Origin of the sequence: Corynebacterium hiratae (assembly GCF_009708045.1) — a bacterium.
GTDB lineage: Bacteria > Actinomycetota > Actinomycetes > Mycobacteriales > Mycobacteriaceae > Corynebacterium > Corynebacterium hiratae.
Map to the genome: position 1 here is coordinate 1 of NZ_VIOG01000010.1, position 110,452 is coordinate 110,452.

94 protein-coding genes and 6 pseudogenes are annotated in these 110,452 nt (G+C 60.3%); 35 read left to right on the forward strand and 65 right to left on the reverse strand.

The genetic code is table 11. The annotated features are described in order from the left end of the window. Positions 1-120 (forward strand): annotated as a pseudogene (locus FME68_RS09220) (IS6 family transposase); the annotation flags it as partial. Between the two features lie 196 nt (positions 121-316). Here FME68_RS09220 and FME68_RS13450 read toward each other — a convergent pair. The 7 genes from FME68_RS13450 to FME68_RS09260 all read right to left on the reverse strand — a co-directional run bounded on the left by FME68_RS13450 (position 317) and on the right by FME68_RS09260 (position 4,981). Further along, positions 317-385, reverse strand: coding sequence for an erythromycin resistance leader peptide (locus tag FME68_RS13450; RefSeq protein ID WP_158397431.1), 69 nt, complete (start codon positions 383-385; stop codon positions 317-319). Positions 386-714: 329 nt separating this feature from the next. Further along, entirely contained in the window at positions 715-1,206 is a 492-nt protein-coding gene (locus FME68_RS09230) for a GNAT family N-acetyltransferase (protein ID WP_216361697.1), read from the reverse strand. A gap of 935 nt (positions 1,207-2,141) precedes the next feature. Further along, positions 2,142-3,239, reverse strand: coding sequence for a hypothetical protein (locus FME68_RS09240; RefSeq protein ID WP_110302294.1), 1,098 nt, complete (start codon positions 3,237-3,239; stop codon positions 2,142-2,144). A gap of 100 nt (positions 3,240-3,339) precedes the next feature. Continuing rightward, a complete protein-coding gene (locus FME68_RS09245; RefSeq protein WP_174232238.1) occupies positions 3,340-3,654 on the reverse strand; it encodes an NIPSNAP family protein in 315 nt (104 codons plus the stop codon). Positions 3,655-3,753: 99 nt separating this feature from the next. After that, on the reverse strand, positions 3,754-4,083 hold the full coding sequence (locus FME68_RS09250) for a DMT family transporter (RefSeq protein ID WP_003849969.1): 330 nt from the start codon (positions 4,081-4,083) through the stop codon (positions 3,754-3,756). Continuing rightward, entirely contained in the window at positions 4,080-4,439 is a 360-nt protein-coding gene (locus FME68_RS09255) for a DMT family transporter (RefSeq protein WP_048733039.1), read from the reverse strand. The genes FME68_RS09250 and FME68_RS09255 overlap by 4 nt, the downstream gene beginning before the upstream one ends. Continuing rightward, on the reverse strand, positions 4,436-4,981 hold the full coding sequence (locus tag FME68_RS09260) for a TetR/AcrR family transcriptional regulator (protein WP_034666346.1): 546 nt from the start codon (positions 4,979-4,981) through the stop codon (positions 4,436-4,438). The genes FME68_RS09255 and FME68_RS09260 overlap by 4 nt, the downstream gene beginning before the upstream one ends. A gap of 203 nt (positions 4,982-5,184) precedes the next feature. Between FME68_RS09260 and FME68_RS13510 the strand changes: the two are divergent. The 5 genes and pseudogenes from FME68_RS13510 to FME68_RS09280 all read left to right on the forward strand — a co-directional run. Next, positions 5,185-5,331 (forward strand): annotated as a pseudogene (locus tag FME68_RS13510) (helix-turn-helix domain-containing protein); the annotation flags it as partial. Positions 5,332-5,438: 107 nt separating this feature from the next. Continuing rightward, positions 5,439-5,510 (forward strand): annotated as a pseudogene (locus tag FME68_RS13515) (helix-turn-helix domain-containing protein); the annotation flags it as partial. Between the two features lie 61 nt (positions 5,511-5,571). Continuing rightward, a protein-coding gene (locus tag FME68_RS09270) for an IS3 family transposase (RefSeq protein ID WP_144269212.1) occupies positions 5,572-6,788 on the forward strand; the annotation gives its coding sequence in 2 pieces (ribosomal slippage) (positions 5,572-5,833 and positions 5,833-6,788; 1,218 coding nt in all). A 133-nt stretch (positions 6,789-6,921) separates the two neighbouring features. Beyond that, positions 6,922-8,229 carry a DDE-type integrase/transposase/recombinase gene (locus FME68_RS09275; RefSeq protein WP_328287795.1) on the forward strand — a complete coding sequence of 436 codons (1,308 nt, stop codon included), beginning with the start codon at positions 6,922-6,924 and terminating at the stop codon, positions 8,227-8,229. Between the two features lie 83 nt (positions 8,230-8,312). Then, a pseudogene (locus FME68_RS09280) lies at positions 8,313-8,918 on the forward strand (IS3 family transposase); the annotation flags it as partial. A gap of 817 nt (positions 8,919-9,735) precedes the next feature. Here FME68_RS09280 and FME68_RS13410 read toward each other — a convergent pair. Both FME68_RS13410 and FME68_RS09290 read right to left on the reverse strand, forming a co-directional pair. Next, on the reverse strand, positions 9,736-11,922 hold the full coding sequence (locus tag FME68_RS13410; protein WP_158397389.1) for a 3-hydroxyacyl-CoA dehydrogenase/enoyl-CoA hydratase family protein: 2,187 nt from the start codon (positions 11,920-11,922) through the stop codon (positions 9,736-9,738). Continuing rightward, positions 11,923-13,083: an acetyl-CoA C-acyltransferase gene (locus FME68_RS09290; protein ID WP_158397390.1), complete on the reverse strand. Its 1,161-nt coding sequence runs from the start codon at positions 13,081-13,083 to the stop codon at positions 11,923-11,925. It abuts the gene before it with no gap. Between the two features lie 308 nt (positions 13,084-13,391). Here FME68_RS09290 and FME68_RS09295 point away from each other — a divergent pair, with 308 nt between their 5' ends. Together FME68_RS09295 and FME68_RS09300 are read left to right on the forward strand one after the other, a co-directional pair. Continuing rightward, entirely contained in the window at positions 13,392-14,555 is a 1,164-nt protein-coding gene (locus FME68_RS09295) for an NRAMP family divalent metal transporter (RefSeq protein WP_180963917.1), read from the forward strand. Then, the gene (locus FME68_RS09300) at positions 14,546-15,325 is read left to right on the forward strand and encodes a putative hydro-lyase (protein WP_372343009.1); all 780 of its coding nucleotides are present in this window, start codon (positions 14,546-14,548) and stop codon (positions 15,323-15,325) included. Before FME68_RS09295 ends, FME68_RS09300 begins: the two co-directional genes overlap by 10 nt. Positions 15,326-15,808: 483 nt before the next feature. Here FME68_RS09300 and FME68_RS09305 read toward each other — a convergent pair whose 3' ends face one another. From FME68_RS09305 to FME68_RS09340, 8 genes are all read right to left on the reverse strand, one after another. Further along, complete coding sequence (locus tag FME68_RS09305) at positions 15,809-16,408, reverse strand: GntR family transcriptional regulator (protein WP_158397391.1); 600 nt, start codon at positions 16,406-16,408, stop codon at positions 15,809-15,811. A gap of 22 nt (positions 16,409-16,430) precedes the next feature. Then, positions 16,431-18,206, reverse strand: coding sequence for an acetyl/propionyl/methylcrotonyl-CoA carboxylase subunit alpha (locus FME68_RS09310; RefSeq protein WP_158397392.1), 1,776 nt, complete (start codon positions 18,204-18,206; stop codon positions 16,431-16,433). Between the two features lie 24 nt (positions 18,207-18,230). Continuing rightward, positions 18,231-19,778, reverse strand: coding sequence for a 5-oxoprolinase subunit B/C family protein (locus FME68_RS09315; protein ID WP_158397393.1), 1,548 nt, complete (start codon positions 19,776-19,778; stop codon positions 18,231-18,233). Further along, positions 19,778-20,539, reverse strand: a complete 762-nt coding sequence (locus FME68_RS09320) for a 5-oxoprolinase subunit PxpA (protein WP_158397394.1) — start codon at positions 20,537-20,539, stop codon at positions 19,778-19,780. The genes FME68_RS09315 and FME68_RS09320 overlap by 1 nt, the downstream gene beginning before the upstream one ends. A gap of 194 nt (positions 20,540-20,733) precedes the next feature. After that, complete coding sequence (locus FME68_RS13060; RefSeq protein ID WP_195914101.1) at positions 20,734-21,198, reverse strand: hypothetical protein; 465 nt, start codon at positions 21,196-21,198, stop codon at positions 20,734-20,736. Beyond that, the gene (locus FME68_RS09330) at positions 21,195-21,365 is read right to left on the reverse strand and encodes a hypothetical protein (protein WP_158397395.1); all 171 of its coding nucleotides are present in this window, start codon (positions 21,363-21,365) and stop codon (positions 21,195-21,197) included. Before FME68_RS09330 ends, FME68_RS13060 begins: the two co-directional genes overlap by 4 nt. A 265-nt stretch (positions 21,366-21,630) precedes the next feature. Further along, complete coding sequence (locus FME68_RS13300) at positions 21,631-22,245, reverse strand: hypothetical protein (RefSeq protein WP_230308956.1); 615 nt, start codon at positions 22,243-22,245, stop codon at positions 21,631-21,633. Positions 22,246-22,492: 247 nt separating this feature from the next. Beyond that, entirely contained in the window at positions 22,493-23,062 is a 570-nt protein-coding gene (locus FME68_RS09340) for a hypothetical protein (protein WP_158397396.1), read from the reverse strand. A 415-nt stretch (positions 23,063-23,477) separates the two neighbouring features. Between FME68_RS09340 and FME68_RS09345 the strand changes: the two genes are divergently transcribed. Further along, positions 23,478-25,058: a peptide ABC transporter substrate-binding protein gene (locus FME68_RS09345; RefSeq protein WP_158397397.1), complete on the forward strand. Its 1,581-nt coding sequence runs from the start codon at positions 23,478-23,480 to the stop codon at positions 25,056-25,058. A gap of 81 nt (positions 25,059-25,139) precedes the next feature. Here FME68_RS09345 and FME68_RS09350 read toward each other — a convergent pair whose 3' ends face one another. The 5 genes from FME68_RS09350 to FME68_RS09365 form a co-directional block, all read right to left on the reverse strand. Next, positions 25,140-25,742: a hypothetical protein gene (locus tag FME68_RS09350; RefSeq protein WP_158397398.1), complete on the reverse strand. Its 603-nt coding sequence runs from the start codon at positions 25,740-25,742 to the stop codon at positions 25,140-25,142. Between the two features lie 179 nt (positions 25,743-25,921). Next, the gene (locus tag FME68_RS09355; RefSeq protein WP_158397399.1) at positions 25,922-26,818 is read right to left on the reverse strand and encodes a hypothetical protein; all 897 of its coding nucleotides are present in this window, start codon (positions 26,816-26,818) and stop codon (positions 25,922-25,924) included. Positions 26,819-27,108: 290 nt separating this feature from the next. Then, entirely contained in the window at positions 27,109-27,732 is a 624-nt protein-coding gene (locus tag FME68_RS09360; protein WP_210384380.1) for a sortase, read from the reverse strand. A 14-nt stretch (positions 27,733-27,746) separates the two neighbouring features. Next, on the reverse strand, positions 27,747-27,965 hold the full coding sequence (locus tag FME68_RS13065) for a hypothetical protein (RefSeq protein ID WP_195914102.1): 219 nt from the start codon (positions 27,963-27,965) through the stop codon (positions 27,747-27,749). Positions 27,966-28,006: 41 nt separating this feature from the next. Beyond that, positions 28,007-28,960 (reverse strand): DUF2891 family protein, encoded by a 954-nt coding sequence (locus FME68_RS09365; protein ID WP_158397401.1) that lies wholly within the window; start codon positions 28,958-28,960, stop codon positions 28,007-28,009. A gap of 290 nt (positions 28,961-29,250) precedes the next feature. Here FME68_RS09365 and FME68_RS09370 point away from each other — a divergent pair, with 290 nt between their 5' ends. Beyond that, positions 29,251-30,048, forward strand: a complete 798-nt coding sequence (locus FME68_RS09370) for a RelA/SpoT-related domain-containing protein (RefSeq protein ID WP_328287796.1) — start codon at positions 29,251-29,253, stop codon at positions 30,046-30,048. 1 nt (position 30,049) lies between these two features. Then, entirely contained in the window at positions 30,050-30,280 is a 231-nt protein-coding gene (locus FME68_RS09375; RefSeq protein WP_039674063.1) for a hypothetical protein, read from the forward strand. A 34-nt stretch (positions 30,281-30,314) separates the two neighbouring features. On the opposite strand, the gene FME68_RS09380 is transcribed toward FME68_RS09375, so the two are convergent. The 8 genes from FME68_RS09380 to FME68_RS09415 all read right to left on the reverse strand — a co-directional run bounded on the left by FME68_RS09380 (position 30,315) and on the right by FME68_RS09415 (position 39,043). After that, on the reverse strand, positions 30,315-30,662 hold the full coding sequence (locus FME68_RS09380; RefSeq protein ID WP_070509534.1) for a DUF2200 domain-containing protein: 348 nt from the start codon (positions 30,660-30,662) through the stop codon (positions 30,315-30,317). Between the two features lie 56 nt (positions 30,663-30,718). Beyond that, entirely contained in the window at positions 30,719-31,972 is a 1,254-nt protein-coding gene (locus FME68_RS09385; RefSeq protein WP_049155904.1) for an ATP-binding protein, read from the reverse strand. Positions 31,973-32,182: 210 nt separating this feature from the next. After that, positions 32,183-32,764, reverse strand: a complete 582-nt coding sequence (locus FME68_RS09390; protein WP_328287797.1) for a hypothetical protein — start codon at positions 32,762-32,764, stop codon at positions 32,183-32,185. A 3-nt stretch (positions 32,765-32,767) separates the two neighbouring features. Next, complete coding sequence (locus FME68_RS09395) at positions 32,768-33,340, reverse strand: hypothetical protein (RefSeq protein WP_049155910.1); 573 nt, start codon at positions 33,338-33,340, stop codon at positions 32,768-32,770. Positions 33,341-33,370: 30 nt separating this feature from the next. Further along, entirely contained in the window at positions 33,371-34,645 is a 1,275-nt protein-coding gene (locus FME68_RS09400; protein WP_049155913.1) for a hypothetical protein, read from the reverse strand. Between the two features lie 218 nt (positions 34,646-34,863). Further along, on the reverse strand, positions 34,864-36,180 hold the full coding sequence (locus tag FME68_RS09405; RefSeq protein WP_158397403.1) for an amino acid permease: 1,317 nt from the start codon (positions 36,178-36,180) through the stop codon (positions 34,864-34,866). A 10-nt stretch (positions 36,181-36,190) separates the two neighbouring features. After that, positions 36,191-37,438, reverse strand: coding sequence for an arginine deiminase (locus tag FME68_RS09410; RefSeq protein WP_046649198.1), 1,248 nt, complete (start codon positions 37,436-37,438; stop codon positions 36,191-36,193). 411 nt (positions 37,439-37,849) lie between these two features. Beyond that, entirely contained in the window at positions 37,850-39,043 is a 1,194-nt protein-coding gene (locus FME68_RS09415) for an ATP-binding protein (protein ID WP_158397404.1), read from the reverse strand. Between the two features lie 321 nt (positions 39,044-39,364). Between FME68_RS09415 and FME68_RS09420 the strand changes: the two genes are divergently transcribed. After that, on the forward strand, positions 39,365-39,826 hold the full coding sequence (locus FME68_RS09420; RefSeq protein WP_158397405.1) for an ASCH domain-containing protein: 462 nt from the start codon (positions 39,365-39,367) through the stop codon (positions 39,824-39,826). Between the two features lie 128 nt (positions 39,827-39,954). Next, complete coding sequence (locus tag FME68_RS09425) at positions 39,955-41,667, forward strand: bifunctional metallophosphatase/5'-nucleotidase (protein ID WP_046649200.1); 1,713 nt, start codon at positions 39,955-39,957, stop codon at positions 41,665-41,667. A 119-nt stretch (positions 41,668-41,786) separates the two neighbouring features. Here the strand turns inward: FME68_RS09425 and FME68_RS09430 are convergent, their stop codons facing one another. From FME68_RS09430 to FME68_RS13460, 3 genes and pseudogenes are all read right to left on the reverse strand, one after another. Further along, positions 41,787-42,293, reverse strand: coding sequence for a GNAT family N-acetyltransferase (locus FME68_RS09430; protein WP_046649201.1), 507 nt, complete (start codon positions 42,291-42,293; stop codon positions 41,787-41,789). A 118-nt stretch (positions 42,294-42,411) separates the two neighbouring features. Continuing rightward, positions 42,412-43,239, reverse strand: coding sequence for an Lrp/AsnC ligand binding domain-containing protein (locus FME68_RS09435; protein ID WP_230308963.1), 828 nt, complete (start codon positions 43,237-43,239; stop codon positions 42,412-42,414). Between the two features lie 54 nt (positions 43,240-43,293). After that, positions 43,294-43,458 (reverse strand): annotated as a pseudogene (locus FME68_RS13460) (Lrp/AsnC family transcriptional regulator); the annotation flags it as partial. Positions 43,459-43,598: 140 nt separating this feature from the next. On the opposite strand from FME68_RS13460, the gene FME68_RS09440 reads away from it, so the two are divergent. Together FME68_RS09440 and FME68_RS09445 are read left to right on the forward strand one after the other, a co-directional pair. Next, a complete protein-coding gene (locus FME68_RS09440) occupies positions 43,599-44,807 on the forward strand; it encodes a M20 family metallopeptidase (protein ID WP_046649203.1) in 1,209 nt (402 codons plus the stop codon). Positions 44,808-44,836: 29 nt separating this feature from the next. Next, positions 44,837-46,408 (forward strand): AbgT family transporter, encoded by a 1,572-nt coding sequence (locus FME68_RS09445; RefSeq protein ID WP_158397406.1) that lies wholly within the window; start codon positions 44,837-44,839, stop codon positions 46,406-46,408. Between the two features lie 266 nt (positions 46,409-46,674). Here the strand turns inward: FME68_RS09445 and FME68_RS09450 are convergent, their stop codons facing one another. Then, positions 46,675-47,706 (reverse strand): thermonuclease family protein, encoded by a 1,032-nt coding sequence (locus FME68_RS09450; protein WP_065422039.1) that lies wholly within the window; start codon positions 47,704-47,706, stop codon positions 46,675-46,677. A 477-nt stretch (positions 47,707-48,183) separates the two neighbouring features. On the opposite strand from FME68_RS09450, the gene FME68_RS09455 reads away from it, so the two are divergent. Genes FME68_RS09455 through FME68_RS09465 form a run of 3 tightly spaced genes read left to right on the forward strand, consistent with a single transcriptional unit; the run spans position 48,184 to position 50,853 of the window. Next, positions 48,184-49,128 carry a dihydrodipicolinate synthase family protein gene (locus FME68_RS09455; RefSeq protein WP_070545289.1) on the forward strand — a complete coding sequence of 315 codons (945 nt, stop codon included), beginning with the start codon at positions 48,184-48,186 and terminating at the stop codon, positions 49,126-49,128. A gap of 31 nt (positions 49,129-49,159) precedes the next feature. Next, positions 49,160-50,101, forward strand: coding sequence for an ROK family protein (locus tag FME68_RS09460; protein WP_328287798.1), 942 nt, complete (start codon positions 49,160-49,162; stop codon positions 50,099-50,101). A gap of 41 nt (positions 50,102-50,142) precedes the next feature. Further along, complete coding sequence (locus tag FME68_RS09465; protein ID WP_071407303.1) at positions 50,143-50,853, forward strand: N-acetylmannosamine-6-phosphate 2-epimerase; 711 nt, start codon at positions 50,143-50,145, stop codon at positions 50,851-50,853. A gap of 9 nt (positions 50,854-50,862) precedes the next feature. Here the strand turns inward: FME68_RS09465 and FME68_RS09470 are convergent, their stop codons facing one another. After that, positions 50,863-51,579, reverse strand: coding sequence for a FadR/GntR family transcriptional regulator (locus tag FME68_RS09470; RefSeq protein ID WP_070680786.1), 717 nt, complete (start codon positions 51,577-51,579; stop codon positions 50,863-50,865). Between the two features lie 241 nt (positions 51,580-51,820). Here FME68_RS09470 and FME68_RS09475 point away from each other — a divergent pair, with 241 nt between their 5' ends. The 3 genes from FME68_RS09475 to FME68_RS09485 all read left to right on the forward strand — a co-directional run bounded on the left by FME68_RS09475 (position 51,821) and on the right by FME68_RS09485 (position 54,301). Continuing rightward, positions 51,821-53,344, forward strand: coding sequence for a sodium:solute symporter family protein (locus FME68_RS09475; RefSeq protein WP_071407304.1), 1,524 nt, complete (start codon positions 51,821-51,823; stop codon positions 53,342-53,344). 66 nt (positions 53,345-53,410) lie between these two features. Beyond that, positions 53,411-53,842: a hypothetical protein gene (locus FME68_RS09480; RefSeq protein WP_158397407.1), complete on the forward strand. Its 432-nt coding sequence runs from the start codon at positions 53,411-53,413 to the stop codon at positions 53,840-53,842. Between the two features lie 27 nt (positions 53,843-53,869). Next, positions 53,870-54,301, forward strand: a complete 432-nt coding sequence (locus FME68_RS09485; RefSeq protein ID WP_158397408.1) for a hypothetical protein — start codon at positions 53,870-53,872, stop codon at positions 54,299-54,301. A gap of 412 nt (positions 54,302-54,713) precedes the next feature. On the opposite strand, the gene FME68_RS09490 is transcribed toward FME68_RS09485, so the two are convergent. Then, a complete protein-coding gene (locus FME68_RS09490) occupies positions 54,714-55,268 on the reverse strand; it encodes a CAP domain-containing protein (protein ID WP_144013092.1) in 555 nt (184 codons plus the stop codon). 508 nt (positions 55,269-55,776) lie between these two features. Between FME68_RS09490 and mmuM the strand changes: the two genes are divergently transcribed. The 3 genes from mmuM (at position 55,777) to FME68_RS09505 (ending at position 57,717) form a co-directional block, all read left to right on the forward strand. Next, positions 55,777-56,715: a homocysteine S-methyltransferase gene (gene mmuM / locus FME68_RS09495; RefSeq protein WP_239663616.1), complete on the forward strand. Its 939-nt coding sequence runs from the start codon at positions 55,777-55,779 to the stop codon at positions 56,713-56,715. 48 nt (positions 56,716-56,763) lie between these two features. Further along, positions 56,764-57,150: a hypothetical protein gene (locus tag FME68_RS09500; protein ID WP_144013093.1), complete on the forward strand. Its 387-nt coding sequence runs from the start codon at positions 56,764-56,766 to the stop codon at positions 57,148-57,150. Between the two features lie 75 nt (positions 57,151-57,225). Continuing rightward, positions 57,226-57,717: a gluconokinase gene (locus FME68_RS09505; RefSeq protein ID WP_144013094.1), complete on the forward strand. Its 492-nt coding sequence runs from the start codon at positions 57,226-57,228 to the stop codon at positions 57,715-57,717. Here the strand turns inward: FME68_RS09505 and FME68_RS09510 are convergent. From FME68_RS09510 to FME68_RS09535, 6 genes are all read right to left on the reverse strand, one after another. Next, positions 57,714-59,108 carry a GntP family permease gene (locus FME68_RS09510; RefSeq protein WP_158397434.1) on the reverse strand — a complete coding sequence of 465 codons (1,395 nt, stop codon included), beginning with the start codon at positions 59,106-59,108 and terminating at the stop codon, positions 57,714-57,716. The genes FME68_RS09505 and FME68_RS09510 overlap by 4 nt on opposite strands. A gap of 50 nt (positions 59,109-59,158) precedes the next feature. Continuing rightward, the gene (locus FME68_RS09515) at positions 59,159-60,334 is read right to left on the reverse strand and encodes an alpha/beta hydrolase (RefSeq protein WP_144013095.1); all 1,176 of its coding nucleotides are present in this window, start codon (positions 60,332-60,334) and stop codon (positions 59,159-59,161) included. 223 nt (positions 60,335-60,557) lie between these two features. Beyond that, positions 60,558-61,940, reverse strand: coding sequence for a hypothetical protein (locus FME68_RS09520; RefSeq protein WP_070545273.1), 1,383 nt, complete (start codon positions 61,938-61,940; stop codon positions 60,558-60,560). A 411-nt stretch (positions 61,941-62,351) separates the two neighbouring features. Continuing rightward, the gene (locus FME68_RS09525; RefSeq protein WP_046647695.1) at positions 62,352-62,960 is read right to left on the reverse strand and encodes a cation efflux transmembrane domain-containing protein; all 609 of its coding nucleotides are present in this window, start codon (positions 62,958-62,960) and stop codon (positions 62,352-62,354) included. Between the two features lie 65 nt (positions 62,961-63,025). Continuing rightward, positions 63,026-64,378 carry an MFS transporter gene (locus FME68_RS09530; RefSeq protein WP_144013096.1) on the reverse strand — a complete coding sequence of 451 codons (1,353 nt, stop codon included), beginning with the start codon at positions 64,376-64,378 and terminating at the stop codon, positions 63,026-63,028. A gap of 138 nt (positions 64,379-64,516) precedes the next feature. After that, positions 64,517-65,656 carry a PucR family transcriptional regulator gene (locus tag FME68_RS09535; RefSeq protein WP_158397409.1) on the reverse strand — a complete coding sequence of 380 codons (1,140 nt, stop codon included), beginning with the start codon at positions 65,654-65,656 and terminating at the stop codon, positions 64,517-64,519. Between the two features lie 131 nt (positions 65,657-65,787). Between FME68_RS09535 and FME68_RS09540 the strand changes: the two genes are divergently transcribed. Together FME68_RS09540 and FME68_RS09545 are read left to right on the forward strand one after the other, a co-directional pair. Continuing rightward, complete coding sequence (locus FME68_RS09540; protein WP_144013098.1) at positions 65,788-67,380, forward strand: amidohydrolase; 1,593 nt, start codon at positions 65,788-65,790, stop codon at positions 67,378-67,380. A 9-nt stretch (positions 67,381-67,389) separates the two neighbouring features. Then, positions 67,390-68,616 carry a M20 family metallo-hydrolase gene (locus FME68_RS09545; protein ID WP_158397410.1) on the forward strand — a complete coding sequence of 409 codons (1,227 nt, stop codon included), beginning with the start codon at positions 67,390-67,392 and terminating at the stop codon, positions 68,614-68,616. Here the strand turns inward: FME68_RS09545 and FME68_RS09550 are convergent. From FME68_RS09550 to FME68_RS09570, 4 genes are all read right to left on the reverse strand, one after another. Next, entirely contained in the window at positions 68,613-69,059 is a 447-nt protein-coding gene (locus FME68_RS09550) for a MarR family winged helix-turn-helix transcriptional regulator (protein WP_328287799.1), read from the reverse strand. The two genes, FME68_RS09545 and FME68_RS09550, sit on opposite strands and share 4 nt — an antisense overlap. A gap of 956 nt (positions 69,060-70,015) precedes the next feature. Continuing rightward, positions 70,016-70,816 (reverse strand): enoyl-CoA hydratase-related protein, encoded by an 801-nt coding sequence (locus tag FME68_RS09560; RefSeq protein ID WP_158397411.1) that lies wholly within the window; start codon positions 70,814-70,816, stop codon positions 70,016-70,018. Between the two features lie 3 nt (positions 70,817-70,819). Beyond that, positions 70,820-71,791 carry an NAD(P)H-dependent flavin oxidoreductase gene (locus FME68_RS09565; RefSeq protein ID WP_158397412.1) on the reverse strand — a complete coding sequence of 324 codons (972 nt, stop codon included), beginning with the start codon at positions 71,789-71,791 and terminating at the stop codon, positions 70,820-70,822. Positions 71,792-71,855: 64 nt separating this feature from the next. Next, on the reverse strand, positions 71,856-72,266 hold the full coding sequence (locus FME68_RS09570) for an acyl-CoA thioesterase (protein WP_158397413.1): 411 nt from the start codon (positions 72,264-72,266) through the stop codon (positions 71,856-71,858). A gap of 87 nt (positions 72,267-72,353) precedes the next feature. On the opposite strand from FME68_RS09570, the gene FME68_RS09575 reads away from it, so the two are divergent. After that, on the forward strand, positions 72,354-73,535 hold the full coding sequence (locus FME68_RS09575) for an acyl-CoA dehydrogenase family protein (RefSeq protein WP_158397414.1): 1,182 nt from the start codon (positions 72,354-72,356) through the stop codon (positions 73,533-73,535). A 279-nt stretch (positions 73,536-73,814) separates the two neighbouring features. On the opposite strand, the gene FME68_RS09580 is transcribed toward FME68_RS09575, so the two are convergent. The 5 genes and pseudogenes from FME68_RS09580 to FME68_RS09600 form a co-directional block, all read right to left on the reverse strand. After that, on the reverse strand, positions 73,815-75,320 hold the full coding sequence (locus FME68_RS09580) for a permease family protein (protein WP_158397415.1): 1,506 nt from the start codon (positions 75,318-75,320) through the stop codon (positions 73,815-73,817). Between the two features lie 118 nt (positions 75,321-75,438). Then, positions 75,439-76,557, reverse strand: coding sequence for an alcohol dehydrogenase catalytic domain-containing protein (locus FME68_RS09585; RefSeq protein ID WP_070517817.1), 1,119 nt, complete (start codon positions 76,555-76,557; stop codon positions 75,439-75,441). Between the two features lie 118 nt (positions 76,558-76,675). After that, positions 76,676-78,394, reverse strand: a complete 1,719-nt coding sequence (locus FME68_RS09590) for a helix-turn-helix domain-containing protein (protein WP_158397416.1) — start codon at positions 78,392-78,394, stop codon at positions 76,676-76,678. A 34-nt stretch (positions 78,395-78,428) separates the two neighbouring features. Next, positions 78,429-80,444 carry a hydantoinase B/oxoprolinase family protein gene (locus FME68_RS09595; protein WP_158397417.1) on the reverse strand — a complete coding sequence of 672 codons (2,016 nt, stop codon included), beginning with the start codon at positions 80,442-80,444 and terminating at the stop codon, positions 78,429-78,431. A 38-nt stretch (positions 80,445-80,482) separates the two neighbouring features. Next, positions 80,483-82,539, reverse strand: a pseudogene (locus FME68_RS09600) (hydantoinase/oxoprolinase family protein). A 191-nt stretch (positions 82,540-82,730) separates the two neighbouring features. On the opposite strand from FME68_RS09600, the gene FME68_RS09605 reads away from it, so the two are divergent. After that, on the forward strand, positions 82,731-84,197 hold the full coding sequence (locus tag FME68_RS09605; RefSeq protein ID WP_328287800.1) for a helix-turn-helix domain-containing protein: 1,467 nt from the start codon (positions 82,731-82,733) through the stop codon (positions 84,195-84,197). Between the two features lie 64 nt (positions 84,198-84,261). Here FME68_RS09605 and FME68_RS09610 read toward each other — a convergent pair whose 3' ends face one another. The 4 genes from FME68_RS09610 to gabT (FME68_RS09625) form a co-directional block, all read right to left on the reverse strand. Further along, positions 84,262-85,572 carry a YkvI family membrane protein gene (locus FME68_RS09610; RefSeq protein ID WP_158397418.1) on the reverse strand — a complete coding sequence of 437 codons (1,311 nt, stop codon included), beginning with the start codon at positions 85,570-85,572 and terminating at the stop codon, positions 84,262-84,264. 98 nt (positions 85,573-85,670) lie between these two features. Then, positions 85,671-86,651, reverse strand: a complete 981-nt coding sequence (locus tag FME68_RS09615) for an alpha/beta hydrolase (protein ID WP_158397419.1) — start codon at positions 86,649-86,651, stop codon at positions 85,671-85,673. Positions 86,652-86,665: 14 nt separating this feature from the next. Continuing rightward, positions 86,666-88,114 carry a flavin-containing monooxygenase gene (locus FME68_RS09620; protein ID WP_158397420.1) on the reverse strand — a complete coding sequence of 483 codons (1,449 nt, stop codon included), beginning with the start codon at positions 88,112-88,114 and terminating at the stop codon, positions 86,666-86,668. Between the two features lie 36 nt (positions 88,115-88,150). After that, positions 88,151-89,476 carry a 4-aminobutyrate--2-oxoglutarate transaminase gene (gene gabT, locus FME68_RS09625; protein ID WP_158397421.1) on the reverse strand — a complete coding sequence of 442 codons (1,326 nt, stop codon included), beginning with the start codon at positions 89,474-89,476 and terminating at the stop codon, positions 88,151-88,153. Between the two features lie 164 nt (positions 89,477-89,640). On the opposite strand from gabT (FME68_RS09625), the gene FME68_RS09630 reads away from it, so the two are divergent. Further along, positions 89,641-91,113, forward strand: coding sequence for a helix-turn-helix domain-containing protein (locus tag FME68_RS09630; protein WP_230308957.1), 1,473 nt, complete (start codon positions 89,641-89,643; stop codon positions 91,111-91,113). A 4-nt stretch (positions 91,114-91,117) separates the two neighbouring features. Here FME68_RS09630 and FME68_RS09635 read toward each other — a convergent pair whose 3' ends face one another. Beyond that, positions 91,118-92,563 carry a PucR family transcriptional regulator gene (locus FME68_RS09635; RefSeq protein ID WP_158397422.1) on the reverse strand — a complete coding sequence of 482 codons (1,446 nt, stop codon included), beginning with the start codon at positions 92,561-92,563 and terminating at the stop codon, positions 91,118-91,120. Positions 92,564-92,680: 117 nt separating this feature from the next. On the opposite strand from FME68_RS09635, the gene gabT (FME68_RS09640) reads away from it, so the two are divergent. Both gabT (FME68_RS09640) and FME68_RS09645 read left to right on the forward strand, forming a co-directional pair. Then, on the forward strand, positions 92,681-94,009 hold the full coding sequence (gene gabT / locus FME68_RS09640) for a 4-aminobutyrate--2-oxoglutarate transaminase (protein ID WP_158397423.1): 1,329 nt from the start codon (positions 92,681-92,683) through the stop codon (positions 94,007-94,009). Positions 94,010-94,082: 73 nt separating this feature from the next. Continuing rightward, positions 94,083-95,312, forward strand: coding sequence for an aromatic amino acid transport family protein (locus FME68_RS09645; RefSeq protein WP_158397424.1), 1,230 nt, complete (start codon positions 94,083-94,085; stop codon positions 95,310-95,312). A gap of 218 nt (positions 95,313-95,530) precedes the next feature. Here FME68_RS09645 and FME68_RS09650 read toward each other — a convergent pair whose 3' ends face one another. The 5 genes from FME68_RS09650 to FME68_RS09670 all read right to left on the reverse strand — a co-directional run bounded on the left by FME68_RS09650 (position 95,531) and on the right by FME68_RS09670 (position 101,931). After that, the gene (locus tag FME68_RS09650) at positions 95,531-96,304 is read right to left on the reverse strand and encodes a nuclear transport factor 2 family protein (protein ID WP_102233989.1); all 774 of its coding nucleotides are present in this window, start codon (positions 96,302-96,304) and stop codon (positions 95,531-95,533) included. 9 nt (positions 96,305-96,313) lie between these two features. Next, positions 96,314-97,690 carry an NAD-dependent succinate-semialdehyde dehydrogenase gene (locus tag FME68_RS09655; RefSeq protein WP_158397425.1) on the reverse strand — a complete coding sequence of 459 codons (1,377 nt, stop codon included), beginning with the start codon at positions 97,688-97,690 and terminating at the stop codon, positions 96,314-96,316. Between the two features lie 151 nt (positions 97,691-97,841). Then, positions 97,842-98,882, reverse strand: a complete 1,041-nt coding sequence (locus FME68_RS09660; RefSeq protein ID WP_158397426.1) for a histidinol-phosphate transaminase — start codon at positions 98,880-98,882, stop codon at positions 97,842-97,844. 13 nt (positions 98,883-98,895) lie between these two features. Next, positions 98,896-100,233 (reverse strand): aromatic amino acid transport family protein, encoded by a 1,338-nt coding sequence (locus FME68_RS09665; protein WP_158397427.1) that lies wholly within the window; start codon positions 100,231-100,233, stop codon positions 98,896-98,898. 12 nt (positions 100,234-100,245) lie between these two features. Then, positions 100,246-101,931 carry a thiamine pyrophosphate-dependent enzyme gene (locus FME68_RS09670; RefSeq protein WP_144013115.1) on the reverse strand — a complete coding sequence of 562 codons (1,686 nt, stop codon included), beginning with the start codon at positions 101,929-101,931 and terminating at the stop codon, positions 100,246-100,248. Positions 101,932-102,060: 129 nt separating this feature from the next. On the opposite strand from FME68_RS09670, the gene FME68_RS09675 reads away from it, so the two are divergent. After that, positions 102,061-102,942: a LysR family transcriptional regulator gene (locus tag FME68_RS09675; protein ID WP_230308958.1), complete on the forward strand. Its 882-nt coding sequence runs from the start codon at positions 102,061-102,063 to the stop codon at positions 102,940-102,942. Positions 102,943-103,116: 174 nt separating this feature from the next. Next, positions 103,117-104,067, forward strand: coding sequence for an endonuclease domain-containing protein (locus FME68_RS09680; RefSeq protein WP_144013117.1), 951 nt, complete (start codon positions 103,117-103,119; stop codon positions 104,065-104,067). 88 nt (positions 104,068-104,155) lie between these two features. On the opposite strand, the gene FME68_RS09685 is transcribed toward FME68_RS09680, so the two are convergent. The 3 genes from FME68_RS09685 to FME68_RS09695 are packed head-to-tail and all read right to left on the reverse strand — an operon-like array spanning position 104,156 to position 107,311. Further along, the gene (locus tag FME68_RS09685) at positions 104,156-104,878 is read right to left on the reverse strand and encodes a sulfite exporter TauE/SafE family protein (protein WP_158397429.1); all 723 of its coding nucleotides are present in this window, start codon (positions 104,876-104,878) and stop codon (positions 104,156-104,158) included. 24 nt (positions 104,879-104,902) lie between these two features. Then, positions 104,903-105,613, reverse strand: coding sequence for a TIGR03089 family protein (locus FME68_RS09690; RefSeq protein WP_070512253.1), 711 nt, complete (start codon positions 105,611-105,613; stop codon positions 104,903-104,905). 45 nt (positions 105,614-105,658) lie between these two features. Then, the gene (locus FME68_RS09695) at positions 105,659-107,311 is read right to left on the reverse strand and encodes an LCP family protein (protein WP_328287801.1); all 1,653 of its coding nucleotides are present in this window, start codon (positions 107,309-107,311) and stop codon (positions 105,659-105,661) included. A gap of 53 nt (positions 107,312-107,364) precedes the next feature. Between FME68_RS09695 and FME68_RS09700 the strand changes: the two genes are divergently transcribed. Together FME68_RS09700 and manB are read left to right on the forward strand one after the other, a co-directional pair. Continuing rightward, positions 107,365-108,276 (forward strand): glycosyltransferase family 2 protein, encoded by a 912-nt coding sequence (locus FME68_RS09700; protein ID WP_328287803.1) that lies wholly within the window; start codon positions 107,365-107,367, stop codon positions 108,274-108,276. Positions 108,277-108,331: 55 nt separating this feature from the next. Continuing rightward, entirely contained in the window at positions 108,332-109,426 is a 1,095-nt protein-coding gene (gene manB, locus FME68_RS09705) for a mannose-1-phosphate guanylyltransferase (RefSeq protein WP_049156050.1), read from the forward strand. A 145-nt stretch (positions 109,427-109,571) separates the two neighbouring features. On the opposite strand, the gene FME68_RS09710 is transcribed toward manB, so the two are convergent. Beyond that, positions 109,572-110,452 (reverse strand): ISL3 family transposase (locus tag FME68_RS09710; RefSeq protein WP_158397430.1); only part of this gene is annotated, 881 nt, incomplete at its 5' end.

Consider the following 110,452-nt stretch of genomic DNA (forward strand, 5'->3'; position numbering starts at 1 on the left):
CGGACGTTGAAAGGGATGGAAGCGATGCATTCATTACGGAAAGGTCAGGGCACGATGTTTGCTTATGGGCACCCCAATCCGGACGCGGTGATCGTCAACCGGGTCTTCGAGACGGCCTGAGAACGCCGGCACGCAGCGGCCATCAGGAAATGAGAAACTGGGTCGTCTCGGCTCTCCGCCCAACTTTGCAACAGCACCCGTGTCCGTATGCAGACATCAGGTGTGCTCCTTGGATTTGAAAGGGAGCCGGGCATGACAAATAGCCGCCCGGCTAAAGGACCGGAGCGGTTTTTAACCTACGGGGTAGGAAACCGCCTTAGCGGTTGGTGCGCAACCGCAAGAAAGCGGTACCTGAAATCAACATGGGTCTAATTATATCCCACATTCACGGCAGATAAGGGCCAGAAACTTGTGAATTTTTAGCCCTTATCTACGGTGAATGACAGTGACAGGTGTGCGAGACCTAGTTCCGACATCAGCAGTCGTCCATAGGTTGAGACACACTTCTGAAACTGCTCCTGAAAGCGCTAGAAGCAGCACAGCTGGGCCTCACACGGGCCTATTTCCAGCAGCCGTCACTTCGGTGCGGAAAAGTCGCAGAGGATCGATGTCTCAAGACACCGCCTTTCGCCGTGCCTGGGCAGTTGTGGCTTCAGTGCTTTCTACCGGATTGATGTGCTGAGACTTTGCTTTGCGCTTAGGCAGCCACGAGGGCTAGCTGGGCGAACGCGTGAGCTCCTTGATGTAGCAGAACATGCGGTAATCTTGCCCGCTCTCGTGATGAGAGAATCCGCGCCTTTCATAGAAGCGGCGGGCATCAACATCCACTTCGTCAACGTTGATCTGGATTTCGGTGACGTGTGCCTCGGACAGTGCGGCCTCCACTAGGTCCATGATGGCAGTGCCTATCCCCTGTCCTCGGCGTTCGGAGCAAACGTAAAGCTCTTCAAGCATCGCGATGGGCCCCGCGTAGTATGGACTAGGTCGAAGTGTCAAGAAAGCGAAGCCCACGGGGTGCTCGCCACTATCTGCGATGCAGACAACGACATCGTCGCGTCGAAGAAGGCGCTCGAAACGCTCGGCAAGAACATCGATCGTCGGGCACGGGGTATCGAATTCCGCGTTGAAATCTCTGAGCATCACGGCCACATCATGAGCACGTTCGTGCGCAGCCCTACTCAGGTCGATCCCTTCGGCCCGAATCATCCTTTGAGCCTGTTTCTCCAACGAACTAGCACTAGCTGGGACCGTAATGTTGAAGCCAACACCGAAGCGGTCGACCACCATGCCGAAGTAGTCGCCCCACGGCGCCTTGGCGAAAGGCATGGACGCATCGCCGCCGTCGGCTAGCGCAGCGTAGATCTTTTCAGCTTCTTCCACGGAATCAAACTCGACGGTGAATCCGATATCTCCTGGTGTGAGGCGATCACGAGAGTTCTGCAAATCGTCACCTCCACCAAGAGTAAAAGGACCGCGAAGAGTGCCGTGAGCGATGGCGTCACGTGGCGGATCGAAGGGGAACTCAACTCCACTATCTAGCTGCTCGCCATACGTCAGAATCTCGAGATCACCACCGAAAACCGAATAATAATAGTCGAATACGTCGCGGGCGTTACCTGGGAAAGATATATACGGTGTGGTGTTAACTGCCATGCCGCGATGATAACCCATTGTTTGTCCTATTTTTCGCTCCGGTTGCGGGCGCGCTGTAAGGCGGTATGGTTTTGGGTGTCCGCAGCGCGCTTCCCCCGGCGCATAGTCGGACGGAAGGAAAATAAAAAGCCACGACTCCCGCACCCCCGTAGGTGGCTTCTCCCCTAGTGCTTCCAACGACGAGAAGCACTAGGGGAGTTTCCTTTAGCGCGTAGCTTCCAGCCGTTCTTTGAGACTGGTGGCTAAGTCTGTAAGTTCATCTGGATTATCTGCGGGCCATTGTTGAGACAAATTCCTCTGTGCTACACGCACGAACTTAGCGAGTATGCCAGCGTCGCGGGCCAGTGGGGAAGTGGCAGGCAACTCCGCTTGTATTACCTGTAGGTGTTTGGCGGCGTCTAGCGCGTACTCGTAATCTCCAGCACCCTCGTGGGCTTTGATGAATAGGGCGCACAGGTGCGCGTCCCGAGCTTCATAAACAATGTCGGTCACCGCTTCACGTCACTATTCATCCCCCAACTACACGGCCAAACAATTTTGTCTCCGTTAGTTTTTGTTGCTTTTAACTTTCCCCAACCTGAACCAATTACATTGACAATGGGAGTCCAAAAAGCCAGAGCAATAATCCAGCCCCCCACCGTTTTTATGCCCAAATCGCTAAGACTTATAGGGGTCAAAGCTTCGATGAACAGCACGATAGCCAAAAGCACCCAAGCAAAAAACGTGGTTCTCTCTAGGGAATAATCGTCCGGATTATCGGTCACTTGATACCCACATTTAGAAGCTCTCCGCATCCAACAAGATCTAGTCAGAAACACAGCGAAACCGACTAAGGCAAGAAGTGCCGCGAAACCACTACCGAATTGTTCAGCACTTCCCGCAGGGGACGCAAACATGTGGCATACCTCTATAACAAAGATGAAGAAACCACACAGAGCGACAAGACGATTAATGCAAGAGTAGTTCCTTGCCCGTCCCGTCAACGGCGCTTCCGTCTGACCTTTTTCGACAACCTCGGGGCCGCTTTCCAGCTCAGTTAATGGAAGTCCATCTGAGTCCAATGCTTCCACTGCCTTAGAAAGTGCCTCGTTTGTAATTGCCGCTACTTTTGCTAGATACTCGCTAAATGTACGAATGACCCCCTCGGCATCATTTCGCTCGGTCGCGAAATCGACAACAAAAAGGAAATCACCGTACCATTCATCAGATACTGCTTCTTTAATCTTGTCGAAGCTTTCCCTGACTGAAGGATCACATACAAATGGATCCGCTTTTGCCAACTCCGACTTCACTCGAAAACGGTATTTCTGCACAAGCGTCTTAGAAATTTCCGAAAAGTCTTCTTCAGAAGATACGAGCTTGTCTACTTCATGCGGCTTACTTATAAGCTGCATTTCTTCTAGCGTTTCCCCTAGGACAGATCTAACGGCCTCCATTTGCCGAATGCGCTTCTTCTCTAACTTACTATCGGCGAGAGATTTTTCCTTTTGCTTGTCAACTTTCCGGTTTCTAACGTAATTGAAAAGTATTGTCGCAAAAGACCCGACGACCGCCCCAGATCCACTCCACGCTAAAAAATCAATCATTCCATCTCCGTAGGTAATATTAGTTATATAGAGTACACCCATCTGTACGCGCTGACCTGCGGCGTTGTGGGTTGTGCCGAGCGTGCTGCCGGAGTCCCTTTCAGTGTCCCTGGGGTAGGAGCGGCCGCATGAAGGTGCGCTCGTACCGCAGGACGCACTCGGACTCGTCTCGAATCCGGTCAGCGGCGATGAAGTCCGAGTGGGTGCCGAACAAGGTGCGGTACTGCTCGTAGGCAGCCAGGCTGGGGAAGCTGAACAGGGATTCCGCACGGTCACTCACACCTTCCGCGGGTAGGTAGTACCCGTGGTGGGTGCCGCCGTGTTCGTCGACATGCCGCATCCAAGCGCGGGCGAACTGTTCAAAGGCTGCGATCTGGTCGGGGTCGATGGTGTAGTGGACGACACAGGTGATCACATCCACAACGCTAGGCCCACAGGCGCTCATTGGGGAGCCTTTGTCTGTGCGCCTCGTGGTGCAGCACACCAATCTGCCTGGTTTACCTGCGGAAATGCGTCAGTTCGCCAAGTTGGCGCCGAGTTCAACGGTGAGAACTCCGACGGCGATGAGGAGGATGCCGAGGGCCATGGTTCGGGTGAGGGGTTCGTGGAAGATGACCCGGGCGAGGATCGCGGTGAGAGCTACGCCGGATGCTGCCCAGATGCCGTAGGCGACGCCAAGGGCCATGCCGTCGGCCAAGGCGAGACTTAAGGCGACGAACGCCACGAGATACCCCGCGATGACGCCGATGAACCATTTCTTCACCCGGCCACCGTCGGAGGCTCGTAGCGACATGGTCGCGACGACTTCGGACAAGATGGCGCCTGCGAGGAAGATCCATCTCATGAGTTGACTCCTGCTTCCTGGGCTGCGGTTTGCTGAGCTTTCTGGGAGCCGAGTTCGACGGTGAGGACACCGCTGATGATCGCAACCATTCCAAGACCCATCACAGCGGTCAGAGGTTCACCGAAAATCGCGGCGGATAGCACGGCGGCGAGCACGACCCCGCTGGCTCCCCAGATGCCATAGGCGACGCCGATCTGCATTCCTTCGCGCAGGCAGAAGGTGAGGAAGACGAAAGTGCCGATGTATCCGGCAGCAACCACGATGTACCAGGATGGGTGATTGAGCGCCGCCTTGAGAGACAGCGTCGCCGCCACTTCGGTAGTGATGGCGCCAGCGAGCAGGAACCACTGCTTCATGGGGTTGTTCCTTCGATCAGGGAGCGAATGCTGGAGACGACGGCTTCGAGATCCGCGCCGTGGAGGGTGGACACACCTGTGGCCTGGGCGCCCCAGAGTCCGTCGGCGGCGAGTCGGGCGGTGGTCAGCCTGGCTCGGGTGGCGGCGTCGAGATCGTCCGGGAGTTCGAGCCAGCGGCCCATCCGCGTAGTCCACGGTTCGGTGAGTTCGGGCCGATACGTCGCTTGGCCCCAGATGATGAACTCGGCGCGCTTGGCGGCCCCGTGGGCGGCGACGTGAACGTAGCTCAGGAGCCGCTCGGTGGCGTTGGCGTTCTCGAGGGGCTTGCCAAGGGTGGCAGTCATGTCGTTCTCGACGTTGGCCGCAGCGTGGTCGACGATCGCGGCGAGCAGTACGTCGCGGTTGCGGAAGTGATATAGCAATCCCGGTTTGGTGAGCCCGGCCTCGTGGGCCACTGCGTCAAGGGTAATGTCGCCACCCTCCGCTGCGTTCATGACGCGGAGGGCAGCTTCCAGGATCTCGGAGCGCTGACTGGTTCGCATATAGCTAACTTTACCATTTGGTAGGTTAAGCCTTCAACTGCGGGCGCTGGTAGGGGCACCTGGGGTACACCCTATTGTTACGCCGGTATGCGGCAGAATGTTTCCTGTAAAATAGGGCCGTTCCTAGCATTGTTTTACACGTGTCTAGCGGGGTCTAGGTCTTATGTCTACAGAAAAGTGGTGAGTGTGATGTTGCCGTCGGATTGACACGAATCAAGGCCATCTTCGATGATGAGCACGGGCTTTATGGTGCTAAACGCATCGCTGCAAGCCTCAACGACGATACGGACTTTCCTCCGATCAATCACAAGAAGGTCGCACGCATCATGAAATCCATGGGCCTGAAAGGCTTTACTAAACGTGTGATGTCTAGCGACTTTTTGGACACGGAGTCCAGGATGTTTTTGGACGGGATGTCTAGTGGCTTTTTGGACGTTTGCGGCGGTGGAATAGCCGGATGGCTATTCCATTGCATAAGCGTAGAAAGGTCGCAGATTTCGATCCCGTTCGTGACGGCAAGACGGTCACACTGAGGTTACCCTCGTTTAGTGGACACCCTATTTGTACGGATCTTGTGTCCGTAAGAGAGGATGTTCATTGTGAGTCAACAGCGCAAGAAGTACACGCCTGAGTACCGGCGTGAGGCCGCGAACCTGGTAATCGAGTCAGAGCGCCCGATTGCCCATGTGGCTAAAGAGATTGGTGTTTCCGCCGGGCTTTTAGGCCGGTGGGTCAAACTCGAGCGTGAACGCCGAGGAGCCTCAGATGGGATGAGCGAGGCTGACCTCCGAGCTGAGAATGCTCGTCTGCGCCGTGAGTTGGCTGAAGCAAAGATGGATAACGAGTTTTTGTCAAAAGCGACAGCCTTCTTCGCCGCGAAGCAACGCGAGCAGAAAAGTTCGAACTAATGCAGCAGGAGAAGGCAAACTACAGCATCAAACGCATGGCACGGCTATTAAAAGTGTCTCGGTCTGGATACTACAAATGGGCCCATGTGCAGCAGAAACGACTATCCGGAAAGGATGATCGGGCAGCATTTTACGATGATGTTGACCGAAAGATTCATCAGATTTGGAAAGACTCCGATGAGGTTTATGGTGCTCCGCGGATCACCGCAGAGCTTGCCGAGCGCTACCGCATTTCGCTTAACCGTAAGACTGTGGCGAAGCGGATGCGCATGATGGGCATTGAAGGGATTTCACCGCGTGCCTTTGTCCCGGTGACAACCATTCAAGCCAAGCGTAAATCCACGCTTCCTGACCTGGTTAAACGCATGTTTGATACTGGTGAGCTCAACCGGGTGTGGATGTCGGATATTACCTACTTGCGCACCGGTGAGGGCTGGTTGTACTTATGTGCAGTCCGCGATGGCCATTCCCGCAGAGTATTGGGCTGGGCTATGGATAGCGTGCAAGATACATCCCTGGTCGAACGGGCCCTGCGGATGGCGCATACGCTGCGCGGTGATGTTCCTGATGGGCTGGTGTTTCACGCTGACCGCGGAACGCAATTTACCAGTGAGAAGCTCTGGGAGGTGTGCCGCAGCCTAGGCATTGCTCAGTCTGTGGGGCGTACTGGCGTGTGCTTCGATAACGCGATGGCTGAGTCGTTCTGGTCGACGCTTAAAACCGAATTCTATGACCGTAAGCGTTGGCCTACCCGTGATGCCGCGCGTAAGGCTGTTGCCTACTGGATTGAAGTCGTCTACAACCGCCGGCGCCGGCACTCCGCACTCGGGATGGTCAGCCCCGTCGACTTCGAGAACCACGCCGGCTCAATTATCAGCAGAAAAGAAATAGCTGCCTAACCACTGGGTAGCTCCGCTACGTGTCCACAATTTGCGGGCAACCCCAACACAGTTTTGCAAAGAATTAGGGATCTCGCGGCAGACGTACCACAACATCAAACACCGGATAGCGCAGAAGGGGCGCGCAGGTATTGTGCCGGATTCGACTGCCCCGAAGAATCCGATTAAGAAGTTTGACGAGGCCGATAAAATCGCAGTCGTCCACGCCAGACAACAGTTAATGGAGCAAGGCTTGGATTATGGGCCTTGGTCGATCTACTACTTTTTGTTCGACACTGTAGGCGCAGATTACACCCCATCGCGTTCTACAATCGCCTCGTGGCTGCATGAACTGGGGTTTGTTGATGCCAATGCCCGCAAACGGCCACGCAGCTCCTATAAGCGCTTCGCCCGTGATCGCGTCGGTGAACTCTGGCAAATCGATGGACTGGTCTATCGCCTCTTTGACCATGCCCACACACATGTCACGATTTACCAGATTATCGATGATGCCAGCAGATTCGATGTCGGAACCACAGCGTTCGCCCTGCCAGAAAACGGTACTGACGCACGCGCCGTACTGGCCGCAGCGTTCGCTGCCTACGGCAAACCTCAAGAAATCCTTTCCGACAATGGCGATGCGTTCGCCACCTACCACCGTGGCTTTCTCTCTGCTACTGAAACCTGGCTCGCCAGCCAAGGTGTTCTTGCTATTGCTGGTTTCGCCCTGACAACCCAGGGAAAAGACGAGCGCTCTCACCGCACGTTGACCCAGTTCCTCGATGCACGCCACCCAGTCAGCCTTGCTGAGGTCAACACATATCTGGCTGAATACCGCCAGGTCTACAACGAACGACGACGGCACCAATCACTGCTTATCGGCAAAATGCACATCACCCCACGCCAAGCTTTCGATACCTTCCCCAAAGCACCATCACCTCAGCATCCACTCGATCCCGAGCAGGTCTGGGCCCGCATAGTCGCCTATAACCAAGCACACAACCCACAAGCAGTATCCGAAAAGCTCAACGGCCCCGCGGAAGCGGCAACTTCACACGAGGCCAACACCGATGACATGGCAGCTTTGCAAGGCATACCTCCCACCGATACCCCAACACTAACGGCGCTGACGACACAATCAACAAACCATTGGGGCATCCCAGACCAACTCTGCGTAAGCAAAGATGGCGTTGTACGCGTGTGCGGCTTCGGTCTCTACATTGGTCTGAGGTTTAAAAACCGCAGACTCTACTCCACAGTCACAGCCGATAACGTTGCGGAGTTCTACACGGCCCATGACGGTGAATTCCTCTTCAGCGTGCCACTGCCGATCACGTTGAGCCACAGGCCACCAGGTGGCCAGATCAACATCAACCTCGTTGAAGGAATGAAACACCGCCAACCACCACGGATGAACCCGAAACTATCCAAACCCCGGCCCAAACGCAGGCAACAACCATAAACCGCTAGAAGTGTCCAAGACCTCCATGGATTCCGTGTCCAAAAAGACACCGGACTCCATGTCCAAAAACCCTATGGACATAACAAGGCTTTACTAAACGGCGTCGGTGCATCACCACCAGGCGCAAGCCTGGCCACCGCGTCATGCCAGATTTAGTAGGCCGCAAATTCACCGCTGATAAGCCGAACCAGGTCTATGTAGGCGATATCACCTACCTGCCGTGTAAGGGAGGCAAGAACATGTACCTTGCCACAGTCATCGACGTCTACTCGCGCAAACTCGTCGGACATGCACTCGCCGATCACATGCGGGTATCGCTGGTTATCGAGGCTTTGTCTCATGCCAGGAAAATCCGCGGAAGCCTTAAAGGGGCAATTTTCCATTCCGACCACGGTAGTGTGTACACCTCACAGGCATTTAGGGACCACTGCGCCCAACTTGGTGTACGCCAATCCATGGGAGCAGTGGGTACAAGTGCCGATAATGCCCTAGCAGAATCGTTTAACGCCACCTTAAAGCGTGAAGTTCTGCGTGATCGGAAAGTCTTTGACAATCCCATCGTCTGCCGTCAGGAAGTCTTCCGGTGGTGCATGCGCTACAACACGCGCAGACGGCACTACTGGTGCAACCTTCTAGCCCCTGATGCCTTCGAAGCGCTCACATCAGCTACACTGACCCAAGCAGCATAGCTAACCCCCGACGTGTCTACTTTCCGGGGGTCAGGCCCTGCCGCTGGTCAGCACACGCACATGCAAAGAGCATCCCTGAATACGGCAACAAAGCAACGAAAATGGTGACTTTCACCCCGGTGTGCTTGAAGGGTCGTACAGGCGCATTTTCGTACCTGCCCAATCCACCTGCATCGTATGCCCTGGTGCATGGGTGATCCGGGCGGTCAGCCCGGCCGCGTCGACATGGGAGGCAACCAGTTGGCGGAACCGGTCGTAGCTGTAGTGACGCTGGCCCGGCTGGGCCAGCGTTGTGGTGTAGCGAGCCCACAATACTTACAATGTTAGCTTCACACGTCTTGTGCGTGCTTTGACGACCGCGTCAAAGTCAATCGGGACGAACGTGCCTTGCCCGCTACTGCGCTTATCTACGAAAATCGCGTCCAACTCGTTATTGATGGGCATGTGAAATATGACGGAATCACCTACGGCAAACCGGTGGATGAGGTCATCCGGGCGGAGCGGCAGCGTGAAAAGCACATCCAGAATCTAGGCTTTGTTGTCTTGCCGTATTCCCCGAGCGAATTGCTTTATGAAAGACCACGAGTGGTCAGTGAGGTGCGGGCAGCGCTCAAGGCTGTGAGGTCGCACCGTAGCGCATAGTGGTGGGGTGGAAAGCGAGCCTCATCAAGCACCGCCGAGTTTAGATGGTCCTTCTACTTTGGTTTCTTAGTGCTGATAAGGGACCATCTCCACACCAAAACCCCATACAAATGGTCCCTTTGCTGAGTAAAGGGGACCAGAGTAAGGGGACCATTTGCGATGAGGGTGGCGCAGGCTAGTTGTTGAGCGGCTTGCGGGTCGCGGCCATGTGCTTGGCGCGCTCCACGTTGGCGGGCAGGAGGACCAGCGGTACGTCGTACTCCACCTCGCGGTCGCAGAACTCGGTGAAGCTCAGCGAGCCGGAGCCGGTGTACATCTCGGCGAGCTTGGCCACGATGACGTGGTCATTCTCGGTGGTGCCCTCGATAGGCCAATCGCGGTCGAGGGCGGGGGAGCCGGAGTACATCTCAATCTCCTCATCGGCCGGCGGGGTGTAGGAGCCGGCCAGGGTGGCGGCCTCCTCCATAGCGCGGGCGAGGACGTGGTCGTAGGACATGAGCACGACATCATCCGAGGACAAAAAGCCAGCCTTCTGTGCCTCGAAAGCAGACGAGAAGTTGCGGGCGGACGCGATGAAATCGAAGGCCTTCTGGTGATAGTCTTCGACACCGGCCGCCTTGAGGCGCTCCAGCGAGGAGATGGTGCCGGTCCAGCCGGGGTAGAGGCCCACGGTGCGCTCCGGGAAGCCAAGGCGGGTATCGGCGTGGGCCACGATGCGGTCGCAGGCCAGAGCGGTTTCGAAGCCGCCGCCCAGAGCGACGTCACGCACAGCGGCCACGACCGGAACCGGGGCGAACTTAAGGGCGCGTAGGGTGGTCGAGCCGTCCGAAAGGAGGGATTCGACGAGCGAGGCATCGCCGGACTCACCAGCGGAAGCGATGGAAGCGAGGTCTGCGCCCGCGCAGAAAACCGGCTTGTCATTACCAATAACCAGCGCGACGAGGTTCTCCGAGGTCACGGCGCCCAGAGCGGCACGGATGACTTCGAGGGCTGGCGTTGGCAGGGAGTTCATCGGGGTGTGTAGGTCGATGATGCCGATGCGGCCAGCCGGGGTGGAGACCGCGTGGACAGCGCCCGCCTCCTGAGACACGATGGTCTCCGCATCCAGAGAAGCCAGGGTGACAACACCCTCGCGCGGCGCGAGTTCCTGACGTTCTCCCTGAGAAGAGAGCACCGAGCCCTTGCCGTAAAAACCGCCCGCCGAAGCCGCGGCGGAGACCAAGGCCGGGACGTTGGAGCCGTAGGCGGAGGCGACCCAGTCGATGCCGATGGCGTCGGCAAGCGCGAAGATGCCCTTCTTCCAGCCGAAACCAAGAGTAAGGCCCTCGTCGATGAGGCCCACGTGCTCCGCGATGGAGGGTGCGACCTCGCAGCAATACGCCAGCGTGTCGAGGAAGACCGCGCGGGCGAAGCGGCCGCCGGGGGAGTCGGTGTCCATGACCTCGCGAGGATCCTTGAGACCCACGACGGGATCGGACAACGTTGAGCGAGGTACGTATTCGTAGGAAGCGTTGATGACCTCATTACGACCGCGGTAGAAGCCACCCTCACCGGTTCGGCCGGTCAGCCCCCGAGAGACGAGACCTTCGATGAACTCGTCATCACCGAGGGGGACGTCAAGCAGCGGATCGCCCGCCGGCAGGGCAGTCTCCAAAGACGTCCAAATCGGTTTGACCAGCTGGAGACCGATGTAATCGAGCAGCCCGAAAATGCCGGTACGGGGAATGCCGAAGGCGCGGCCGAAGGAAGCGTCGGCAAGCTCGTAGCTCACGCCGAACTCGCGGGCGCGGGCCACGCCGGCGGCCATCCAGTAACAGCCCACGCGGTTGGCAATAAAGCCCGGGGTGTCGCGGCACTCGAGCGCAATCTTGCCCAGGGTTTGCTCGATGGTCGTGCGCAGAGCAGCCTCTGTCGGGCCAGACGCGATGAGCTCCACCAAGCGCATGACCTTCGGTGGGTTGAAGAAGTGCGTGATGGCGAACTTGTCGCGGCGGGCCTCCGGCACACCCTCAAGGAGTGAAGCCAGCGGCAGGGTAGAGGTATTCGAGCTCAATAGAGCATCCGCGGGCAAATGAGGCTCGATGGCCTGGTAGAGAGAGTGCTTGGCGCCCAAGTCCTCGAAGATGGCCTCGATGACCCACTCGCGGTCCTCCAACAGGGCGTAGTCATCGCTGGCGCGCACGCGCTCGGCGAACTCCGGCAGGTGGAAACCCTTGCGCTTGAGCTGGATCTCGACGCCCTTCTGAGCGCCCTCTGCGTTCTGGTCCAGCAGCACGACGTCCATGCCCGCCGACGCACACAGCGCGGCGATGCCCGAACCCATAGAACCTGCGCCGATGACGGCTACCTTGGTGATGCTCATTTACTTCGCTCCATTCTCAATAATCATGGCGATTCCCTGACCGCCGCCGATGCACATGGTGACTAGGCCATAGCGCTTGCCCTCTCGGCGTAGCGCATAAGCCAGCTTGGTGAGCAGGATGACGCCCGTGGCACCGACCGGGTGGCCGTGTGCAACGGCGCCGCCGTAAACATTCGTCTTCGCCGGGTCGAAGCCCAGCTGGTCCTGCACGGCGATGGCCTGGGCGGCGAAGGCCTCGTTAGACTCAATGAGGTCGATATCCTCCAAGCTCAGGCCGGCCTTTTCTAAAGCCTTCGGGACGGCAGCGATAGGGCCGATGCCCATACGCGTCGGGTCCACGCCCGCGATGGACCAGGACACAATCTTCGCCAGCGGGTCCAAGCCACGCTTGGCCACCTCTTCCGCGGTGGCCAGCACGGCGGCTGCCGCACCATCGTTGATGCCGGAGGCGTTGCCGGCGGTGACGGTTCCGTCCTTAACAAAGACGGGCTTGAGCTTCGCCAGCTTCTCGACGTCCGTCTCCCGCACCGCCTCATCAAAGTCCAGCTCGCCGACCGGGACGATTTCTTCCGCGTGGACGCCTTCCGTGCGAGCCTTGGCGGCGCGCTCCTGGGACTCGGCGGCGAACTCGTCCTGGCGCTCGCGGGAGATGTTGTTATCGGAGGCAACGTTCTCCGCCGTCACGCCCATGTGGCCGGTGCCGAAGGGACAGGAGAGCGCACCGGTCAGCCAGTCGTAGAGTTTGCCGTCGCCCATGCGCTTGCCAAAGCGTGCGCCTTCGACGGAATAGGGCGCGTTGCTCATGGATTCCGCGCCGACAGTAAGGGCCAGGGAGCCGTCGCCAGACTGCAGCAGCTGTGCCGCGCTAATGACGGCCTGGACGCCGGAGCCGCAGAGTCGGTTGACTCCCATGGCGGTGGAGGAGTCTGGCATGCCCACGTTCTTGGCAATCGCCCGGGAGAGGTAGAGGTCCTTCGGCACGACGGGCATGACATTGGAAGCCACGGCAGTGTCGAGGTCGGCGCCGGAAAGCCCCGAACGATCAATAGCTGCTTCGGCGGCCAGGGAGCCAAGTTCGGTGAGGGAGAGGCGCGCGAGGCTGCCGCCAAATTTGCCGATGGGCAGGCGTGCAGCCCCGGCGATGTAGATGTCCTGGGGCATGGGTTCCTCCGTTGATGAATACGAATGATGATTAGTTAACTTAGTATCCTAGGTCACCTTTTGGAGGTGCGCAACGGTGTGCGGCCAGGGTGTGTGGGCTGCTGCAATTTTGGCAAGGGTGTAACGTGCGCCACCCCCGCGCTGTTTACAGATTGTTGAACAACCTCTATGCTTTCACCAACGTTTAATGCGACCTTCGTCACGAAAGGTGCCCAACAATGAGTTCGGAACCCACCAACCCCTCCGCTTCCCGGGAAGCCGCCCAGAACGCGCCTACACAAGCGCAGCCTCCCAAGGGCATTGGCGCCATGGCCGGCGCCATGTTCCTCATGGCCACCTCCGCCATCGGTCCCGGCTTTTTGACCCAAACTTCCGTCTTCACCGTCCAAATGGGCGCGGCCTTCGCCTTCGCCATTGCGCTGTCGATCATCGTCGACATCGCCATTCAGCTGAACGTGTGGCGCGTGCTTGCCATCTCCGGTATGCGTGCCAACGAGCTGGGCAACACCGTTCTGCCCGGCCTCGGATGGTTCCTCGCCATCCTGGTCTTCATCGGCGGCATGGTTTTTAATATCGGCAATATCGCCGGCTCCGGCTTGGGTCTGAACGCCATGCTCGGCATCGATGCCCGCATTGGTGGCCTCATCGCTTCCGCCATCGCCATCTTCATCTTCCTGTCCAAGCGCGCAGGCATAGCATTGGACCGCATCGTCGCCGCGCTGGGCGCCATCATGATTCTGCTCATGCTCTACGTGGCGATTGTTTCCCAGCCGCCGGTAGGCGAGGCCCTGAAGAACACCGTCATGCCGGAGAGCGTCGATTTCTTCGTCATCACCACTCTCATCGGCGGTACGGTGGGCGGCTACATCACCTTCGCCGGTGCACACCGCCTCATCGACTCCGGCCTCTCGGGCCCGGAGAACGTCAACGCGATTACCAAGACCTCCGTTCTCGGCATCATTGTCACCGGCATCATGCGCGTGCTGCTCTTCCTCGCGGTCCTCGGTGTTGTGTCTACCGGTGTCGCGCTCTCTGAGGACAACACCGCTGCCGATGCCTTCCGCCACGCCGCCGGCGAGTTCGGCCTCCGCGCCTTCGGCGTCGTCCTCTTCGCCGCAGGTCTGTCCTCCGTTATCGGTGCCTCCTACACCTCCATCACCTTCGTGACCACTCAGAAGGTCAGCCCGCGCACCCGCAACTTCCTGACCGTCGGGTTCATCGTGGTCTGCGCCATCCTCTACGGCATTCTCAACTCCGCGCCGCAGAAGCTCCTCATCTTCGCGGGCGCCTTCAACGGCATCATCCTGCCTATCGCCTTCGCCATGATCATGTGGGTCGCGTTCAAGCGCCACGACCTCACCCACGGTGTCAAGCAGCCGATGTGGCTCCTCATCGCTGGCGTGCTAGCGCTCGTGCTGGAAATCTTCATCGGTATCAAATCCATCTCCGGAATCGTTAACCTATGGGCATGATGCAGACCCCATCAGAGGTGCGCGCCTTTGCCCGCGCACACGACATGACCACCACCGCCGGCCACGCCCGCGGCTTCATGCAGGCCAACCTCATCGCGCTGCCGAGCGAGTACGCTTTTGATTTCCTCCTCTTCGCTCAGCGCAATCCCAAGCCGTGCCCCATCGTGGGCGTGCTGGAGGCCGGGCAGTTCACCTCTGACCTCATCCCGGGCGGGGACATCCGCACCGACATCCCGGCCTACAACATCTACGAGGACGGCCAGCTTACGCAGACGCTTGACGACGCTTCCCCGTTCTACTCCGACGACATCGTCTCCTTCCTCATCGGTTGTTCCTTCACCTTTGAGAATGCGCTCGTGGAAAACGGCATTTCCATCGCTCACATTGACCAGGGGCGCAATGTACCGATGTATCGCACCACGATTCCCTGCGCGCCGGCCGGCGTCTTTTCGGGGCCCATGGTGGTCTCCATGCGCCCGATTCCTGCGAGCCAGGTTTCCGATGCCGTCCGCATCACCTCCCGCTACCCGGGCGTCCATGGCGCCCCGGTTCACGTGGGCGACCCCGCCGCCATCGGCATCGAGGACCTATCGCATCCCGATTTCGGCGAAGCTGTCGACATTCCCGAGGGCACCATCCCGGTCTTTTGGGCGTGCGGCGTGACCCCGCAGGCCATCGTGATGAACTCGCGGCCCAGCCTGGCTATCACGCATGCCCCGGGCAAGATGCTCGTCACCGATATCCCAGACCGCGATTTCCTCATCCCTTAGTTACTGCCGCAGCGGCTGGAGTGCTTTCGGGTCTCGTCATTCTGCTCCACGCCGCGGCACTACCTTCCGTGACTAGACGCCTCACACTAATCGCGGCGCACCGCCGACTACGGCGCCGAGTACGCTGCCGCGTGGCTCGTCACCAGATGGCATCTCACAAAAGGCATCCCGCAGATGGCATCCGCCAAAAGGTGTCTTTGGGGCTAAAAACGCCATGTGTGCAACCCAAAAGGCGTTTTTAGGTGTGAAAACGCCTTTTGACTGATGCCTTTTAGAAGATGCCATCTGCGAACTGTATCGAAGCCGGTCAATAGCCGTTCGCGCAAGCGAAAACGGTCCCGCGGGCGAAAAAGGCCCGTAAACGCAGGGCAGGCCCGCGGGAGATGGCGGACCTGTGGGGCACAACGGACCCGCGGGCGAAGCTGGATCCGCGGGCGAAGAAGTACCTGCAAACGCTGGCGGCCCTGTGCCGCGGAGGCGCAGTTAAAGGACCCGGAGAATCGAATCCATCGCGCGCATCAAGTCCGCTCGGCAGGCATCGGCGGCGGCCTCACGCTCGCCTTGCGCAATGAGGTGGGCCAAGTCGATGTTGGCTTGGACGTGATTATCGTGAATCTGCGGGTAGCGCTCCAGCGTCAACAAGAAGGTCAAGCGCATCCGCGCCAGCAGGTGCGACATGGAGCGGTCCAGCGTCGGCGAGCCCAAGCCAGCGACCAACTGCCGGTGGAAGCGCTGGTTGATGAGGGGGCGGGGAGCGTCGGAAAGCACGGCGGATTCGGTCAGCCGCACCAGCTCGCCCGGGTCCTCGAAGGCGGCATAGCGCGCCGCGGCCGGCTCGATGGCGGCGCGCGCAAAGTACAGATCGCGCACGAAATCGGCATCAGGGGTGGCGATGAACACGCCTCTGTGTGGGATGCGCTCCACGATGCGCTCGGAAGCGAGCATGGCGAAAGACTCCCGCAAGGTGTTGCGGGAGCATTCGAAGCGCTCGGCGGCGCGGACCTCGCTGAGCTGATGTCCGGGCATGTACTCGCCCTCGGAGATGGCGGCGCGAAGCGCGGAGGCGACGGAATCTGCAAGCATGCGACTTACAGTAGCCCGCCGCTTAAGAAATCGTGGCGATCACCGCGCCCGGTTCCAGCCTGGATCCTTCCTTCGCAACACGGCTCAGCCTGCCTGCAGCGGGAGCCTTGACCGCGGATTCCATCTTCATGGCCTCAATCGTGGCGATGGCCTGGCCTTCCTCGACGGCCTCGCCGTCCGCCACGTTCCACGCCACGAGGTTGGCCTCGTAAGGGCAGGTCACTTCGTTACCGCTGGCGCTGGCGCCGGAGGCCGCGCTTGCCGACGCCCCCTTCACCGGCCCCTGCGACAACATCTCCGTGGGGAAGCCCACGCTGACCAGCTTGCCGTCGATTTCCAGCGCAACGCGGGTGCGCTGCGCGTAGATTGCCTCGACAGGGACGGTAGTGCTCGTAGCTTCCGCGGAGGGGCGGTAGTTGTGGTCGAGCCAGTCGGTGTAGATGCCGGCCGCGGCATCGGCGTCGCCGTGGTCCACGAGCACCTGGGAGGAGACCATATCGCGGTGGAAGGGCAGCACGGTGCGAACACCGTCGATGTCGAATTCCTGGAGGGCCTGCTGCGCGCGCTTCAACGCGATCTCGCGGGTCGGCCCCCACACCAGTAGCTTGGCCACGAGCGAGTCATAGTAGGGCGGCACGATGGATCCGGAGCGCACGCCGGAATCCACGCGGATGCCAGGGCCCGTCGGCGGCTCAAAGCGCACGACGGTGCCGGGGCAGGGAGCGAAGCCGTTGAGGATGTCTTCGGCGTTGATGCGGAACTCGAAGGCGTGGCCGTTCGATTCTGGGTCTGAAGCGTCTGAAGCGTGCGCTTCAGACGCGCCGGACGCGAAGGAGAGGGGCTCGCCGGAGGCGATGCGGAATTGCTCGGCAATGATGTCCACGCCCGTGACCATCTCAGTCACTGGGTGCTCCACCTGCACGCGGGTATTGACCTCGAGGAAGGAGATCGTGCCATCCTCGGAGACGATGTACTCGACGGTGCCGGCACCGGTGTAGCCCACCTTCGCGCAGATGGCGCGGGCGCCTTCGTGGATGCCGGTGCGCTGCTCGTCGGAAAGCGCAGGCGCCGGGGCCTCCTCGATGAGCTTCTGGAAGCGGCGCTGCGTGGAGCAATCGCGGGTGCCCAGCACGGCGACGTTGCCGTGCGTATCAGCCAGAATCTGCGCCTCTACGTGGCGCGGGTGGGTTAGGAACTTCTCCACGTAACATTCCGCGCGCCCGAAAGCCTCCTTGGCCTCGCGGCCGGCGGAGTTGAAGGCGGCCTCGATGTCCTCGAGGTTTTCCACCACCTTGAGGCCGCGTCCGCCGCCGCCGTAGGCAGCCTTAATCGCGATGGGCAGGCCGTGCTCCTCGGCGAAGGCACGGGCCTCCTGCCAGTCATCGATGGGATCGGAGGTACCCGGTGCCAGCGGGGCGCCGACCTCCTCGGCCACGCGGCGCGCGGCAATCTTGTCACCGAGCAGCTCGATGGACTCCGGCGACGGGCCGATCCACGTCAGGCCGGCCTCCGCCACGGTGCGGGCAAAGTCCGCGTTCTCCGAAAGGAAGCCATAACCGGGGTGAATGGCGTCAGCGCCGGCGCGCACGGCGATATCGAGGAGCGCCGGGATGTTCATGTAGGTATCCGCCGCGGAGTTGCCGGGAAGCGCATAAGCTTCGTCTGCCACCTGGGCGTGCAGGGCGCCGGCATCGGCTTCGGAGTAAATGGCGATGGAGCGGATGCCCAGGTCACGCGCGGTGCGGGCAATACGGACGGCGATCTCGCCGCGATTAGCAATAAGGACTGCAGAGATCATGGGTGGGTGTTCCTTTACTAGTGTTTAAGCGAGTTCAAAGCGGACCGTCGCTCCCGGCGGGAGCTGCGCGGCAATGTCAATATCTTCTTCAAGGACAGTGGCGATGACCGGGTAGCCGCCGGTCACGGCGTGATCGCGGAGGAAAATCACGGGCTCACCACTCGGCGGAACCTGGACGGAGCCTGCGACCATGCCCTCCGAGGGCAGCTCGCCCTCGCGGGCGCGACCCAAAGACACGGATCCCTCCGGGCCGACCAGGCGCACGCCCACGCGGTTGGACTGCGCGGTCACAGTCCACTCCGTGGCCAGGAAGGCCTCCAGGCTTTCGGGCGTAAACCAGTCATCGCGCGGGCCGAGCACGCAGCGCAGCACACCCTCGGTCTGTCCGTGCGCGCCTTCGCGAACGCGCATGGGGTTGCTCAGCTGCGCATCGGTCATTGCGGTGGAGCGGGGGAGGACACCAATGACATCGCCCAGCCGCACCGGGGCAGGCCCCAGTCCGGAGAGCACGTCGGTGGAGGCTGAGCCCAGCTCCGCATCCGCCACGATGCCGCCGCGGATGGCGATGTAGCTGCGCAGGCCCACCGTTGCGGGATCCACGGTTACCGTCGAACCAGCGGTGACGAGCACCGGGCGTGCGAGGTGCACCGGCATATCGTCTAGCAGGACGCGGGATTGGGCGCCGGTGACGCACACGACGGCGTCGGTCAGCGCGCGCAGGCGAATGCCGCCGATATTCTCCAGCACGGTGGCGCCGCGCGGGTTGCCCACCGCGACGTTGGCCGTGGCTGCCGCAGCCAAGTCCGCAGCACCCGAGGGCGTGACGCCCAGGTTGCCGCGGCCAGGGCGGCCCTGATCCTGGAAGAGGGTGAGCAGGCCGGCGTCGAGGACTTCCAAGCGCGGCAGGCGCGCCGGGGTGCGACGGCCAAAAGGCATGGTAGACACCACCTCCGGCAGCGAGCTCACCGCGCGGTAGCGTACGCGGTCACCGGGCTGCACCAGCGCTGGCGGGTGGGCATCGGATTCCCACATCGGCGTCGAGGTAGTACCCAGCAGCTGCCAGCCGCCGGGGGAGACGCGCGGGTAGACAGCGGAGAAACCGCCAGCAATACCCACGGCACCCGCCGGCACCGCGGTGCGTGGGGTGGCGCGGCGCTCGATGTTGAAGTTCTGCGCCGGGTCCGCCGGGGTGCAATAGGTAAAGCCTGGCGCGAATCCGCCGAAGGCGGCGAGCCACTCGGTGGACGTGTGCCAGTCAATGAGGCCTTCGCGCGACATGCCCATCAACTCGGCGGCCTCATCGAGGTCCTCGCCGTCATAGAGAACGTCGATTTCCACAAAGCGCGGACCCTCGCCCGCCTGCGCGGTGGGGTGGAAGTCCTGCAGTTTCTCGGCGGCAGCGGCGGCAGAGTTCGGGGTGGCAAAGGTCAGCAGCAAGGTCGTGGCGGCGGCAATGGCATCGACTTGGTCCTTGAGTGGATTGGCGTCGAGTGCCGCGTGCCACGCCATGACCTGGGATAAGTCCTCCAGCTCCACGAGCAGCGCGCGCGTTCCTACGGGGTGAATATGCATCAGATGGCGCTCCGAATCTCAATCCCGCGCGCCTGCAGTTCCTTGACCACACCGCGCAGCAGTTGCACCGCGCCGGGCGAATCACCGTGCGTGCACACCGACTGGGCATCCACGTTGAGCACGGAGCCGTCGATGGCCGTGATGGATCCGGTTTCAGCGACTTCGAGCACGCGCTTGACGACGTCCCCCTCATCACCCATTACCGCATTCGCCTCTCGCCGCGAGACGAGCGTGCCATCGGGGTTGTAGTTGCGGTCCGCGAAGGCCTCGCGGATGACGGTCAGGCCCTTCTTCTCCGCAATGTCGACGGCGACACCGCCGGGCAGCAGCATGACGGGCAGGTCGCCGAAGGCCTTAATGCCGTCGATAACCGCGTGGGCCTGGGCCTCGTGGTGGACGATGGTGTTGTACATCGCGCCGTGCGGCTTGACGTAGGACACACGAGTGCCGTTGGCCTGGGCCAGGGCCTGGAGGGCACCGATTTGGTAGGTGACTTCGTCGGCAAGCTCGGCAGGATCGTAATCGATGAAGCGGCGCCCGAATGCTGCCGGGTCGTTATAGCCCACGTGTGCGCCGACGGTGACGCCTGCCTCAGCCGCCGCCTTGAGGGTGCCCGCGATGGAGTGCGGATCGCCGGCGTGGAAGCCGGTGGCGACGTTGGCGGAGGAGACGAGCTGGAGCATCGCGGCGTCATCGGCCACGGGGTTACCGGCGGTGGTTTCGCCGAGGTCAGCGTTGAGGTCTATGTGCAGCGTGCTCATGACAGGAGGACACCTCTTCTATAGTTCTCGAATTGTTGAACAATCTATGGGTGCCTAGTGTAGTCCGCATCACGTCAGTTTGTGAAGTGTGTCCCGCAACTGCGTTGTGGGGGTAAGTGAAAGCGCCCCCGTGCCACGGGTGCTGTGGCGCGGAGACGCTGGTACTAGGTGCCTGTGCAACAGGCGTTAAAGACTTAGAGCTTCAGGGCGTTCTTGACGAACGGGAAGGCAGCTGCGATGACGGCGAGAACGCCGGCAACGATAGCAGCGATGCCGAGCGGGGTCGGCTTGTTGTCCTCGGAGGAGAGCTCATCCTTAACGGAGCTCTTCTTGTCCTTGTCCTTGTCTTCGGACGGGTTCTTGTCCTTATCCTTATCCTGCTCGTTCTTGTCCTTGTCTTTGTCCTTATCCTTATCCTGCTCGTTCTTGTCCTTGTCCTTGTCCTTGTCTTCGTCCTCGACAGGTGCAGGATCCTGGCGCTCGCCGTCGACGATATCGTAGTCGACCTTGCCCGGGCCGCCCTGGGAAGCGCCCCAATCGCCGAGGTCGATCGATTCGGAGTCGCATACTGCTTCGCCGTCCTTGGCCATTTGGAAGACATCGAAGCGGCTCAACGTGAGCTCTGCATTGTCGGTGGCCTGCCAGGCGAACTCGCTCACCTTCTTGAAAGTGTGCTCCTTGCCGTCGACGTGGCAGTGAACTCAGCCTTCGGGGTACCGCAGTTGGTAGTGGTGGCAGCTTCCTCAGCAGAAGCGACGGTGGTGCCAGCGAATACGAGAGAGCCAGTCAGGGTTGCGGCGAGCAGGCCGCGGGAGAAGTTATTCATGTTGTCTCCAATAGAGATGAAATAGAAGTGAAAAATAGTGAATCGGAAAGGTTTAAGAACCAATCAGATAACCGGTATCGGCTGAGGCAAGAGTGTAGTTTGCTCGTGCGGTGGATGTCGCAGTGTTGAATATAAATTTGACTATTTTTAATCTGACCCTTAGCTAACGGGTGTTTTCCGGACATTGAAAACACCCCCATCACTTGAATGAAGTGATTGGGGGTGACTAGTCAACGCCGAAGAAATGGCGTTTTAGTGCTTCAGGTTAGAACGGAAGCTTGATGCCCAGTGCGCGTGCAGCATTCGGGACGATTGCAGCCAGTGCGCCAAGGACGCCAATGACGATTGCTGCGATGCCCAGGTCGGTCGGCTTGCCGTCCTTGGAGGACAGTGCGTCCTTGATGCCATCAAAGGAGCTCTTGTCCTTGTTTTTATCCTTGTCGCCCTCCGACTCGTCGTCGTCGCCGTTTTCGGAGTCTTCGTCGTCGCCGCCCTCAGACTCGTCGTCGTTGTCGGCGTCATCGTCACCGCCCTCGGACTCGTCGTCGTCGCCGTTGTCAGCGTCATCGTCGCCGCCGGTGTTGCCGTCGGTCTCGTCGTCGATATCGATAGGTTCGGAGTCGCATACGTCTTCGCCATCCCTAGCCAGATTGAAAATATCGGCGCGGGTTAGCTCGACCTCTTCATCGTCGGTGGCCTGCCACAGGAATTCGCTGACTTTCTTAAAAGTGTGCTCCTTGCCGTCGACGGTGGCAGTGAACTCAGCCTTCGGGGCACCGCAGGAGATGGAGGTTTCTTCGGCGCTGGCGGCGGTGGCCCCAGCGAATGCGAGTGAACTGGTCAGGGTTGCGGCAAGCAGGCCGCGAGAGAAGTTAGACATAAGAACTCCGAGAATAGGTAGTAGGTGAAAGGGTGATGGAAAGTGGAATGAATCATTCCGTTAACCGGTACCGGTTGGGTTCGGAGTGTAACCCAGATCCCACGCCTGCGGCTGATGCAAGACGAAAAACCTTCGGTTTTCGGGAGTACTCCCCATGAACACACAAAGGCACCCCCAATCCACGCGATGGTGGTGGGGGTGCCTTGTGTGCTTAACGACGTCCCTTAGGACGTTCAAGCTTCAGTGATTAGAACGGAAGCTTGATGTTCAGAGCCTGAGCAGCGGCCGGAACGGCAGCAGCGATTGCGCCAAGGACGCCGAGGACGATGGCAGCGATGCCCAGATCGGTCGGCTTGCCTTCCTCGGAAGACAGCTTGGCCTTAATGTCGTCGAAGGAGCTCTTCTCCTTGTTCTCGTCCGGGTTCTTGCCGTCGTCCGGGTTCTTGCCGTCACCAGGGTTCGTGCCGTCCTCCGGCTTCTTGCCGTCACCAGGGTTGTTCTCGCCCTCGCCCGGGGTGGGCTGACCCTCACCTGGGGTGGTCTCGCCCTCGCCCGGGGCCGGATTCTCCTCGTTGTCCTTGCCCGGGTTGGCCTCGTCGTCACCGCCGGTCTCGCCTTCGCCGGCCTCGCCGCCACCTTCGGTGCCACCGTTCTCGGTGTCAGTGGTGGTGTCGGTGTTGCCGGCCTCGGTGATGGCGTTGATGGCGTCGTTGACGGTTACGTCAGTGTTCTCCTCCGCGTTGGCGGCGGTGGCGCCAGCCAGTGCGAGGGAGCTCGCCAGAGCGGCAGCGGTGAGGTTGCGGGAAATGCGCTTCATATTATTTCTCCTGGGAATAAATCGGGGACGTCTTATGAAAGTGAAAAGCCGTCATCAGGCGATGTTCGTTATCGCTTACTGAATTCGACCTCCCACATGCTAACGAAGGTCGGAAAGGGATTGGTCAAGCTGTGAAAGGTTTTATGGGTATTCAACGACAGCTGCCAAGGGCTTATCAGCGCGCAATAATGTTTGCTGGCGCGGTTGTGTTGCTACGAAAACGCGAAAAAAGACTGTATGGCGGTGGTGCGGTCGGGGAGAAAGCGTGGGGTAGGAGCCGAGGATGTTGACAGGCGTTACACAGGGGATCTGCGCAAGGTTCCGGCGGCGGAGAGTGCATTTATTGAGTGAAGCGCAACATATCGCCGTATCGTTATGGGAGAGTTCACACACGCGATATCTCTAAGGAGAACTCATGCAATGGACAAAAGTAGGCGCGAGCTTCGCCGTAGTTGTCGCAGTAGCTGGCCTGACCGCCTGCGGAGGAGATGGATCCGGTGATGCGGCGGATGTTGATTTCATCAGCACCAACTCCACTGAACCCCAAAAGCCGCTCATCCCCGCGGATACCAGCGATGTACCGGGAGCAACGCTCATTGACCTCATCTACTCAGGACTCGTGTACTTCGATGAAAACGGCGAGGTTCACAATGATCAGGCAGAGAGCATCGAGAAGACCGATGACGTGACGTACAAGGTCACGCTCAAGGAGGATGCGGTGTTCTCCGATGGCTCCCCGGTGCGTGCTCAGGACTACGTCGATACGTGGAACAACGCTGTAAAGAACAGCATGCTCTCTGCGTATTTCTTCGAGCCCATCAAGGGCTACGAGGAAGGAGCAGAGAGTATGGAAGGGCTCAAGGTTGTCGATGAGAAGACGTTCACCATTGAACTTGATGAGCCCACAGCGGATTTCGAGACTCGTTTGGGCTATTCCGTCTTTTTCCCCATGCACGAATCAGCCTTCGATGACATCGACGCCTATGGCCAAAACCCAGTGGGAAGTGGACCTTACAAGCTGCAGGAATGGAACCATAACCAGAATGCGATCCTCGTTCCCAACGAGAAGTATGAAGGTGACCGCAAGGCGCAGAACGATGGTCTGAACTTCGTTTTCTATGCCGACGCCAGTGCGGCCTATGCTGACTTGCTTTCGGGGAACCTGGATGTTTTGGACTCGGTGCCGTCCTCGGCCATGGCCAACTTTGAAACTGATCTCGGCGAGCGCGCAGTGAACGAGCCTGCTGCAATTTTCCAGTCCATTACTATCCCCGCCGGGGATGAGAACTTTAGCGGGGAGGCGGGGGCGTTGCGTCGACAAGCACTGTCCTTGGCCATTGACCGCGAGGAGATTACCCAAACCATTTTCCAAGAAACGAACACCCCGGCGGTGGATTTCACATCGCCTGTGCTTAACGACGGTGCCACAGACATCCCTGGCAACGAGGTCCTGACCTATAACCCGGACAAGGCGCGCGAGCTGTGGGCCAAGGCGGAGGAGATGAAGCCATTCAAGGGGCCGTTCACCGTGGCGTACAATTCCGACGGTAGTCACAAGGAGTGGGTCGATGCTGTCGTGAACTTCATTCGAAACACCCTTGACATTGATGCGCAGCCAGCGCCGTATCCGGATTTCAAATCGCTGCGTGATGAAGTCACGAACAAGACGATCGAGGGTGCGTTCCGCACCGGCTGGCAGTCGGTATACCCGTCGCCGTCGAGCTTCTTGGAACCGTTGTATGCCACGGGCGCTGCGACTAACGACGCCGACTACTCCAACCCCGAGTTTGATTCGCTTCTGCAGACAGCGGCGGCGGCAGCTAACGAAGAGGAGAGTGTTGAGCGGGTCAACGATGCCCAAGCGGTACTCATGAAGGACCTTCCAGCAATCCCGCTGTGGTACACCAACTCCACTGGTGGCTACTCCGAGCGTGTCGATGATGTGATCTTTACGTGGAAGTCGAAGCCGCTGTATTACAAGGTGACTCTGAAGTAGATCGATACACGTCCTGCTACGTGAAAAGCGCTCCTCAACGATTGGTGGTGAGGAGCGCTTTGTCGTGAGCTTTTGGAGCTATTAGAAGGGCAGCTTGATGCCCAGGGACTTTGCCACGCTCGGAGCGACAGCAGCGATGGCGCCGATGACGCCCAAGACAGCAGCGACGATGGCGGCGATGCCAAGATCGGTCGGTTCACCGTCCTTGGAGCTGAGGGCTTCATCGAAGGAGCTGGACTCATTGGTGCCGGTCGGCGCCTGCGAAGGCTCATCCGCTGGCTCCACGGGCTTCTCCGTCGGGGTGGTCGGCGTTGTCGTCGTGGACGTCGTCGAGCTCGGCGGGTTCTTGGCCAGGGATTCCTTGATTTCAGCGGCTGCGGTGTCCTGCTTGCCACAGGCAGCGGCGTTGTCCTTGGCAATCGCCATGACCTCGGCGCGGTCGAGGGTCAATTCTTCATTGTCAGTGGCGCGCCAGAGTCCGAATTCCTCCTGCTTGAAGGTGTGCTCGGTGTCCTCGATGGTGGTGGTGAACTCTTCGGCTGGAGCCCAGCAGAAGTTGATTTCGGTAGCCGAAGTGTTGGTGGCGTTTGCGGTGGATTCGTCGGCGGTGGCGATGGTCGAGCCAATAACACACAGAGAGCCTGCCAGGGCGGTGGTGGCGAGAGCGAGTGAAGCCTTCTTCATGGGATTCTCCTAGAAATAGAGCGAAGGAAAGTGAAAGATAGAAAACCCTTGGTGTGCAGGGGCTATTCAACTATATTAACGCTACCTCAAGCGCTAAGCACAAAACCGCGAGAACCGCGTTCCTCCAGGCTCTTCAAGGTAAGGCCTGGAGGCACGCGGGGAACGCGGCGCCGGGACTCTTAGATAAAGAACTTGCGGCGGGCGGCGAAAGCACCAGCTGCAATCATGGCTGCGATGGCCAGTGCGGCGAGGCCACGAGCAACGGTGTTGGAACCGGTCTCAGCGGAGATACCGCGCGACTGTACCTGGGACTTCTCGGCGGTGCTTTCGGCAACCTGACCACCCTGGGCGATGACCTCGTCCTTGTTCTCCTTGAGCATCTGCTCGGAAGCGGCCTTCTCCTCGGCACTCGGGGCGTCGTTCTGGGCTGCCTCTTGGGACTTCACGTAGGTCTTGCCGTCCTTGGCCAGGTACCAGGTCACGCCACCGATAACGAGGGCGGCCGGCAGAGCCAGCCATGCCAGCTGCTTGGCGTCGAAATCGGAATCCTCGGCGGAACCGGCCGGGGGCTGGGAGCCGCCCGTCGGATCGGTCTCTCCGGAAGGAGGAGTAACAGGCTTGTCCTTGTCCTCACCGGCCCCCGGATTCTCGTTGTCGGCCTCGGGCTTCTCGCCGCCAGCCTCCGGCTTCTCCGGGTCATTCTTAGGAGCATCGCTGCCGTTGTCGATCGGGTAGTCAACCTGGGACGGGCCGGCCGGAGCCGGGTCTGGGTTGGCCGGTGCAGGGGCGTTGTCCTGAGAGTCCTCATCAACCGGGGCTGCTGGATCCTCGGCGGGGGCTTCCTTTTCTTGTTCTTGCATGCGCTCCCACACAGCCTGTGCGTGGTCTGCAGTGAGAGTTGTGGAGCCCAGTGGATTGGTGCTCTTGTAGGAGCCGTCGGCTTGGCGCTGGTAGGTGTAGCCTTCGAACTCGAACTCAGCCGGAGCCGGAATCTGTGCAGAGGCAACGGCGGTGCCGCCCAGTGCGAGGGAGCCAGCCAGTGCGGCTGCGGTCAGGGTGCGGTGGATGCGCTTCATGTGTGTCTCCTAGTGGGTTTGTGAGAGGTAGTTCATCAGACCAGAACCACAATAGTCACAATTTTCACATCAGTCACAGGGGTTACAATGTGGTAATCCGCAACTTTCGGGATGGAAGTCCCGCCACGCGTGCCGAGTGTTCGATCGCTATGTGGCATCGTGCTGGGGGTTAAAGCGGCTGGTCATTGCCTAAGAGCCGTGGCTAATGCGGTCCTGCTGGTTGTGTGAATGTTCGACAATGACCTGCGTAAACAGGCATCCCCCCGCTATGGGGTAAAAACAGGCGGAGCCTAGTTCTGGGGTGCGGTCTCAGGTGCGGTTGTTACGCCCTCAAACTGCCAGCCCACCACAGCGTTGCGTACCGCGGCGGCTAGCGGGTTGGCCGGTTGAATGCAGCTGATGGTGAGCAAGCGGCCCGGTTTGGCATCGGCACCCCAGATGCTCTCGTCCTGCTCAAGGCCTTCCTTGGAGGGATCGTGCAGATCTGTTGCGGTATATACCAGCCACTGCTCGCCGGAGTTCTGCGTGCGCAGATACAGCTTGTCGCCGACCGCGGCCTTGTGCTCATCGGCGCGGCCGTCGTAGAGGTTATTGAATACCGCCGGCACGCCCGCGCCCGTGTGACCAGCAATGACCACGATGTCCGGCGAGTCCGTTCCGGGCAGCGAATAGGGCTTGTCCTCTGCGGTATAGGTGCAGGCCTTATTCATGGAGTCCGGGTTGATCTTATTGTCCTTGACCCGGCAGGAACCTTCCTCGAATTCCGCGCGTACATCAATCGTCGGAATGTACATCTCGACTGCCGGTGAAGGTTCGATGACGGCGGCGGGTTCCGTTACCACTTCTGTGGGCTGCGGTGCGGGTGTGTCCGGTTCCTGATTGAGCTTGAGCGCGGCGATAATGCCGACCAGCACCACCGCCACAATGGCTACGAGGCGGAGACCTCGGCTGTCGCTGGGCTTGCGATGGCGTGCGGTTGCTTGTTGGGGGCGGCGTCCTCGGTGGTGTGGCTGCTGCTTGGCGACGGCCCCCGCGCGGCCGTACGAGGAGCGGCTTCGGCGGCGGGCGCGTTCTGCGCGAAGATCGATGCGGATCCCCTCTTCCGGCAGGCGGTAGCTATCGCGCGCGCGGAGTAACGAGAATCCATGGTGAGCTCCTGAGAAGAACGGTGATTAGAAAAATACAGTACTACTCGACGGCGAGCTGGTAGCGCAGTGCGTAGGTGATAAGCCAGTGGGTGGACATGAAGTGGCCGTCGACAAGCTGTGGGCGCGCGCTGGCCGCCAAGGCTTCGGCGCGCGGCAGGGCAGAGTCGTCGAAATGCTCGGCGAGCTCAACAATCATCCACGCCCTTGTGAGTGCCAGGCCGTAGAGATGGGCCAGGCGGCCATCGGTCGGGTCGAGTACTTCTGGGATATCGGTAAGGAAATCCAGTGTTTCGGCGCGGTGGGGGAGGAAACCGTCGAACCACTGTGGGAAGTCCGGGAGAACGCGCGACATGAGCAGGGCTTCTGATAATCCATTGGAGAGGAAATCGTGCCCGGACAGCTCCCACTCCAGCGGATAGTCACGGTCATCGCCGAAAAGGCGAACCGCAGAATCGCGCACCGAATCTGCTAGTGAATCCAATCCAAGTTTCTCCGCTGCCTCGAGGATGAGGAAAAGGTTGAAAGCGGTATTGGAGTGCATGCCGTGGCGTACCGGCTGGTTGAGTGAACCGAGCCAGTCGTGGCAGTGCTGCGCGGTGAGCTCGACGAGCTTATCCATTGCCTCGCTGGGACGGATGGAGGCTAGCTGCAACAGCCAAGCGCGCCCGTAGGGCATCTCATACCCGGGGTGTTCTAGCAGGTAGTTGTATTCCACGGTGAGGGCTTGGGGGCTGAGGCGATCGTCGAGAAGCGTGGCAAGACCGGTGGGAGATTCAGGTCCGAGCATGGAGTCCAATAGCACCCCGGAGTACTGCATGTGGACGCTGGAATGCCAGTCGAAACAGCCGTAGAAACTCGGATGCAACTCTCGTGGGCGCACGTGGCAATCGTCGACGGACGCGCTCGTATGGTGCATGGCGGCGGGGAACTCGCGCTCGAGGGCGTCCACAATTGTCTCCGCCCAGGTTTTGGCCCAAGTCTTTAGCGTGGTCATGTGTCAAGTATGGCAGAGCCGAAGGTGGAGGATGCCTGCTGTTAACCACTGAGGGTGTGTCACAATATAAAATCGAACAAATGATCGATTTCTGGCTCTGATGTCCGGCCGCTCTTGTAGTCTTCGGGGCAGGCATCCAAGAGGTGGGGGATGCACGGGCCGTACGCACGCGGTCTAGCAGGGGTGTCTGGAACTACAGGCAACACCTCGTCGTGGGGGTTGCGCACATCTATTAAGGGGGAACCTTGAGGTTCTTAGAACAGAAGCCGACGACGTTTAGTAAGAGACAAGTGCATCGAATAGGAAGTGCGTTGCGCGCTGGGCAAGAGATCGATGAAGAGCTCTATCGGCACATCCTGATTCACCAGTCTGCTCTCTGTGACCATCTTGAGTCTTTGGCAGTTTCGACACTGAGTGAACTGGGCGTGCCGCTGGAGCGCTCGATAGATTCCGTTGTGGAACCGGACTCGAAGCGATTCTTTATAGGTTCGAGGGTCAAGACGCGGCCAGTACTCGTTGAGAAACTGAGGAGAATGCCGAGCTTCCCGCTGGAGAGTATCCAAGACTTTTCGGGAGTGCGTATGGACTTCGATGTGACGCTCTCTGAACAATCAAGGCTGGCGGAGTTACTTGCTCAGGACTTGGAAGAAAGGGGAGCTGACCGCGTCAGAATCCAGGACATGAGAGAAAAGCCGCATTCTGGGTATAGGGCGATTCATCTGCACATCTATTCTCCAGCAGGACGCGCCGAGTTTCAGCTCCGAACGGCACTCCAGTCGCGATGGGCCAACCTTTACGAACTTGCTGGTGACTTATATGGTCGCGGCATCCGATACTTAGAATTTGGGGAGCGCGTACCGCTGCAATTCGACACCCAAGTTCGCTCGCTCCATGAGCTTTCGGAAGTGGTGCATAGAGTAGAGAAGTATTTCGATGTGCTCTCTTCTCCCTTTGTTGAGCACCCTGTTGAAACGGTGGAGTTGCGTGAAGCCCGCCTATTGCGGAAAAGGACTTCTACGATGTTGGATAGGCTCATTAGTGAGCTCGACAAGAGACGGGCAGACAATGAGTCGGAAGGGAGTAAATAGAATGCCGGCTTTTCTCATCAAGTATCACCGTCCGACGGGTGCATTGAATGTCACCGAGTTTGAAACCTTGACTGAGGCAACTCTGGCCCGCCATGATCTCGATCAAATCAACGATGACCCAGACGTTGAACTCGTTGCCATTGGTGCAAAGAACTTAGAGTCCGTCCGGCATACGCACGCGCGCTACTTCTTCCGTGAGAAGACCGCGCCGCCGTATCCTTTTGTGGCTTAAAGCTGGAAGCTTTAAATGGCGCAGCTGGCGAAGGCTAGCCGCGAAGGATTTTCTCCATGGCCTTTCCTTTGGCTAGCTCGTCAACGAGCTTGTCCATGTACCGAATATTTTGCATCAGCGGGTCCTCGATGTCCTGGACACGATGCCCGCAGATGCTGCCGGTGATGAGGGAGCGGGATGGGTTCAGGTGCGGGGCCTGCTCGAAGAAATCCTCGAGGGTGACCTTTTGCTCCCGGACCCGTCCGAGCTCCTCAACCGAGTAGCCGGTAAGCCAAGTGATGACCTCGTGGAGCTCGCTGACTGTCCTGCCTTTGCGCTCTACCTTCTTAACGTAGTGCGGATAAATATCGGCGAAGGGGACGGAAAAGATGCGGTGAGACATGGGTGCAGTATATCCGTGAGCCTCATGGTGTGAGGAGGCCGTTCGTTGTCGCGGATTTAGCCGTGCCAGAGCGTCGAAATTGGCATTGCCCAAAGGTTTTCACCCATCGGCAAGACGTCCTTGCCTGTGTACAAGACAATTCCTGCGCGGAAAGAATCACCAGCTACCTGCTGAAGATAGCGCAGGCCAGCAAAGTCCTTCGGCTGGATCGACATCGCGGCTTTGACTTCCACGCCAACAACGTCCCGGGATCGTGATTCCAGCACAAGGTCAACCTCTTTGCCGGTAGAGGTCCGAAAGTGGAAGAGGCGATAGTCAACCGATGACCATGCCTTCTGCTTCAGAAGCTCGTTGGCAACGAAGGCTTCGCAGATCCCGCCGGTAAGCGTGCTGGAAATGTTCATCTCCAATGCTTCTGGCTCGAGGCCTGCCAGGCTTGTAGCAAGCGCCGTATCTGAAAGGAAGACCTTGGGCTTAGAAATAGCCCGCTTTTCAAGATTTGTTCCCCATGATGGCAATTGGTTAATCAAGAAAACATCACTCAGCGCAGTTACATAGGTGGGGACTGAGCGTTCGGGAATGTCGAGTGCACGCCCAATGTGCGCCGCTACAAGTTCCGCGGTCCCTTGTGCAGCAAACTTGTCGAGAAGATTGTGTAAGCGGTCAGGGAATTGAATGCCGTAGAGCTCGGCAGCGTCTTTTGACAAGACTCGCTCAATATAGGCATCGAACCATCGGTGTTGCCGCCGCCGAGTAGAATCCCTAAGCCCTGGAAAACTCGGCGTGCAGAAGAGCTGGAAGTAGTCGGTCCGGGAAGGGGTAGATGTGGGTTGTACGCCTGCATCTTTTAATGACCACATTAGGCCGGCAAAGTCTTCGTGGATGCCTAAACGTTCGCCCACGCTGAGGCCGTGAAGGCGAATAGTTTCTGCGCGGCCAGCGAGAGATTCTTCAGCTCCCGTGAGACTGAGGAGGTTGGATGATCCGGTAAGGATAAAACGCCCCGGCCGTCGATCTTCTTCGAGTGCGCCTTTAATCGCGCGAAACAACTCTGGTGCGCGCTGAATTTCATCAATGGCTAGTGTCCCCTCGGGGAGCTGTCTGACAAACCCGTCTGGGTCCGCTTTTGCAGAGGCCAGCGAAGCGCTCTCATCAAGGTTAAAGAACCTATGATCTCTACCTTCGAGCAATTGATGGACGAGAGTACTCTTTCCTACTTGGCGCGCGCCGGAAATAGTCAGCACAGGTGTATCCGACAGAACTTCTTCCGCCAGATCTTGTGCGTTTCTATGTAGAAAAGAATCAGTCATGACAGTCAATCTACCTGCACTGTTGCGGTTCTGCAATGCTCACACTGCCGTTCTGCAATGATCTCACTGCTGTTCTGCAAGGACTTCGTTGCCGTTCTGCAATGCTCCCGCTGCCGTTTGATCACGCTGTGGAACGCCAAAAAGAGGGCACCCGCAGCCGTCGTGAAACGGCTTGGGGTGCCCTCTTCTGTGAGGCCTGGAGGAGGCGAGCTAGTCCCAGACGGGGGCGTCGCCAAGCTGCAGCTCAGAGTAGCGCGCCTCCGGAACGGTGGCGGAGTAGGGCTTGCCCACGGCCTCCCATTCCTGGTCGGCGTTGCAGCGTACGTCCTGGCCGTCAGTGTCGAGCATGGTGAAGCCCCACACCAGCTTGCCCTGGGAGTTCGCCGGCAGCGTGTACGGGCCGACCTTTTGGTCAAGCTTCCAGTGCTGCTCGTGGACGTAGGTGAAACCGTAGGTCTGGGTGAGCACCTTGGCCAGCTCGCCTTCGCCCTTGATGGAGCCGGAGACCTCGATGGTCTGCGTGCGCGCTTGGGTCACGGTGTGGCTGACCGGCACGGGCTCATCGTTGCGGTTGGCCACGCTGGTGGCATCCGTCTGCTTGAACCAGCGGCGTGTAGCGGTGACGTAGGTGCCGTTCTTACCGGGTGTCGAACAGTGCGTGCCCGGCTTGTGGTCCTCATTCCAGCGCTGGGGCAGCTCGAAGTCCCCGCCGAAGTCAGCGGCGTGGGCCACAGGAGCGGCCGCCAATAGGCTGAGCGCGGCGAAAGCGCTCGCGATGGACTTCTTCAGCACGTCTTAGCCCCAATCGTTGTTGTCGCGGGTGGAGACCTCCACGTGGCGCTCCTTCGGCAGGGTAGCAGTGAAGGTCTCGCCGTTGGCCTGCCAGGTGTTATCGGAACCGCAGATGGTCTTCTGACCCTCGAAGTCGGAAACCACCCAGCCGGCGCGCATGACGGCGGTCTTGCCCGGAGCAATGTTGTACGGGCCGACCTGCTCGCCCACCTCGTAGGACTGGGAATCGGTGTAGCTGGAAGAGAAGGTGAAGTTGATGAGATCCAGCAGCTTGAAGTCAACGCCGGCGGAAACGTTCCAGGTCTTGGTCTTGGTTTCCTTGATGGAGCGGGTGACCGGCAGCGGCTCGTCGTTGTAGTTGGAGATGGTCCAGGAACCGGCGGAGCCGTCGAAGTAGGTGCGCTTGATCTTAACGGTCTGGCCGGTGTCACCCGGGTTGGCGCAGTGCTCGCCGATGGTGGTCGGGTTGGCCGGGCCCAGGTCACGTGCCGGGAGGGCGTTGGCGGCCGGGGCAGCGATCAGGCCGCAGGCAATGGCCACGGCAGCGGTGGTGGAAGCAATCTTGGTCTTGAACATGGTGATCTCTCCTTGGGAAGTAAAGGGGGATTAGTAGATGGTCTGGGTCGGGACTGGGAGTTCGCGGTACTCCTCCGGGGTGACGTCCTCGGTGCGGGTGGAGCCGTCCTTGCTGGTGATGGTGGCCTCCGCCCAGAAACCGCTGGGAGCGGTGGTCTGCTTGTAGTTGGAGGTCAGGCTGTACTTTCCGTCCTTACCGCAGTGGATCTCGCGGTAGTTGATGCGGGTCATGGTGGTGCCGTACTCCACGCGCACGCGCTCGCCGGGAGCCAGGTCGATGTGCTCGAGCTCAGTTCCTACCGGCATGTAGGCGCGCTTGACCGCACCGACGGACTCCAGCCAGCCCTTCGGGATATCGCCGCGGTTGCCCTGCCAGTTGGTGTACGGTGCGTGCTCGGCGCCGACGGCGAAGTCAGTGACCGGCGCGTACTCGTAGTCACCTTTGGACCAGTTGAGGAAGTCCGTGGAGTAGCCCGGCTTGCGGAAGGTGGGCTTAACCGCAGTGATATCCAGCGGGTACCAGGAGCTATCGCGGCCCTCGCAGGTCTCGCCCTCCTTGGGCCAAGATGGATCGCGCTGCAGGTCCTCGGAAGGTTGCATGATTTCGTCCTTCTTCGGGTCCGCGATCTTCTCCAAGCTGGGGCCGGACACGGAGGTGTAGTTGCCTTCGATGGGCTTGGAGTTCGCGCCCGGGGAGCGGGAGGGAATCTCCATGGCCAGGTCCGAAATTGAACCATCCGCCTTGATGATGTAGGCAAAGGCATAGCGCTCAGCCGGGCCCTTGCCTCGGATGACATTCGCCCCCGGCATGTTCTCCAGGCGGTCATCGTTGCAGCCGACGAACATGGAGATGAAGTCCTTTTCCACCACTCCGTATTCCACGCGGAAGGACTCGCCCGGCTTCAAGGTGATGGGGCCGAAGGTTTCCTTGTCGTGCCAGCCGTTGGACAGCTTCAGCCCGATATCGGACTTAGCGGTGGTATCCCAGCCAGAAGGCATTGCGGCCTTGGAGTTGGCCTCGATCTTGTGGTTGGTGCCGGTCTCAATGGAGGCGGTATAGGGCACGTCCTGATCGGTGGTGTTCTTGAACTGCAGGGTGCCATCGCTTAAGTAGCGGCGGCCAGTCTCTGCGAAGTGCCACTCTGGGGTGGTGATGTTTTCGCCGGACGCACTGCAGCTTTTGTAGAGGTTGGTAATGGGATAGGCCTGTGGCATGGGCGGGATGTCGGCCGCCTGTGCCGCAGGGGTAATGAAGGCCGCGGCTGCCGCCAGCGGTGCAAGCGCACGCAGTCCCTTAATGAGCACCTGTGTACCGTCCTTATATTTTGTTAAAGAGTAAGGAAAGATTCATAAAATCTGGGTACATCTTAGGAGGTGCTGGGTACGCCGGCAATGGTCGCGGACAATCATTTTTGGGAAAGTTAGGGGCGTAAAGTAACCTTCTTCCAGCCTTTTGACCCTTCGTTCACCAACGTTTGATTGCCTCAATGCAGGGGTGGGACATGTGGGGGCGGCTTTTGTTCTTAGAACAGGTCCCAGATGGTAATGCCCAAAATGACTGAACCCAGGGCAAAGACAAAGTAATTCCATGGGTCATTCCGGAATTTCTTGTACTCCTTGACCTTGTGGAACATGTACACCGGCAGCAAGAAGATGAGAATTGCATCAAACACGCCGCCCACCAGGTAGATGAGGTTGAGAATCGGTGGATTAAACACGGAGACCATAGTGCCGGTGATGAAAATGAAGACGTAGACAATGGTGAGCAATGTACGTCGGTTGAGCCGGTTTGCTGTGCGCGGAGCCAGTAGGCGAACCATGTAGGAGGTACCTTCTTCTGCGCCGAGCATTGTTCCAAAGTAGGAGGTCACGATGGCGAAGATGACGATTAACGGTGCCAACACGGCCAGCGCGTGAACTCCGGTGACATTGGCAAAGTAGGACAACACCGGAATGTTTTGCTCGGAAGCCTCCCGCATACCGTCAGCCCCCAGCGCCAAGACGCATGACCAGACAAAGAACATGGTGAAGATGACCAGCAGCGCGGCCGTGTAGAGCTCAATGCGCGAGACTCGCTTTTCGGTGTTCTTGCCGTAAGTGGATTGCATGTCCACTGACATTTGCGATAGCGCCGCCATGTGGGAGAAGGAGAAAGCCAGCACGGGGAGAATAAGAACGGCGCCGAGCAAGATATTTGGCCAGCTTCCGTCTTTGTAGTCCACGTCCAGGAAGGAATGAAAATCCCACTGGGGGATGAGGTAGATCGACGTTGCTGCAAGCGAAATGATGAGCGGATAAACCAGAATTTGTGCCAACCAGAGCATGGGTTTGCGCCCGATGGCGAAAATTCCGGTGAGGGTGCCCACGCACAGCACCGAAAGCACCCAGCGGTTGATGGAAGGTCCATGGAGCTGGTTAACAATGAAGCTATCAATGGCATTTGTTACGGAGATGGCATAGATGAACACCGTGGGGATGTTGGCCAGGGAGTACATCAATGCCACGAACAAACCTGTGTTGCGTCCAAGGTACTTGCGCACCAGTTCCAAGATGTCCAGCCCGTAGTCCTGGGCAGGGGCGCCGGCGACAATGCAGGCATAGGTTCGGTGGGAGAAATACACCAAAGGGAAAATGATCACCGTGGCGAAGGCGAGCGGCCAGAAGCCAAAGGCTCCTGCCTGTAGCGGCAGAAAGAGGATTCCGGCACCCATCGCGGTGCCAAAAAGCGCAAGAACCCAACTCAGCGCCGTGCCTTCGGACTTCGGTGGTGTGCTCGCAGGTTGTGTGGAATCCCCCAAGTCGGTGGTATGTGCAGTGGTGTCGGCTTTGGACGAAGTCATAAAATTCTTTCTAGTAATCGACGGCCTCGCGGACAATTGGGCAGGTCATACAGTGCCCGCCTCCTCGGCCGCGCCCCAGCTCTGCCGATCCGATCTCCACTACCTCAATGCCGGCGGCACGCAACTTGGCGTTGGTGTGTTTGTTGCGGTCATAGGCCACCACCACGCCGGGTTCGATAGCCACGACGTTGTTGGCATCATCCCACTGCTCACGGGCGGCAGCGTAGGTATCGCCGCCTGTTTCGATGACTTCGAAGGCGCCAATGCCCAGCGCCTTGGCGACGACCTCGAGGAAGGACTCGGTGGGCAGTTCGACGTCGAAAGGCGCCGTGCTTGTCGAAGGATGCAGGACTATCGGCCGGATGGTGTCTACCACCTTGGGGTAGGCGGTGACCTTGTCGGCGTCAAGGAACGTAAGCACGGTGTCGAGGTGCATGGAGGCGCGCTCCTTGGCCATGGCCGCAATGATGACCTTGGTGGCGGCGCCTTCCTCAAATAGGCGCATGGCCAGCTGACTTACGCCCTGCCAGGTGGTGCGCTCACCCATGCCTACCAGTACGATGCCCTTGCCAATCGGCATGATGTCACCGCCTTCCAGTGCCGCAAGCCCCGGTTCCTCATCGGTGTTGCCGTACCAGAACTTGAAGTCTGCCTGCGCAAACCGCGGGTGATAGTTATAAATAGCGCGGGTGAGCAGCGTTTCCTGGTGGCGCGCTGGCATACGCATGGGGTTAAGGGACACGCCGCCATAGATCCACGCCGAATTGTCCCGCGCGTACTGCGTATTGGGCAATGGGCGCAGCGCAAAAGCGGACGGCCCGTAGACCTCACGCATGGCGTCGATGGTGCCGTGACCCAGGCCCTTCGGGATTTCGGCGAAGGGTAGTCCGCCAATGAGGAGTTCGGCCAGGCGTGCAGTGGGCATCTCATTGAACCAGTGGCGCAGCTCGCCGCCAATGCCCGCACCCACATTCTTATCGAGGAGCTTGTAGTCGAGGATGAAATCCCGCCCACCCGGGGTGTCCAGGGTCTCTTCCAAAAGCTTGTGCATTTCCAGAACCTCGACACCGTAGCTGCGCAGCTCGGCGACGAACTCTGCATGGTGTTTCTTGGCTTCGTCGACCCAGAGGACGTCGTCGAAAAGCAGCTCAGCGCAGTTACTGGGGGTGAGCCGCTCGTGCGCGAGCCCGGGTGCGCACACCATGACTTGGTGGAGTTTGCCGACCTCGGACCAGACTCCTAACGGGGAAGCTGCCATGTTTCTGAAACCTTTCTTGACGCCTGCACGGCGCCATCCTGCAACGTGGTGAACTGGTTCACCGGAACTATTGGTCTGTGAACTACACGACAAGTTTATGGACGCCGAATATTTTTTCAAGCCTCGCGTGGGTGAAAGAAAGCCCACGTAGATGGAGGTTTTACGGCGCTCTGCATAATATTATTCACTTTTATTCATGTATTGCGGTGGGGGAGTGGGCGCACTCTTGCTGGGCTTGCCGACGCCCCACCCCTCCACCACTGCGACGACCCTAGCGGTGGCGGAGACCGCAGACCGACAGTGAGCCGGATGCATAACTTTGGGTGGGGTGGAAACTCTGCGCGAATATTAGGGATCGGGGTGCGGGGGGTAGGCGTGGCGTGCAGCGCACGGGGGATCGGGGCGTTTCCGCTACTGCGAATCGAAGTCCTCAACAATGAGGCTTGCCGCATGCGCACGGAGGTAGTCGCGCATGTATGGCAAGGCGAAGTCGACTTCGCCGTGGCCCGTGGTGGTGATCATTTCGGCGTCGAGAAGCCGGCGGCGATAGTTGCCTACATAAGAATCAGTCTTATTGAAGCGTGCCTTGATATCCGCCATCTTGGCAGGGCCATCGCTTTGGGCCATGTAAACCAAAAAGCTTCGGTCGACAGTGGAGAGATCCGAGAGCGCGGGCTCATGAACAAGTTGGCCGAGCTTTCGCTGTGCTGTTGCGACTCCGCGTTGGGCAGCGTCGATAGAAATCTCGGTACCTCCGTCAGCGGTACGTTCCTTTTCCCTGAATGAGCACTGGCCGACTAGCTGAATCATGAATGGATATCCATGGCACGCCTCAACCGCGGTTTCCAAAGCGTCCTTTGACCATGAGGTGGCGGCGCTGTGAAGGGGTTCCTCCAGTGCTTCACGTACATCCGAATCGGAGACCCTGCCCAGCTCAATGCGGTTAGCGCGTCGAAGAAAGGTAACTGGATTGGTGTCGCCGCGACTGTTCAGCTTTCCGGAAAGTAGTGGTCTAATTGAGGATGGGATGCCTGCCATGACAACGGAAATGTCTTCACCTTCGCGAACCAGATGTTGAATCGTGGCGCCGAACTCTATGAGCTCTTGGCTTCGTTGGTGGTGCATTTCATCCAATGTCACGAGCACACCACCAGGCTCCTGGCGGGATTTTCGGTCAAGCTCACGTTTATAGGCCAGTAAATCCTTTAAGGCATTACGTAGCGAGTACGTTGATTCCGCAATGGCTCGCGTATCCCAGTTGAGCCCGCCTCCAATGCCGAGGATGGAGACGTTGAGACCTTTGAGCTGCTTCCTGTCTTTGGTCAAGAGTTGAATGATGCTGCTGCGCAGTCGCTCAACGAAACCTGTCGTTGCAGTATCGCTGAGCGTGAGCCAACCGCGCGTGAGCGCTTCGTCTTCGAAGGCGTTAAGGAGGACTGTCTTTCCGATGCCGCGAGGGCCGATGATGAGCGAGATCCTCTCATGGGCGCCGGGGCCTTCATCGAGCGCGAAACCGAAATCACGAATGGCATCACTGCGGCCAACCAGCAATGGGGGAGTGGCGCCGAGGGTAGCCGTAAAAGGGTTGGTGTGTTTCGGATTCATGGCACTCACTCTAGACCACAAAGCTTTTGAAGTCTTGTGAAGTTTATGAAGTTTTTGAATTTTTTGAAGTTTATGAAGAGCTGTGAAGTTTGAAAGAGGGGCCGCACCGCTAAGCAATGGGAAGTGGCGGCGCGGCCCCGGAGTGATAGGGAAGAAGGGCGGATTCCCAGCCTTCCGTGTAGGGGGCATCGTTGACATTAGGAGCGGGGCCGGACGTCGCTGCGAATAATTCGAACACGCGAATCGAACGTCCAGTCGGGCGAAACGGCAAGCTAGCACGTGCTTGGTCAACAGCATTCCTGAGCCACGTACTGTAAACGTATGACTCAGGACGCTTTGGAACCTATATCGGAGCTGCCTCGCGGCGAGTTTGCTTTCCCCAGCCCGCTTCGCGACGCCCTCGTTACCGCCATCCTGGACGGCACCAAAACCACTACGTCATCCTTGCTGGTTGAGCACCCGCGCGGCCGCAACCCGCGCGAGGATGTGGGCACCCTAGAGGCCGTCCTCGATTCACACGACAACGTGGTGTGCGTTATCCGTACTACCGAGGTCCAGGTCTGCCGGCTCGCAGACGTCAGTGACGAGCACGCCATCGCCGAGGGTGAGGGCTACGCCGATGCCAGTGAATGGCGCGCCGGGCATGAGCAGTTCTGGTGTTCACCCGAGTTCGTTGAATACATCGGAGAGCTAGATATCAACGATGACACCCAGGTGGTGTGTCAGCGTTTCACCGTTGATGGGCGGTACCCGGTTAGGGCATTGGAGGCGTGGGATTCCTGAAGGGGCATGCCCGCGGTCTAGGAGTTTTCGTAGCTCGTGCCCAGCGGTAAGCATCTGGACTATGAATGTTCATCTAGATTTTGCCTCAAGGTCGAGGAACCTCTAGCCGCGTTAGGCAGAATGCCTCTATGCGCAATCGTCACACCATTCTTGCTTTGACTGCTCTTCTTTCTCTCAACGCATCTAACGCTATCGCTGCTGAATCGGACCCAGGTCAGGCGGCAGTAGCGACCGGAGACGTTGTCTACTTCCAGGACATGAAGGAGTTTGAGCCCCGAGCCTGGGATGACGGGAGCCACCAAGGCGGCATCGCCTACCTAGCAACTGCCCTTGAGAATATCCGCCAAGAAGAAGGCGACCCTATCGTCGCCTTTGGTGGAGAACTTGCTGCCGGCAGCCTATTCGGCTCAGTCTTTCGCGGTGAGCCATTTGTCGAGGCTTTTAACGAACTCGGCGTGGACGTCGGCAACTTTGGCAACCACGACTTTGATTACGGCGTGGACCATACTCGTAGCCTTATCGAAAAGGCCGAGTTTCCGTGGATTTCCAGCAACCTGACTACCCAGAATGGCGAGCCGATCAGCGATGACGGGACCACCTTCACTGCTAAATCCGGTGAACTCACCGTCGGGTTTGTTTCTCTTACTGCCGACCTTGATCGAACCGTAGCTGCCAAGGATGTCGTGACGGGGGACTTCGCTGAATCCGCACGCGCCGGGGTTAACAAGCTCCAAGAAGAAGGCGTTGATGCGATCGTTTTGCTGAGCCAGATCTCAAAAGAAGACACCACTCGGGTAATGGAAGAGATTCCCGAGCTTGCAGCAGCGCTGCGTGAAGAAAACGAGGCGCAATCACCGGAAGAAGTAACCTACACCGCAGATGATCGGCCGATTATCGCACCGCGTGCTGATTATGGAACGTTGGTTCACCTCGACGTCACCGTTGACCGTTCCACGCAGAAGACCACGGTGAAGGTAGTGAACCATCCGGTCAATCCATCGCTTCCTGCTAACGAAGAGTGGAAGGCACGCAGCGAGAAACTCTACGGTGAATTAGACCGTCAACTGGGCGAGCAACTTGGTACTGCGACGCAGGCTTTATCAAAAGCAGAACTAGGCCCGTTGGTAGCGGATGCATACCGCGAACATTTCGATACTCAGCTCGGATGGCAGAACGGTGGCGGCCAGCGTGCTGACATGAAAGAAGGGACCTTGACCCGTCGCGATGCGCAATCGGTGCTTCCTTTCGGTAACTCACCAATCGCGATTCAAGCAACGGGCGCACAGATTAAAGATGCACTGGAAAAGGGTATTGAATCTAATCCGGATGGTGGGAATGGCTTCCCACGGACTGCCGGATTCACGTTTGATTACGACATGAATGCGCCATTCGGTGAGCGCGTCAGGGCGATAAAGCTCGATGATGGCACGTCAATGGACATGAATTCCACGTACTCACTGGCCATTAGCAATTACGTGGTGAATGGTGGCGACAAGATCGATTCATTCAGCGATGCGCGTGTTACTTCTACTGGCACGGCAATCGACGTCGATGTCTTCTCCGAGTACATCAAGCGGCATGGTGAGCTCTCACCTTTGAAGACTCCTGATGAGCCAAACGATCCAGCAGACGGTGGGAAGACAGAAGAATCATCGATTGGTTCTTCGCGTGGAGCAGCCGTTGCTATCGGGGTGATCGCTGCACTGGCGGGTGCTTTCATTGCGTTCACTCCCAAGTCTGTACTGGATGGGATTGTTCGCTATCTGAAGACCTTCTTGCCGGGCTCGTGGCAACTAAATCTTCCTTCGGATCACTTCCCCTTGCAGGGACTGCATCAATAACCAGGGTATTTCAGTTCTACGGAGTCATTCCCACGTACCAAAAGAGTGGCTGAGCTGCGAGTGATAAGTTGAGCTTCTTCGTCAATGTGGCATAGACCTTGATGAGGTAATTCTTTTTATCAGCCCAGTCGATACACCTCGTAGTCGCCCGGCACTCCTGCGCCGGGGACGTGCTGAAGTCCGAGCTTCAATGCTAGGGCAATCGACGCTTCATTAGTGGGGTCGATTATCGCAACGACTGGGAGCTGCGGGAAACGCTCGCGCGCATTGGCAACCGCAGCGGCTGCGGCCTCCTTGGCATAGCCCTGGCCTTGCGATTCGGGTGCGAAGCGGTAGTAGAGGTTGAGCACTTCCTCACCGGCTTCTTCGCTATGACGCACGCCGGTAAAGCCAATGGTCGTTCCATCGTGAGTGGACACCACGTAGTAGCCCAGCTGTTTTTCACTCCAATTCTGTTGCCACGAGCGTGCCAGCTCCGCGGCTTCCTCCCTAGTCTTCATAGCCAATTCAGGGCGGTGCTCGTAGGTGCGGGCGTCCGAATGAATGGCAAAGATGGCGTCAATATCGGCATCTGTAGGCACCGACAATGCGAGCCGTGGGGTCTGGAGGGCGAAATCCTGATTCATAGGGGTTCCTTTCATTGAAATTTACAGGACTCCCAGGTTATCCAATCACGCGGTGAAACCCCTTCAATTCCCATCAAACTCATCTGCTTAGTGTCCACTAAACGAGGGTTCCTCACGATCAGCACGCATGTAATACATGTGCATGCAGTGAAGGACTATCGGTCCAGGGGACGTGGCCGATTTTCCGCCCCTCTTCGTCAAGGAGAACTCCCGCCCTCTTGTGGTGTTGCAGGAGGATGCTGCGGCTGACTACGCGAGTCGGTAAGCCGCGGACTACGTCAGATTCCACTTCGTTGGCTTGGCTGAAGGACCTTAGCCATAAGATGACGTAGAGGTTTGCTTCCCCACCTACCAGTGTTGTACACAAGCGCGCGTCTGGAAAGGTCTTGATCTTCGTGACTACCTCGTCGAGCTTAGCCGGCGGGACCAGCAGCCATAGGGCCAGCACCCCAGGCCATTCGTCGTGGAGCGGTGCAGCCTCCACTCGCTGGATAAGGACCCGCCGTGAGAGGAACTGTTTAACAATCCGTCGGGCCTGTGGGTCACCGAGACCCAAAGATGAAGCAATACGCGAGGCGCCGGCTCGTCCATCGCATTCCAACACACGAAGCGTCTTTTCCACGCGTTCGTCGAACTCTACTTCCGGGAACTTGTATTGGTTGGGCGATTTTTCGATTCGGCCAAGGGTGCCGCTGTTCCACTGAGCACCTTCAAGCTGGACATCCGACATTAGTGAAATGATTAGTTCGGATATGCCCTCGACCTGTCCTATGGACACATTGAGTACTGGGCGCACGCGGCTCTTGTCAGGAACAAAGACTATGAGCTGAATCTGGTACGCGCCGGTCATCTCACTTACCGACATCACTTCTGGGACCTGACAAAGTTGCTTGGCGACCGCTTCGACGAACCCTGGCTGGCATTTGACCCGCACGCTGAAGCACATCAACCCACGGACCCTATTTGGGTAGGTAGCGATCCAACCGGCTCCCGACTCCACCAGAGCGTGCCAATGTCGCCTCACCGTGGGGCCACTTACCCCAATTGTCCGCGCAATTTCCGCCCAGGGCGCGCGGGGATTGCGTTGAAGGGCATCAAATACCGCGAAGTCCAATTCCGACATCATGGTCTTTCCAGGATCTATCCCAGAGTCCATACCGAACATATTCTCCTGTTTTTAGACGTCATTCAAACAAATAGAGCTTTCAGAAAGTTTATTTAAATAACATACCTCGACAATGTGATCCATGGCATTAACTTGCGCGGATTGCATCTATGTCTCATTTCCGTTTGTCAAGGAGTTCCATGTTTGAGCAAGAGCCGTCTTCGACCAACATCAAGGACTTGGTAGATTCGCTGCAAAGCTACGCCAACCAATTTGCCGACAACCTCGCCGACGTTGCCAAGGATCTGTGGGATCACCCTGAAATCCGTTTCACCGAGTACCACGCCGCTAAGCGCCTTACCGCTGAGTTAGAGGACGCCGGGTTCGAGGTCACCCGCGGTTTCGGAGGCCTTGAAACGGCCTTTGTCGGCAAATGGTCTTCGGCCAGTGCAACCGCCGACTCGCCAACACTGGCAGTCTTTTGTGAGTACGACGCCTTGGAAGAGGTAGGCCACGCCTGCGGCCACAACATCATCGCAGCAAGCGGCTTGGGCGCAGCGAAAATCGCTAAGGCAGATTTGGAAGCCGATGGGAAGACGGGCGCTCACTTGGTGGTTATCGGCAGCCCCGGTGAAGAGGGCGGGGCAGGTAAGGTCCCGTTGATCGAGAATGGGGTGCTCGAGGGGGTTGACTACGCCGTAATGATCCACCCGAGCAACGAGGAGAAGGTCGGGGGAGGGAGCCTTGCTCGCGTCGCTCTCGATGTTGAGTTCAAGGGCAAGGCCAGCCATGCCGCGGCTGCGCCGGAAGACGGGCGTAACGCACTCGACGCAGCAACTCTCTCGCTAAATGCGATCGGCCTTCTCCGCCAGCAGATCAAGGATGATATTAGAATCCACTCGATCATCACTAACGGTGGGCAAGCACCAAATGTAATTCCTGAGCTAACTGGAATTCGGACTTTCGTGCGTGGATCGGACTCCGATTATCTTCTCGAGAGCGTTGTTCCGCGCGTTAAGAATTGCTTCGAAGCTGGCGCTCTTGCCACCGACTGCACTGTGAGCATCACCTCGACTACTCCGCCCTATCTTTCGCTGAAGTCGAACCCGACTCTGGTCACCATCGCTGAAGCAGCGTTTTCGGCTGTTGGGCGCCAGACTACTCCGAACGAACTGTTCTCTGGGTCTACAGACATGGGCAACGTTAGCCAAGTAGTCCCTGCTATCCACCCAATGATCCGCCTGACCCAGGATGCCCCGCCTCATACCCGTGAGTTCGCAGCAGCTGCCGATGGTCCTGATGCAAAGAAAACGATCATCGACGGCGCTTTGATTCTCGCCGCCACCTTGCTAGCCGGTTTCCGCGACCCCGAAGTCGTGGAAGAAGCGAAGCGAACTTTCAACGAATAACACCCCAGCAAACTAAGTAAGGAGTGGCTATGTCTAGCGCTAGCTCCCACTCATCGCCGGTCACCCAAGAAAGTGCGGAAAAGTCATCCACACGCTCGACTCGTCAGTTCGGTCGAGATGTTCTCCGTACGATCGAGAAGGTCGGCAATGCCTTGCCAGATCCCTTCCTGCTTTTTGTAATTCTGGCGTTGGCAGTCATGGTGATGTCTGCGATAGGCCATGCTTTCGCCGGTTCGGTCACCCACCCAGGAACCGGGGAAGACGTCCACATTCGTAGCCTTCTGTCGGGTGAAGGAATCGAGTACATCCTGACTTCGATGCTGGAGAACTTCACCGGCTTTGCGCCCCTGGGGCTTGTCCTAGCCGTGATGCTCGGCATTGGCTTGACCGAGCCGGTCGGCTACATTCAGCACGCCGTGCAAAAGACCGTTCGTCGAGTGCCCTTCGCGGCCCTCCCTTACGCGGCGGTTTTCATTGGAGTGATCGGCAACCTCGCTTCCGACGCTGCTATGGTTGTCATCCCGCCCTTGATTGGGATCGTCTTCCACCACGCGGGAAGGAATCCGATTGCTGGTGTCGCTGCAGGCTTCGCCGGTGCGGGCATTGGTTTCACCGCAAACCTCTTTGTTGCTGGTACTGATGCCCTGCTGGCAGGAATTACCACCGAAGCCGCGAGAATTGTCGACCCAGAGGCACACGTAACAGCCGTCGCAAACTGGTACTTCAACGTCGTGTGCGTCTTTGCCCTTACCCTCGTTGGAGGACTCGTCACTACCTATATCACCGAAAAGCGTCTCGGTAAGTACGAAGGTTCAATAGATGCCGAGGACCTAGAGGAAGAGACAAAGGAAAGCGACAGAGCTCTGCTATTTTCTTCTGTCCTAGGCACGGCGTACATCGTACTTATTGCGGTAGTCGTATTGCTCCCCGATAGCCCACTCCGGGGCGAGAACGGGGCAATCATCGATTCCCCGTTCATGTCGGGCATCATTCCGATCATACTCGGCTTCTTTATGCTCCTCGGCACTAGCTACGGCATCCTGATGGGGAAGATTAAGGACTCCAAGGACCTGTCGTCATATATGGCAGAAGGTATTTCCGGAATGTCCGGCTACATTGTGATGGTCTTTGCCATCGCGCAATTCATCAAATATTTCGAGTGGTCGAATATCGGTATTTGGCTAGCGGTCAACGGTAGTGATTTCTTAAAAGAAATTGGTTTTACCGGAATCTTCCTGATTATCGGATACATCGTGTTCACAGCCCTGCTCAACTTGATCATTCCGTCAGGCAGCGCCAAGTGGGCATTGGAAGCGCCGGTTTTTGTTCCACTCTTTATGCAATTGGGTTATCATCCTGGCTTCATCCAGGCGGCCTATCGTATGGGCGATTCCTCCGCGAACATGGTGACACCGGTATCCCCTTACCTACCGATCGTCCTGGGGTATATCCGTCGGTACGACAAGAGTGCGGGTGTGGGCACATATATCAGCATCATGCTGCCCTATACGATTGCGTTCTTCTGTACCTTCTTGGCCGTCTTCCTTGTATTCTTCGCGTTAGAAATACCCTATGGCCCAGGCGTGACCGCTCACCTGTAGTAAGACAGCGTGGTGTAGTAAAATACCGAACGATAGATCCCCGGTCGGGCCTCTTCCCCTTGTAGGGAACGCATAAATGACCGGGGCCTTTCGTTCTCACGGAGACGTGGACATATTCCAAAAAAATTGCCTGAGCTGCGAACAACAAGTTGAGTTTCTCCGTCAACGCGGCATGCGCATCGACGACAGTGCAACTGCAGTCGAGCTTCTCTCACGGGTTAACTACTTTCGTTTATCCGGGTATTTCCGGTATTTGCAGCTCGTGTTTACCCAATCTGCACGCGTGTGGTGCAATCAATCTTGGCGTAGGGTCGTCCCTTCTTGTCAATACTGGTCATTGCGTAGTTTCCGTTGTAGGCGCGGCAACCGGTGTAGTTGTCCACCGGATTGCTAGGTGCCGGTGCGGCTGGTGCCTGGTAGGCGGGTGCTGCTTGCTGGGCCTCCTGCTCCGCGCGACGGGCAGTCTCCGCAGCCTTGCGTGCTGCTTCTTCCTCGGCGCGCTTCTTCTCGCGTTCCTCATTGGCGGAGGAGATTTCGCGATCCAAAGATTCTTTTCGCTCAGTGGCGTCCTTCTTCAGTTCGTCGAGAAGCTTTGCTTGCTCCTTGCCAAACGCTTCCTTCTGGAACTCAGACTGTTCCGCCATGGCCTTCTCCAGCTTGGTTACGGCTAATTTCGCGATGGCTAGACGGGTGGCATGGCTACGAGCCTTGTCGAGCTGCTCGTCGTTCCACATGTCATTGAAGTGGAACTGCCGCGCCTCATACACGGCGGAGCGTGCGTCCTGGAAGGACTGGTAGGCGCTGTCGTCGCCAAAGCTGCATTCCGGACCGGCCGAGTTGATGCCCTTGCCCGCAGCACGGGCTCGGTCGGCAGCGGCAGAGACCTCCGAGAAGAAGCGGGTGTTGCTGCCCACTTTCATCGGCACTGCGAAACCTTCCTCAGCAACGGAGGCGTTGATGAGCGAACTTTCCTTGAATACACCGGCCAGCGTGCGGCCATACTTGTCCTCGCGCTCATCGTCGTACTCCAGCGTCACTACCGTGCCTACTGGCAGCAGGCCTGCCAAGTATTGCTTTGCTTCCTCGGCCAAGCACTCCTTGCCCATCTCAGGCGTATCGATGTTGAGCAGGCGAATACGCGTGGTCTCACCATCCTGCGCTACATCGATGGTGTCGCCATCGATGACGTTTTGGACCGTAATGACGTCATCGGAAGAGTCCGGCCCTAATACGGCATAGGCACCGTAGCTCACTCCACCGGCGGCTAAGAGCCCAGCGACAACCTTGAAAAATCCCATATCAGGAACCCCACGAGAGAAAGAAAGTAACAAGAACATCAGGAGTATACATGCCTGTATTAGGGGGTGTTCCTATATAGTTTGTCAACCTTGCGGCGTCCGGCCCTGCTTGCAGCTGTTTTGTCCACTTCCGGTTCTCTCGGTCGCGGCACGCAAGGGCGAGTCGAACGCGCCTACAGTCACGTGTTGGCAGGCGCACATTCACAATCGTAAGGCGCGCCATCATAACCAAGCGGTCGACTTTTTGCCGAGGCTAAAAACTGATTGGCATCGTACTGCTAGCAGGCCCATGGCTCTAGGTAAGGTGCCCCCGCTCCACTGTTCCAAGGAAGAGGGGAGTGTGGAAGGCGGAGAGCTTGAACTAGGCAACGAGCTGTAAGCGGAGTTCTTTTCGCTGGAAGGAACTGCATCACAATCCTAGGAGACGTATGATGTCTTATGACTCTAATACGAAGGCGAAGAGGAAGGTTTCCAAACATGACTGCAAGCACACAGCTCCTGCGCGGTGTTGTACCACCGCTGCTGACCCCGTTTAATGAGGACTACTCCGTCGACACCGATACCCTCAAGCGCCAGGCTGAACGCCTTATTAAGGCTGGCGTTCATGGCCTGTTCGTGCTCGGCTCCTCAGGTGAGGTTGCTTTCCTCACTCGAGAGCAGCGCAAGGAAGTCATCGCAACGGTGGTGGAACAGGCTCAAGGGCGCGTTCCGGTCATCGCCGGCGTGATTGATATGACGGCACCGCGAGTGATTGAGCACATTGAAGACGCCGTCGCGCTCGGGGTGCAAGGGCTAGTTGCCACTGCGCCTTTTTATGTTCGTACTCATGATGTAGAAATTGCTGAGCACTTACGGCTTCTCCATGCAGCCGCGCCAGAGACCCCCATCTACGCGTACAACATTCCGGTCAGCGTTCACTCCGTGCTGGATATCGCTACTCTTATTTCTCTGGCCAAGGAAGGCGTTATCGCTGGTGTCAAGGATTCCGGCGGCAATGATGGATACACGCGTGCTCTGATTAGCGCCCGCGACAAGGCTGGGGTGAAAGACTTTGTAGTCTTGACCGGCTCGGAAACTACGGTCGACTTTGCTTACCTGGCAGGTGCCGATGGCGTGGTACCTGGTCTGGGCAACGTGGACCCGGTTTCCTACGTGAAGCTACACGAGCTCCTAGTTGACGGATCGTATGCAGAGGCCGCGGAATTGCAGTCTAAGATTTGTGACCTTTTCACCATCGTTGGTGTTGGTGATGGCACGCGCATGGGCGGGAGCTCGCAAGGCCTCGGCAGTTTCAAGGCAGCGCTGCACCACCTGGGCGTCTTCCCGTCGGGGCTGATGTCTCGTCCGCATGTCGCTCTGAACGATGAGGAGCTGGCTAAGATTCATGAGATCGTCGATGCCGCTCAGGTGATCGAACCTTAATTCCTCTGGACTACGACGAAACGAGTGAAGAGTGACTAGTACCCTTGCGCTTGATGTCGGTGCAACCAAGATTGGTTGGGGCTTCGTGGCTGATGAGGACCCAACACAAGCAGTAGCGCTGGGAAAGATACCTACCCAGCCGGCCGGGGCTTCGCCACAGGAGCAGATCCAGAAAGCCATTCAGCTGGCGTTGGAGGAATCGGGTATCACTCCGGCGCGAATCGGCATTGGCTCGCCAGGAGTCATTAAAGCTCCCGAAGGGCTCGTCACCTACAACGGAGACACCATTAAGAACTGGGCTGGCACCAACCTTCGTGAGGTCGCGAAAGAGGTTGTTGATCTCCCGTGTGCTGTTCATAACGATGTGCGAGTCTGGGCGTACGGAGAGTTGATGCTCGGAGCCGCGAGGGAGTTCCAGTCCGGCAGAGTCCTGTACCTTTCGTTGGGAACTGGTGTCGGTGGTGCGGTAAGCGATAACGGGAGTCTGCTCAGCGGACCTACCGGATCGGCCGGAGAGTTTTCTGAACTCTTGTGTGCTGATTTCCGGGGCTTTGCGGACCGCGCCGAGAACATCATGAGCGGCAATAGTCTGGCTGCATATTACGAAGAATTTTCTGCGAACCCTGCAAGCGAACGGGTGCAGTGGAAGCAGCGGGACCAGTTAGCGCTTCCCCTCGAAAAGGTCGTGGAAAGAATGAACCAGGGAGACGAACTCGCTTCCCGGATTATTCGAGGGAATTCCTATGGCCTTGGCCGCGCGGTGGCGGGTCTTGTTTCAGGGCTCGATCTCGATGCCGTTGTCTTGGGCGGCGGTGTGTGCCAGATTGGGGCCGCTGTGGAAGAACCATTCCGTCAGGCCATTGAGGATTTCGCATTGAAGCCGAATCGCTCCGTTGCAATTCGGGTTACTGAATCTCCGGCGACAGCACCGTTAGTGGGTGCAGCGGCTTTTGCTCGAGACAACGCTTTTTAGCACCGTTTATCTGCGGTATTTCCAGAAGAAGGCTCAGGTATATGTTTAGGTTTAAGAGTAGTGAACTGGCGGACCGCCGAGAAGAAGTTCACGGCATGATTCGGAACTCGGTGATTGTCTCGGTGCAAGCGCCAGATGGTCACCCAATGCGCGATACCCACACCTTGACGCATGTCGCCCGTGCGTGTGTTGAGGGCGGAAGCCGCGCAATCCGGTGTGGCGGGTATGGCGGCATCGAGGATGTCGAGGCAATCGCAGCCGCAGTAGATGTACCAGTTTTCGGCCTAACAAAGGAGGGGAGTGAGGGGGTTTATATCACCCCTACTGTTGAGTCCGTGCGCCGATTGGCTGAGGCGGGGGCAGCTGTTGTCTGTGCGGATGCTACGGATCGCCCTAGGCCTGATGGCTCAAGCTTCTCTGACCTTGTCGCGGAGTGCCACCGGTTGAATGTTTTGTCGATGGCTGACTGTTCTACCCCGGAAGAAATGCAGCGGGCGCACCAAGCAGGTGCAGATATCATTTCAACGACGCTGGCTGGCTATACAGAGTTCCGGAGCAAGACCGAAGGTCCAGATCTTGAATGCTTGGCAGAGGGGCGACGGCTCTGCGGTGAGGATGCCTTTGTAATCGGCGAAGGAAGGTTTGCCTCGCGCGATGATGTGGCTGCAGGAAAGCGCGCCGGCGCCGACGCAATCATCATTGGCACTGCCATTACAGACCCTGCGTGGATTACGCGGAGCTTTAATAGCTGACACGGACTGTCACAGCGAAGTCAGCAGGGGCTCGTAATGCCTGATTACAGACTCTTGGTACTTCTTCAGATCTTTATTCTGTAGGGCATCGACGATGTCTTGGTGCGCGCGAACCGTTCTGCTGAAGTCCTGTGGTTCTTCTATTTTGCGAAGTGGAATGACGTTCATGTGCACCTGCCAGAAGGCATCATTGAGCTCACGGATAATCGGGTTATCTATTTCGGAAAGCAGAACCTGATGAAACTCCCGATCCTCCTCGGCAAAGTTGAGACCTTGCTCCCGCTTGGCTGACATCTTTTCAACGATGGCGCTCAACTGATCTAGCTTGGAGGGATCGGGTTTGGTAGTGATTTCTTGCCCGATAGAAAGATCAATTGCCTGCCGAATCTCCACCACATTGCGAAGCGTTTCAAGGTTGTCGTCAGCGTCGAGAGTCGCGCGAAAAATGAGGCCTTGAACTAGGGCTTTGAGTGACGTGCCGGAGACAAACGTTCCTGTTCCATGCCTGACTTCGACGATATCTAACGTCGTTAGGATTCTGATGGCTTCTCGGACGGAGGAGCGAGAGAAGCCGAGTTCCGCACAGAGCTCAGATTCGGTTGGCAAAGTGTCCCCAGGCTTAAGCGCATTGTCCCGAATAAATTGTTTGATGCCTTCTACAGCCTGCTGTGTGGTTGAGGCAGGGCGATGCTCGGCTTCACTGAATCCCCATGTTCCGGTGTGCACTGGTTAATCCCTCTTTTCTTTCCGATCCATCTTAAGCCTCCCACGTTGGCGGGGTTCTCAAAGGATGAGCGCTGCTGGGGGAGGAGCACTTCGCTCTGATGATCAGGGGTAGACGGCTTTATCTTAAATCCCTTCACACATCAGACGTCTGATGTATTGTATCTTTCAACATGCTTTGTTGCACAGACGAATTGGAGAGTGACTTAGCTCTCTGCACTGAAAGCCCTGAAGGGAAGGTCAAATGCAATCGTTCGGAACACTCAACTGGATAGTTCTGATCCTCTATCTCCTGGGAATGCTTCTTGTCGGCGCCTATTTTGCGCGCAGGGCCGGAAGTGATCAGGACGAATTCTTCAAAGCGGGTGGCAGGATTCCTGGCTGGGCAGCGGGATTTTCTATCTATGCCACGACGCTGTCTGCCATCACATTCATGTCGACGCCGGAAAAGGCATATCTGACTGACTGGGCCTACTCGGCTGGAAACCTCGCAATTTTTGCGATTGTTCCAATCTTGATTGGTTACTACGTCCCATTCTTTAGGAAGCTGGATGTCACGACGGCATACGAATACCTTGAGGAGAGGTTCTCTGTTGTCCTCCGAGTTCTCGGCTCGCTCCTTTTCGTTCTTTATCACGTCGGGCGCATCGCCATCGTTATCTATTTGCCTACGTTGGCAATCACGTCGGTGGCAGATATCAACCCGCTGGTCGTCGCCGCGTTTGTAGGCGCTCTTTGTATTGTGTACACCTTCCTGGGAGGCATGGAAGGCGTGATTTGGTCTGATGTGATTCAAGGCATCCTGCTGCTGGCTGGCGCCGCAGCGGTAGTGCTGACGGCCATGGCCATGACTCCCGATGGATTTAGCGGTGCGGTGGTTAACGCCGCTGAAGAAGGAAAGTTCTACTCAGCGGACAACTTCACCACGAATGCAGTCTTCTCCTCGATACCATTCATCTTTATCGGAAATGTACTGAACAGCTTGCACCAGTACACCTCTTCTCAGGACGTCGTTCAGCGCTACCAAACGACTCCCACGATTCAAGCGACGAAGAAGTCTCTCATCGTCAACGGAATTCTGGCGCTGATAACTATTCCGCTGTTCTACGGGATGGGAACGGCTTTGTATAACTTCTACGAAGCGAAGGGTGGTCTGCCTGAAGGAGTCAACACTTCTGCTGTAGTGCCGTATTTCATTCTTTCGGAGCTGCCTGCAGGCATTGCTGGACTCTTGATTGCTGCCATCTTGGCGGCTGCGCAATCGACAATTTCTTCTTCGCTCAACTCGATTTCCGCGTGCGTTGCCGTGGATATCTATAACCGCTTCTCCCCGAAGGAAGCGTCGGTTACTTTCTCTCGCCTGGTCATCATCGTTGCCGGAACCTTCGGATTGGCCGTTGCACTGTATCTCATCATTACCAACCAGTCGGACCTGTGGGACCTGTTCCTCGCGATTACTGGTCTTTTTGGAGTTCCGCTCACTGCGGTATTTGTCTTGGGTATCTTTACGAAGTCCGCAAATTCCAATGGTGTTCTCATCGGGCTCCTGTGCGGTGCGATTGCTGCGTATTTCGCTGGAAAGCTGGACCAAGGCCCATTCTTGGTCTCGATTGTCGCCTTCGTAGGAACTCTCGTTATCGGCTACCTGGCATCCTTCATCTTCAGGAAATCTGACCATCACGACATCACGGGCTTGACTATTTACGGAAAGGACCTTGAATACACGCGGCGCAGTGTCAATCAAATACCCGTTGCGCAAAGTGAGTAAGCAATACGAATAGGCTGCCGCTAGGCTTGGTTTGCGTGTACACCGAAAGCAACTGAAGGAAACACAATGACCACACCCGATATCGAGGTTGACTACGACTCCGTCGATTCGATTCTGGATGTAATCGGTCGATGCCTACGCGTGGACCGCAAACTCAATCAGCGTACACCGTGGGATGGCTTTGTGGTCGTGTCCGGTTACGAGCAGGGGCACGCGGCGCGCCAGGCATGGCGGTTTGTCGGTGATAAGACTCTGATCACCACGGTGTCCGCACTCAACCCAGCGTTCAACCGTACGCTGATCGCACGGTTGCGAGAGCTCACCGCCGATCCGGAACGTGGTGAGTGGCAGACGTGGATCGCGCGCTACGATCTCGCCTCCGATAGCTTCGACCACACATTCCTGTGGCCCGGAGAGGACGAAGGCTTTAACGTCCTCGCCTATGACACTCCGATGTCCACGATCGAAACCCTGAACCCAGTCCATCATGCTGAATAAACCCATGGCGCAACTGGAGGGAACGCAATGACTATATCTGATTTCACCGTCGACATGGACTCCGCCGATTCGGTCCTTGAAGCAATGAGCGAGTGTCTGCGTTTAGATGAGGAGCTCAATGAGGAGAAACCGTGGGACGGCTTTGTGGTCGTGACCGGCCTGAACGAAGTGCAAGGTGCATCACAAGCATGGCGCTTTGTCGGCAAGGAGACTCTACCCACGCCGGTGGGCATACGCAATCCGGCACTCGACCCCGACCTGCTGGAATGGTTGCGACAGCTCACCGCCGATCCGGAACGCGGTAAGTGGCAGACGTGGATCGCGCGCTACGATCTCGCCTCCGATAGCTTCGACCACACATTCCTGTGGCCCGGAGAGGACGAAGGCTTTAACGTCCTTGGCTATGACACCCCGATGGCCACGATCGAAACCCTGAACCCGGCCTTCCACGCCGAATAACCGCGACCACAGGACCCATTTCAGCATTGGTATCGCCCCGGTAACGCCGACCCGTCTAGGTTGCCCCGAGTAGAAGTAACGCGTGAGCGTTACTAGGGGGCTGCGTATGGAGCGCTGCACTCCGCTGCTTCTTTGGTTTCGTGCTAGCGCGTCTTTATCTGGGAGTGCCGAACCTTCCGAGAAACCCGCCGAGAAGTCTCTTTACAAAGAACTCACCGACACCGATGGGCAAGTCCTCGGCGACCCGACGACGAACAAGTTCACCCCTCCCGCTCCTTTGATGTCGGCAGCTCCCTGAATGGTTCTGGATTGGGTGGTCATGTGAGAATTATCTTGGTGCCAAAACGGTGGATGTACCCGTGAGGAGGGGGTTCCTTCTCGCGGGTACATCTATTGGGCAAAGGTGTGAGGCCTAGCGTCCAAAGTTCTGCACGGCGTACAGCTTGCCGTCGGCACCAATGGCCATGCCAATCCCCACGGACTTGGCGCGCGGATCAAGCAGGTTCTTGCGGTGGCCGGGGGAGTCCATCCATAGCTGCACGATGCGGGCGTCGGAGTAGTCGCTCCATGCCTGGAGGACGTTCTCGCCACCAGCCGGCAGGCCGGCGGGGTAGTGCGTCCAGTAGTTCGGGCGGTGACGGGTGTTACCGTCGCGGCTCAAGGTGTTGGCCCAGTCCTGTGCCAGGTTGGTCAGGTTCGGGTCAACGCGCAGCGGTGCGAGGCCATTAGCCACGCGCTGGGCATTGGTTTGATTAATGATTCCCTGGACGCTGGCGGAGGTCTGCGGTGCCGGGGTAACCGGACCTGCCGCTGCGGGGACGGTGAAGCCGAACGCGGCCGGGTCGAACGTGCCGAAGGAACTTACAGCCTGAGCAGGGGCGTTGACGGAGCCAGCGAAGAGTGCTGCGGCGGCAGCAACGGGGGCAATGATCTTTGTGGCGGTGTGTCCAAACTGGAGGCGGAACATGGCGGGCACCTCTTTCTGCTTCAGGGTTAAGTGGCGGCTTTCCTGCCGCGTACCGAGCGGTACTTTCACTTAAAATTAAAGCTCTCTTCAGTGCGGAAAGGCCAGCTGACCAGCAGTTTTAAGCTTTGCCCTTATGTTTGTCACCTTTTATGGCTCGTCTCTTAGGCTTCTTTAGATTTCCCCTACTTTTGGCCCGGCTTTGCAAAGGTTGAGCCTTTAGTTTCGCGCAGTGGGGGTGATGTTCGGGGGTGGTCGTTCAGGATTGCATTCCTATATCCAGGGCTTTTAGGGGAAAGGGGGCTAAATGTAGCTGAAACCTTGGCTATTTCTTGGCAAAAGCATGGGTAGCTTCTGTGAATGTATAGCTTGTGCTAATGGGCGCTGTTGTGGCGCGGTGCATGGAAATGGTGATGACGGGCGTGAATAGATCCTGGGGAGAAGGATCGGACCGCCTAAAGATTAAGAAAACTAATATGGCTATTGGGGTGGCTTATCGTGATGGTGCGGGGTGACTGCGGAAGCCATTGCTAAGCTCATGCGCATGGTCCTTCATGCCGCGCCGCTGCTTCTCGATGGCGGCCTGGGAACCTACCTCGAAGCCCAAGGACACGATATCTCCGGCCCGTTGTGGTCGGCGCGCGTGCTGCGTGAGAACCCAGCGCTCATCGAATCCGCCCACGCTGACTTCTTCGCCGCTGGTGCCCAAGTGGCCACCACAGCCTCCTATCAAGTCACCTTCGACGTCCTCGGCGAGGAGGCGGAAACACTTCTGCGCCGCAGCGTTGCGGTGGCACGTGATGCGGCGGGCGGGGCCGTCGACAAGCACGGCGCCCTGGAGGAATACTTGGTTGCCGCGTCCATCGGCCCTTATGGCGCAGGCCCAGGTGAGGGCACCGACTACGACGGGGCCTACGGCCTTAGCCGCGAGGAGCTGTACCGCTGGCATGCCCGCAGGGTAGCGGTGCTCGCGGATACGGACGCTGACTTTTTGCTTGCTGAGACCATCCCCAACGTCGACGAGGCTGCGGTACTGCTGGAACTCCTGTCGGCTCAGCCCAAGCCCTTTGCGCTGAGCATTACCGGGGCCATTGCCGCTGACCCGGTCAAGCTCATGCGTGTTATCGACCTGGTCAACCAGGCACCACGGCTGGGTGCCGTGGGCGTGAACTGCGTGAGCGCGCCCCACGCGCTTGGTGTGGTGAAGACGCTGCGCGCAGCCACCGATAAGCGGCTGCTGGCTTGCCCCAACAGCGGCGAACTCTGGGACCACGGCGCCCATGAGTGGCGGCCGGCCCCCGCTGGCGCGGTGAGTTTGGCTGAGGCCGCAACGGATCTCGTGGCTGCCGGCGCGAGCCTGCTGGGCGGGTGCTGCCGCGTGGGGCCCACTGAGATACGCCAGCTGCGCACTTCCATCCTTCGCGCAACAAGCGACTCATTTGGGCAATAACGAAGGAATACCAGGACAACCCCACGGCACGGGGGATACAGTATTGCTATGAAAAAGTCTTCTTTCCTCGCAGCATGCGCTGCGCTCCTCGTCACATCGCTGTCCGTCCCCGCCGCCAACGCCGAACTGACCCAAACTGAGCGGGACCAATTCCGTACCGACCCCGTTGGCGCGATTGCCTGGCAGGCCATCAAGGGCTCTTCGGAATATGTTCGCGCTGATGGCAACACCATGATGGCCGCGTCCTTCTTCTCCATGACGATGCCGGGGCAGAGCATCGGTCTGCCTGCGCTGGAGAACTGTGCTGAGCGCGTCGGTTCCTCCGCGCCGGAGGGCGGCGTTCGCTACGTGGCGGCCGCCCTGTGCGCCACCTTCGATCCGAATGCCCGCGGCGAGGTGCAGCGCGGGGACTTTGGCTACGGTCCACTGGGCTAAGCCTCGCTGTGGTCAGGCGCGCTACGCCACGAAGTGCGTAGCGCGTAGGATCGGGTGCTGTCTTAAGGAGGATTGATGCGCAAGCACGTGGTGATCATGGGAGTCTCGAGCTGCGGTAAGTCCACGGTGGGGGAGTTGCTGGCGCAGCGCACCGGCCTGCCCTTCCGGGATGGGGACGATATGCACCCGAAGGCGAACATCGAGAAGATGGCGTCAGGACAGGCGCTTGACGACGCCGACCGCAAGCCCTGGCTCGAATCCATCGGCCGCTTTCTCGCGGACCAGGACGCCGGGGCCATCGTGGGCTGCTCCGCGCTCAAGCGCTCCTACCGCGACATCATCCGTGCCGCGGCACCGGATACGTTCTTCGTGCACCTGCACGGCTCCTACGATTTGCTCAAGGAACGCATGATCCAGCGCTCGGGGCACTTCATGCCGGTTTCCCTGTTGGACTCGCAGTTCGAGACGCTCGAGGAACTGCAGCCGGGGGAAGCAGGCATCGTGCTGGATGTCAGGGCTGCCCCGGAGGAACTTGCCGCCGCGGCGGCCGAGTACCTGCAGGTCTAGAGCAGCGCGGCGGCGCCGTAGAAGATGAGGACGACGCCGAAGCCGATCGCGGAAATCAGTGCCTGGTTGACGGTCCATGTTCGCAGGGTGGTGGCTACGTCCATGCCCATGAGCCGGCCGACCAACCAGAAGCCGGAGTCATTGACGTGGCTGCCAAAGACGGAGCCCGCCGCGGTGGCGAGCGTGATGAGGACCAGCTGGATTTCCGTGAAGCCGCCTGCCTCCACGGCGGGCACCATGAGCGCTGCGGCCGTGGTGAGGGCAACGGTGGCTGAGCCCTGTGCCAGGCGCAGGGCAACCGCGATGAGGTAGCAGGCCAGGATGACGGGGATGCCGAGTCCGGACATAGAATCCGCCAGCGCGTCACCGATGCCGCTGGTGCGCAGCACCCCGCCAAACATGCCGCCGGCACCGGTGATGAGGATGACGGAACAAATCGGACCGAGCGAAGACTCCACGGTCTTTTCGATGGCGCTCTTGCTTTCCCCGCGGCGCAGGCCCAGCACGGCCATCGCCGCAAGAGTGGTGATCAGCAGGGCGATCGGGGTCTGGCCTAAGAAAATGAAGAAGCGCACCCATGAAGCAGCGGGGTCGACGAGGCCAGCGGTGCCCAGCGTGGTTAGCCCGGTATTGCCAAAGATAAGTACCATGGGGATGAACAGGATGCTGAGAACTGCGAACGGGGAGGCTGGGCGCGCCGGCAGTTCCGCTTCGCTCACCAGCGCGCCGGTGACCGCTTCCTCAAGGCGGTAGGGGTACTTCTTTCCTAGGTGGAGCCCGAAGCGGTAGCCGGAGAGATACCACGTGGGCAGCGCGACGAGGAGACCGAAGATAAGGATGAGGCCGATGTTCGCGCCGAAGAACTCACCAGCCGCGACAGGTCCCGGGTGCGGTGGGACAAAGACGTGCATGACGGAAAAGGCTCCGGCGGCGGGGATGCCGTAGGCCAGAACTGGGCCATCCAAGCGCCGGGCGACGGCGAAGATGACCGGCAGCATCACCATGAGGCCCGCGTCGAAGAAGATGGGAAAACCCATGATGAGGGAAGCCACGCCCAGCGCCAGGGGCGCTTTGTCCTCGCCGAAGAGTTTCACGAGGGCGTCGGCAAGCGTCTTGGCACCGCCGGAGGTCTCCGCCAACCGCCCGATCATGGCGCCCAAGCCCACCAGCAAGGCCACGGAACCCAACGTCGATCCGAAGCCGCTCATCATGGTGGGCACCACGCCGCCCAGCGGGATTCCCGCGGCCAACGCAGTCAGCGCGGAGACCGTGACGAGGGTGACGAAGGCGTGCACCTTGAAGTAGATGACAAGGACCAAGATGACCGCAATTGCAGCCGCGGCGATGCCGAGAAGGGGTCCTGTCGTAAGTGTGGGTTCCCACGTATCCATGACATTCATGGATGCTGATTTTACTAATGCAACGTGCGGTGATCTAGGGGCTACACCCCGAGGGCCGGGCCCACCGTGGCCCAACTGATGGCCAGCTCACGTCGGAACAGCCCCCACGTGTGGCGCCCTTCCGGAAGTTCGTAGTAATCGAGGTCCACGCCAGCTGCGGTGGCTTGCTTGGCGTAGTAGGAACTGCACCAATAATCCAACCGCTCGTTGAGGCCTAGTGCCGGCAGCGGTGAGTCCTCAATGTCGACATCAAAGTCCGCCGGGCCACCGCGTGAGACGATGACAAACGTCTTCCTACCGTGCTGCTTATCGAGGTTGAGAACCGGAGAATGCCGAGCCCACGCCGGATCCCACGGCGCACCAAAGGAGCGCGCCGGGTCAGTGCCGTAGAACGCCGCGCTGACCCACGCGAAGCCTTGCGCGACAACACCCGTGGTCGAGGGGCAACCGGAGATGGAACCGGCTACCTTGAACCGCGGATCATAGGTGGCAAGTTCGAGTGCTGGGCCGCCAGAGTTGCTCACGCCCGCGATGCCGTCGGTACCGTTGCCGTGAAACTCGGCGTCGATAAGCTGCGGGAGCTCCTTGGTCAGGTAGGTGGCCCACTTGTACTTTCCGTGCGTGTCGTGCGGCTGGGCCCAATCGGACATCATTGAGCCATAAGCACCGCGCGGCGAGACAACATTGACCTGCTTGTCCTGGAAGAACTCGGAGGCTCCTCCGCCGTCCCACCACAGTGCGTCCTCGCCTCCTCCGGCACCACCGAGCAAGTAATAGGTCGGGCGGGGCTGAGTATTCTCCAATCCACCCGGCGGGAGAATGATGTCGTTGGTGATGACGCGGTCCATGGATGGTGAGTAGGCCTTGAACTGCCACACGTTGTCCTGGATGTGCTGCAGCTCGCGCAGCTGTGCCGGCGCGGCGGTTGCTGGTGGGCGCGTGGCTTCCGGCGCTACGACGGGAATCTTTAACAGCTGGAGTAGTGGTCCCCATACGGCAAAGATGTTCTCCGCGAAGAGCACGGGTGCCAACGGACCCAGCGCGATGGGATCGAGGGCAGAGGAGTGCTGATCAATGTCTGAGACCTCGCTGCTCAGCGAGTCTGCTGAGTGCGCGGATTCAACTGAAGACTGCGCATGTGCGAGATGAGTGTGGGGAGGAGAAAGAATCAGCCCCACCGAAAGAAGGCCCGCGAGTGCGGTGCGAGAGGAAAGCATTATCTCAGAATATCCAACGAACGTTGCATCGCCCGCATTAGTGCATTAGTAGATAACAGCATTAGTAGATAACAGCGCTAGTGGGGCTGGGCGCGGAAAACTCCAAACCGGAGAAACGTAAACCCCCGACCGCATGGGGGCGGTCGGGGGTTTACGCACTCTCTCGCAGCCGGACTAAGCGCCGGCGGGCTGCACACTCGTTATGTAGAGGAGGGGCTGTTATTTAGAACAGGCCCTCAGCCTTCTTGCCGGTGTCCTTGACGGTGATCTCGCGGGAATCAACGTTCTGGTCGTTGTGGGTGGACTTGTCACCGTCGAGGCGGGAAATCTGGGTGACCTCGATGTAGTTCTTCAGGCGGCCTTCCTTGGTGTTGCCGTCGCCGAAGTCCAGGTTGGCAACGCGAGCGGACTCGCCAGCGTTAATCGGGTTGGCCAGGGTGACCTCGAAGGAGCGGGTGGAGGTCTTCTCGTCGAAGCCCAGGTCACGGATGTGCGCACCATTGGAGGAACGCGGGGTGATCAGGCGGTCAACACCCTTCGGGCCCTCAGCGGTCTTGACGTCAACGCGGTACTGAACTGCCGGGTAGTTGCCGTAGTAGCGCTCGGTGCCGACGTTCTCCAGGCGGAGAGCAACGGTGCCTGCGAAACCTGCGTGCTTAGCGCCAGAGGTGGTCAGAACCGGCTTCAGGTCCAGCTTCTGCTTAGCCTCATCGGTCTTGCCGTTCTCGACGTCCTCCTGGACCTTCTTGTCGGCTTCCTCTTCCTTCTTGCCTTCGGCCTCGGAGACAACCTTCTCCTCCGGAGCAACCTCGTTGTCCTTGATGACCTCAGCGTCAGCCTCCGGGGACTTCTCCTCCTCAACAACCTTCGGGTCGTTGACGTCGGTGGTGTTCTGAGCGTCCTTGTTCGGAGCGTAGGAATCCGCGATGTCGTCGTACAGCTTGACGCGAACCTCGTTCTTCATCGGCTGCATTGCGGACCAGAAGGTCGGGGTGGACCAGGTGCCGTTCGGCTTGCAGTACTGCTGGGTGCCGGTCATGTTCAGAACGCGGAAGCCGTAGGTGGCCTCACCGGTGTGGTTCGGCGGAACATCGTACGGGCCGATGGACTGGCCAGCCTCCCAGGAGAGGGAGTAGGACGCGGAAGCGCCGAGCTTGGTGGCGATCTGGTGGGAGATGCCGAAGGAGCCCTCAGAGTTCTTGCCGGAGCCCTTGCCACCTGCGTTCATGGAGGTGGTCTCAGTGCGGTCACCGTTGACGGACAGGGTGATGGACTGGGACTTGGACAGGTCCTGCTGCAGCGGGATGTCCTTCTTGGTCTGGTTGGTGGTGGAGATGGTGCCTGCCGGCATGAAGTTATCGGTCACCTTGTAGACTACGGTGCGGTGGTCCTCCCACGGGTTGCACACCGGGCGCGGGTTGAGCACGTTGGCCTTCATGTGGTCGGAGCCGTGGCTGGTGTGGACGATGGGGAGCTTGGCGTTAACAGCCGGGGTCTCCGGGTAGGACTCGGTGTGGGTTGCTGCGGATGCAGCCGGTGCGATGAGGGCGGTGCCTGCAATCGCGAGGCCGGCGATGAGGCCGGCGGTACGACGACGCTTGGTCATGATTGTTCTCCTGGATGAAAAAGTTTGGGGCAATGTGGTGACGCACTGTGGTGGCGCTGCGTATGCGCTGTAGTGCTCAGTGCGTGACGTGAAGCAACGATAAGGTGACTTTCAGGATCGCGCACCCTAAGGATTGTTTATATTTTTGGATAGCGAAGTATATTTCGATAGGGTGACGCGAAGGTGAACAATTGGCTAAGAAATTTGCGCCGACCTTGGTTTTGTCCAACTAGACCGTATTCTGGGAAAACGTCTCTTTGACCATTCGGTCACAAACTAAAGAATGACCCCATACGGGGTAGAAAAAGGTTGCGCGCAGCGCTTATTGCCAGGCCATTTTTAGCCCCAGGGGTGCGCGCGGGATTGCGCGCAGGCCCGAGGGTTACTTAAAAAATTCTTAGGGATGGTGTGTTAATCTTCTTCAATTTCCGGATCTTCGGCGCGCGCTTGCTCGAACACCTCAGCCGCTGCGCGCAGGTTAATGGTGCCGATGATGAGGCCCACCACGATGTCTGGCCACGGGCTTGCCCACACCAGCATGAGTAGGCCGGCGCCGAGAATGAGGATATTGGCGGCGACATCATTGCGTGCCGCCAGCCATGCGCCGCGCGTGAGCGCGCTGCCGTGGCGAAGTTGTATGAGCAGTACCGCGCAGAGCAGGTTGATGAGCATCGCTGCCACGGCCGTGCCCGACAACGTAAGTGGCTCAGGTACGGCGCCGGTGATGATCTTCCATATCGCCATGCCATAGGACGCCAACGCCGGAATCAGGATCAGCCCGGCTAGGCCATAGCTTGCTTTGCGACGCCCCTCCGCCGACCAGCGCAGCGCGAGCAGGACGAGCGCATTGATGAGAAAGTCCTCGAGGAAGTCGGCGGCGTCAGCAAACAGTGCCGCCGAGCCGATGATGGAGGCGATGATGAACTCGCCGAAGAATCCGAGGAGGTTCAGCGCGGCGACCCAGGCGACAATGTGCCGGGCGCGCGCGTTCAGGGTAGAGGAGGAGAGTTCTTGAGACACGGCACCTGAGCTTAGTGGGCTGAGGTGCCGTGTCCCAATTTGTTTTTCTTATGAACCGTTTCGGATTAGTCGACGATGGCGACGTCGTCTTCTCGGCGGTGTTTCTCGCCAGCGAAGCCGCCGAAGGCTGTGATGAGGGCGGTCGCGGCCAGGATGATGATTCCCGGTGTGGAACTGGGGGTCTCGTTGGAAGCGTTCAACGCGGTGGCAAGGAAGGGGAGCAGCCCCGATACTGCTGACGCGATATTGGCGGAGATGGCCACGCCGGAATAGCGGACGTTGGCGGGGAAGACCTCTGAGAGCAGGACGCCTGACACGGAATAGGTGATGGTGACCAGGGACAGCCCAATGCAGACCGCAAGCGTGAGGAGAACGGCATTGCCGGTATCGATCATCGCCCACAGCGGCCACGCCATGATAGCGGTGGCAAGCGCGCCGTATCCGATAACACGACCCGGGCCAATCTTTTCACCGATGCGTCCGAAGATGATGTTGATGAAGATTTGGCACACAGCGCCGAGGAGGGTGGCGTTCACGACGGTCTGGCGTTCGAAGTCCAGCGTGGTTGTGGCGTAGGAGAGGACATAGGTGCTCATGACGAAGAAGCCGCCGATGCCGAGGAAGGCGGCCGCGGAAGCAAGGCACAGTTGTGGGAAGTGCTGCGTGAAAAGTTCCTTCAGTGAGCCTTGGTGCGCAGCCTCGTCGGCCTCAGCTTCCTCTTCGAGGGCTTTGTAGACAGGAGATTCTTCAGCCTTTGTGCGAATCCACAGTGCTACTCCAAGGAAGGGGAAAGCGATGAGGAAGGGAACACGCCAGCCCCAGGAGCTCACCGCGTCATCATCAAGCATGAGCACAAGCGCGAAGGCGCCGGAGGAGAGCAGTGTGCCGGCGGGGGAGCCGATCTGCACGAAGGCCGCGTAGCGGCCGCGCTTTTCAGCCGGTGCGTGTTCGATAGCCATGGTCGTTGCACCGCCCCATTCGCCGCCGACGGCGATTCCTTGAAGCAGGCGCAAGATGACGAGAGCGATGGGTGCCCAGATGCCAATGCTGTTAAAGGTGGGCAGAAGGCCGATGATTCCGGTGGCCACACCGATGACAACGATGGAGATGATGAGTGCTGGTCGGCGGCCCATCTTATCGCCAATCTGGCCGAAAATGACTGCACCGAGAGGGCGGGCAAGGAAGCCCACGCCGAAGGTGGCGAAGGAGGCTAGGGTGGCGCCGGTGCCTGACATTCCCGAGAAGAAGAGATCGTTGAAGACGAGCGCGGCCGCGGTGCCGAAGAGGAAGAAATCATACCATTCGAGGGCTGTGCCAACGAACGCGGAACTGGCGATACGGAAGACATCTTTTGACTCGACCTTGATTTGCTCGGGGTCAGATTGGACCGGGGCAGCCGGGGGTGGATTGGTAGTCATATCCAGGTGCTCCTTGTGTGAAGTGCGTTACCTTTCCTGGAAACGATAGGTGTAGGTCACCTGAAGGGGGATGTTCTGGCAGCATTTATATGCATCACCCCATCGACTGGGCGGCAGAAGTGTGCGGTTGCACAGGACTTAAGGTGTCGCGCGGTGCAGTGCGAGGAGCACTCGGGCCGCGTCCTTGGGTCGAGTGATATCAAGGCCGGTGAGCTCGGTGACCTGCCGCAGGCGGTTGAGCACGGTGTTGCGGTGGCAGTTCAGCGCTTCAGCGGAGTCCTTGATGGAGCCGCAGTCCAGGTAGGTGGTGATGGTTCGGTACAGCGGCGCGTTCTTAAGGCGCATCTCGGCGATGGTCTGCGTCAGCTCCGTCATGCCGCTGGCGGTGAAGTCTGCGAGGACATCGCCCGCGACGGCCCAGAGCGCATCGGCCGCTTCGGTGAGTTGGCTCAGCGGGCCGGTGGAGTCGAAGATGCGCGGCGCTTGCTGCGCCGCCGCGCGAACTCCGGCTAAGCCGATGACGTCGCGGAAAAGTATGCCCGAGATCGTCGTCAGCCCTGCGCCGGTGTCCTTTGCGGTCTGTTCGCTGGGCCTTTGGTCTCTAGGCCAGAAGGTAACGAACATCCCGCGCACAGGGTGGCCGAAGGCCTCGCCGGAGGAGATGGGGGCGTCGAGAAGCGCGCGCAATTCCACCGCCGCGGTGGGGTGCGCCACCACGACGTCGAAGTGGGTGCCAGCATCGATGTTGAGTGCGCGGGCGATCTCCGCGATGCCGAGCGTGCCCAGGGACTCGGCAGCGAAGAGCCGTTCCAGGTGCCGGGCGTGAGCGCGGTGCACGTTGTGCTGCCCGCGCGCCTCCTCCAAGCGGTAAGCATCGCGCACCACGAGGTTGTACATCGTCACAACCGAATGCACCTGCGCCACGTGGTCGATGAGCACCTCCTGGTCCACGCCGGCCGCGCGGCGGAGGTGTTCCCAGAGGACCGTGAAGTCGAGCTGGATGGCGTCGATCAGTGTGGCTAGTTCCACCCCCTGGTGCGCGCGCCGCCGGCCGAGGCTTTGCGCATGGGCGCGAAGCTCCTCCTCATCCATCGCGCCGACCAGCACGTCAGTGATGCGCGCAAAAACCTCGAAGGCTGTCAGGCGCAGCTCATCTTCGCTCACTAGGGAGTCGCCGTAGCGTCCGGAACGAGAAAAAGCGGCGAGGAAGTCCTCCACCAGCCGGGGGATGGTGCCGTGGACCTCCGCGACGATGTCGCGCCAGCGTTTTTCGTGCATATGCACAACGCTACACGCCTAGCGGTGGTGGATTGCCCTGCAGGTAGCGAGGTGGCTCACCGATCTGGCTAGCATGTGGTGACAAACACAGCACGGTCCCCGTGCAGTTCGTCAGAGAAGCAGGAGGACGCATGATCACGCGCATCGACAACGCCCATATCCTGACCCAAGACCCCGCGCGGCCGGTCACGGATGCGGTGGCCTTTGCCAACGGGTGCATCCTCGCGGTGGGGGAGGACGCCCGCGCGCTGCCCGCCGATGAGACGTGGGACGCCGGTGGCCGCACGCTGACCCCGGGCTTTAATGACGCGCATTCCCACACCGTGTGGTTTGGCCAAACGCTGCTGGAGGTGGATCTATCCCGGGCCACAACGCCAGAGGAGGTCTATTCAGCGTTGCACGATGCTGAGCCAAACCCCGATGGTTGGGTGGTGGCCGCAGGGTTCCGCCCCTCCGGGCTGGATGCGCCGGTGGAGATTGCGCAGCTTGACCACGCCACCGGCGGGGCTCCGCTGCTGATTAAGCACAACTCGGGCCATGCTTACACGGTCAACACCGCGGCACTGCGCGCGGCGGGCGTCGATCCCGCCAACCCACCCGAGGTCGAAGGCGGCGAGTTCGTTCGCGATGCCGACGGGCACTGCACCGGGCTGCTCGATGAAAACGCCATGCGCGCCATCCAAGAGGTAACCCTGCCGGAATCGGGCGAGGAGATCGCCCGCGCTCTTGAGCTGGCCACACGCCGTTACCTAGAGCGCGGTCTGACTTCCGTCACGGACGCCGGGGTGGCCGGCGGCTGGATCGGGCACAGCCCGCGCGAGATAGCCGCCTATCAAAACGCCACCCTGCACACCCGCATGCAGGTGATGGTGACCATGGACGTGCTCCACGAGATCTCCGGACACGCCTCCGACGGCCCCGGCTGGGGCCTGGATGGTGGCCTGCGCACCGGCTTCGGCGATGAGTGGCTGCAGATCGGCCCCGTCAAGATCTTCAGCGATGGCTCCCTACTAGGTACCACCGCCGCACTGACAGAGAATTACGCCTGCTGCTCCCATCACGGATACTTCCAGGGTGATCCGGAACAGATGCGCACCCGTGCGCTGCAGGCGGCGAATTCCGGCTGGTCACTGGCCATCCACGCCATCGGCGATGCGGCGGTGGATTTTGCGATAGAGACGCTGGAGGAGGCCGTCGACAAGCATGGCGTGCCCGCCATGCCACACCGCATCGAACACGGCGGCGTGGTGCGTCCCGATCAGATTGAGCGCCTGCGCGGCCAGCCCATCGTGGTGGTGCCGCAGCCGCTGTTCATCCGGGCTTTCGGCGACGCGATGACGGATGCCCTCGGCCCGGAGCGCACCGTGTGGAGCTACCCAGGCAAGCGGCTTCTCGACGCCTCCCTCATCCTCCCCGGCAGTTCCGATCAGCCCGTGGCACCCGGGGTGCCCCTGGAGGTCATGCAGGCCTTCGTGGAGCGGCGCACCGCCTCGGGCCGGGACTATGGGGCGGAGGACCGTTTGACCCCAGCCGAGGCTCTCTATGCCTACACCGCAGGTTCGGCCGCGGCGACGGGCTGGGCCGGGCGCAAGGGGCAGGTGATGCCGGGGCAGCTGGCGGATTTCGTGCTGCTTTCCCAGGACCCGCTGAATACTGACGATCTATCCACCATCGACGTGGCCGCCACCATCGTGGGCGGCGAGCTGCGCTACGGAAGTTTTTAAGGAGTAGAAATGCGAGCAACCACTAACGAACAATTCCTGGCCGATTTCCAAGCCATGTCCGCCAACGGTGCCACTCCGGGCGGTGGCGTGGAGCGCCAAGCCGCCAGTGCCGGCGATAACCTCAACCGCGCCTGGTTCCACGAGGTTCTAGAGTCCCTCGGCGCGCGCGTCATCTATGACGAGATCGGGAACCAATACGGGCTTTTTGAGCTCGCCCCCGGCGCCGAGTACGTGGGCCTGGGCTCGCACCTGGATTCGCAGCCCTTGGCCGGCCGTTTCGACGGTGCTTATGGCGTGCTGGCCGCAGCCCATGCTGCCGGACGGGTGGCGCAGTCGGGTGCCAAGGCACGCTATAACCTGGCGGTGATCAACTGGTTCAACGAGGAGGGCTCGCGCTTTGCGCCCTCCATGATGGGCAGCTCCGTGTTCGTGGGGACGCTGGCGCTTGACGACGCCCACTCCGCCACCGACCTTAGCGGCGTCACCGTCGCGCAGGCCCAAGAAGAGGCGGGCTGGGCCCCGCGCGGCGAAGCCCCGAAGCTCGCAGCCTATGCGGAAATTCACGTCGAGCAAGGCAAGGAACTTGAAGCTGCCGGCAACACGATTGGCCTGGTTACCGCCACGTGGGGTGCGAAGAAATTCCAGGCGGTGGTCTCCGGTGAGCAAGGCCATACCGGTTCCACTCTGATGGCCGATAGGAAGGATGCGCTCTTCGGCGCCTCCCTCATTATTGCTTCAGTAGAGCGCCTCACCCACGAATTTGCCGAAGGCCAGCTGCAGGCTTCGGTCTCGCAGCTAACACTGGAGCCGAATTCGCCCGTGACCATCGCCCGCGAGGTGCGCTTCAACGTGGATGTGCGCTCACCCTCCACGGAGGTGCTGGACAAAGCCCAAGCACGCCTGCAAGAGATTATTGCCGAAGCAGAGGAGGAATCGCGCACCTCAGTAGAGCTGTCGCCAACGCACGAGTGGGCACTCAACCCCTACCCGGCGGCCGGCGTGGCGCTGGCCCGGGAGGTCGTGGAGGAGCTGGGCTATTCGCACCAAGAGATCTACACGGTGGCCGGCCATGACTCGACCAACCTTAAGGAAGTGGTGCCGACGGTTATGCTCTTCATCCCGTCCGTCGACGGCATCTCACACAACGAAAAGGAGTTCACCACGGAGGAAGACTGCGTGGCTGGGCTGGACGTGCTGACACACGTGGCGCAACGCCTCGTGGAATCCGGGTGCTAGTCGTTATCGCTCCACGGTTCGTAGCCAAAGGCTTGTAGCGCGACCTCGAATCCGCGCTTCATCGCGGTGAGCTCTTCCTCGCTGAACTCGTAGGTGCGTAGGCGTACCGGGCCGGTAAGTGGGACGTGGAGCAGGAAGCGTCGGCCTTCTTCAGTGATGTCGCACAAACGGCGGCGCAAGTCCTCCGGATCGTCGTTGAGCACAATGAGATCATCACGCACCAAGCGCTTGACGGCCTGCCCGATGGTGGCTGGCTGCCACCCCAGTTCCTTGCGCAGCTGCAGGATCGGGATGGGGCCCTTCTTATCGATGAGCCGCAGAAGCGAAAGATGGGAACCGGTGATTCCGTACTCGCGGCGCGCTTCTGTGTCGAACCTGGCCCGGGCGCGTTCGAAGCGGCGGTACTCCGCGATGGTCTCAGCGATTGGATCAATATCTGTCACGTAATCAAGCGTAAAAGCTTTGGGCTGATGTCCGCAAATGTTTACAGCTGTTTACAGCGAACGGGCTAATGGAACAAAACTTCAGCGCCCAGGGCCACTCACACTGAGGGGTCACAGGGCGCTGAAGTCTCTCTATCTCTCTCTGTGTGCGTTCTCTCCAACGCACGACATCCAGTATGCAACTTATCAGTGGACAATGTGAAGCTTAGACCCACCTAAAGAGGGAGGGATGAGCTGTGAGTTTGCTGTGCCGGTCACATTCCGCTGGTTATCGCCACCGAAGTGCGGTGGAGGCTGTCTGGGGAGTTGCCCCCCGGGGTTAATAATTGGGGTTATGGGGATCCAAAGCTGGACGGATTAAAGGGCCGTTGTGAGCGGGGGAGCTTTTCGACCACAAGGCGGTAGGAGTCTGTCACGAGCTCTGTAAGAAGCTGCGCGGTGAGCTTGGGTTCCGGGTGCACAGACACCCGGTGCCGCTTGTTCATGTGGTAGCGGATATTGAGGCACGCTTGCGCTAATTCCATACCCCCAGACCTGAAACCCGCAACCACCAGATGGGAGGTGGGGCGTCGCCAAGTGCTAGGCGACGCCCACCTGCAGGTTGCGGGTTTCAGGTCTGGGGAAATGCGCCAAGCGGCGGACGCCCGCACCCCTTCGGCGACGCTGTACGTAGCGGTGGCAGACATGTCGGCCTCCTAGGCTGGACGCCGAGGCGTCTCTGGGCATAAAAGTGGCTAGGTGAAAACACCGCTGGGCCCCTCCCGCGATCTCTCGGGGGAGGGGCCCAACGGCGTCTCTATCAAGTCCCTCCGATTATCGGCCGCAGGCCGCCCTCCGGAGGGTGAGGGGTTCTCTCTCTCGCATGCGCTCTCTCAAACGCACAACACAGAGTATGGCGGCCAGCGCTGGCATCGCCATGAACTCCGCCTGGCAGTTTTCTGCTAGTCGATTTTTTGCTAATCAAAGCGCGTGGGGCGCTTCTCCAGAAATGCCGTGACGCCCTCCTTGTGGCCAGCTGAGGCCATCTGCGCGTACTGCGTCGGCTCCTCCCAGGCCAGCTGCCCATCGAGCGGCTCCAGCGCCGTGCGGTTGATGGCTTCCTTGGCTTTGGCCAGGGCATCGCGCGGTGCGATGTGCAGGCGCTGTGCTACCTGCAGTGCAGTGGACAGGGCGTGGCCCTGGGGCGCGCGTTTGGTTACGAGGCCCGCCGCTTCGGCCTCGGCGACGCCGAGCTTGTCTTGTAGCAGTGCCAAGGCGAGCGCGCGGTGGCGCCCCACGGAGGCGAGTGCGGTGAGGCTCACACCGCCATCAGGGATAAGGCCAATCTTGCCGAAGGGCAGCGTGAAGTAGGAGTCCTCGCCGGCCACGATGAGATCGCAGGCAAAAGCCAGCGAAGCACCCGCGCCAGCGGCCGCACCTTCGACCGCGGCGATGACGGGAATTTCGGCGGCCTGAATCTCAGCCACCAGTGCGTTGAGCTGGGGAAGCATGGTGGACTCGGCCGGGTCGGGAGTCTCGCCCGCGGCCTGCGCGGCGGCTGCCTCTTGCGCGGCGGCGACGAGATCCGCTCCGGCACAGAAAGCGGTCTCATCGCCGGTGATGACGAGGGCGCGGACGGAGGGGTCAGCGGAGGCGTCTGCAAGCGCGGCGGAGAGTGCTAGGCAATGTTCCTTTGCAATCGCGTTGCGGCGCGCGGAGTTATTGATGCGCGCGACGAGGACGGAGCCTTCGCGGCGGGTCAGGATGGCATCGGTCATGGTTTAGTCCTTAACAAGCTCGGTGAGGGAGGAAATGATGCGCTCGGCCTCAGCGGAGATGCGGGAGACGATTTCGGAGCAGGGTGCCACATCGTGGATTAGACCCTGCGACGTTCCGCAGGTCCACACGCCCGCGTCCAAATCACCGGTTTCGTAGACGGCACGGCCGCGCTTGCCGGCAACGAGGTGGCGGATATCCCCAAACTCGGCGCCCTGGGCTAGGCGCTCGGCAACCTCATCGCTTACAGCGTTCCTGGCCACGCGGGTGGAATTGCGCAGCTCGCGGAGGATGAGCTGGGTATCCAGCTCGCTGCGCTCCACGATGGCCTGCTTGACGTTCTCGTGCACTGGGGCTTCCGTGGAAGCCACGAAGCGGGTTCCCATGTTGATGCCCTCGGCGCCCAGTGCCAGGGCGGCAGCGAGCCCGCGGCCATCCGCGAAGCCGCCTGAGGCCACGATGGGGATGTCCAGCTGGTCCGCGGCGGCGGGAATGAGCACGAGTCCCGGAATGTCATCTTCGCCGGGGTGGCCGGCGCACTCGAAGCCGTCGATGCTCACGATGTCGACGCCCACCTTCTGTGCACTCAGCGCATGCCGCACGGAGGTGCACTTGTGGATGACGGTGATGCCGGCATCCTTGAAAGCCGGCATGTGGTCCTTGGGGTTGTTGCCGGCGGTCTCTGCAATCTTCACGCCTTCCTCAATGATGACGTCGCGGTATTCCGCATAGGGCGGTGGGGTAATTGCCGGGAGCATGGTGAGGTTGACGCCGAAGGGCTTATCGGTCAGCTCGCGCGTGCGGCGAATCTCGTGGCGCAAGTCTTCCGGGGTGGGCTGCGTAAGCGCGGTGACGACGCCGAGGCCGCCGGCGTTGGATACCGCGGCGGCGAGTTCAGCACGGCCGACCCATTGCATTCCGCCTTGGATGATGGGGTGCTCTATGCCGAGTATGTCGGTGACGCGGGTGGAAATCATGAGTGTTGTGCTCCTTGGTGGTGCGAAATCTATGGGGGAGGAGGGTGAATGAAAAGGTGAATAGCTATTCGGAAAAATGGGCGTGCAGGCGGTCCCTGAGGTCATCGGGCAGGGTGATGGGGCGGCGCTCATAGGCATCGATAAGCACCAGCGTCGCTGTTGCGAACACGCACGACGTTCCGTCCTGAATCAGTTCGTGGGAAACCTGGTAGGAGGTATTTCCGATGCGGGAAATCCACACGCGAGCCTCGATGGAATCGGTGTAGGTGAGCTCGGCGTCATACTGGACTTCGAGGGAACGCACCACGTGAGCATAGGAATTGGTGGCGACGGGGCCGCTTAGTTCGGCAGCCGCACGGATACGCGCTTCTTCCAACAGTGTGACCATCGTGGCGTTGTTGACGTGGGCGTTCGCGTCCTGGTCGGACCACCGTAAGGCGAGGGTTATCGGGATGGCGTTGGCGGGCGCGCGCATTGTTCCTCCTGGGGCAAGCGGGTAGAGTGATGCGTATTACTATACATACGAATTGTGGTTCGTCACTCGAATCGTGAGGAGAACGCCATGACAGATCTTCTGGGAATCGATGCTCTGCTGAGCGAAGAAGAAAAAGCTACCCGTGACCGCGTCGCCGCACTGGTGGATGAGCACATCCGCCCGCACGTGGGGCAGTGGTATGAGGACGCGGTGCTGCCGGACTCTATCTTCCCGGTGCTAGCGCAGGCCGGACTGTTCGGGATGCATCTGGAAGGCTATGGCTGCGCTGGACGTTCCGCGGTGGAATACGGACTGGCCATGCAGGAGCTGGAAGCAGGGGACTCCGGTATCCGCACGGTGGTATCGGTGCAGGGCTCGCTGGCGATGTCGGCGATTTATAAGCATGGTTCGGAGGAACAGAAGCAACAGTGGCTTCCCAAGATGGCCGCCGGTGAGATGATTGGCTGCTTCGGGTTGACGGAGCCGACCGCCGGTTCGGACCCGGCCAGCATGGTGACGGTGGCGCGCTACCGCTCCGGTGAATGGGTCCTGGACGGTGCGAAGCGCTGGATTGGCCTGGCGAGCGTGGCCGGGGTGGCGATCATCTGGGCCAAGGTTTCTGAGGAGGATGCCTCCGCCGCTGGGGTGGAGGCGGGCGTGCGCGGGTTCATCGTGCCGACGTCCACGCCAGGGTTTAGGGCCACCCCGATTACCCGCAAGCTGTCCATGCGGGCGTCCATTCAGTGCGATATTGAACTGGAAGGCGTTACTTTGCCCGCCGACGCTCTGCTGCCCAAGCATCCGGGACTCAAGGGGCCGTTTATGTGTTTGAACGAGGCTCGCTTCGGCATTAGCTTCGGCGCTTTGGGTGCGGCCCGTGATTCTTTGGAGGTGGCGCTGGCCTACGCCAAGGAGCGCAAGCAATTCGACCGCTCGCTGGCGTCCTTCCAGCTCACCCAGCAGAAGCTGGTGGATATGGCGGTGGAGCTTAATAAGGGGCAGCTGCTGGCGCTGAACCTGGGTCGTGCCAAGGATGCGGGCACGCTGGAGCCCCACCAAATCTCGGTGGGCAAGCTGGCCAACTGCCGCACCGCCATCGACATTTGCCGCCAAGCCCGCACCATCCTGGGCGGCAACGGCATCACCGCGGACTACTCGCCGCTGCGCCACGCCGCCAACCTTGAATCAGTGCGCACCTATGAGGGCACCGATGAGATCCACACGCTGATTCTGGGGCGGGTGCTGACGGGGGAGCAGGCGTTTAGCTAACCGCGTGGCGTCGTACCGGTGAGGCCATACGGGCTCCACTGCGCAGATGGTCTTATTCGTTTGGTCCCTCTACTTTGGTCCCTCATCTGGGATGAGGGACCATCTGTGTGCTGAAAACCAGAGAAAGATGGTCCCTTCACTCTGCTAAGAGACCAGAGTAAAGGGACCATCTAAAGAGGAGAGGCTAAGCAGTGCGGGCGCCGTGTTCGGGGCCCGCGCACTGTCTTGCACTCAGGCCTGTTCACAGGCACTGTGTCGCGCTGTTTAGTTTCTGGGTGTCTAGCTTCTGGTGTCCTTCGGCTTCGGGGCGTTCGGATCAATCGGGCGGCCATCGGCATCCAGATCGTTGAGCTCGGCCAGCTCGGTGAAGTCGGCCTGGGCGTCGGCGAATCCTTCCTCCGGATCGATCTCATCGAAGTTGCGGATGGTGCCGTCGCGCTCGTCCTTGAACATGTCCTTGCCATAGACGACGAGCACCATGATGATGCCGGCGGCGAAGCCCCACGCGGCACCCTGGGTGGCCAGCACGCCGGCGGTGACACCTGCGATGCCCAGATCCTTCTGGTTCTTGGACTCCATGATGCCCACGCGCACCGACACGAAGCCCTGGATGATGAGAGTCAGCGCCAGACCCACCGGCAGGATGGGCTCGACGAAAGAAGTAATCGGCAGCAGCAGGAGACCCACGTTTGTACCCCAACGGAAGGAGCCCGCGCCGCCAAAGATGGTGCGCATGGCGCGCTTGCCCTGCTTGTAACGCTCGACGATGACCACGTGCATCGCCGCCCACAGCGGGCCACACATAGCGACGTCCGGGCCGATGATGGACATCAGCATGTTGCGGCCACCGAAGAGCAGGTGTGCGCGCGACGGGCTGTACACCACGGCCTCGTCCGTGCGGACGTGATCGGCTTCCTTAAGCACTGCGTTGGCCTGCAAGACGTCACCGAAGACGACGATGTAGGCGGCCAGCACCGTGGGGATGGCGGTGAGGAACATGTGTGCCGGCGGAAGACCGATACCGAAGACGGTGTACTCAGACCACAGGGTCATGAAATCTGGTTTGGAGAAACCCCACTCCACGTCCGGCCAGGGAGCCTCGCCAGCTAGTGGTGCGACGAAGACCGCGACGAAGATAGCAGGCAGGATGCCTAGCGAAGCCAGGAATCGCCAACCGGCGGCCTTCTGCCGCAAGGCTTGGAAGCCACGGGAGTACATGAGGAAGAAGGCCACAGCCACCGCGATGGTGATGGTAATGGGGAAGGAGTGGAAACGTCCGCCTTCCTGGAACACCGAGACGATGGCAGCGATACCGGCGCCAAGGACGATGCCGGAGCGCAAGCCAGAGGGAATGAGTCGGACGACCTTCGATGCCCATCCCGTTATGCCTAGCGTTAAGGAGAATATGCCTAGCAAGAGCTGGAAGCTGATGAGCGCCCACACACGCTGCTCACCCTCCGGGAAGGTCTGGATATAGACCGTCAGCAACGGAATCGCCGGGGTAATCCAGCCCGGGACAACCGGGTCACCCAAGAGGTGGTGGGTGAGGTAGAGAAGGCCGTTGAGCATGACGACGGCTAGCGCCGCTTCGTAGGGCATGCCGAGGGCCTCAGTCATCAGGGGGATAGCGCCCAAGTCCACCACACACATGAACAAGCCTTGGGCGAAGTCCGGCCACTCCATGCGGTAGTGCACGAAGGGGAGGCGGACATCGAAGGGCCCCATCTTCCAGTGGGGTGAAGCTTGACCGATGCCCTGCTCTTCGGGTTCGGTGGTTTCGGCCATGACGGCCTCCTTTCAAAGAAAAGGGACCAAGCCCGGCGGGCGTGAAGCGCGCGGGGCTTGGTGAGGAAAGGTGAGAGGTTCGTTGAGGTTTAGTGCTTGAGGTTTAGTCGAACCTTGGTTAGTCGAACTCGATGATCTGGCGCAGTGCTACACCGTCGGACAGGCGGTCCATGGCGGTGTTGATGTCCTCGAGCTTGATGTGGTCGGAGATGAGGGCCTCAGCGTTGAGCTTGCCCTCGCGCCACAGCTGCTCGTACTTCGGGATGTCCTTCGACGGGACGGAGGAACCCAGGTAGCAGCCGTGGACGCGGCGTGCTTCGGCGGTCATTACGAGCGGGTCGATGGTGATGGTGGAGCCCGGTGCCGGCAGGCCGACGGTGACGGTCAGGCCGCCCGGTGCGGTGACCTTGTAGGCGGTTTCCAGTGCCTTCGGATGGCCGGCGGCCTCTACGACAGCGGTGAACTTCTTGCCGGACTCCTCAGCTTCCTGTGGGGTCATCGCGGAGGTGGCACCGATTTCGATGGCCTTCTCGCACTTATCCTTCTGCATGTCGATGCCCACGATCTCCTTCACGCCGAGCGCAGCGGCGGTGATGATGGCGGCCATGCCCACGCCACCGAGGCCGACGACGGCGATGCTGTCCTCCGGCTTTGGATCGATCTCGTTGAGCACGGCGCCGCCACCGGTGAGGATGGCGCAGCCGAGGATGGCGGCGATATCGGCCGGGACATCGGAGCCCACCGGTACGACGGAGAGCTCGGAGACCACGGCGTGGGTGGCGAAGCCGGAGACACCAAGATGGTGCTGGATCGTCTCACCGTTGCGAGTGAGGTGGCGGGTGCCGCGGATGAGGGTGCCCTCGTTGTTGGTCTTGGAGCCAACCTCACACGGCATCTTGCCGTCGGTCTTGCAGCCGGCGCACTCACCGCAGCGCGGGAGGAAGGTCATGACCACGTGGTCGCCGACCTTGACGTTGGTAACACCCGGGCCGATCTCTTCGACGATGCCGGCGGACTCGTGGCCCAGCAGCATCGGCAGCGGACGGGGGCGGTTGTTGTTGACCACGGAAAGGTCAGAGTGGCACAGGCCAGCAGCGGTGATCTTGACCAGGATCTCGCCCTCGCCAGGAGCGGAGAGCTCGAGCTCGCTCACGGTGATGGGCTGAGAGTCGGCGTAGGGGCGCTCGTCGCCGGAACGCTCCAGGACGGCACCTCGAATGGTAATCGTGTCAGACATGGATACCTCCAGACATCGGATGGGGTTAATGCATCGCAATGTACGCCACAGGGCGTTAAGGAGGGCCGGAACGGTATGGGAAAAAATACACCGGGCCGTTATGTGGATGGGGAATTCTCTACCTGCTGAGGGAGTGGGCGCGCAACGCCACAAAGACATCGAGGCCGCGCTGGCCCACGGCCCACTCCTCACCCATGAGCTCAGCGATCCGATCGAGGCGTTGGCGCACTGTGTTGGGGTGGATGAACATGGCGCGGGCTGTCTGCGGGATGCTGTGCCCGGAGAGCAAGTAGTGGTGCGCGGTAGCGGTCAACTCGGTGGAGTGTTCCTCGTCGTAGTGCACCAGCGGGCCGATGGTGCGCGTGGACAGCGCGTTCAGTGCCTGCGGGTCCGCGCCTAGGATGAGGCCTACCGTGCCCAGGGAGTCCTCGGTGACCAGCTGGCCGCGCAAGCCCAAAGCGAGTGCTGAATCCAGGTAGGCCATGGCGGAATCGTGGGCGCTGCGCGCGGAGCTTAGGCCGTCGAAGCCGATGGCAGAGACCGTCAACTCAGGGAATTCAGACAGCAGTGGGGCCAGCGCCTTACCGATATCCCGATCCGGTTGGTACAGCACGCACACGTGTTGGTCGTGGTGCGTAATGGCGGCGTTACCTGGCAGGAGGTGCTCCAGCTGGGGGCGGGTGGGCAGGTTCTTGGCTGAGTGCAGGCCTACGAAGTACAGCTGTGCCGAAGAGTTCAGGCTGATGCCTGTGAGGTGGCGCAGGCGGGCGATCTCCTCGCGCCCGGCGTTGCCTAGTGCTACGGCGTAGACGAGGTCGTCGACTTTGCGCGCGGTGGCGTCGACAAGCGCCTCAGCAAAAAGCGCAATCGCTGTAAAGGCTGCGGAGGCGTGGCTGATGACGCGCAGTTCGGCGTCGCTGAGCTCCTTGTCCACACCAATCGTGCCCAGCGCCCGCCCGTTAAACTCCACGGGGAACGTGCTGGTTGGGGGAGTGTCCGGGGCATCCTCCGCGGTCCACAGCGTGACCGGCGCATCGAGGCTTTTAGCTAGCACGCGCTCGAGCTCCTCGAAGCTGGGATTGTTCATCAGCACGTGGAGCAGCTGCGTGTTGACGTCGTTGAGCCACTGCAATTCGTCCACGTGGCGGCTCAGCGCAATTTGGGAGCGGGTAAGCTCCGCGACGGATTCGCCCTGACTCTCAATGACTTGGGCATTCTCCAGCGCCACGGAGGTAATAGAGCCGAGCACCTCGAGCGCTGCGATTTCCTCGTGCGTGTAGTGACGCGGGTGGCGATCCCCCACGAGAAGCGCGCCGATGGTGCGCCCAGAAATGCGGATCGGGGCGCCGAGGATCCCGCGGATTCCTTCGGCTTCTACCGCACGGTCCACGTAATCCACGTGCGTGACGTTGGGATCCACAGAATGGTCATAGGTCCACGCCGGGCGGTTAGTGGCGGCCACGATGCCGAGGATTCCGGAGCCCATCGGCATGTTGATGGTGCGGAATTCCTCAGTGACGACACCGCTGGTGGCCAGCACCTTGGTAAAGCCGGTGTCCTCATCGTTGAGGCTGAGGTAGCCCACCTCCGTGCCGATGGTGGAGCGTGCGTGGCGCACAATCGCCTGGAGGATGTCGGTGGATTCGCGGCCCGAGTTGAGCATCTGGGAGACGTCGAGCAGTTTCGTCGACATCACCCGCCACGTGTGGTTGGCGCGCATGGTTTCCTCAACGGCCCGAAGCGCGCCAAGCTCCTCGGCCGCCAGTTGCTCGCGCAGCTCGTCGGGGACGCGGGTGCCGCTGGCGAGGTGGGAGAGTACGGGGCCGAGGAGAGACATGCCCCCTAGCTTAGGGGGCTAGCCGGGGCGCTACCTACTTCCAGTGGGAAGAGGAACGCTTGGTCATCTGCTCGCGGTACTGCTGGGTGGTGGTGGGCAGGAGCTCACCGGTGGCCCAGTCGAGGATGACGCCGTAGTGGCGGACCAGGTCGAGCTGGTCCAGCTCGCCGGCGTTGTAGCGCTCAGCCACGGACTCCGGGGACTCCGCCAGTTTGTCCAGGCGGGTGGAGCGCAGCTCCTCACGCAGCTTCGCGGTTTCCTCCTCGTCGAGCTCGTACTCGTCGGTTTCCGGGTCAACGGGGTGGATGACAACGCCGTAGTCCTTGGCGGCACGGCCCACGGAGACGTAGCCATCGATGACGTCCTCCAGCACGGCCTTCGGGTCGCGCTCCAGGGCATCGCCGAAGCCGCCGCCACCGGCGGAGGGGCGCTCGAAGGTATCGCCCGGGCCCACCGGAACGTTGGAGAACAGCGCGCCGAGGTACTGCTCATCCGGGGTGCCGCGGTTGAGCCACACGCCCTGCGGGATGGAGGGCAGACCACCCTCGATGCCCCAGGTCACGGAACGCGAGCGGTCACAGCAGTAGCTCATGACGGTCTTGTTCGCATCTGTGAGCACACCGCCCTTGGTTACGCCCACACCGCCGCGGAACTTGCCGGGGCCCGCCGAGTCAGTCACCAGTGCGTGGTGGCTGGTGATAACGGGGGAGAGACGCTCCTGGCCTTCGACCGGCTGGACCGCCAGGCCCGGGCCGAAGACCGGTGCGGTGGCAGAGGAACCGTCGCGGTCGACGCGGCCGCCCCAGCCGCCAGCCATCCAGTCGTACCACATGAAGAACTCGCCCTTGTCCTCTGGTTTCTTCGCGTCACGGGTGTCCCAACCACCGATGAGCAGGTACTCCAGGTTGAAGGCACAGGCCATGGCGCGCTCTTGCATGAGTTGGGACCACAGCTCGAAGACCGCGTTCATGATCTTCTCGAAGGGGCCGGAACAGAAGCCGGTCACCGCGTGCGGCATTCCGGCGTTGACCACGGTTCCCTCCGGGCCGAGGTCGATGTCCATGGCGCGGTAGAGGCCGGAGTTGAGCGGCACGTCGGGGAAGAAGGTCTTGGTGCCGGCGACGATTCCGGAGAATGCGGAGCCATAGCCCGCGTTGAGGAAGCTGGCGACTGCCGGCGCGGAACCGTCCAGCGAGTAGGAGAGGCGTCCGCCCTTGATGCGCATCGTTACCTTGATGGGAACGAGGCCCTCTTCCTTGGCCGGGTCGAGGTCGATGTAGTCGATGGTGGACCACTCGCCGTCGTCAAGCGCGGCCACACGGGAGGTGACGATGTCTTCCACGTAGTCCTGGACCGCACGCAGCGCGGTGCGCACGGTGTCGAAGGAGTACTTGTCCACGAGACGGTGGATTTCACGCTCACACACTGCGGTGGCCTCGGCCTGGGCCTTGAGGTCGCCCATGACGATCTCGGGGCTGCGGGTGTTGCCAGCCAGGAGCTTGGCGACGTCCTTGAGGAACACGCCCTTGGACCACACGCGCACCGGGGTGATGCGCAGGCCCTCGGTGTAGTAGTCGGTCGCGGAGACGTCGAAGGAGCCCGGGACGGAGCCGCCGGCATCGGCCCAGTGGCCCTTGTTCTGTGCGAAGGCCAGCAGGGTGCCCTCGTGGAAGATGGGGCGCAGGAAGGACACGTCATTCATGTGCGTGCCGCCCTGGTAGGGGTCGTTGATGGCGAAGACGTCACCTTCGTGGATGTCATCGCCGAATTCCTTGAGCACGGCTTGGCACTGGAAGTGCAGGGTGCCGACGTGTACGGCGATGTCCTGGTTTCCCTGCATCACGGTGTTGCCCTCGGCATCACACAGCGCGGAGGAGAAGTCACGCGAGTAAATGACGAAGGAGTAGCAGGTGCGCAGAATCTGCTCGGACATGAGGTTGACCGAGGTGGCAAAGGCGTTCTTAAGAACCTCGAAGGTCACCGGGTCGAGCGTGCGGCGGCCGGAAGAGGACGGCGAGGGTTTCTGTGGCTGTGTGTGAGTCGTAGTCATGTCGATTCCTTTCAAAGGAGAGTCTGAAGGCGAGGGTCTTAGGCGTTGGTGGCCTTGCCGATGTGGATACGGATGTTGGACCACTCATCAATTTCTGCACGGTCTCCAGGCGGAATGACGGTGGTGGCATCGAACTGGTCGATGATGGCCGGGCCGTTGAGCTTGGCGCCGGCCTTCAGGTCGGGGCGGTGATAAATCGGGACATCGGCCCAGCCGCCGTGCGCGGAGAAGTAGACGGGGCGGGTGGTCTCTGGGAGCTCTGCCTCGTGCTCTTCGACCTCGTAGTGCTTGAAGGGCGGGTTCTCAAGCTCGCCGATGGCGATGAGGCCAATCTGGTAGAACTCCACCGCGCCGTCGCGGTCGGCGAAGGAGTACTCGCGCTCGTGCTCATCGTGGAACATGGCGACGGCATCATCGAGCGGGTTATCGGACTCGGGGATTTCCACCGTCAGGGAACGCCACTGGCCGCGGTAGCGCATGGACGCGGTCAGCTTGAACTTCATGCGCTCCTCCGGGACGTGCTCCTTCTCCAGGCGCTCGCGGGCCTCGGAGATCAGCGCCTGGAATTCCTTGCGCAGTTCGGTGGTGTCCACCTCGTCCACCGGTGCTTGGTACATCTTGGTGATGTCGTGTCGGATGTCCACGAGCAAGCAGCCCTGGGCGGAGGTCACGCCTGGGTGCGGCGGGACCACGACGGTGGGGATGGACAGATCGCGGGCGACCTCAGCGCCGTGCAGGGCGCCGGCGCCGCCGCCGACGACAAGGACGAAGTCACGCGGGTCGTAACCACGGCGGATGGACAGCAGGCGTACCGCATCGGCCATGTTGGCGTTGGCCACCTGCACGATGTTCTCCGCGGCGGTTTCGGTATCGAGACCGAGGGGTTCCGCGACCGTCTTGTTGACGGCCTCGCGCGCGGCATCCGGGTTCAGCTTCAGTGCACCGCCGATGAGCTCGGTGCCGAGGCGGCCGAGGGTGACGTTGGCATCGGTGTTGGTGGCATCGGTGCCGCCGCGCTCGTAGCAGACCGGTCCCGGATCCGCGCCCGCGGACTGCGGGCCGTTGCGCAGGGAACCTGCCTCATCGATCCACGCCAGCGAGCCGCCGCCAGCGCCGATGGTGCCGACCTCGATGGACGGGAAGCAGATGGGGAAGCCGTATTCGACCTGCCACTGCTTGGTGATGCGGATGTCACCTTCGTAGACCAGCGCGATATCGGTGGAGGTACCGCCCATTTCCAGGCCAATCGCGTTGGAGTAGCCACAGCGGGTGGCGATGTCTTGCACCGCGATGGCGCCGGCCGCAATGCCGGAGGCAGCCAGGCGGACCGGGTAGCGGGTCACCATCTCCGGGGTCATGGAACCGCCGCCGGAGTGGAGAAGGAGCAGGTCTCCGTCGTAGCCGCCTTCCTCGAGCTGGCGGGACAGACGGTTGACGTAGCCGGAGACGAGCGGGGCCAGGACCGCATTGGCGACGGTCGTGGAGAAGCGGTCGTGCTCGAAGATCTCCGGGAGGATTTCGGAGGAGGTGGAGACGGTGGCGTCGGGAAGCTCCTCGCGCAGGATCTCCGCCATGCGCTCCTCGTGGGAGGCGTTGGCATGGGAGTTGATGAAGCAGACCGCGACGGTCTCAATCTTCTTGCGGCGCAGGATCCCGGCGATGCGGCGAGCCTCTTCCTCATCCAACGGGGTGATCTCGGCGCCATCGAAGTCGATGCGCTCTTCTACTTCGTAGCGATCACGGCGGCGGATGTAGGGATCCGGAACGTCCTTGTAGGCATCCCACAACTCATCCTTGGTGCCGTCGCGGATTTCCAGAACATCGCGGAAGCCCTTCGTGGTGATGAGCGCTGCCGGTGGGAAGCGGCGCTGGATCAGCGCGTTGGTGGCCACGTGGTGCCGTGGGAGAACACCTCGACCTGGTTGAGCTGGACGTCGGCCGACTTGAGGCCGTTCATCACCGCCTTCATCGGGTCATCCGGGGTGGAGGGAACCTTGGCTACCGACAACTCGTGGGTCTCGGTGTTAACAATCGCGACATCGGTGAACGTTCCTCCGACGTCGACGGATACGCGAAAAGGTTTATTTCCCGTCATGGTGGGAACCTCTCTTTCAAAGGCTGGTGAATTCGGTTGAGAGGAATCTTGATATGGCACGAGAAGGGGAGCAATGGAGAAACAGTGAATTGAGAGCGGAGAAGGTAGAGGAAACTCCAAACAAGCAGGTTGGGGCATACTAGAATTAGCCGGAGAAAAGTAAGATAGGACACTATTTTCCGGAGGGATAAGTGGCGTCACAAGATAATCCGGTGCTGCGGATCGCCGATCTCGTCGTGATGGAGCCGCGACTGCGCCGCTTGAGCAGGGCGCTCGAGGATGAGAATTTTGTGGGGCTGTGCGCCGAGGGCGATGGGGACGTGGCGGGTTGGCTTGTCCTTCCCCGGCCGGAGGGAACCCCGCGCGCCATCCAGCGCCGGCTGGTCGACGCCGCCGGGGTCATCTTCCTCGACTCCGAGTTCGATGAGCAGGAAGTCCTGGACTCGGTGGAGGGAACCGGCGCCGTCCTGTACGGCACCGATGGGATCACGCGCCAAGATATCCGGCGCGCGGTGGATGAGCTTTTGCGGCGCCAACCCAACCTGGCATCCTGGCGCAAGCTCAGCACCATCGGGCAATTAAGCCCCGGGTTGGTCAACCCAGCGCCGGAGTCCGAGATCCTTGCGCGCTTTGCCAGGTTCAGCGGGGATTCCTTGCTGCTGTTGACCGTTGACGGCCGGGTTATTGCCGCCGCCGGCGAGCTGCCCGCGCGGAGTATCGCGCGTTCCCTGTCGGTGGTGATAAACCACAGCACCACGACCATGCACGTGGGGCGTTGGAAGGTCTTTGCACGGTGGCTCGACATTGCTGGCGAAAGCCCCTCTTTCGACCACGGCTACTGGCTGATCCGCGGGCGGCAAACCAGTCAGGATGCAGACTTCGATGACCCCGCTTTCGCGGCGCTGGAGGAGCTGCTCACCGCTTCCCTGATGGCGCAGAGAAACATCCAGCGCAACCACGTCGCCGAATCGAGCGCGCTGATGGTGGCGTTGTGCGATGAGAATTCGAATAGGGAAGAAGTGGCCACCACGTTGCGCAGGCGGGGCTTTTCGGAGCATGCCAAGATGCGGCTCCTTGTCTCCGATTCCGTCAAGGATTCCTACCGCAGCGATGTGCGCGACAAGGCCTTCGCCTTGGCCCAGGATGCGGGCGTGCCGCTGGTGCTGGGCTATGTGTCCGGCCGCACCTGCGTGTTGACTACCCACTCGGGAGCGGAGGCGAGGATCGCGGATGTGCTCTTCGGCTCCGTCGGGCTTTCTGATCCCTTCGATACCGTTGAGGAAGGCCCTGCAGCGTGGCTCCAGGCCCTGCTTGCCGCCGTGGTGGTGGAACGCACGCATTCCTTGCACCTGCAGAGCTTGGAGTTCACTCACTGCAGCGCCATCGAGAAGGCAGCGGCCTACCTGGGCCAGCGCGGCTTGGAGGACGCAGTGGGGGAGCTCGACCGCGCGATTGAGGGGATTAAGGATGGCGAAGAGATCTTTCGCGCCTATGAAGCTGAAAGCTTCTCCGTGGCCCGGGCGGCGAAGGCCGTGGGCGTGCACGCCAATACGGTGCGGCACCGGCTGGAAGCTCTGGAGGAACGGATTCGGTTCTCCGATGCGGATCTGGTTTTGTGGGCGCTGTGGAAAGCGCTGCGCCCCCGCATGCAGCGCTAGGCGGCTGTATGCGGGGGCACGGAGAAGGTGTGAGAGTAGAGAGTGAGAGGGGGAGTGGAGAGAACTACACCTTCTTCTTGCTACGCGGGATGGGCTTGCCGGTGATCAGCGCGTGGAGCTTGCCGTCACCGATCTGCAGCTCTTCCGGAATGTCCTCGGAATCAACCTCGGTCATGATCTCCTTGATGAAGTCAGATTCCGGGATGGAGGAGTTGCGAGCAATGGCCACGAGTTCACGCATCTCCTCATCGGAGAGGTGGTTGTCATTCTCAAAGCGCTTCTTGAGGAGCTCGCGTGCGCGGCGGCGCAGGTCCGCTTCGGACTGCAGCTCCCCGCGGTTCTTCAGCCAGGCGAAGCCGATGATGAACATGATGGCGATGCCCATGTAGCCCAGAATCGGGTAAACCCAGCCGATGAGGTTGGAGAAGCCAATGAAGGAGAGGACAAAGCCGATGAGCACGGAGATGACATAGACCTTGTAGAAGTGCTGCGGCTTGCCGCGGGTGAGGCGCTTGGCAAAGGCATAGAACATGCCGATGGAGGTGTTATAAATCATGCCGTAAATAGCAACGGACATGGCGACACCAAGCCACGGGTGAATCTGCTCAATCATGGCCAGCGTTGGCATCTCAGCCTCGGTGATCGGTCCCACGGAGACGTAGAGGCCACCGACGAGGACCGCCAGCAGGAACAGGAAGCACAGGCCGCCGAGGATGCCGCCGTAGCCCACTTCCTTAGCATCGAGGAAGTTACCGCCAATAACGATCATCATGGAGACCACGACGATGACGTTAAGACCCAGGTTATTGATAGAGGAGACCCACCAGTTCGGCAGCGTGGTGGGAATGGTCTGTGCCTGCTCGTTGAGGTGCGACCAATCGGGGTTGGACGTGAGCACGGTATAGACCGTGCCGATGGTGAGCAGGACGATGATGAACGGGGTGATAGCGCCGATGGCGATGGTTACCTTGTCCACGTCAAGCAGGCCAGTAAGCAGCGTGAGAACGAGCATGAGGACCGCGCCGATCCATACTGGCCAGCCCCACTGCTGGTTGAGGTTGGCACCGGCACCGGCGAACATGGCGAAGCCGATGCAGAAGAGACAGGTCAGCGTGGCGAAGTCGAGGACCTTCGACACAATGGGGGTGGACACCGCGTTGAAGACGGAGGTGTGCTCCTTGGCGCGGTGATAAGAACCTAGTTGGAGAATAGTGATACCGGAGATGGTCATGGCTAGCGCGGCAACGATGGCACCGACGATGCCCATGTTGCCGAAGGCAACGAAGTATTGAAGGGCCTCGCGGCCGGAAGCGAAGGAGGCACCCGCGAGTACGCCGATGAAGGCCATCGCGATGCCGAATGAGCGTTTAAGCATGGTGAACCTAACTTTAGGTGGACAGAAATAGCTACTTATGCAAACGGGGCAGGCTGCCTTTGAAGGTGCCTGCCCCGTGCGTGATGGAGCGGAAGCTTCTAGTTCGCTGCCGCCTTGATGAACTCGGCGACGACTGCGAGCTCCTCCTCGCCACGGTCAATGACCGCAGCTGAGGTAAACAGCCCGTGGTGGTAGCCCAGAAGGTGCTTGTGCGTGACGTCGACGCCCGCCTTCGCCAGCTTGCCGGCGTATTCGATGCCCTCGTCCGCGAGCGGATCGTTATCTACCGTGATGACGAGCGACGGGGGCAGGCCCTCCGGTAGCTCTTCTAGCAACAGCGGGGAGAGATCCGTTGCCGTGCGCTGTGCCTCCTCCGTGACGAAGGTATCGATGAACCAGCGCATGGTGTCGGCGGCCAACGGGAAGCCCTCCTCGAGGCGCTTGTAGGAGGCGCCGTTCTCGGTGCGTTCGCGGGAGCAATCCGTGATGGGGTAGAGCAGGACCTGGGAGCTGAGCTTGGCGACGTCTTCTTCGCCCACGAACTCGTTCGCCAGGGTGGCGGCGAGCTGGCCGCCGGCCGAGTCACCCGCTACCGCGATGGAGGTCACGGTCAGGCCGTGCTCGGCCTCAGGGTTGGACAACCAGCGGTAGGCAGCGCGGCAATCGTCGATAGCAGCCGGGTAGGTGTGCTCCGGGGCAAGGCGATAGTCCACCGCAACGACCGGGAGACCAGTCAGCACCGCGATACGGCGTACCGAGGAGTGGTGGGTCTCCAGGTTGCCCATGAGCCAGCCGCCGCCGTGCATGTAGAGCACCGCTGGGGTCTCCTGGCCGCGCTCCGCCTCCGGGCGGGGGTCGTAGAGGCGAACCTGGAAGTCCTCGACCTGGAAATCCGTGGTCGCGGGTTCCTTCTCCTCGTGGAGCGGGTTGGCGTGGGCCGAGGCTACGTAGTTCTCACGCACCTGCGGGATGGGGAAGTTATGGAAGGACTTCGCCCCACCATCGCGGAAAGGTTTCAGCGCCTTCCACGCATCCTCAGCGACGGGACGCCCGGAAAATTCGTCGTGCAGAGTGTGCATTGTGAAACTGCCTCCTAGACCAGCTCGTAGTCGTTGAGCTCGAGCTTGTCGGTGAGCTCGTAGTACTCAGCAACGTTGCCGGACCAGTTGTTGATGACGCGGCCTTCCTCGTTCTTGTACCAGGAGGAGCAGTCAGCGGAGAACGCAGATTCCTCAAGCTCCTTCTGGATGCGGGTGTTGAACTCGTCGATGACGTTCTTCTTCACGTCCAGGGCTGCCTCCGGGTTCTCGCGCAGGTACGCAACGGCCTGGGAGATGTAGCGGTCCTGTGCCTCGAGCATGGCCACCACGGAGTGGTGGTTGAGGTTGGTGTTCGGGCCATAGAGCATGAAGAAGTTCGGGAAGCCGTCCACGGTCATGCCCAGGTACGCCTCCGGGGAGTTACCCCAGCGTTCGCGCAGGTCGACGCCATCGCGGCCAGCAATCGGCAAATCACCCTGGAACTCCTGGGAGTGGAAGCCGGTGGCGTAGATGACCACGTCGAAGTCGTGCTCTGCTCCGTCATCGGTGCGGATGCCGGTCTCGGTGAACTTCTCGATGCCAGCGGTGATGAGCTCTACGTTGTCACGGTTGAAGGTGGGGTAGAAGTCATCGGAGCGCAGAATGCGCTTGCAGCCGAAGGCGAAGGTCGGGGTGAGCTTCTCCACCAGCTCCGGGTCGTTGACCTGGGAGCGCAGGTGCTCCATGGCCTGCTCGACACCCTCGGCAGCGGAATCGGTGCCCTTGCGGGTGCGGTCGAAGCCCTCCTCGCGAACCTCGTGGATCTCCTGGCGGATAGCGCGGTAGGAATCCGGGTTCTCCTGGAACTCCTTGAGCTCTTCATCGGTGAAGATGACCTGGTTGCGCGGCAGGATGTAGTTTGCGGAGCGCTGGAACACGGAGAGCTTCTCCGCAACCTTTGCTACCTCCGGAACCAGCTGAACTGCAGAAGCAGCGTTGCCGATGACGGCAACCTTCTTGCCGGCTAGGTCAACGTCGTGGTTCCACTCAGCGGAGTGGAACTGCACGCCCTGGAAAGCCTCGCGGTTCGGGAAGTTCGGGATCTTCGGCTTGGAGAGCTGGCCCCACGCACCGACGAAGACGCGGCCGTAGTAGGTCTCGCCGTTAGCCTCGATCTCCCATGCCTTGAGGTCTTCCTTCCACTCGGCGCGGGTGATGCGGTGGTTGAACTTGATGTGATCGTAGAGGTTGAACTCCTCGGCGAGAGCCTTGAGGTAGCCCTGCATCTCGTCTTGGCCGGCGAACATGCGGGACACGCCGAGGTTGAGGAAGTAGGAGTAGCAGTAGATCAGAGCCTGGGTATCGCAAGCAGCGCCCGGGTAGGTGTTGTCGCGCCAGACGCCGCCGACCTCATCGGCAGCCTCGAGGATGAGGAAGTCCTTCTGCTCGTCGCGGACCAGCTGGGCGCCCATGCCCAGTCCGCCGTAGCCGGTGCCGAGGATGATGCAATCGTAGATCTTCATGGTGGTGTGTCTCCTTTAAGTCGGTGGTGGTTCGGGTTAGTTTGCGCGGATGGCTTCGGCCAGGACCTGGAGGCCGTCGCGCAGGGTGGACTCGTTGATGACCAGCGGCGGCAGAAGGCGGATGACGTTGCCGTCGAGGCCGCAGGTGAGGATGAGCACGCCCTGCTCGCGGCAGGTCTTGGCCACCTTGGCGGTGAGGTCAGCGTTCGGCTGGTTGTTGTCGTCGACCAGCTCGATGGCGATCATGGCGCCGCGGCCGCGGACCTCGGCGACGGTGGTGAGCTCAAGCAGCGGCTCCAGCACCTCGCGGATGATGGCCTCGATCTCGCGGGCGCGGGAAGCCAGATCCAGCTCCTCCATCTCCTCGAAGGCTGCCAGGGAAGCAGCACAGGCCACCGGGTTACCGGCGTAGGTGCCGCCCAGAGAGCCCGGGTCCGGGGCATCCATGATCTCGGCGCGGCCGGTCACAGCGGACAGCGGCATGCCGCCGCCCACGCCCTTGGCGGTGGTGATGAGGTCCGGGATGATGCCCTCGTCATCGCAGGCGAACCAGGAACCAGTGCGGCAGATGCCGGCCTGGATCTCATCGGCGATGAAGACGACGCCATTGTCGGTGCACCATTCCTGCAGTGCCGGGAGGAAGCCCTTGGCCGGCTCGACGAAGCCGCCCTCGCCCTGCACCGGCTCGATGATGACGGCAGCCAGCTCCTCGGTGCCGACGTACTGCTCGATGTAGCGCAGGGTGCGCGCTGCAGCCTGCTTGCCGTCGAGGCCGTCGCGCAGCGGGTAGGACATCGGCGCGCGGTAGATGTCAGCGGCCAGGGTGCCAAAGCCCTGCTTGTAGGGCTTGTTCTTGGCGGTCATGGTCATGGTGAGGTTGGTGCGGCCGTGGAAGGCGCCGTCGAAGACCACGACGCGGTTCTTGCCGGTGTAGCGGCGAGCGATCTTGATGGCGTTCTCCACTGCCTCAGCGCCGGTGGAGAAGAGGCAGGTCTTCTTCTCGTGGGTGCCCGGGGTCAGCTCGTTGAGCTTCTTGCAGACATCAACGAAGCCCTGGTACGGAGCGTTGAGGAAGCAGGTGTGGGTGAGGTGGCTGGCGGCCTCGGCGACGGCCTTGGCAACGCGCTGGTTGGAAGCGCCGACGGAGGTCACGGCGATGCCGGATGCGAAGTCGACGATGGTGTTGCCGTCGACGTCGACAAGCACGCCACCGTCACCGTCGGTGATGTAGGAGGGGTAGCCCGGGATGACGCCAGCGGCGACGTCTGCTTCACGGGCGGCATTCAGCTCCTGGCTGCGGGGGCCAGGGATTGCGGTGGAGACATTCCGCTCCTGGGGGAGGCGGTGCTTGAGATCCTGCATGCTGTCTGCTCCTTAATACTCGGAATTTTTATGACGTGGGTCATTCTGGCGGCTAGACTTCAGAAGGGCCATAGACAATCTGGTGAAAGAATGGTGAGAAATTGTCCACATTGGATAAGGGGGTAGCTGCCGGACTAGAAGAAGGAAACGTTTCTCTCAGATGGTTGGCTAGCCAACCCGATCTGGGGATTGACGTGCTGCACGATTGCGGGCGGCCGTTTTCCGTCATGCACCCCTGTGAACTGCGCGATCCCCGCGAGTTTGTGGGCTCGGGGGCCGTCATCCTGCTCACTGGTATGGCCTTTGAGGGGCAACCCGATCAGCTAGTGGAGTACGTTCGCAGGGTGGCCGCGGGGGGAGTGACGGGGGTGGGCTTCGGCGTTGGTTTAGCCTTCGCCGAGGTCCCACCCGGCATGGTGGAGGCCGCCCGGGACTGCGATATTTCACTCTTCACGGTGGCGCGGCGCGTGCCTTTCGTCTCCGTGCTCGCGCGTTTGCACGACGAGTTGCAGCGCCAGCGGGAGGAAGGACTGGAGCGCTTCATTGCCCAGCAGGGCGCGCTCAACGACGCCGCTGTGGCGGGCCTCGACGCCCTCGTGGACAAAACCAGCCGCCTGTTGGGCGCGCATACCTGCCTCGTGGATAAGGATGGGCGGGTCTTCGCGCAGTCGAGCCACCCCGGGCTCCCGCCGATGGAGTGGGGCCCGGTGATTGCCGATACCCGCGCCCAGAACTTCTATGCCGCTCGCCGCGTCGGCGGGTGGAATGTCTTGGCCCAGCGCTTGGCCGACCACGGTGCGCGCTCCTTCGGGCTGCTGGCAGTGGCGCGTGAGAGTTTCGGTGTGAACGAGCGTGCGCTGCTCAAACAGGCCGCCGGCCTGGCGGAGCTCACCGTGAAGCGCCCGCAGGAGCTGCGGCGCACCCAAAACGAACTCAACTCCATGGCGATGGCCATTCAGTTGGGTATGGATCAGCCGGAGGATCCCATGCGCCGCATCTTCCGGCTCGTGGGCGATGCGCAGGGCCGCGTGCGTCCGGTCTTGGTGAAATCGGAGGGCGAGCGCGCCCACCAGCGCTTCCTCCACGCCTTGGACGCCCGCCTGCAGGATCACGGGCGCTTGCTTTTCGAATACACGCTGGATAAATCCTCTAGCCTCCTGCTTTTCAGAGGAAGCCGCACGATGAAGAACCTGCAGGATTTGTTGCGCGATATCCGCGGTAGCAAGCGCATCGTCGTGGGCCAGCCCATGCCGTGGGCCGAGCTGGGCGTGGGCATTGTCCGCGAACTAGAGTCCTTCGCTTTCGGGCTTCAGCCCGGGATGTTGGCGGGGCCAGAATCGCGGACGTTGAGCTGGACTAGGGATCCCAGGGTCAAGGGCGCGGTGCACAACCGCGCCGAAGAAACCTGGGGCAAGGTACGCGCTCACGACGCGGAGCACGGCACCGAGTTGGCGGAAACCCTGGAGGTCTACCTGCGTGCGGGCGGGCATGTGAGCCGAACCGCTGAGGAGCTTCAATCACACCGGCACACCGTGCGCAAGCGCATCGCGGACTTGGAGGATCTCCTCGAGGTAGATCTCAAGGACCCGCTCGTGGCGGCGGAGCTACTGATTCTCGGAGTGAGTGTTACGGACTGAAGCTCTAAGAGTCGATGCTGAGTAGGAGGAGTTCCGCGCGGGTGACGGGGTTGTTCAAGTCCACGCCGCAGAGTTGCTCGATCTTGTCCAAGCGGGCGCGCACCGTGTGGCGGTGAACGCCCAGCTCCGCCGCAGCGGTGGCCAAGTTGGCGTTGCCCACGAGGAAGGCCCGCAAGGTAGCGAGCAGCTCGGTGTTGTGCTGCGCATCCTGGGCGGCCAAGCGGCTGACCGTGGCCGCGCGCCGGGCGCCGAGGGCCTCCGAGACGCCGGGTTCCGCCAGCCAGGTAGGCGCAGCAGAATCAAAGGCCGCTACGGTGCCAAGGGGCAGGCTGCGCGCATGGCTTTGAAGAGAAGACAGCAGTGCTGGGTTCAGCTCCTGCCACGCAACACCCCGAAGGACGGAGACGCGAAGGTAGCGCGACTGTTTCTTGAACAGGTGTGAGGTTGCGGTTCCCGGAGGAAGCATGAGAAGTGCAGAATCCTGTTTCGGGCGGACGAAGCTGTGCGGCTCGGCCTTGCCGATCTCACTCACTGTGCGCGCGAGGCGCGACGGGGTCGAGGCCGTGACATAGAGAACATCCACGAGATCGTGGCTATCAATCAAGTGAAAGGCCGCGTGCAGGGCGGGGGAGTCAACGCCGGCGAGCTGGGCATCAAGCGCTAGCGCCCCGAGAATAGCGTGGTTGTTGCCATCGGGGTGATCAAGCAGCAGGCTGGCCAGACCCGATAGATGCCGGATGAGCGCGCGCGAATAGGAATCGAACTTCTCCGAGCGCCTGGCGGCGACGGCCCAACGCCGGCCCGCGGAGCCGAAGGTGCTGGTGATGGTGGCACCTGTGCTTGTCGACGTCCCCGTGCCCCGCCCCGTCTGCTCCGCGGCCTCCACTGCGGCGCTGGCTGCGCTGAGCTGCTCCGCATCTCTCTGGCTGAGCACCGCTCCGGAGGAACTAGCTACCGCTACAGCGGCGCTGAGTTGATTGCTCGCCTCATCGATGAGCGCTTGGATGCCCGACACAGCTGCGTGATTGAGGCGCTCTTGTTGGCGGTGGAAGGTGAAGTGCGCATTGTTTTCGAGGCGCGCTTGTTCCTGGGCTACCGCAGTAGTGATGGACACGAAGCGGGTGGCGCGCGGGATCTCAAAAAGGGTGAGGTGGTGCTGGGAACAAGCACGGGTCAGTACGGGTGGTACCTCGGCGAAGGCGAGTCCGGTACCGAAACCAATGCCGTGTACCCCGGCTGCGGCGAGGGCGGCGGCATAGTGCTCGAAGCCTTCCGGATCGTCGCGGAAAACGAGTCCCAGAGTGAGCATGAGCGCGCCGGGGGAGGTGAACTCGGTGGGGTCCGCGAGCTCTGACGCATGGATGGTGCTGAACGCGGGTTTGCCCTCAACGAGTGGGCGCAGGTTCAGCGAGTGCTGGTTGGTGAGCCAGCGGAAGGAAATCTCACTCATGCTGGACAGGCTACACAGTTGTGGGCTCAAAATTTATACACCCTGTCGATAGTGCCGCAAGGGTGGTAGGGGCCACACTAAGTGGCATCCTATTCATCCCAACACAAAAGGAAGACCATGCAGGAACTTCAGTACCACATTGAGCAGTCCCGCCACCTGGGCCAGCAGGTCCCGGGTCCGAAGAGTGCCGCCCTGGATGAGCGTCGCAAGAATGCCCTTCCCGCGGGCATGGCGCCCTCGCTACCGGGCTACGTGGTGGATGCGGATGGCGGCATTCTTGCCGACGCCGACGGCAACCGCTTCATCGATCTCGCTTCCGGTATCGCCGTGACTTCTGCCGGCGCTTCTAACCCGGCCGTCGTGGCCGCGGTGCAGGAAGCCGTCGCGCACTTCACCCACACCTCCTTCACCATTTCCCCGTACGAGTCCTACGTGGCCGTGGCAGAAAAACTCAACGAGGTCACCCCGGGTGATCACCCGAAGAAGACCGCGCTGTTTAACTCCGGTGCGGAGGCCGTTGAGAACGCCGTGAAGATTGCCCGTAACTACACCGGCAAGCGCGGTGTTGTCGTCATGGACCGTGCCTTCCATGGACGCACCAACCTGACCATGGCGATGACCGCTAAGCAGTCGCCCTACAAGAATGGCTTCGGTCCCTTCGCGCCGGAGATTTACCGTGCATCGATGTCCTACCCGCTGCGTGACGGCCTGAGCGGCGCCGAGGCTGCCAAGAAGACCATCACCATGATTGAGCAGGAAGTCGGCGCAGCCAACCTGGCCTGCGTTGTCGCTGAGCCGATCCAGGGCGAGGGCGGCTTCGTCGTCCCGGCCGAGGGCTACCTCGCAGCAATCCAGAAGTGGTGCAACGACAACGACGTGGTCTTCATCGTCGACGAGATCCAGGCAGGCATGATGCGCACCGGTACCTGGTTCGCCTCCGACCATGAAGGCATCGTTCCGGACATGGTGACCATTGCGAAGGGTATTGCCTCCGGCATGCCGCTGTCCGCAGTGACCGGCCGTGCAGAAATCATGGATGCTCCGCAGCCGGGTGGCCTGGGCGGTACCTACACGGGTAACCCGGTGGCTTGTGCTGCTGCGCTGGCAACCTTCAAGGAATTCGAGGAGAAGGACTTCGGGGCACGTGCCCAGAACCTGGAGAAGATTGCCCGCGAGGAGCTGGAACCCATCCTGGGCGATGAGCGCGTAGCAGAGTTCCGCGGCCGCGGCGCCATGCTCGCCCTCGAATTCGTCACCGCTGAGGGCGAGCCGGATTCCGAGCTAGTGCACAAGATTGCCGACGCCGCCAAGGCCGAGGGCGTGCTCATCCTCACCTGCGGCCTCGACCACAACGTCATCCGCTTCCTGCCCTCCCTGGCCATCCCGGAAGACTTGTGGCGTGAGGCGCTGCAGGTCGTCGTCAAGCAGTTCAACGAGTACAAGTAGTTCGCTCTTTCGCTCACCCGGTTCTTTCCGGGTGAGCTCCTGTTTTATTAGTCCTTAGTTATCGGAGAAGTCTTTGTCCAACAAATTTTCTGTGCCGCAGAAGGATGAGTCCACGGCGGAGTTCAAACCCGCGCTGTCCTTCGTGCAGGGCATCGCCCTTATCTTCGGCACCAACATCGGTGCTGGAGTCCTCTCTATTCCTTATGCTGCCCGCAACGGAGGGTTCCTCGCACTCGTTATCGCTTTGCTGATAGCAGGCACCCTCACGACCATTTCCATGCTGTACGTGGCGGAGACAGCCATGCGCACCAAGGCGCCGCTGCAGGTTTCCGGATTGGCGGAGCATTACCTGGGGCAGTGGGGCCGCTGGTTGGTTTTCGTGGCCATCATCGTCAACGGCATCGGTGCGCTGATTGCCTATGCTGCTGGTTCGGGTGACTTGATCAACAACATCTTCGGGTTGCCGCCGCTTCTTGGCACGTTGATCTTCTTCGGCTTCGGTTCGTGGGTGATGTACCGCGGCCTGCACACCACGGGTGCAGCTGAGGGAGCGATTACTGCCGGTATGGCGATCATTATCGCGGTGCTGTGTGGATGGACAATCCTGGGGCCGGGTATCAAGGCTGAGAACCTGCTGGTTCTTCATCCCTTCTTCATCGTCCCGATTCTGAACCTCGCGGTCTTCTCCTTCTTGGCGCAGTACGTGGTCCCGGAACTGGTGCAAGGTATGGACCCGGCCAAGCCACAGCAGACCGCGCGGGCAATTGTGCTCGGCATGGTGGTGACGGGCTTTACCTTGGCGTTGGTTCCTTTTGCCGCCCTTGGTCTGCTTGGCATGGAGGTCACCGAGGTGGTGACCATTGCCTGGGGTGAGGCACTGGGTCCGGTGGCCTACTACTTGGCCAATATCTTTGCGCTGGCGGCCATGCTGACTTCGTTCTTGGCGATTGGTTTTACCACCATGCGCAACGTCTTGGACATCTTCCACTGGGAAGGTGTGAAGGGACAGCGCATCGTGGCGGTGGCGCTGACGGTTGTTCCGCCACTGGTGATTTCCATTGCTGGTCTCGGTGGCTTCGTTGCGGCGCTGTCCTATGCCGGTGGTTTCGCGGGTGCCATCATGTCCGTCATCCCGGTGATGCTGTTGCACGCCTCCCGGAAGAAGGGCGACCGCGACCCGGGTTGGAACGTGGGCGGACTCGCTCACCCGGTAATCCAAGGAACCATCATTGTGGTTTATGTCTTGGCCTTCATCTACTCGATCATTTCCATCCTCGGGTTGGTGCCGGCAGGCTGGGCTTAGAGCCGGCTTTAGATGCGGCACTTTTAGACGCGACGAACTCGCCTAGTTGCCAAAGTTCGGGCCAGATCTTGAGTCAGGAGCGTTGGTTTTGGCAGAACGGGCAGTTGTAGCCCGGCCCTGGATCTAGAAAAACGCGAAAGGCTGGGCTGCTCCCCGTATCAAGGAGCGGCCCAGCCTTTCGGCGTGCGACCTAGGCGAAGGCCCAGAAGCGCAATGGCTTAGAAGATGCCATGGTTGTGGAGTGCCTCGTCGTCGGACGGGACCTCAGAAATGGCATCCCACATTTCGACGAGCTTGCCGTCCTTGACGCGCCACAGCTCGCAATAGGAATGGCGCGCACCAGCGATGCTGCCTTCGGAATGGGTCAGAACGAACTGTCCTTGTGCAACCGTGCGGTGGATGCGCTCATACTCCAGCCCCTCGCCGTCCTCTTTCAGCTTGGTGAGGAAATCGACGCAGTTCTGGGCACCGTCGGCGATATCAGGGGAGTGCTGGGCAAACTGATCATCACGGGTGTTGTCGATGAAGCCGGAGTAATCAGCGCCGATGAGCGAGCGGGTGAAGAACTCGATGACGAACTCTCGGTTCTGCTCGGTGAGGCTCTCATCACCGATCTCGGTAGCGCCATCGAGCTGCGTGCGGCCGCTTGCGTTCGGTTCCGCAAGGGGAACGAGGTTGTCCCAGTGCTCGACAATCTTGTCGCCCTCGACGCGGTAGATATCGAAACCAACGAACGGCTCATCCTCGATGCCGTCGAAGCGACCATGTAAAGCGACGAGGCCGTTGGCTTCGTCGGCAATCACCCGGGCGTTGGTGTACTTCAGACCCTCGCCCAGATCCGTGACAAACTTCTTGAGACCTTCTGCATCATTAGCGATGAGGGGAGAGTGCTCCACGAAGTTGTCGGCGAAGTGCTTGTCCAGGACGGAGGTATCGTGGCCGTCGAAAAGCGCGGTGTGGACCTCGAGAACGAAGTTTCCTAGTGACGTCATGGGATCTCCTTAGTTGGCCACGAAGTAGGTGCGCTTGTTGACAAACTCATCCATGCCGTAGGGGCCCAGCTCGCGGCCGTAACCGGAGTTCTTCACACCACCGAAGGGGACCTCGGCGCCCTCCGCCGCGTAGGTGTTGACGTTGGACATGCCGACCTCCAGGCGCTGGGCAATCTTCTCAGCGCGCTCGACGTCCTTGGAGAAGACGCAACCGCCCAGGCCGTACTGGGTGTCGTTGGCCAGCTCGAGAGCCTCTTCGTCGCTGCTGACCTTGAACACGGTCGCCACGGGGCCGAAGAGTTCTTCGTAGTAGACATCAGAGCCAACCGGGACATCGGTCAGCACGGCGGGGCTGAAGTAGGAAGACTTCTCATCCGCCAGCTCACCGCCGACGTGCAGGGTGGCGCCGGCGGCCACGATGCGGTCGATCTGATCCTTGAGGTTTTCTGCCGCGCTGCGCGAAGACAACGGGGTGTAGACGGTCTCGGAAGCCTCCTGCGGGGTGCCTGGCTTCATTGCCTTCGCGAGCTCGACCAGCTCAGCGACGAACTCGTCGTAGATATCGTCCATCACGATCAGGCGCTTGTTGGAGTTGCACGCCTGGCCGGTGTTGTACATGCGGGTCTCCCACGCATCCTTGGCTGCCTGCTTGACGTCATCGGTGTCGAGGATGACGTACGGGTCGGAGCCACCGAGCTCCAGTACTGCCTTCTTGAGGTTCTTCGCAGCCAGAGAGCCCACCGCAGCACCAGCGCGCTCGGAGCCGGTGAGGGACACACCGCGCAGCTCCTTGTGCTCGATGATCTTCTCTGCCTGCTCGTGAGTAGCGAAGACGTTGGTGTAGACGCCCTTGGGAACACCGGCATCATCCATGATCTTTTGGATGGCAAGCGCGGAGCGCGGGCAGATGGTGGCGTGTTTCAAGACGATGGTGTTGCCTAGCATCAGGTTCGGGGCGGCGAAGCGCGCGACCTGGTAGTAGGGGAAGTTCCACGGCATGATGCCCAGCAGAGCGCCGATGGGGCGGCGCTGAATGTAGCCCTTGCCGTCCATCTCGACGGGAATTTCCTCGTCGGCGGCGAACTTCGGGCCATTGTCGGCGTAGTAGCTAAAGATAGCGCCGCTGAACTCAGCCTCCTCGACGCCCTCGGAGACCGGCTTGCCCATTTCGGTAGCGATGATGTCTGCGAGCTCATCCTTGCGCTCTTCGAAGAGCTCGGCAACGCGCGTGACCACTTTGGCGCGCTCCTCGATCGGGGTATCGCGCCAGCTGAGGAAGGCCTCGTGCGCGGAGTCGACGGCGGCCAGGACCTCCTGGTCAGTGGCGTGGTCAAAAGTCTCGAGAACCTCACCGGTAGCGGGGTTTTCTACGCGAAATCCGGACATTGCTTCATCCTCCAATGATTGAAGTGTGTATGGGTTGCGACCCATTATGGGGCTGAATATGACTTAGTGCAAGGTTCGTGCGTTTTATGTCATTTGTCTCAGTATGGGCTTATGGAGTACTTGGACTGAGGGGGTGAAAGGAGGAGGCCACCTAGCCCCTCCAAGGCTCAATGCCCGCGCGCCGCCAGGCCTCCAAGAACTGTGTAGTTTCTGCTTCGTCCGTGATGGACACGCGCACGCCCTCATCGAGGTAGCGGCGGATGACCACGCCTTCATCGAGCATCTTCGTCTCCACCTCTGCGGCATCCGCGCGCGGCAGCCAGACGAAGTTGCCGTAGGACTTTTCAGCTCCCAGTTCTGCGCAGACGCGGTCGCGTTGTGCTTTGGTGATCTCGACGGCGTCGTAAAGCTCGTCGTGGCGCTTGAGCACTTCCACAGCAGCAGTTTCTGCCATGGCGGTCACCGTCAGCGGCAGGGAGAGCAGCTGCAGCGCGTTGATGATTTCCGGTCCTGCCACCGCGTAGCCCACGCGCATGCCGGCCAGACCCCATGCCTTGGAGAATGTGCGCACGCCAAGCAGGTTGGGGTAGCGCTGGTATTCCTCGACTGAATCTGGGGTATCGGGGGCGTCGTTGTACTCCCAGTAGGCCTCATCCAGCAGGACCACGACATCCTCGGGCACCCGGTCCATGAAGGCGTGGAATTCACCGCGCGTGATGACGGTGCCCGTCGGGTTGTTGGGGTTGCACAGGATGATGAGCTTGGTCTTCTCCGTCAGGGCGGCAAGGACTGCCTCCAAATCGACGCGGTAATCCTCCGTGAGCGGGACCAGAATCGGTTCCGCGCCGGCCATGCGCACGTACAGGGGGTAGGCCTCAAAGCTGCGCCAGGGCACGATGACCTCATCGCCGGTGTGGCAGGACGCCAAGATGGTGGCCTGCAGGATGGGCGTAGAACCCGCGGAGACGAAGATGTGATCCGCTGGAACTCCCAGGTAATTGCACAAGGCGTTGGTGAGCTCTAGGCTGCCGGGCTGCTGGTAGCGGTTGGTGGTGCGGGCGGCGTCGGCAACCGCGGCAATAATGTCCTCGGCGGGCTGGAAGGGGACCTCATTGGAGGAGAGTTTCAAGGCATCGGGGAAATCCTTGCCTACCTTGTACTCGGGGAAGCTTGAGAGATCATTACGAAGCATTTTCACGTCCTTTCTAAATCATGTCCCAGATGGTCACGGCCATAATCAGCAGGCCCATGCCGAAGACGAAGTAGTTCCACGGGTCATTGCGGAATTTCTTGTACACATCCAACTTCTTGAACATGTACACCGGCACCAAGTAGACGATGAACGCCACGAAGACACCGGAGACAACCGAAATCATGGAAATGATGGAGGGGTTAAAGATCGCCACGAGCGTGGTGCACACGAAGGCGATGAGATAAATGATGTTGAGCAGCGTGCGGTGCGAGACCTTCTCCGCCAGCTTCGGCGCAGCGTTCTTCAGCAGGTACTCCGTGCCTTCTTCTGTACCGAGCATGTGGCCGAAGTAGGAAGAAACGATGGCGCAGATGACCACGATGGGGGCCATGTAAGCCATGAACGGAGTGCCAGTGACGTTGGCGAAGTAGGAGAGCACCGGGATGTTTTGCTCGAGGGCCTCATTCATGCCGTCGGCGCCGAGTGCGAGGACGCAGGACCACACGAAGAACATAGTGAAGACGACGAGCAGGATAGCGGTGTAGAACTCCGTGCGGGAAACGCGCTTCTCGGTCTTCTCGCCGTACTGCGGCTGCATGTCGATGGCGAACTGCGACAGCGCCGCCATGTGGGAGAAGGAGAAGACCAGCACCGGCAGGATGAGGAAGATGCCTTTGATGATGCCGCCGTAGCCATTCGAGCCGTCATCGAAATGGATGAAGCTGTGCAGGTCCCAGCGCGGGATGAGGTAGATGGAGGTGACGGCCAGGGCGATAATCAGCGGGTAGACCAGCACCTGGGCCAGCCAGATCATCGGCTTGCGGCCGATGGCGAAGGCACCGGTCATCACGCCCACGCAGAGCATGGCCAGCAGCCACCGGTCGAGCGACGGCCCACCCAGCTGGTTGACAATGAAGCTATCCACCGCGTTAGTGATGGAGACACCGTAGATGAGGACGGTGGAAAAGACCGTGATCCAGTACAGCACCGCGAAGACGATTCCTTGGCCTTTGCCCAGATACTGGGAGACCAAGTCGAGGATGTCCTTGCCGTGGTCCTTTGTGGGCGCGCCCGCAACAATCCGCGCGTAGGTGCGGTGCGAAAAGTACACCAACGGGAAGATGAAAACCGTGGCAAAGACCAGCGGCCAGAACCCGAAACCGCCGGCATTCAGCGGTAGGAAGAGGATGCCAGCACCCACGGCGGTGCCGAAGAGCGTAATGATCCACGATGCAGTGGAGGCAGCGGGGCGCTGCTTGGCGACGACCCCATCGCCCACAATGTGCTCGCCTTCCTTCAGCTGGCTAGCGGGTACGGCATTCGAAGTTGGAGGAGTATGTGTCGTGCTCATGGTGAGCCTCCTTTAGCTGGTGGGCGTTTCGTCGGTGTGTAAAACCGGGGAGGGCGGGATAGGCAGGGAATGGGCCTGGTCGGTGATGACGTTGAGGAGCGCTGGTACGCCGTCCTCGGCGATAGCGCGCAGAGCGCGGGCCACGGCCTCCGGTACCTGGGCGTCATCGGTGACGAGCTCGCCGTGGGCACCGAAGCCGCGGGCAACCGCCGCGAAATCCGGGTTGACAAGCTGCGTGCCGGAAACACGGTCGGGGAAGTGCTTCTTCTGGTGATCGCGGATGGTTCCGAACTCGCCGTTGGACATGACGATGATGAGGAAGGGCGCGCCGTACTGCAGCGCGGTAGCCAGCTCCTGACCGTTCATAAGGTATTCGCCGTCCCCGGCAATGGTGACGACGGTGCGCTCCGGGAATTCCAGCTTGGTGGCCACTGCGGCCGGGATGGAATAGCCCATCGAGCCGTTGCGCACGCTGAACTGGGAGGGGTAGACCTGCGAGCGCAGGAACTGCTGGGCCCAGATGCAGTGGTTGCCGGCGCCGAAGGTGTAGATCGAGTCCTTGGGCAGCTGGTCGTGGAGTGCTGCGAAGACGGCCTCCATGTGGGCCGTGCCCTCCTTGCCCGGGCGGTAGTCCGCGGGCTCGGGGAGGGTGGCGAAGTCGAGGTGGTTCGCGTGCGCGGCGTCGAACCACTCGCCGCGTGTGTCCTTGTCCTCGACGCTTAAGCGGTCCAGGGTGTGAGCGAAGGCCACGGGGCTCGCCACGATGTGCTCTACCAGCGCCACCGAGTGGCCGCGCAGGCTGGTATCGGGGTTGATGGCGATGTTGCGTGCTTGCGGTGATTGGCGCAAGGTGTAACCGTCGGTAGGAACATCACCGAGAACGGCACCGACTTCGATGACGAGGGAGGCAGCTTCCAAAAGTTGCGCCGCGCGTGGGTCGCGCCCATAGCCGAGCCAGCCGGCGTTGGCGGGGGAGTCGAAGGGCACGCGGTCAGCGGCGCGGAAGTCTTGAATGATCGGGATGCGGTGCTCTTCGGCGAAGCGAGTGATCTTCTCCGCGGCCTCCGGGGTCCAGCGCGGGCCGCCGGCGAAAATGAGTGGCCGCTCTGCGCGGCTCAACTCGCGGGAGAGGAGGTCCAGGTGCTCGTCGGAAAGCGCGCCTTCCGACACCGGGATGGGTGGGTGGATGCTGCCGGTGAACTCCTGGTGGAGAATATCCTCCGGCAGGCCCACGATGACGGGGCCGGGGCGGCCTTGCTGGGCTTGGAAGAAGGCTTCGGCCACGACGCGGGAGGCGCGCGACGGATCGTCGAGGACAAAGACCTGCTTGGCCTGGGTGCCGAACCACGCCTTGGGGTCGAATTCTTGGAAGGACTCGCGGTCACGATCCGAGATGGGGATAAGGCCAACGAAGAGAACGAGCGGGGTGGCATCCTGCCAGGCAGTGTGGATGCCCACGTAGGCGTTGGCTGCGCCGGGGCCGCGCGTCACCATGGCGACGCCGGGCTGTCCGGTGGCTTTGCCGTGGGCTTCGGCCATGTAGGTGGCACCGCCTTCGTGGCGGGTGACGATGGCCTTCACGGGGGAATCGTAGAGGCCGTCGAGCACGGGCAGGAAGCTTTCGCCGGGCACGAGGAAAGCGCGGGTGACGTTGTGCGCGGCTAGGGATTCGGCAATGGCGGCGCCGACGTGTGACATGGAAACCTCCCTGGGGTTGTTGTGGTAGTGGTCTCATTATTCTTTGGTGATGTCATGTTGTCTAATGTCGAAAAAGCTGGAAAGTCATACCCTCAAGGCATTGGTAGTGGTAGAAGTAGGGGAATGGACATGGTGAAGGCCAAATATTTCCTTGCGGTCGCCGAAGCTGGCACGGTGACTGCTGCCGCGGAGCGCCTTGGAATAACCCAGCCGGCGCTGAGTCGGCAGCTGCGGCGCTTTGAAAAGGAGCTGGACCTGGAGCTTTTTGTTCGGGCCGGTTCCGCACTGGCGCTCAGCGACGCGGCACACGCCCTCATTCCGACGTGCCGCCGCCTCCTCGCCGAATCCGCGCGCGCCGGGCAGGCGGTGGAGGCACTCCGCGCGGGCAGTATCCCGGCGCTGCGCGTGGCTGCTACGCCGACGACGATTTCGACGCTTCTCGCTCCCTTTATTGAGGCCGCTGGCTCGACAATCCCTTTGCTCACCACGACCCCGGTTACGCACTACGACGTCTTCGACGCGCTGGAAGGTTCCGCCGACGTGGTGATTGCCACCATCCCGCCGGGCAATGACGTGGCCTCATTGGCTTTGGGCACGATTCCGGTGCGCGCCTGGGTGCCTCCGACGCACCCATTGGCACTGGAGTGCGCGGGTTCGACCAGCGTGGAGGTTAAACGGTTATTGCAAGAAAAGGTGGCTCTGCCTTCGCGGCGCAGCGTGTCCCGCGGGGTGGTGGATTCCTTCGTGGGCACGGCCGGCTATGCCCTGGGTTCGCACGTGGAGTGCGATGATACGGCGACGTTATGCGCCTTGGCGCGTGCCGGATGTGCCGTAGCTTTAATGACGGAGCTGCAGCCGGCGCGGCTGGTGAGCTTTGATGTGGTGGACGGCGAGCGTGCTCTGGGCGGGGTTCCACTCGTGGCGGCGTGGTCCCCGGGGCACTTCGCGGGGCAGGAAATTGCGCAGATTGCTGAGCGCTTCCGTAGTTTTATTGCGGGGTCGCTTCGCTAAGGCGGTTTTCTTGGTGCTGGGCGCCTAGTTTCGCAGTGGATAACTGCCCCAGTTGCCAAACTTCTGGCCCGATCTTGAATCAGAAGCGATAACTTTGGCAGCAATGGCAGTTGCTCGGCGCGCGGTAGCGCGCCATGTTAGCGTGGAGGCCAAACTTTCCGGGGGGGAAATGACATGAGACACGGCATTGTGCGCGATCTGTCTAAAGGTGCACTTGCAACTCGCGTGCGCCGAGGGGAGATTACTAGGATCGCCAAGGGGCTCTACGTCTGGGGCAAGCCCGAGCCATTAGAACTGTTGAAGCTGTTACAGGAGCACCGGCCATTCCTTAAGACGACAGGCACAACGGCAGCCCAGGTCCTCCTTGGCGAGCCTGTCACTTTTCCGCTGAGGCTAGCCAGCGTGGAGAGAATGCCGGCATCAACTTTTTATGTGCACTCGCGGGTGAGCGTCGAAAGTTTTGTTACCTCGTCTGGGATCCGGATTCTTAATCCTCTTGTCGCTATGAAGTCAGTTAGTCCTGAACTGGGGATTCGCGTGTTTGAGTCCATCTATTCCTCGAAGGCAGGACGTGCTCGCTTGGATAGTCACCGCGAAGCGCTCAAAGTTGTCCCCGTTGCCAGTCAGCGCATGCTGGAGCAAGCTGCGTTGTTCACAGATTCCGGTGCGGAGGTCAAGGTGGCCAAGGGATTGAAAAGGCGTGGGCTCAAAGTCGAGTGCAACGTTGTAATCGGCCACTACACCTGGGACATCGTGCTCCCAGAGCTCAAGGTTGCGGTAGAAATCAACGGGATGAAATTCCATTCCCAGCAAGAGTCATGGTTGCGGGACCACTGGAAGAATAATGAGGGCGCGCTGATTGGGTGGCTCACGTTGCGCTATACAGGTCACTGCGTGGCACATCATCTGGACTATGTCATCGACCAGATAGCTCATGCGAGGAATCCGGACTTTGGGAAGCGCTACTTCAAATTCATCGGCTTCTGGCATGAGGGAGTCTTGCCGCCCAAGCCAAAGCCATGGGAATACAGCGAGCCCTTGGGGTGTTTACCGCCCGACTTGCCTGAGCCGCCCGATTACCCGGAACCACCCGGCTTCCCGCAGCCGCCCAACTGCCCTAGATGACGAAGTTATTGCCAGATCTTGAATCAGCGGCGAGAACTTTGGCAGAACGGGCAGTACGGAGCGTGGTCCTGGCAGCGGGCCGCGGATGCTAGGCAGCAACAAGCCCCTCAACAATGAGAGCCAAGGCCGCGCTGATAGCCACCACAAGGACAATGCGGTTGAGCACCTTGGCGTTGATGAAACGGTTGAGGTAGCCGGCGGCGATGAGGCCCACGATGGCTACCGGCAGGTAGGCCGCGGCGGCGGTGAGCTGCAGGCTGGTGATTTGCCCGCTCAAGCCCAAGATTGCCAGCGAGATGGTGCAACCGATGATGAAGGTCCCCGACAGGGTGCCGCGCACACGGGCGGGGTCGTAGCCCTTGAGCACCAACGCCATGGGCGGGCCACCAATGGAGGTGGATGTGCCCAGAAACCCGGAAGCAGCGCCCGCGACTGCAATGTTGGCGGTGGTGCGCTTGGGAGACCAGCCGAGGCTGGACAAGGTCATGGCAAAGATGACGGCGCAGCCGATGAAAAGGGAGAGCCCGCGGTGGGAGAGGGAAGCAATCGCCCACGCACCCGCGAGTGAGCCGGGTATTCGCGCGATGGAGGAAATAGCCACGATGTCCCAGGACACCGCCGAGCGTGCTTTGAGCATCGTGGTAGTTGAGATGACGAAGGCCAGCAGGAGGATGAGCGTGGGAACCAGCTCCGGCTTAATCAGCGCCAAGATGGGGGTGGCGATGGTGCCCAGCCCAAAGCCGATGGTTCCCTGGCAGATAGTGCCCACGAGGATGAGCACGCCGATGAAGATATAAAGCCAGCTGAACATTGCTCTACTATCTCATGACGGCGTTTAGGAGCGGACGGTGACCTTCTCGTTGTCTGCGATGTCCTCCAAGCGGTCGGCCGAGCACAAGCCCGCCACGATGACGGCGGAGCCGCCCGCAGCCAGTGGTTCGAGGACGGCCCGCTGGAAGGAAGCGCTGTCCGTCCAGCCCTGCGAAAGCACGCGTTCAGCGCCCAACTCCGTGGGGAAAAGCTCTGGTAGCGGGGTAGTGGTGCCGTAGAAGTGATCGCCGTAGAAGCGCACGGTGGGGCCGAAGTCGATGGTGCCCAGCGGCAGCTCGCCGCCGCTTTCGACAACGCCGCGGCCAAAAGGATCCTGCGTGACCAGAACCGTGTCGACCAGTGGGGCCGATGCAGAGCCGGAGCCCGCGTCCGCCGCAGCCTTGAGGTAGGCCTCCGGAGAGGTGAAAACCACGGCGATATCGTCGGCGTGCGGCTGCGAGGCAGCCGCACCGTCGGTTATGTCGAAGGGGATGCCGGCGGCTAGCGCCCCAAGCGCAATGACGGCAGCCTGCCACGACACAGGAAGGTCGATGAGTATGCGGGAATCGGTTCCAGGCTCAAGGTCGAGCTCTTCCAGCAGCATGTTGGCAATCTTGGAGGTCCAGTTCTCCAGCGTTTGCGCCGAGAAGTCCATGCGGGTGCCGTCAGCTTCGTTGTAGACGCTGAGGCGGGGAGCGGAGGCATCGGCGGACAAGAGATGCTGAAGGAGTTCCATGTCCGCCCATCGTAGGTGGCGGGCGCCAAGCCCGCCACGGTGTCTTTAGTTCACGCAGCGCGGGCCATCGCCGCCCGCGTCGATCTCAGGCGAAACCTCCGCGGTACCGAAGTCATCGCCCGGGGTACCAACCTGCTGGGTGTCGCCGCCCTGGTTGGTCTCCGCGGTAGCCTCCTCTTCTTGTGCGGAGTCATCCTTCGGGCCGGAGTAGTCATCGGTAGCCACCACGATGAAGGTATCCGGCTCGAGCTCTTCGTTGGCCGTGACCGGCAGGCCACCGAGCTGCTCAGCCAAAGCCTGTGCGCGCTCATCGTTGGCATCCGCGGCCACGATCTGGGACTCGGTATACAGGCCCGACTGCGCATTGGCCGTGCGCTCCACGGTGTAGCCCACGTTCTTTAACCACGCGCCGATTCCGCCGGCCATTCCGTCGACGTTGCCGGCGTTGAGGACGTGCAGGTTGAGGTTCTCAGCCACGGGCTTTTCGCCGTCTTCACCTTCCTGGTCGGCTGGGGCATCCTCAGACTTCTTTTCTTCCTCAGCCTTCTCCTGGGACTTGGCCAAATCATCCATGAAGCGGTGTACCTCCGCGGTATCGATGGTCACCACCGATTCGCCGTAGTCACCAACGCCGGTAATGGAGGTCACCGGGATCGTTGTAAACGTCACGTTGCCGCCAGCTAGCCCGGCCAGCTGGGTGACAAAGCCCATGATGTCCCAACCGTCGTCGATGACTACGGAGCGCTCAACGGCATCAGCAATCTTGTTGAGCTTGCCCGGAGAGGTCAACGTGCCCGAATCCAGCACCTTCGACGTCAGCGATGCCATGTAGGCCTGCTGGCGCACGATGCGGTCAAGGTCACCGCGCGGTAGCTCATAGCGCTGGCGCACGAAGGACAGGCCCTCGGAGCCCTGCAAGGTTTGGCGCCCAGCCGGGAATTTAGCGCCCGACATCGGATCATCGACGGCGTCGTTGAGGCAGACGTCGACGCCCCCGACGGCGTCGGTAAGCAGCACGAAGCCCAAGAGACCCACCTCAGCGTAGTGGTCGACGTTGACATCAGTGAGCTTGTGCACCATCGAAATGAGACCAGCGCGGCCGGCCTCGGTGCTCTCCTTCTCCATTTCCTTTTCGGTATGGGGCGGCTTCTCACCAGCTGCTTCGGCTTCTGCGTTTTCCTGCTGCAGCTGTTCCATCTTGTCTGCTTTGTGCAGGGCAAAGACGGCGTTTATTTTGGTGTTTCCGAAGTCCTCGTCGTGGACGTAGGTATCGCGCGGGATGGATACTGCAGTAGCTCGCGAGCCATCGTTGGGGATGCGGATCACCATGATGGTGTCGGTGTTTTCCTCGCCCTCATCCACACCGGCATGCAGGTCCGCCAGCTCTTGTTCGGAGAGAGGATTCCCCTTGGCATCGGTGCGCGAGTCCTTGCCCACGAGCAAGATATCGACCGCGCCGTCGATGCCGTTGTCCTTAAAACCGCCCTGATTGCCGAGTGCCAGATTGGAGGCGGAGGAGATGTCATTTCCCAGCTTGCCCACGGTGAAGTAACCCACGCCGGAGAGCACGAGGACCACTGCGGATAGGAAGGCGACGACGGCCTTGAGTGGCGTCGATCCTCGTTGGGCGGTGGGCGCGGACTGCGAGGGCGCGGCCTGGATGTGGCGGGCGGCGCGCGGGGAATTCGGGGAAGTCACGGGACTAGTTTAAGTGAGCTCGCTGCAAAACCGTGAAGCAGTGTCGCGGGCGCGTGCGCACGCCGGCGTTGGGTACTCTCAAGAACATCGTGAAGAATTTACAGAAACCCCTGGCCGTGGTCACGGTGACCTTTTCGCCTGGCCGCTACCTCAGCGACTTCCTGGAGTCGCTGCGCTTGGCGACGTCCCTTGCTACCCTCACCGTCCTCGCCGACAATGGCTCAACCGATGGGGTGCCGGAAGCCGCCGCGCGGGAGCATGAGGACGTGGAATTCCTCGATACTGGAGGAAACATCGGCTACGGCGCTGGAATGAATGCCGGCGCGCGATTCGCCCGTGCGCACGGCGTTGATGACGAGTTCTTCCTCATTGCCAACCCGGACGTGACATTTAGCGAGGGATCCCTGGATGAGCTGATCGCTTGTGCGCGCCGCCACCCGGATGCCGCGGCGGTGGGCCCGCGCATCGTGGAGCCGGATGGTAGCAACTACCCCTCGGCGCGCGCCGTACCGACGCTGCTCACGGGTATCGGCCACGCGCTGTTCGGAACTATTTGGCCGTCCAATCCGTGGTCGCGCGCCTATCGCGATGACGCCGATATGGACAGCGAGCGCCCAGCCGGCTGGCTCTCCGGTTCTTGCCTTCTGGTGCGCTGGGAGGCTTTTGAACAGATTGGTGGCTTTGATGAGCGCTACTTCATGTATTTGGAGGACGTGGACTTAGGGGACCGCTTCACTCGCGCCGGCTGGCGCAACATCCTGTGCCCGACGGCGGTGATTACCCACGCTAAGGGCCACTCGACGAAGGCGCATCGCGGCGCCATGCTGCGCGCCCACCACGATTCCGCTTACCGCTTCCAAGCGGATAGGCACCCGCACTGGTACCAGGCGCCGCTGCGCGCAGCCTTGTGGATGGGGCTGCGGGTGCGCGGGCTGATTTTAAGCGCGTGCCGCGACGGCTCCTGAGTCAGGCGCGCCTATACACTAACGGTGACTTATCTGAAAGAGATTAAGGAACGATATGACTGAATCAGCGCCCCAGTGGGGATCGACGGCCGATGCCGTCATTCTGGTGGGAGGTCGCGGCACCCGCCTGCGCCCGCTGACGATTGGCACGCCGAAGCCGATGTTGCCCACAGCCAACTACCCATTCCTCCAGCACCTGCTCGCTCGTATCAAGGAAGCCGGGATTGAGCACGTGGTGCTCTCCACTTCTTATAAGGCGGAGGTCTTTGAGGAGTACTTCGGGGATGGCTCCGATCTGGGACTGGAAATTGAGTACGTGGTGGAGGAGACCGCACTGGGTACCGGCGGCGGTATCCGCAACGTCTATGACAAGCTGCGCCAGGACACAGTCATGGTGTTCAACGGCGACGTTTTGTCCGGCATGGATCTCAACGGCATCCTCGATACGCATCATTCCAAGGACGCCGACGTGACGATGCACCTGCTCAACGTCGCTGATCCCCGTGCCTTTGGCTGCGTTCCTACCGATTCCGAGGGCCGAGTAACAGCCTTCTTGGAAAAGACCGAGGATCCGCCGACGAATCAGATCAACGCCGGTTGCTACGTGTTCAAGAAGGATGTCATCGAGACGATTCCGGCTGGCCGCGTCGTCTCCGTGGAGCGCGAGACCTTCCCGCAGCTGCTGGAGTCCGGCCGCCTGGTGGTAGGCCACGTGGATAACTCCTACTGGCGCGATATGGGCCGCCCGGATGATTTCGTCCGCGGCTCCTCCGACTTGGTGCGCGGCATCGCGCATTCGCCGCTGCTGGTGGGGCGCACGGGTGAGTCTGTCGTGGATGAGTCCGCGGGTATCGCCGGTGGCGTACTGCTGCTGTCCGGCACGGCCGTGGGCCGCGGTTCCGTGATTGGGGCGGGCTGCCGCTTGGACGGCACAGTGGTCTTCGATGGCGTCACTATCGAGCCGGGCGCCATCATTAACAACTCCATCATTGCCTCGGGCGCGCACATTGGTGCCAACGCGCACATCGACAACTGCGTCATCGGCGAAGGTGCCACCATCGGCGCGCGTTGCGAGCTGCAGGGTGGCATGCGAGTCTTCCCAGGTGTGAGCATTCCGGACGCCGGCGTGCGATTTAGTTCGGATGCCTAAACACCTCAGCTAGCTGGGGCAAAGCCAGGGGATAGGCACAGGTCTTGGCGCTGGGAAGTTATCTTCCCGGCGCCTCTTTTCATGCCGTGACGCATGGTTTTTATGGTGCGAATGAGATCCATGTGTTTTGCCGGCCCTTCCGGTTTTAGAGTGCGTTGATTTTGTCCTGTAGTTGTCCGGAGTGGATCAGGCACCGCAAGATGTAGTGGTTGAGGTTTTTAAATCCTAGGGCGATGCCGCGTAGGTGTTCGAGTCTGCCGTTGATTGCCTCGACGGGGCCGTTGGAGGCACCGATATCAAAGTAGGCAAGCACGTCTTTGCGTCGTCGCCACAGGGTGCGTCCCAGTTGGGCGAGCTCTTCTAAGCCTTTCGGTAATCCTTTGCGCAGGGTGTGGATGATGCGTTTCATGAGCTTTTTGCCTTCCGATTTCTTCGGATGCGCGTACGCTGCGATCATGTCTTGGTAGAGCAGCCACGTTACTTCTAGGGCCACGTAGTCGTCATCGGTGGCCCACAACATTTCTAAGCGGTGCTTTTGCCGCTCGGTGAGATAGTTCGTCCTGGTCAACAGGGTGCGCCGGTGCTTGTACAACGGGTCATCTTTGCGTCCGCGGCGCCCGGTGGTCTCGCGTTGGAGTCGCTGTCGGCAACTGGTGAGTTTGTCGGCTGCTAGATGCACTACATGGAAAGGGTCCATGACTTTGTCAGCTTGTGGTAGTTGCTCCTCGACTGCGGTGGCATATCCGGTAAACCCATCCATGGTCACCACCTGTATCTGCTCCCGGAAGCTGGGGTCGCGCTCCTTAAGCCACCCGCTGAGCACATCTGCGGACCTGCCCGGTCGCATGTCTAACAAACGAGCAGGCCCACGCCCGTCCACCAGCGGGGTGAGGTCAACGAGTATGGTCACCAGGTTTGATGCCTGGCCTGGTTTTCTGGTGTGTTTCCATACATGTTCATCGACTCCGAGGATGCGAACCCCGTCGAGGTGGTGCGGGTCGCCGTAGACAAGCTGGCGGCAGGCAT

Coding starts and splice junctions, on each gene's coding strand:
- gabT (WP_158397423.1), top strand. CDS start 92,681: ATGCAGGAACTTCAGTACCACATTGAGCAGTCCCGCCACCTGGGCCAG.
- FME68_RS13065 (WP_195914102.1), bottom strand. CDS start 27,965: ATGGATTCTCGTTACTCCGCGCGCGCGATAGCTACCGCCTGCCGGAAG.
- FME68_RS09690 (WP_070512253.1), bottom strand. CDS start 105,613: ATGGAACTCCTTCAGCATCTCTTGTCCGCCGATGCCTCCGCTCCCCGC.
- FME68_RS09410 (WP_046649198.1), bottom strand. CDS start 37,438: ATGGCAGCTTCCCCGTTAGGAGTCTGGTCCGAGGTCGGCAAACTCCAC.
- FME68_RS09560 (WP_158397411.1), bottom strand. CDS start 70,816: ATGACCGATGCCATCCTGACCCGCCGCGAAGGCTCCGTCCTCGTCGCG.
- FME68_RS09610 (WP_158397418.1), bottom strand. CDS start 85,572: ATGCTTAAACGCTCATTCGGCATCGCGATGGCCTTCATCGGCGTACTC.
- FME68_RS09355 (WP_158397399.1), bottom strand. CDS start 26,818: ATGAAGCGCATCCACCGCACCCTGACCGCAGCCGCACTGGCTGGCTCC.
- FME68_RS09680 (WP_144013117.1), top strand. CDS start 103,117: ATGAGACACGGCATTGTGCGCGATCTGTCTAAAGGTGCACTTGCAACT.
- FME68_RS09455 (WP_070545289.1), top strand. CDS start 48,184: ATGACTGCAAGCACACAGCTCCTGCGCGGTGTTGTACCACCGCTGCTG.
- FME68_RS09315 (WP_158397393.1), bottom strand. CDS start 19,778: ATGCATATTCACCCCGTAGGAACGCGCGCGCTGCTCGTGGAGCTGGAG.
- FME68_RS09340 (WP_158397396.1), bottom strand. CDS start 23,062: ATGAAGCGCATTTCCCGCAACCTCACCGCTGCCGCTCTGGCGAGCTCC.
- FME68_RS09405 (WP_158397403.1), bottom strand. CDS start 36,180: ATGACTTCGTCCAAAGCCGACACCACTGCACATACCACCGACTTGGGG.
- FME68_RS13410 (WP_158397389.1), bottom strand. CDS start 11,922: ATGAGCATCACCAAGGTAGCCGTCATCGGCGCAGGTTCTATGGGTTCG.
- FME68_RS09665 (WP_158397427.1), bottom strand. CDS start 100,233: ATGAGCACGACACATACTCCTCCAACTTCGAATGCCGTACCCGCTAGC.
- FME68_RS09670 (WP_144013115.1), bottom strand. CDS start 101,931: ATGTCACACGTCGGCGCCGCCATTGCCGAATCCCTAGCCGCGCACAAC.
- FME68_RS09685 (WP_158397429.1), bottom strand. CDS start 104,878: ATGTTCAGCTGGCTTTATATCTTCATCGGCGTGCTCATCCTCGTGGGC.
- FME68_RS09565 (WP_158397412.1), bottom strand. CDS start 71,791: ATGATTTCCACCCGCGTCACCGACATACTCGGCATAGAGCACCCCATC.
- FME68_RS09650 (WP_102233989.1), bottom strand. CDS start 96,304: ATGACGTCACTAGGAAACTTCGTTCTCGAGGTCCACACCGCGCTTTTC.
- FME68_RS09435 (WP_230308963.1), bottom strand. CDS start 43,239: ATGTGCTTCAGCGTGCGGGTCAAATGCCAGCCAGGGTTCGTCGAAGCG.
- FME68_RS09425 (WP_046649200.1), top strand. CDS start 39,955: ATGCGCAATCGTCACACCATTCTTGCTTTGACTGCTCTTCTTTCTCTC.
- FME68_RS09615 (WP_158397419.1), bottom strand. CDS start 86,651: ATGCACACTCTGCACGACGAATTTTCCGGGCGTCCCGTCGCTGAGGAT.
- FME68_RS09655 (WP_158397425.1), bottom strand. CDS start 97,690: ATGTCCGGATTTCGCGTAGAAAACCCCGCTACCGGTGAGGTTCTCGAG.
- FME68_RS09365 (WP_158397401.1), bottom strand. CDS start 28,960: ATGACCACGCTAAAGACTTGGGCCAAAACCTGGGCGGAGACAATTGTG.
- FME68_RS09445 (WP_158397406.1), top strand. CDS start 44,837: ATGTCTAGCGCTAGCTCCCACTCATCGCCGGTCACCCAAGAAAGTGCG.
- FME68_RS09330 (WP_158397395.1), bottom strand. CDS start 21,365: ATGAATAACTTCTCCCGCGGCCTGCTCGCCGCAACCCTGACTGGCTCT.
- FME68_RS09295 (WP_180963917.1), top strand. CDS start 13,392: ATGGCCGGCGCCATGTTCCTCATGGCCACCTCCGCCATCGGTCCCGGC.
- FME68_RS09440 (WP_046649203.1), top strand. CDS start 43,599: ATGTTTGAGCAAGAGCCGTCTTCGACCAACATCAAGGACTTGGTAGAT.
- FME68_RS09380 (WP_070509534.1), bottom strand. CDS start 30,662: ATGTCTCACCGCATCTTTTCCGTCCCCTTCGCCGATATTTATCCGCAC.
- FME68_RS09515 (WP_144013095.1), bottom strand. CDS start 60,334: ATGCTTTCCTCTCGCACCGCACTCGCGGGCCTTCTTTCGGTGGGGCTG.
- FME68_RS09395 (WP_049155910.1), bottom strand. CDS start 33,340: ATGTTCAAGACCAAGATTGCTTCCACCACCGCTGCCGTGGCCATTGCC.
- FME68_RS09310 (WP_158397392.1), bottom strand. CDS start 18,206: ATGATCTCTGCAGTCCTTATTGCTAATCGCGGCGAGATCGCCGTCCGT.
- FME68_RS09480 (WP_158397407.1), top strand. CDS start 53,411: ATGACCACACCCGATATCGAGGTTGACTACGACTCCGTCGATTCGATT.
- FME68_RS09345 (WP_158397397.1), top strand. CDS start 23,478: ATGCAATGGACAAAAGTAGGCGCGAGCTTCGCCGTAGTTGTCGCAGTA.
- FME68_RS09660 (WP_158397426.1), bottom strand. CDS start 98,882: ATGCTTCGTAATGATCTCTCAAGCTTCCCCGAGTACAAGGTAGGCAAG.
- FME68_RS09475 (WP_071407304.1), top strand. CDS start 51,821: ATGCAATCGTTCGGAACACTCAACTGGATAGTTCTGATCCTCTATCTC.
- FME68_RS09465 (WP_071407303.1), top strand. CDS start 50,143: ATGTTTAGGTTTAAGAGTAGTGAACTGGCGGACCGCCGAGAAGAAGTT.
- FME68_RS09255 (WP_048733039.1), bottom strand. CDS start 4,439: ATGAAGCAGTGGTTCCTGCTCGCTGGCGCCATCACTACCGAAGTGGCG.
- FME68_RS09570 (WP_158397413.1), bottom strand. CDS start 72,266: ATGCGCGCGCCCGCCAACGCCATCCCGATAACCCTCGCCTTACGGTGG.
- FME68_RS09490 (WP_144013092.1), bottom strand. CDS start 55,268: ATGTTCCGCCTCCAGTTTGGACACACCGCCACAAAGATCATTGCCCCC.
- FME68_RS09450 (WP_065422039.1), bottom strand. CDS start 47,706: ATGGGATTTTTCAAGGTTGTCGCTGGGCTCTTAGCCGCCGGTGGAGTG.
- FME68_RS09385 (WP_049155904.1), bottom strand. CDS start 31,972: ATGACTGATTCTTTTCTACATAGAAACGCACAAGATCTGGCGGAAGAA.
- FME68_RS13300 (WP_230308956.1), bottom strand. CDS start 22,245: ATGTCTAACTTCTCTCGCGGCCTGCTTGCCGCAACCCTGACCAGTTCA.
- FME68_RS09350 (WP_158397398.1), bottom strand. CDS start 25,742: ATGAAGAAGGCTTCACTCGCTCTCGCCACCACCGCCCTGGCAGGCTCT.
- FME68_RS09250 (WP_003849969.1), bottom strand. CDS start 4,083: ATGAGATGGATCTTCCTCGCAGGCGCCATCTTGTCCGAAGTCGTCGCG.
- FME68_RS09505 (WP_144013094.1), top strand. CDS start 57,226: ATGCGCAAGCACGTGGTGATCATGGGAGTCTCGAGCTGCGGTAAGTCC.
- FME68_RS09595 (WP_158397417.1), bottom strand. CDS start 80,444: ATGACTACGACTCACACACAGCCACAGAAACCCTCGCCGTCCTCTTCC.
- FME68_RS09540 (WP_144013098.1), top strand. CDS start 65,788: ATGATCACGCGCATCGACAACGCCCATATCCTGACCCAAGACCCCGCG.
- FME68_RS09575 (WP_158397414.1), top strand. CDS start 72,354: ATGACAGATCTTCTGGGAATCGATGCTCTGCTGAGCGAAGAAGAAAAA.
- FME68_RS09520 (WP_070545273.1), bottom strand. CDS start 61,940: ATGACCAAGCGTCGTCGTACCGCCGGCCTCATCGCCGGCCTCGCGATT.
- manB (WP_049156050.1), top strand. CDS start 108,332: ATGACTGAATCAGCGCCCCAGTGGGGATCGACGGCCGATGCCGTCATT.
- FME68_RS09535 (WP_158397409.1), bottom strand. CDS start 65,656: ATGCACGAAAAACGCTGGCGCGACATCGTCGCGGAGGTCCACGGCACC.
- FME68_RS09545 (WP_158397410.1), top strand. CDS start 67,390: ATGCGAGCAACCACTAACGAACAATTCCTGGCCGATTTCCAAGCCATG.
- FME68_RS09415 (WP_158397404.1), bottom strand. CDS start 39,043: ATGAATCCGAAACACACCAACCCTTTTACGGCTACCCTCGGCGCCACT.
- FME68_RS09320 (WP_158397394.1), bottom strand. CDS start 20,539: ATGAGCACGCTGCACATAGACCTCAACGCTGACCTCGGCGAAACCACC.
- FME68_RS09290 (WP_158397390.1), bottom strand. CDS start 13,083: ATGCCCCAGGACATCTACATCGCCGGGGCTGCACGCCTGCCCATCGGC.
- FME68_RS09500 (WP_144013093.1), top strand. CDS start 56,764: ATGAAAAAGTCTTCTTTCCTCGCAGCATGCGCTGCGCTCCTCGTCACA.
- FME68_RS09240 (WP_110302294.1), bottom strand. CDS start 3,239: ATGATTGATTTTTTAGCGTGGAGTGGATCTGGGGCGGTCGTCGGGTCT.
- FME68_RS09300 (WP_372343009.1), top strand. CDS start 14,546: ATGGGCATGATGCAGACCCCATCAGAGGTGCGCGCCTTTGCCCGCGCA.
- FME68_RS09430 (WP_046649201.1), bottom strand. CDS start 42,293: ATGAATCAGGATTTCGCCCTCCAGACCCCACGGCTCGCATTGTCGGTG.
- FME68_RS09230 (WP_216361697.1), bottom strand. CDS start 1,206: ATGATTCGGGCCGAAGGGATCGACCTGAGTAGGGCTGCGCACGAACGT.
- FME68_RS09485 (WP_158397408.1), top strand. CDS start 53,870: ATGACTATATCTGATTTCACCGTCGACATGGACTCCGCCGATTCGGTC.
- FME68_RS09590 (WP_158397416.1), bottom strand. CDS start 78,394: ATGTCTCTCCTCGGCCCCGTACTCTCCCACCTCGCCAGCGGCACCCGC.
- FME68_RS09305 (WP_158397391.1), bottom strand. CDS start 16,408: ATGCTTGCAGATTCCGTCGCCTCCGCGCTTCGCGCCGCCATCTCCGAG.
- FME68_RS09635 (WP_158397422.1), bottom strand. CDS start 92,563: ATGAGTGAGATTTCCTTCCGCTGGCTCACCAACCAGCACTCGCTGAAC.
- FME68_RS09675 (WP_230308958.1), top strand. CDS start 102,061: ATGGTGAAGGCCAAATATTTCCTTGCGGTCGCCGAAGCTGGCACGGTG.
- FME68_RS09375 (WP_039674063.1), top strand. CDS start 30,050: ATGCCGGCTTTTCTCATCAAGTATCACCGTCCGACGGGTGCATTGAAT.
- gabT (WP_158397421.1), bottom strand. CDS start 89,476: ATGCAGGATCTCAAGCACCGCCTCCCCCAGGAGCGGAATGTCTCCACC.
- FME68_RS09260 (WP_034666346.1), bottom strand. CDS start 4,981: ATGCGAACCAGTCAGCGCTCCGAGATCCTGGAAGCTGCCCTCCGCGTC.
- FME68_RS09620 (WP_158397420.1), bottom strand. CDS start 88,114: ATGAAGATCTACGATTGCATCATCCTCGGCACCGGCTACGGCGGACTG.
- FME68_RS09580 (WP_158397415.1), bottom strand. CDS start 75,320: ATGGCCGAAACCACCGAACCCGAAGAGCAGGGCATCGGTCAAGCTTCA.
- FME68_RS09510 (WP_158397434.1), bottom strand. CDS start 59,108: ATGGATACGTGGGAACCCACACTTACGACAGGACCCCTTCTCGGCATC.
- FME68_RS09420 (WP_158397405.1), top strand. CDS start 39,365: ATGACTCAGGACGCTTTGGAACCTATATCGGAGCTGCCTCGCGGCGAG.
- FME68_RS09530 (WP_144013096.1), bottom strand. CDS start 64,378: ATGACTACCAATCCACCCCCGGCTGCCCCGGTCCAATCTGACCCCGAG.
- FME68_RS09585 (WP_070517817.1), bottom strand. CDS start 76,557: ATGTCTGACACGATTACCATTCGAGGTGCCGTCCTGGAGCGTTCCGGC.